Annotated in this window: 95 protein-coding genes and 2 tRNA genes (1 of these 97 cut by a window edge); 65 read left to right on the forward strand and 32 right to left on the reverse strand. The window is 64.4% G+C overall.

The annotated features are described in order from the left end of the window. Positions 1-104, reverse strand: the 5' portion of a protein-coding gene (locus tag JAB1_RS05545) for a transferase spermidine synthase (protein WP_070279124.1). It extends 673 nt beyond the left edge of the window; only the first 104 of its 777 coding nucleotides appear in the window; its start codon is at positions 102-104; its stop codon lies off the left edge, out of view. A gap of 165 nt (positions 105-269) precedes the next feature. Here JAB1_RS05545 and JAB1_RS05550 point away from each other — a divergent pair, with 165 nt between their 5' ends. Then, positions 270-545 (forward strand): hypothetical protein, encoded by a 276-nt coding sequence (locus JAB1_RS05550; RefSeq protein ID WP_034782903.1) that lies wholly within the window; start codon positions 270-272, stop codon positions 543-545. A 37-nt stretch (positions 546-582) separates the two neighbouring features. Continuing rightward, complete coding sequence (locus JAB1_RS05555; RefSeq protein WP_070279125.1) at positions 583-1,734, forward strand: GGDEF domain-containing protein; 1,152 nt, start codon at positions 583-585, stop codon at positions 1,732-1,734. A gap of 16 nt (positions 1,735-1,750) precedes the next feature. Here the strand turns inward: JAB1_RS05555 and JAB1_RS05560 are convergent, their stop codons facing one another. After that, positions 1,751-2,080, reverse strand: coding sequence for a hypothetical protein (locus JAB1_RS05560; protein WP_070279126.1), 330 nt, complete (start codon positions 2,078-2,080; stop codon positions 1,751-1,753). Between the two features lie 295 nt (positions 2,081-2,375). On the opposite strand from JAB1_RS05560, the gene JAB1_RS05565 reads away from it, so the two are divergent. The 4 genes from JAB1_RS05565 to fdhD all read left to right on the forward strand — a co-directional run bounded on the left by JAB1_RS05565 (position 2,376) and on the right by fdhD (position 6,760). Beyond that, positions 2,376-3,458: an ionic transporter y4hA gene (locus JAB1_RS05565; protein WP_070259032.1), complete on the forward strand. Its 1,083-nt coding sequence runs from the start codon at positions 2,376-2,378 to the stop codon at positions 3,456-3,458. Positions 3,459-3,622: 164 nt separating this feature from the next. Then, positions 3,623-5,080 (forward strand): Ppx/GppA phosphatase family protein, encoded by a 1,458-nt coding sequence (locus tag JAB1_RS05570; protein WP_070279127.1) that lies wholly within the window; start codon positions 3,623-3,625, stop codon positions 5,078-5,080. 93 nt (positions 5,081-5,173) lie between these two features. Next, positions 5,174-5,863: a hypothetical protein gene (locus tag JAB1_RS05575; RefSeq protein ID WP_099387357.1), complete on the forward strand. Its 690-nt coding sequence runs from the start codon at positions 5,174-5,176 to the stop codon at positions 5,861-5,863. Positions 5,864-5,932: 69 nt separating this feature from the next. Next, positions 5,933-6,760 (forward strand): formate dehydrogenase accessory sulfurtransferase FdhD, encoded by an 828-nt coding sequence (gene fdhD, locus JAB1_RS05580; RefSeq protein ID WP_083299576.1) that lies wholly within the window; start codon positions 5,933-5,935, stop codon positions 6,758-6,760. On the opposite strand, the gene JAB1_RS05585 is transcribed toward fdhD, so the two are convergent. Next, positions 6,757-9,063, reverse strand: a complete 2,307-nt coding sequence (locus JAB1_RS05585) for an FdhF/YdeP family oxidoreductase (RefSeq protein ID WP_070279129.1) — start codon at positions 9,061-9,063, stop codon at positions 6,757-6,759. The two genes, fdhD and JAB1_RS05585, sit on opposite strands and share 4 nt — an antisense overlap. A gap of 143 nt (positions 9,064-9,206) precedes the next feature. Here JAB1_RS05585 and JAB1_RS05590 point away from each other — a divergent pair, with 143 nt between their 5' ends. Further along, positions 9,207-9,968 (forward strand): GNAT family N-acyltransferase, encoded by a 762-nt coding sequence (locus JAB1_RS05590; protein WP_034786047.1) that lies wholly within the window; start codon positions 9,207-9,209, stop codon positions 9,966-9,968. Here JAB1_RS05590 and JAB1_RS30500 read toward each other — a convergent pair. The 3 genes from JAB1_RS30500 to JAB1_RS05605 all read right to left on the reverse strand — a co-directional run bounded on the left by JAB1_RS30500 (position 9,901) and on the right by JAB1_RS05605 (position 16,818). Further along, positions 9,901-15,366, reverse strand: coding sequence for a CHAT domain-containing protein (locus tag JAB1_RS30500; RefSeq protein ID WP_070279130.1), 5,466 nt, complete (start codon positions 15,364-15,366; stop codon positions 9,901-9,903). The genes JAB1_RS05590 and JAB1_RS30500 overlap by 68 nt on opposite strands. A gap of 290 nt (positions 15,367-15,656) precedes the next feature. Further along, the gene (locus JAB1_RS05600) at positions 15,657-15,944 is read right to left on the reverse strand and encodes a hypothetical protein (RefSeq protein WP_034786045.1); all 288 of its coding nucleotides are present in this window, start codon (positions 15,942-15,944) and stop codon (positions 15,657-15,659) included. Between the two features lie 181 nt (positions 15,945-16,125). After that, a complete protein-coding gene (locus JAB1_RS05605; protein WP_034786044.1) occupies positions 16,126-16,818 on the reverse strand; it encodes an ABC transporter ATP-binding protein in 693 nt (230 codons plus the stop codon). 324 nt (positions 16,819-17,142) lie between these two features. Here JAB1_RS05605 and egtD point away from each other — a divergent pair, with 324 nt between their 5' ends. Then, a complete protein-coding gene (gene egtD, locus JAB1_RS05610) occupies positions 17,143-18,135 on the forward strand; it encodes an L-histidine N(alpha)-methyltransferase (protein ID WP_083299577.1) in 993 nt (330 codons plus the stop codon). An 11-nt stretch (positions 18,136-18,146) separates the two neighbouring features. Continuing rightward, positions 18,147-19,388, forward strand: coding sequence for an ergothioneine biosynthesis protein EgtB (egtB, locus tag JAB1_RS05615; protein ID WP_070279131.1), 1,242 nt, complete (start codon positions 18,147-18,149; stop codon positions 19,386-19,388). Position 19,389: 1 nt separating this feature from the next. Here egtB and JAB1_RS05620 read toward each other — a convergent pair whose 3' ends face one another. The 4 genes from JAB1_RS05620 to JAB1_RS29140 form a co-directional block, all read right to left on the reverse strand. Further along, the gene (locus JAB1_RS05620) at positions 19,390-20,994 is read right to left on the reverse strand and encodes a methyl-accepting chemotaxis protein (protein ID WP_070279132.1); all 1,605 of its coding nucleotides are present in this window, start codon (positions 20,992-20,994) and stop codon (positions 19,390-19,392) included. 169 nt (positions 20,995-21,163) lie between these two features. After that, positions 21,164-22,870: a 2-isopropylmalate synthase gene (leuA, locus tag JAB1_RS05625; protein ID WP_070279133.1), complete on the reverse strand. Its 1,707-nt coding sequence runs from the start codon at positions 22,868-22,870 to the stop codon at positions 21,164-21,166. 364 nt (positions 22,871-23,234) lie between these two features. After that, positions 23,235-23,522: a barstar family protein gene (locus tag JAB1_RS05630; protein WP_070279134.1), complete on the reverse strand. Its 288-nt coding sequence runs from the start codon at positions 23,520-23,522 to the stop codon at positions 23,235-23,237. Beyond that, entirely contained in the window at positions 23,519-24,178 is a 660-nt protein-coding gene (locus JAB1_RS29140) for a hypothetical protein (RefSeq protein ID WP_083299578.1), read from the reverse strand. Before JAB1_RS29140 ends, JAB1_RS05630 begins: the two co-directional genes overlap by 4 nt. 178 nt (positions 24,179-24,356) lie before the next feature. Between JAB1_RS29140 and JAB1_RS05640 the strand changes: the two genes are divergently transcribed. The 6 genes from JAB1_RS05640 (at position 24,357) to JAB1_RS05665 (ending at position 31,515) form a co-directional block, all read left to right on the forward strand. Next, positions 24,357-25,268, forward strand: a complete 912-nt coding sequence (locus JAB1_RS05640; protein WP_034786038.1) for a patatin-like phospholipase family protein — start codon at positions 24,357-24,359, stop codon at positions 25,266-25,268. 59 nt (positions 25,269-25,327) lie between these two features. Beyond that, positions 25,328-25,735 carry a heme-binding protein gene (locus JAB1_RS05645; RefSeq protein ID WP_034786036.1) on the forward strand — a complete coding sequence of 136 codons (408 nt, stop codon included), beginning with the start codon at positions 25,328-25,330 and terminating at the stop codon, positions 25,733-25,735. Between the two features lie 295 nt (positions 25,736-26,030). Beyond that, a complete protein-coding gene (gene carA, locus JAB1_RS05650) occupies positions 26,031-27,209 on the forward strand; it encodes a glutamine-hydrolyzing carbamoyl-phosphate synthase small subunit (protein ID WP_070279135.1) in 1,179 nt (392 codons plus the stop codon). Then, positions 27,202-30,432 (forward strand): carbamoyl-phosphate synthase large subunit, encoded by a 3,231-nt coding sequence (gene carB / locus JAB1_RS05655; protein WP_034786033.1) that lies wholly within the window; start codon positions 27,202-27,204, stop codon positions 30,430-30,432. Before carA ends, carB begins: the two co-directional genes overlap by 8 nt. A 163-nt stretch (positions 30,433-30,595) precedes the next feature. Continuing rightward, the gene (gene greA, locus JAB1_RS05660) at positions 30,596-31,072 is read left to right on the forward strand and encodes a transcription elongation factor GreA (protein WP_034757428.1); all 477 of its coding nucleotides are present in this window, start codon (positions 30,596-30,598) and stop codon (positions 31,070-31,072) included. Beyond that, positions 31,072-31,515 (forward strand): DUF4149 domain-containing protein, encoded by a 444-nt coding sequence (locus JAB1_RS05665; protein ID WP_170846433.1) that lies wholly within the window; start codon positions 31,072-31,074, stop codon positions 31,513-31,515. Before greA ends, JAB1_RS05665 begins: the two co-directional genes overlap by 1 nt. 211 nt (positions 31,516-31,726) lie before the next feature. On the opposite strand, the gene JAB1_RS05670 is transcribed toward JAB1_RS05665, so the two are convergent. Then, on the reverse strand, positions 31,727-32,197 hold the full coding sequence (locus JAB1_RS05670; protein WP_010397237.1) for a YhbY family RNA-binding protein: 471 nt from the start codon (positions 32,195-32,197) through the stop codon (positions 31,727-31,729). 42 nt (positions 32,198-32,239) lie between these two features. Between JAB1_RS05670 and JAB1_RS05675 the strand changes: the two genes are divergently transcribed. The 6 genes from JAB1_RS05675 (at position 32,240) to JAB1_RS05700 (ending at position 37,652) form a co-directional block, all read left to right on the forward strand. After that, complete coding sequence (locus JAB1_RS05675) at positions 32,240-32,923, forward strand: RlmE family RNA methyltransferase (RefSeq protein WP_034757436.1); 684 nt, start codon at positions 32,240-32,242, stop codon at positions 32,921-32,923. Between the two features lie 202 nt (positions 32,924-33,125). Beyond that, positions 33,126-35,009, forward strand: coding sequence for an ATP-dependent zinc metalloprotease FtsH (gene ftsH, locus JAB1_RS05680; protein ID WP_034786027.1), 1,884 nt, complete (start codon positions 33,126-33,128; stop codon positions 35,007-35,009). Positions 35,010-35,112: 103 nt separating this feature from the next. Further along, positions 35,113-35,946: a dihydropteroate synthase gene (gene folP, locus JAB1_RS05685; RefSeq protein ID WP_070279803.1), complete on the forward strand. Its 834-nt coding sequence runs from the start codon at positions 35,113-35,115 to the stop codon at positions 35,944-35,946. 40 nt (positions 35,947-35,986) lie between these two features. Then, complete coding sequence (gene glmM / locus JAB1_RS05690; protein ID WP_070279137.1) at positions 35,987-37,324, forward strand: phosphoglucosamine mutase; 1,338 nt, start codon at positions 35,987-35,989, stop codon at positions 37,322-37,324. An 82-nt stretch (positions 37,325-37,406) separates the two neighbouring features. Beyond that, positions 37,407-37,483, forward strand: a tRNA-Pro gene (locus JAB1_RS05695). Between the two features lie 94 nt (positions 37,484-37,577). Beyond that, positions 37,578-37,652, forward strand: a tRNA-Arg gene (locus JAB1_RS05700). Between the two features lie 83 nt (positions 37,653-37,735). On the opposite strand, the gene JAB1_RS05705 is transcribed toward JAB1_RS05700, so the two are convergent. The 3 genes from JAB1_RS05705 to JAB1_RS05715 all read right to left on the reverse strand — a co-directional run bounded on the left by JAB1_RS05705 (position 37,736) and on the right by JAB1_RS05715 (position 39,500). Beyond that, the gene (locus tag JAB1_RS05705; protein ID WP_034786023.1) at positions 37,736-37,915 is read right to left on the reverse strand and encodes a hypothetical protein; all 180 of its coding nucleotides are present in this window, start codon (positions 37,913-37,915) and stop codon (positions 37,736-37,738) included. 160 nt (positions 37,916-38,075) lie between these two features. Continuing rightward, positions 38,076-38,642 (reverse strand): PEP-CTERM sorting domain-containing protein, encoded by a 567-nt coding sequence (locus JAB1_RS30200; protein ID WP_070279138.1) that lies wholly within the window; start codon positions 38,640-38,642, stop codon positions 38,076-38,078. Between the two features lie 306 nt (positions 38,643-38,948). Continuing rightward, on the reverse strand, positions 38,949-39,500 hold the full coding sequence (locus JAB1_RS05715) for a GbsR/MarR family transcriptional regulator (protein ID WP_170909696.1): 552 nt from the start codon (positions 39,498-39,500) through the stop codon (positions 38,949-38,951). A gap of 138 nt (positions 39,501-39,638) precedes the next feature. Between JAB1_RS05715 and cydD the strand changes: the two genes are divergently transcribed. The 5 genes from cydD to cydX all read left to right on the forward strand — a co-directional run bounded on the left by cydD (position 39,639) and on the right by cydX (position 46,014). Then, positions 39,639-41,327: a thiol reductant ABC exporter subunit CydD gene (gene cydD / locus JAB1_RS05720; protein WP_070279139.1), complete on the forward strand. Its 1,689-nt coding sequence runs from the start codon at positions 39,639-39,641 to the stop codon at positions 41,325-41,327. Then, complete coding sequence (locus tag JAB1_RS05725) at positions 41,324-43,006, forward strand: ATP-binding cassette domain-containing protein (RefSeq protein ID WP_070279140.1); 1,683 nt, start codon at positions 41,324-41,326, stop codon at positions 43,004-43,006. Before cydD ends, JAB1_RS05725 begins: the two co-directional genes overlap by 4 nt. Positions 43,007-43,120: 114 nt before the next feature. After that, positions 43,121-44,698 carry a cytochrome ubiquinol oxidase subunit I gene (locus JAB1_RS05730; protein ID WP_070279141.1) on the forward strand — a complete coding sequence of 526 codons (1,578 nt, stop codon included), beginning with the start codon at positions 43,121-43,123 and terminating at the stop codon, positions 44,696-44,698. Positions 44,699-44,711: 13 nt separating this feature from the next. Continuing rightward, positions 44,712-45,866 carry a cytochrome d ubiquinol oxidase subunit II gene (gene cydB, locus JAB1_RS05735; RefSeq protein WP_034786019.1) on the forward strand — a complete coding sequence of 385 codons (1,155 nt, stop codon included), beginning with the start codon at positions 44,712-44,714 and terminating at the stop codon, positions 45,864-45,866. Between the two features lie 22 nt (positions 45,867-45,888). Continuing rightward, positions 45,889-46,014, forward strand: coding sequence for a cytochrome bd-I oxidase subunit CydX (gene cydX / locus JAB1_RS05740; protein ID WP_034786017.1), 126 nt, complete (start codon positions 45,889-45,891; stop codon positions 46,012-46,014). Positions 46,015-46,076: 62 nt separating this feature from the next. On the opposite strand, the gene JAB1_RS05745 is transcribed toward cydX, so the two are convergent. Both JAB1_RS05745 and JAB1_RS05750 read right to left on the reverse strand, forming a co-directional pair. Beyond that, a complete protein-coding gene (locus JAB1_RS05745; RefSeq protein WP_139144438.1) occupies positions 46,077-46,325 on the reverse strand; it encodes a hypothetical protein in 249 nt (82 codons plus the stop codon). Positions 46,326-46,416: 91 nt separating this feature from the next. Continuing rightward, entirely contained in the window at positions 46,417-46,596 is a 180-nt protein-coding gene (locus JAB1_RS05750) for a hypothetical protein (protein WP_034786014.1), read from the reverse strand. A 165-nt stretch (positions 46,597-46,761) separates the two neighbouring features. Between JAB1_RS05750 and JAB1_RS05755 the strand changes: the two genes are divergently transcribed. Further along, the gene (locus tag JAB1_RS05755) at positions 46,762-47,484 is read left to right on the forward strand and encodes a hypothetical protein (RefSeq protein ID WP_070279143.1); all 723 of its coding nucleotides are present in this window, start codon (positions 46,762-46,764) and stop codon (positions 47,482-47,484) included. 640 nt (positions 47,485-48,124) lie between these two features. On the opposite strand, the gene JAB1_RS05760 is transcribed toward JAB1_RS05755, so the two are convergent. Then, positions 48,125-48,499: a DUF1294 domain-containing protein gene (locus JAB1_RS05760; protein WP_070279144.1), complete on the reverse strand. Its 375-nt coding sequence runs from the start codon at positions 48,497-48,499 to the stop codon at positions 48,125-48,127. A 59-nt stretch (positions 48,500-48,558) separates the two neighbouring features. Beyond that, positions 48,559-49,125, reverse strand: coding sequence for a methylated-DNA--[protein]-cysteine S-methyltransferase (locus tag JAB1_RS05765; RefSeq protein WP_071653300.1), 567 nt, complete (start codon positions 49,123-49,125; stop codon positions 48,559-48,561). 106 nt (positions 49,126-49,231) lie between these two features. Here JAB1_RS05765 and JAB1_RS05770 point away from each other — a divergent pair, with 106 nt between their 5' ends. Further along, positions 49,232-49,993: a nucleotidyltransferase domain-containing protein gene (locus JAB1_RS05770; protein WP_070279145.1), complete on the forward strand. Its 762-nt coding sequence runs from the start codon at positions 49,232-49,234 to the stop codon at positions 49,991-49,993. Between the two features lie 15 nt (positions 49,994-50,008). Here JAB1_RS05770 and JAB1_RS05775 read toward each other — a convergent pair whose 3' ends face one another. Then, positions 50,009-52,243 (reverse strand): TonB-dependent siderophore receptor, encoded by a 2,235-nt coding sequence (locus JAB1_RS05775; RefSeq protein WP_175445024.1) that lies wholly within the window; start codon positions 52,241-52,243, stop codon positions 50,009-50,011. 337 nt (positions 52,244-52,580) lie between these two features. Between JAB1_RS05775 and JAB1_RS05780 the strand changes: the two genes are divergently transcribed. Continuing rightward, on the forward strand, positions 52,581-53,453 hold the full coding sequence (locus tag JAB1_RS05780) for a hypothetical protein (RefSeq protein ID WP_139144439.1): 873 nt from the start codon (positions 52,581-52,583) through the stop codon (positions 53,451-53,453). A gap of 3 nt (positions 53,454-53,456) precedes the next feature. Here the strand turns inward: JAB1_RS05780 and JAB1_RS05785 are convergent, their stop codons facing one another. From JAB1_RS05785 to JAB1_RS05790, 4 genes are all read right to left on the reverse strand, one after another. Next, a complete protein-coding gene (locus JAB1_RS05785; RefSeq protein ID WP_034786005.1) occupies positions 53,457-53,855 on the reverse strand; it encodes a hemerythrin family protein in 399 nt (132 codons plus the stop codon). Between the two features lie 320 nt (positions 53,856-54,175). Next, positions 54,176-54,331, reverse strand: a complete 156-nt coding sequence (locus tag JAB1_RS29820; protein WP_161789600.1) for a hypothetical protein — start codon at positions 54,329-54,331, stop codon at positions 54,176-54,178. 162 nt (positions 54,332-54,493) lie between these two features. After that, positions 54,494-54,679 carry a hypothetical protein gene (locus JAB1_RS29375; protein WP_099387374.1) on the reverse strand — a complete coding sequence of 62 codons (186 nt, stop codon included), beginning with the start codon at positions 54,677-54,679 and terminating at the stop codon, positions 54,494-54,496. A gap of 137 nt (positions 54,680-54,816) precedes the next feature. Continuing rightward, positions 54,817-57,369, reverse strand: a complete 2,553-nt coding sequence (locus JAB1_RS05790) for a sulfite reductase flavoprotein subunit alpha (RefSeq protein ID WP_083299666.1) — start codon at positions 57,367-57,369, stop codon at positions 54,817-54,819. Between the two features lie 183 nt (positions 57,370-57,552). Here JAB1_RS05790 and JAB1_RS05795 point away from each other — a divergent pair, with 183 nt between their 5' ends. The 8 genes from JAB1_RS05795 to JAB1_RS05830 all read left to right on the forward strand — a co-directional run bounded on the left by JAB1_RS05795 (position 57,553) and on the right by JAB1_RS05830 (position 68,206). Continuing rightward, complete coding sequence (locus tag JAB1_RS05795) at positions 57,553-58,143, forward strand: sigma-70 family RNA polymerase sigma factor (RefSeq protein WP_083299579.1); 591 nt, start codon at positions 57,553-57,555, stop codon at positions 58,141-58,143. Continuing rightward, a complete protein-coding gene (locus tag JAB1_RS05800) occupies positions 58,133-59,152 on the forward strand; it encodes a FecR domain-containing protein (protein WP_070279806.1) in 1,020 nt (339 codons plus the stop codon). The genes JAB1_RS05795 and JAB1_RS05800 overlap by 11 nt, the downstream gene beginning before the upstream one ends. Positions 59,153-59,235: 83 nt before the next feature. After that, on the forward strand, positions 59,236-61,641 hold the full coding sequence (locus JAB1_RS05805) for a TonB-dependent siderophore receptor (protein WP_071653301.1): 2,406 nt from the start codon (positions 59,236-59,238) through the stop codon (positions 61,639-61,641). 105 nt (positions 61,642-61,746) lie between these two features. Further along, the gene (locus JAB1_RS05810) at positions 61,747-64,080 is read left to right on the forward strand and encodes a TonB-dependent siderophore receptor (RefSeq protein ID WP_070279148.1); all 2,334 of its coding nucleotides are present in this window, start codon (positions 61,747-61,749) and stop codon (positions 64,078-64,080) included. A gap of 133 nt (positions 64,081-64,213) precedes the next feature. Next, a complete protein-coding gene (locus JAB1_RS05815; RefSeq protein WP_070279149.1) occupies positions 64,214-64,711 on the forward strand; it encodes a transcriptional repressor in 498 nt (165 codons plus the stop codon). A gap of 118 nt (positions 64,712-64,829) precedes the next feature. Next, entirely contained in the window at positions 64,830-65,930 is a 1,101-nt protein-coding gene (locus JAB1_RS05820) for a branched-chain amino acid aminotransferase (protein ID WP_070279150.1), read from the forward strand. 70 nt (positions 65,931-66,000) lie between these two features. Next, positions 66,001-66,717 (forward strand): hypothetical protein, encoded by a 717-nt coding sequence (locus JAB1_RS05825; RefSeq protein ID WP_217494265.1) that lies wholly within the window; start codon positions 66,001-66,003, stop codon positions 66,715-66,717. Positions 66,718-66,790: 73 nt separating this feature from the next. Then, positions 66,791-68,206 (forward strand): MFS transporter, encoded by a 1,416-nt coding sequence (locus JAB1_RS05830; RefSeq protein WP_070279151.1) that lies wholly within the window; start codon positions 66,791-66,793, stop codon positions 68,204-68,206. Positions 68,207-68,216: 10 nt separating this feature from the next. On the opposite strand, the gene JAB1_RS05835 is transcribed toward JAB1_RS05830, so the two are convergent. Continuing rightward, on the reverse strand, positions 68,217-69,851 hold the full coding sequence (locus tag JAB1_RS05835) for an acyl-CoA synthetase (RefSeq protein WP_070279152.1): 1,635 nt from the start codon (positions 69,849-69,851) through the stop codon (positions 68,217-68,219). Positions 69,852-69,989: 138 nt separating this feature from the next. On the opposite strand from JAB1_RS05835, the gene JAB1_RS05840 reads away from it, so the two are divergent. From JAB1_RS05840 to bla, 12 genes are all read left to right on the forward strand, one after another. Continuing rightward, a complete protein-coding gene (locus JAB1_RS05840) occupies positions 69,990-70,691 on the forward strand; it encodes a Crp/Fnr family transcriptional regulator (protein ID WP_070279153.1) in 702 nt (233 codons plus the stop codon). Between the two features lie 62 nt (positions 70,692-70,753). Beyond that, entirely contained in the window at positions 70,754-71,377 is a 624-nt protein-coding gene (locus JAB1_RS05845; protein WP_070279154.1) for a hypothetical protein, read from the forward strand. Positions 71,378-71,397: 20 nt separating this feature from the next. Beyond that, a complete protein-coding gene (locus tag JAB1_RS05850; RefSeq protein ID WP_230522056.1) occupies positions 71,398-71,784 on the forward strand; it encodes a DUF2946 domain-containing protein in 387 nt (128 codons plus the stop codon). Positions 71,785-71,846: 62 nt separating this feature from the next. Beyond that, a complete protein-coding gene (locus JAB1_RS05855) occupies positions 71,847-72,443 on the forward strand; it encodes an SCO family protein (protein ID WP_070279155.1) in 597 nt (198 codons plus the stop codon). A gap of 18 nt (positions 72,444-72,461) precedes the next feature. Beyond that, on the forward strand, positions 72,462-72,938 hold the full coding sequence (locus JAB1_RS05860) for a copper chaperone PCu(A)C (protein WP_070279808.1): 477 nt from the start codon (positions 72,462-72,464) through the stop codon (positions 72,936-72,938). A gap of 122 nt (positions 72,939-73,060) precedes the next feature. Beyond that, the gene (locus tag JAB1_RS05865) at positions 73,061-73,717 is read left to right on the forward strand and encodes a CerR family C-terminal domain-containing protein (RefSeq protein WP_070279156.1); all 657 of its coding nucleotides are present in this window, start codon (positions 73,061-73,063) and stop codon (positions 73,715-73,717) included. Further along, on the forward strand, positions 73,714-74,922 hold the full coding sequence (locus JAB1_RS05870) for a multidrug effflux MFS transporter (protein ID WP_070279157.1): 1,209 nt from the start codon (positions 73,714-73,716) through the stop codon (positions 74,920-74,922). The genes JAB1_RS05865 and JAB1_RS05870 overlap by 4 nt, the downstream gene beginning before the upstream one ends. Positions 74,923-75,044: 122 nt before the next feature. After that, positions 75,045-76,391: a DUF3422 domain-containing protein gene (locus tag JAB1_RS05875; protein ID WP_070279158.1), complete on the forward strand. Its 1,347-nt coding sequence runs from the start codon at positions 75,045-75,047 to the stop codon at positions 76,389-76,391. Positions 76,392-76,495: 104 nt separating this feature from the next. Beyond that, positions 76,496-77,986, forward strand: a complete 1,491-nt coding sequence (locus tag JAB1_RS05880; protein ID WP_217494266.1) for a hypothetical protein — start codon at positions 76,496-76,498, stop codon at positions 77,984-77,986. Positions 77,987-78,050: 64 nt separating this feature from the next. Further along, complete coding sequence (locus JAB1_RS05885) at positions 78,051-78,443, forward strand: BlaI/MecI/CopY family transcriptional regulator (protein WP_034757543.1); 393 nt, start codon at positions 78,051-78,053, stop codon at positions 78,441-78,443. After that, the gene (locus JAB1_RS05890) at positions 78,440-80,191 is read left to right on the forward strand and encodes a M56 family metallopeptidase (RefSeq protein WP_070279160.1); all 1,752 of its coding nucleotides are present in this window, start codon (positions 78,440-78,442) and stop codon (positions 80,189-80,191) included. Before JAB1_RS05885 ends, JAB1_RS05890 begins: the two co-directional genes overlap by 4 nt. 58 nt (positions 80,192-80,249) lie before the next feature. Then, positions 80,250-81,212, forward strand: a complete 963-nt coding sequence (gene bla, locus JAB1_RS05895; protein WP_071653332.1) for a subclass B3 metallo-beta-lactamase — start codon at positions 80,250-80,252, stop codon at positions 81,210-81,212. A 6-nt stretch (positions 81,213-81,218) separates the two neighbouring features. Here the strand turns inward: bla and JAB1_RS05900 are convergent, their stop codons facing one another. Together JAB1_RS05900 and JAB1_RS05905 are read right to left on the reverse strand one after the other, a co-directional pair. Then, positions 81,219-81,542, reverse strand: coding sequence for a tetratricopeptide repeat protein (locus tag JAB1_RS05900; protein WP_070279161.1), 324 nt, complete (start codon positions 81,540-81,542; stop codon positions 81,219-81,221). A 71-nt stretch (positions 81,543-81,613) separates the two neighbouring features. Then, positions 81,614-82,600 (reverse strand): zinc-dependent alcohol dehydrogenase family protein, encoded by a 987-nt coding sequence (locus JAB1_RS05905; protein ID WP_070279162.1) that lies wholly within the window; start codon positions 82,598-82,600, stop codon positions 81,614-81,616. Between the two features lie 116 nt (positions 82,601-82,716). Here JAB1_RS05905 and JAB1_RS05910 point away from each other — a divergent pair, with 116 nt between their 5' ends. From JAB1_RS05910 to JAB1_RS05920, 3 genes are all read left to right on the forward strand, one after another. Beyond that, entirely contained in the window at positions 82,717-83,634 is a 918-nt protein-coding gene (locus tag JAB1_RS05910) for a LysR family transcriptional regulator (protein WP_254671986.1), read from the forward strand. 54 nt (positions 83,635-83,688) lie between these two features. Then, the gene (locus JAB1_RS05915; protein WP_254671987.1) at positions 83,689-85,731 is read left to right on the forward strand and encodes a TonB-dependent siderophore receptor; all 2,043 of its coding nucleotides are present in this window, start codon (positions 83,689-83,691) and stop codon (positions 85,729-85,731) included. Between the two features lie 73 nt (positions 85,732-85,804). Beyond that, a complete protein-coding gene (locus tag JAB1_RS05920; RefSeq protein WP_070279164.1) occupies positions 85,805-86,962 on the forward strand; it encodes a heparan-alpha-glucosaminide N-acetyltransferase domain-containing protein in 1,158 nt (385 codons plus the stop codon). A 7-nt stretch (positions 86,963-86,969) separates the two neighbouring features. On the opposite strand, the gene JAB1_RS05925 is transcribed toward JAB1_RS05920, so the two are convergent. From JAB1_RS05925 to JAB1_RS05935, 3 genes are all read right to left on the reverse strand, one after another. Continuing rightward, a complete protein-coding gene (locus JAB1_RS05925) occupies positions 86,970-88,841 on the reverse strand; it encodes a hypothetical protein (protein WP_070279165.1) in 1,872 nt (623 codons plus the stop codon). A 106-nt stretch (positions 88,842-88,947) separates the two neighbouring features. Next, positions 88,948-89,478, reverse strand: coding sequence for an isochorismatase family protein (locus JAB1_RS05930; protein WP_070279166.1), 531 nt, complete (start codon positions 89,476-89,478; stop codon positions 88,948-88,950). Positions 89,479-89,535: 57 nt separating this feature from the next. After that, a complete protein-coding gene (locus JAB1_RS05935; protein ID WP_034788899.1) occupies positions 89,536-90,453 on the reverse strand; it encodes a LysR family transcriptional regulator in 918 nt (305 codons plus the stop codon). Between the two features lie 121 nt (positions 90,454-90,574). On the opposite strand from JAB1_RS05935, the gene JAB1_RS05940 reads away from it, so the two are divergent. From JAB1_RS05940 to JAB1_RS05975, 8 genes are all read left to right on the forward strand, one after another. Next, positions 90,575-91,792, forward strand: coding sequence for an ABC transporter substrate-binding protein (locus JAB1_RS05940; RefSeq protein ID WP_070279167.1), 1,218 nt, complete (start codon positions 90,575-90,577; stop codon positions 91,790-91,792). 17 nt (positions 91,793-91,809) lie between these two features. Further along, a complete protein-coding gene (locus tag JAB1_RS05945; protein WP_034788904.1) occupies positions 91,810-93,324 on the forward strand; it encodes a CoA-acylating methylmalonate-semialdehyde dehydrogenase in 1,515 nt (504 codons plus the stop codon). 10 nt (positions 93,325-93,334) lie between these two features. Then, positions 93,335-94,228 carry a 3-hydroxyisobutyrate dehydrogenase gene (gene mmsB / locus JAB1_RS05950; RefSeq protein ID WP_070279168.1) on the forward strand — a complete coding sequence of 298 codons (894 nt, stop codon included), beginning with the start codon at positions 93,335-93,337 and terminating at the stop codon, positions 94,226-94,228. 217 nt (positions 94,229-94,445) lie between these two features. Continuing rightward, positions 94,446-98,189 carry a DUF4132 domain-containing protein gene (locus JAB1_RS05955; protein WP_070279169.1) on the forward strand — a complete coding sequence of 1,248 codons (3,744 nt, stop codon included), beginning with the start codon at positions 94,446-94,448 and terminating at the stop codon, positions 98,187-98,189. 14 nt (positions 98,190-98,203) lie between these two features. Then, complete coding sequence (locus JAB1_RS05960) at positions 98,204-99,310, forward strand: AAA family ATPase (protein WP_070279170.1); 1,107 nt, start codon at positions 98,204-98,206, stop codon at positions 99,308-99,310. Continuing rightward, positions 99,301-101,772 carry a DUF5682 family protein gene (locus tag JAB1_RS05965; protein ID WP_070279171.1) on the forward strand — a complete coding sequence of 824 codons (2,472 nt, stop codon included), beginning with the start codon at positions 99,301-99,303 and terminating at the stop codon, positions 101,770-101,772. The genes JAB1_RS05960 and JAB1_RS05965 overlap by 10 nt, the downstream gene beginning before the upstream one ends. Next, positions 101,765-102,898: a VWA domain-containing protein gene (locus JAB1_RS05970; RefSeq protein WP_070279172.1), complete on the forward strand. Its 1,134-nt coding sequence runs from the start codon at positions 101,765-101,767 to the stop codon at positions 102,896-102,898. The genes JAB1_RS05965 and JAB1_RS05970 overlap by 8 nt, the downstream gene beginning before the upstream one ends. Next, entirely contained in the window at positions 102,895-104,901 is a 2,007-nt protein-coding gene (locus JAB1_RS05975; protein ID WP_070279173.1) for a hypothetical protein, read from the forward strand. The genes JAB1_RS05970 and JAB1_RS05975 overlap by 4 nt, the downstream gene beginning before the upstream one ends. 12 nt (positions 104,902-104,913) lie before the next feature. On the opposite strand, the gene JAB1_RS05980 is transcribed toward JAB1_RS05975, so the two are convergent. Continuing rightward, positions 104,914-105,303 carry a DUF1090 family protein gene (locus JAB1_RS05980; protein WP_070279174.1) on the reverse strand — a complete coding sequence of 130 codons (390 nt, stop codon included), beginning with the start codon at positions 105,301-105,303 and terminating at the stop codon, positions 104,914-104,916. 134 nt (positions 105,304-105,437) lie between these two features. On the opposite strand from JAB1_RS05980, the gene JAB1_RS05985 reads away from it, so the two are divergent. The 4 genes from JAB1_RS05985 to JAB1_RS06000 all read left to right on the forward strand — a co-directional run bounded on the left by JAB1_RS05985 (position 105,438) and on the right by JAB1_RS06000 (position 109,490). Continuing rightward, entirely contained in the window at positions 105,438-106,280 is an 843-nt protein-coding gene (locus JAB1_RS05985; protein WP_070279175.1) for a tetratricopeptide repeat protein, read from the forward strand. Next, positions 106,277-107,278: a tetratricopeptide repeat protein gene (locus JAB1_RS05990; RefSeq protein WP_083299582.1), complete on the forward strand. Its 1,002-nt coding sequence runs from the start codon at positions 106,277-106,279 to the stop codon at positions 107,276-107,278. Before JAB1_RS05985 ends, JAB1_RS05990 begins: the two co-directional genes overlap by 4 nt. Before the next feature lie 68 nt (positions 107,279-107,346). Further along, the gene (locus tag JAB1_RS05995; protein WP_070279177.1) at positions 107,347-108,561 is read left to right on the forward strand and encodes an AGE family epimerase/isomerase; all 1,215 of its coding nucleotides are present in this window, start codon (positions 107,347-107,349) and stop codon (positions 108,559-108,561) included. Further along, positions 108,558-109,490, forward strand: coding sequence for a carbohydrate kinase (locus tag JAB1_RS06000; RefSeq protein ID WP_070253666.1), 933 nt, complete (start codon positions 108,558-108,560; stop codon positions 109,488-109,490). The genes JAB1_RS05995 and JAB1_RS06000 overlap by 4 nt, the downstream gene beginning before the upstream one ends. 29 nt (positions 109,491-109,519) lie before the next feature. Here the strand turns inward: JAB1_RS06000 and JAB1_RS06005 are convergent, their stop codons facing one another. Both JAB1_RS06005 and JAB1_RS06010 read right to left on the reverse strand, forming a co-directional pair. Next, the gene (locus tag JAB1_RS06005; protein WP_071653302.1) at positions 109,520-110,599 is read right to left on the reverse strand and encodes a LacI family DNA-binding transcriptional regulator; all 1,080 of its coding nucleotides are present in this window, start codon (positions 110,597-110,599) and stop codon (positions 109,520-109,522) included. Next, positions 110,583-112,496 carry a glucokinase gene (locus tag JAB1_RS06010; protein ID WP_083299583.1) on the reverse strand — a complete coding sequence of 638 codons (1,914 nt, stop codon included), beginning with the start codon at positions 112,494-112,496 and terminating at the stop codon, positions 110,583-110,585. Before JAB1_RS06010 ends, JAB1_RS06005 begins: the two co-directional genes overlap by 17 nt. Positions 112,497-112,842: 346 nt before the next feature. Between JAB1_RS06010 and JAB1_RS06015 the strand changes: the two genes are divergently transcribed. Beyond that, positions 112,843-114,141: a carbohydrate porin gene (locus JAB1_RS06015; protein WP_052140684.1), complete on the forward strand. Its 1,299-nt coding sequence runs from the start codon at positions 112,843-112,845 to the stop codon at positions 114,139-114,141. The last annotated feature ends 208 nt before the right edge of the window (positions 114,142-114,349 follow it).

Below are 114,349 nucleotides of genomic sequence, written 5' to 3' on the forward strand. Positions count from 1 at the left end.
AGCATTTCGCTCTGGATCATGCCGGGCTGGAATTCCAGGCGGCGCCGGTCGCCACAGGTATGCACCTGCGGGGCAAGTGGGGTGGTGCTTCTGTTTTCCGGCATGGGACGACTTCGCTGAGTGGACTGGGGGAGATGCTTTGTTGCATTCAGAGAAATCTGATAAGCTCCCGTGAGCATACCCGATTAATCCGCGCCGAGCATGCGTATATGTAGATGTATACGGCGCGCGGCGGCACGGCCGCGCAGTCGGGCACCATGGAGACAAGCATGTTTTTGGATCACCCCATTATTACGGCGACGAACAGTTTTACGGAGCCTGACCGCATCGAGCGGCTGACGCGCGTGTATGGCTACGCGGCGGCGCTGGCCGACCAGGCCGACAATGTCGGCTTCATTGAAAAAGTGGCGCAGATCCACGACCACAAGGGCACCCTCATCGTGTTCTGGCACGAGGCACCCAGCGACGTGGAGAAGCAGTATTTCGTGCAGGCGTGGGCCAGCAAGGTCGGCGACGGCAGCACCAATGTCGAGCACGAAATCTGACCTGGCGCGCCGCGCCTGCGCATCGATAGCGTAGCCCATGGATATCAAGACCCTGGTACTGGCCCTGGCGCTCGGCAACCTGAGCCTGTGCGCTGCCCTGTTCTTCTTCGAGTACGAGCGCAAGAAGTCGCTCAGCATGTCCACCTGGGCGGTGGCCAAGCAATGCCAGGCCGTGGCCTGGTGCCTGCTGTACTTCCGCGGCGTGCTGCCCGATTTCCTCTCCATCTTGTTGGGTAACAGCCTGCTGTTTGCCGGCATGGCGCTCGATGCGGGCGCGCTGTGGCAGGCGGCCGGGCGCAGCGGCTGGCGCCGTTATGTCTTGCCGGCGCTGGGGCTGTCGGTGGCCCTGTTTGCCGCCTGTTATCTGTTCGATGTGGCGCCGCTGCTGCGCAGCGCCGGCGGTTCGCTGATCGTGGCCGGTTTCTTCCTCGCCGGCGTGGCCGCCCTGTGCCTCAAGTGGCGCGAGGCGAGCATGCTGCGCCGTTTCCTCGTCGTCAGCATGGGCTTGCTGTCGCTGCTGATCGCCGCGCGCGGCGTGCTGGCTGCCGCCGTCCCCGATTTTGACGCGGAGCTGCTGCAGCTGGCCGGTTTTGGCGCCCTGTACCTGATGATGCTGACGAATGCTTTCGGCTACCTGCTGCTGTCGCGTGAAAAACTGGGCGGCGAGCTGGCGCGCCTGGAAGTGCTCGATGCGGCCACGGGCGTGCCGAACCGGCGCGGCTTTTACCAGGCGCTGGCGCCATGGATGGCACTGGCGCGCCGGCCTGGCTTGCCGACGGCGCTGGTGGTGCTCAATATCGATCACTTTAAAAGAGTCAACGACAGCTATGGCCATCCGGTGGGCGATGCGGTGCTGAAAACCATCGTCGACACGTGCCGCCAGCAGTTGCGCGACAGCGACCTGATGGGCCGCCTGGGCGGCGCCGAATTCGCCATCCAGCTGCCGCGCACGACCCTGGCCGATGCGCTGATGGTGGCCGAGCGCATCCGCGCCGCCGTCGAAGTGCTGCCCGTCAAGACGGAGCGCGCCGTGCTGCAGCTGACGGCCAGCCTGGGCGTGACCACCATCCGCGCCGAGGACAGCACCGTCAGCCTGTTCAAGCGCGCCGACGAGGCGCTGCAGGCGGCCAAGCAGGCGGGCCGCAACAGGGTAGTGGAAGCGCAGGGTGCCAGCACCCTGGACATTTAATTCAGCCCAAGCCCGCTTACTTCTTGCGCGAGCCCAGCCAGCTGGGTTCCTTGCCGCATTCTTTAGGCAAGAACAAGGCATCGAGGCCGGGATCGCAGCGATGGTCAGGCGCCTTCATCGGTTCGACGGTCAGCCATTCGCTCTTGGGCAGGATCTTTTCTTCGCGTGGTTCCACGGGCGGCGCGGGCGGCAGGCTGTCTTGCCACCTTGGCTCTGCGGCAGGCGCGGGCGCGGTGGCCCAGTTCGCGTCGACCTGCGCTGGCGGAGTGTCCGCGTGTGCGGCGGCGCTCAGCAAGCTGCCGGCGAGGATGAATGCACGCATGGCGGCGCTGTGTACGGAAATCATGGTCTGTCCTTGGTCGGTGCCGCGAGGGCGGGCCCTGCATTATGACGCCAGCCGGAAGCAAAAACACAAGAAAATTGCAACGGCATGTTACCAAAGGGACTATAGTTACTGGTAGCAAGCAGGTGCATCACAGCAAGGGGCTCGAACGATGAGCAAGGCGCGGGGCGCCGCTACCCGAACGTGTGCATTCCCTAACTTTCATTTAAGCTAAGCAAGTTATGCTATCGAGCGCACGCCAGGCTGCCCTGTGCCGTCCGCACCGCAGTTCCTCTTTCTTACTCTTGCCAGGCCCATAATGAAAATGCTCAAATCCCTGCCTGTATGGCCGCTTGCCGCCCCCGTTGCCGGCTGGCTGTTCCTGTTCGGTTCCACCTTCAATGTCGGCGGCGCCTACCAGATACTGCTGGTGGCTGGCCTGATCGGCAGCGTGCTGGCCGCCGTGTACCACGCGGAAGTGGTGGCGCACCGCATCGGCGAACCGTACGGCACGCTGGTGCTGGCGCTGGCCGTGACCCTGATCGAGGTGGCGCTGATCGTTTCGCTGATGCTGGCCGGCGGACCGGAAACGACAGGGCTGGCGCGCGATACCGTGTTTGCCGCCATCATGATCATCCTGAACGGCATCGTCGGCATCTGCCTGCTGCTGGGCGCCGGGCGCCACAAGGAGCAGACCTTCGGCCTGCTGGGCGTGAGCGCCTCGCTGGCCACCCTGGCGGCGATTGCCGTTTTGACCCTGGTGCTGCCGAACTACACCTCGAGCGCCGCCGGTCCCTTCTACAATTCCAGCCAGTTGATCTTCATCGCCGTCATTTCCCTGGTCCTGTACGGCACCTTCGTGCTGGTGCAGACGGTGCGCCACCGCGATTACTTCCTGCCCAAGGAAGCCGTTGGCGATGAAGAGGTGCATGCGGCTCCGCCCACGGCCACCGTCGCCTGGGTCAGCGCCGGCGCGCTGCTGGTGTGCCTGGGCGCCGTGGTGCTGCTGGCCAAGTCGCTGGCGCCCGCGCTGGAGACGGCGATTGCCGCCATGGGCGCGCCGAAAACCCTGGTCGGCATCGTCATCGCCGCCATCGTGCTGCTGCCCGAAGGCCTGGCCGCCGTGCGCGCCGCGCGCGCGAATCGCCTGCAAACGAGCTTGAACCTGGCGCTCGGTTCCGCGCTGGCCAGCATCGGCCTGACGATTCCCGCCGTGGTGGTGGTGTCGCTGGCCACGGGCCTGACGATTACCCTGGGACTCGATATCAAGTCGACGGTGCTGTTGCTGCTGTCGCTGATGGTGGCCACCCTGTCGCTGGGCACGGGCCGCACCACGGTCATGCAGGGCACGGTGCATCTGGTGATTTTCGCGGTCTATCTGTTTACCACTATCGTCCCATAAGCACCGCGGCTGGTCGCCGTTTTGTCACAATCCTGTCACGCCGCTGTCATACGATGAGGGTAGTGTGGTAGGATTTTTAAATCGTTTAAATGATTTATATAGTTTAGTAACTGAGTTTGCCAACTTTTTCAGTTGGCACAGTAATGACAAGACAAGAGGCCAGTATGTATGCAGCGGTGGACCTGGGGTCCAACAGTTTTCGTTTACACGTCGGCAAGCATGATGGCGACACGATCCGCGTGGTCAAGAGCGTGCGCGACCCGATACGCCTGGCCGCTGGCCTGGACGCCAATGGCGACCTGACCGAAGCGGCCATGCAGGGCGCCCTGGCTTGCCTGCAGCGCTTTCGCGCCATCCTCGCTGGCTTCGAACTCGATGCCGTGCGCGTGGTGGCCACGTCGGCCATGCGCGTGGCGCGCAACGGCGCCGTCTTCCTGCCGCTGGCCGAACAAGCCATCGGCCATCCGATCGAGATCATCTCGGGCGAGGAAGAGGGACGCTTGATCTACATGGGCGTGGCCAATGCGCTGGCCATTCCCGGCGAACGCCGGCTGGTGATGGATATCGGCGGCGGCTCGACCGAACTGATACTGGGGCGCGGCAACGATATCGAACGGGTCGAGTCGTTCAGCCTGGGCACGGTCAAGCAAAGCCTGTCGTTCTTCATCGGCGGGCGCATCGACGCGCCGTCGTTCGAGGCGGCCATCCTGTCGGCGCGCAGCCATTTCGAGGATGCCGCGCCGCCGTACCGTCCGCAGCACTGGAAGACGGCCTACGGCTCTTCCGGCACCATCCGCACCATCGCCGACATCATCGCCCGCAACAAGCTGGGTGACGGCTTGCTCACGAGCGCCAGCCTCGATGCGCTGGCGCGCCGTTTCATTGAACTCGGCCACACCAGCCGCATCGACATGCCCGGCTTGCGCCCCGACCGCGCCAGCACCATCGTCGGCGGCCTGGCCATCTTGATCGGCCTGTTCCGCGAACTGGCTATTCCCGCCATGACGCCGATCGAGGCGGGCTTGCGCATGGGCGTGATGTGGGATTTGTACCTGCGTTCGACCAAGCGCGACCGCCGCGAACAGTCGGTGCAGGGCTGCATGGAGAAATTCCATATCGACCAGCAGCGCGCGGGCAGGGTGGCCGAGCAGGCGCTGGCCATGTATGCGCAGCTCAAGCCCACGTCCGACGCCCTGGTGAAATGCCTGCGCTGGAGCAGCCTGCTGCACGAAGTGGGCCTGGCCGTGTCGCAGACGGGCTACCACAAGCACGCCTCCTACATCGTGGAAAACGCCGACTTGCCCGGCTTTACCACGCGCGAACAGAAGACCATGAGCCGGCTGATCCTGGCGCAGAAGGGCAACTTGCGCAAGATCGGCGAAGTGCTATCCGACCCCGATTTCGCCAAGGCCGTGCTGGCGCTGCGCCTGTCGATCTTGCTCATGCATGCGCGCATCGAAGCCGATTTCAGCGAACTGCGCCTGCGCATGAAGAACCGCATCGAACTCGATATCAAGCGCGGCTGGGTCGCACACCATCCCACCGTGTCGTTCTGGATCGAGAAGGAGCAGGAATTCTGGGATGGGGTCGGGGTCGATTTCACCATCCGCGCCAGTGCCTAGAAGGTCATGCCGTGCGCATGACTTGATGTGCAGCAAGCAAGATTTTAAAAAACAGTATATATTGTTTATATTATTTATTAGATTGGAAAATCCATGACCAAAACCATCCCAGCGAAAAAAGCCGACAGCGCGCCCGTATCGATGTTCCCTACCAGCGCCTCGATCAATGCGGCTGCGGCCAAGGCGGCACCGGCCGCGAAGCCCGCCGCTAAACCAGCTGCGAAAGCAGCCGTCAAGCCAGTGGCAAAAGCCGCCGTCAAGCCGGCGGCAGCCAAGCCAGCGGCGGTCAAGCCAGCCGTGGCCAAGGCGCCAGCCGCCAAACCGGCAGCGAAGGCCGCCGTTGCCAAGCCTGCGGCCAAAGCCGTCGTCAAAGCCGCCGTCAAACCGGCAGCCAAGCCAGCCGTGAAAGCTGTCGCCAAGCCGGCGGCCAAACCTGCGGTGAAAACCGTCGCCAAGCCGGCCGCGAAAGCCGCCGTTAAACCGGTAGCCAAGGCGGCCGCCAAGCCTGCGCCAGCGAAAAAAGCGCCGGTCGCCAAGGTCGCCGCCGTCAAGGAAAAAGCCCGCAAGCCGAAACTGGTGCGCGACAGCTTCACCATGCCGGAAGCGGAATACGAAGTCCTGGGCCAGGTGAAAAAAGCCTGCCTGAAGGCTGGTTTCGAGATCAAGAAAAGCGAATTGCTGCGCATCGGCGTGGCGCTGATCAGCCAGATCGACCTGGCTACCCTGCAAAACGTGCTGGCCGGCTTGCCGCAGCTGAAAACGGGCCGTCCGAAGAAGGATTGATGGCGCGGGCAGGGGCCGCCCCCTGTCTGCCCGTTCTGGTTTACCATGGGGCCTGTGCTAGTTCCCCCCATGGTTGCCATGTCAGAAGATACAGAGATTGAACGCGCCGGCTTTGTCGAGCGCGCCATTGTCCGCCACCAGGCGGGCATTTCTACCCCAGCCATCGACCACGTCGCCGAGGAAATTCCCGTCGCGCTGGTCTTCAATGGCATTTCCCACGTCGTCATGATGGCCACCCCGCGCGACCTGGAAGCGTTTGCCTACGGCTTCGCGCTGACGGAGGGCGTGGTGGCTTCCGCTGGCGCCATCTTCGACTGCGAAGTGTTCCTGCGTCCTGATTCCGCCGAAGTGGCTTTGAGCATCGCCCAGGAAGATTTCGTGCGCCTGAAGGACCGGCGCCGCCAACTCACGGGCCGCACGGGCTGCGGCGTGTGCGGCATCGATAGCATCGACATGCTCGATTTGCGGCCCGCAGCGCTGCCGCCGGCGCTGATCCACGTCGACCTGCCGGCCGCGCTGGCGCGCGCATCAAGCGGCTTGCGAGAACACCAGGCGCTGATGCGGGAAACGGGCGGCGTGCACGCGGCCGCGTGGTGCACGCCCGATGGCGAAATCGCGCACGTATTCGAGGATGTCGGCCGCCACAATGGCCTGGATAAACTGATCGGCCATTTGGCACTGAGCGGGGCGGACATGCGGCGCGGCTTCGTCTTCCTGTCCAGCCGCGGCAGCTACGAGCTGGCGCGCAAGGCGGCGCGCATGCAGATACCGTTGCTGGCGACGATCTCCGCGCCCAGTTCGCTGGCCATTTCCATCGCCACGCAGGCGGGCATGAAGCTGGTGGGTTTCTGCCGCCAGGATGCGTACGTCGACTACACGCCCGGTATCAGTATTTAGGCAGCACTGCGCTGCAGCAGCACGGGGACGGACTTCGACGTGGGCGTGCCGGCGCCGTCGGCCGTGCTGGCCAGCGGCACCAGCGCGTTCGTCTCCGGATAATACGCGCCCAGGCAGCCGCGCGGGATGTCGTAGGCCACGAGCCGGAAGCCGTCGGCGCGGCGCACCACGCCATCGTCCCAGGCGCCGATCAAGTCCACCAGGTCGCCATCGGCAAAGCCCAGCATGGCGATATCTTCCGCGTTGGCGAAGACGACCTTGCGCGTGCCGTACACGCCGCGGTAGCGGTCATCCATGCCGTAGATGGTGGTGTTGTACTGGTCGTGCGAGCGCGTGCTCATCAAGACCATCAGGCGCTCGCCATGCCGCGCGCGGGCGCGGTGCAGCGGCGTGTCGAGGTCCAGCGGGGCGACGAGGAAGCTGGCCTTGCCGCTGGCCGTCTTCCACAGGCGTTCGCGCGACGCCACCGTCAGATGAAAGCCGCCCGGCTGCGCCACCCTGGCGTTGTAGTCGTAAAAGTCGTCAAATACCTTCTCGATATCGTCGCGGATGCGCGCATAGTCTGCCGCATACGCACGCCAGTCCACCAGGCTGCTCCCCACCGTCGCTTCGGCCATGCCGGCCACGATGGCCACTTCCGAGCGCAGCTGCGGCGAAGCGGGCGCATTGCGGCCGTACGAGATATGCACCATGCTCATCGAGTCTTCCACCGTCACGCCCTGCGCCACGCCGTGCTGCAGGTCGATCTCCGTGCGGCCCAGGGTGGGCAGCAGCAAGGCTTCCTTGCCGATGACCAGGTGGCTGCGATTGAGCTTGGTGGCCACCTGCACCGTCAGCGCGCACTGGCGCAGGGCGGCAAAAGTGAGCGGCGTGTCCGGCGTAGCCGCGGCAAAATTGCCGCCCAGCGCGATGAACACCTTGACCTCGCCGCGCTGCATGGCTTCGATACTGGCCACCACATCGTGGCCATGCGCGCGCGGCGGCTCGAATCCATATACCTGGCCCAGGCGGTCGAGGAAGGCCTTGGTCGGCTTTTCCTCGATACCCACCGTGCGGTCACCCTGCACGTTCGAGTGGCCGCGCACGGGGCACAGCCCGGCGCCCGGCTTGCCGATCTGGCCGCGCAACATCATCAGGTTCGACAGCATGCGGATGGCCGCCACGCTGTGCTTGTGCTGCGTCAGTCCCATGCCCCAGGTGGCGATGATGCGCTGGCCCTTGACGAAGATGTCCGTCAATGCCTCGATCTGCGCGCGCGCCACGCCCGATTCTTTCAGCAGCAAGTCCCAGCTTTCGGCCCGCAGGTCGGCGCGGAAGGCGTCGAAGCCGCTGCAGTGTTCCGCGATGAAAGCGTGATCGACGACGGCGGGCCTGCCTGCCGCCAGCGCCGCATCGTCATGCTCGACGACGCGCTTGGCGACGGCCTTGATCAGGGTGAAGTCGCCACCCAGGGTCGGCTGCACGAACAGGCCGGCCAGGCGCGTGCTGCCCAGGGTCGCCATTTCCAGCGCGCTTTGCGGGTCCATGAAGCGCTGCAAGCCCCGTTCGCGCAGGGGATTGATGGAAACGATGCTGCCGCCGCGGCGCGCGCAGTCGCGCAGTTCGCCCAGCATGCGCGGGTGGTTGGTGGCGGGATTCTGGCCGAAGATGAGGATGGTGTCGGCCAGTTCGAAATCGACCAGGGTCACCGTGCCCTTGCCGATGCCCACCGTGGCCGGCAAGCCGCGGCTGGTGGCCTCGTGGCACATGTTGGAGCAGTCGGGGAAGTTGTTGGTGCCGTACAGGCGCGCCATCAGCTGGTACAGGAAGGCCGCTTCGTTGCTGGCGCGCCCCGACGTATAGAACGCGGCCTGGTCCGGATCGGGCAGGGCGCGCAGGTGGCGACCCACGAGGGCGTAGGCGTCATCCCAGGAAACCGGCACGTAGCGGTCGCTGGCAGCGTCGTACACCATCGGTTCGGTCAGGCGGCCATGCTGTTCGAGCGCGTAGTCCGACTGTTGCAGCAGCTGGGTGACGGTATGGCTGGCAAACAGTTCCGGGCCGGCGCGCCGGCTGGTCGCTTCGGCGGCGACGGCCTTGGCGCCGTTCTCGCAAAAGGCAAACGTGGAAGCGTGGTCACGGTCGGGCCAGGCGCAGCCGGGGCAATCGAAACCGTCCGGCTGGTTTTGCGCCAGCAGCGCTTTCAGATTGCCGGGCGCGACCCGCTCCTGGCGCAGGCTGATGGCCACGTGTTTCAAGGCATCCCAGCCGGCTGCCGGCTTGGTGTAGGGCGTGATGTGTGGTGGGTCCTGGTCTTTCATCATGTCTTTCGGCTGGGCGAGTGTGGTAATTATGCACGATCCCCGAATGACATTGACTTGCGTCATGGAAATGACATTCGGCTGTCATTTTCCTGACATATTAGACAAGTACGCTGGAGTCGTCTTGATCACAGGGGGATGAAACCATGCAGAACATAATCGCATCAAACGAAGCCAAGGCCCGGCCGGTCCAACTGGTGCTGAGCCAGGCCACGACAGCGGCGGAAGTGCGCGAAGTCCAGCGTTTGCGCTACAAGGTGTTTATCGAAACCATGGGCTTGACGTCGCTGGCCAACGCCGATGGCCTCGACAGCGATGAATTCGACGCGCACTGCGACCACCTGATCGTGCGCGACGCCGATACCCTGAAAGTGGTGGGCACCTACCGCGTGCTGAGCGCGGCCAAGGCGGCCAAGATCGGCCGGCTGTATTCGGAAAACGAGTTCGACCTGAGCCGCCTGAAGAACCTGCGCGGACGCATGGTCGAAGCGGGCCGCGCCTGCATCCACCCGAAATACCGGGGCGGCAGCGTGATCATGCTGCTGTGGTCCGGTCTGGCCGAATACATGCGCCGCGAGCGCTGCGACTACCTGGTCGGCTGCGCCAGCATCAGCCTGGCCGATGGCGGCCATAACGCCGTCGCCGTGTACCAGGCGCTGGCCGAAAAGCACATGGCCCCAAGCGAGTACCGCGTCACGCCGCACCTGCCTTTCCCCATCCACCAGGTGGAAGCGGCGCACAAGCCGCAGGTGCCGCCGCTGATCAAGGGCTACCTGCGTTCGGGCGCCTGGATTTGCGGCGAACCGGCCTGGGACCCTGATTTCGAAAGCGCGGACATGTTCATGATGATGCCGCTGGCGAATCTGGACGAGCGCTATGCGCGCCATTATGGCGTGGTGCCTGGCTAAGGGCGGGAAGCGAGGACTGCAGCTGGCCGGCCAGCGCCTGCACGGCGCTGCGCAAGCCGGTGTCCGCGCTGTCAGGCGGCAGCAGTTCGAGCAGGAAGCGCAGCGGCGCCGTGATCGCTTCGGGTTCGCCGATGCTGCCGTGGCGCCGCACGGCGTCGTGATATAGCGCCAGGAAGGCGGCGCGCGCGGGCGCGTCGAAAGGCTGGCCGTCCGGCACCTGCCACAGGGCCGCCAGCAGGGCGGCGCGCACGGGGGCGCCGGCATCGATGGCGCGGTGTTCGTCCGCGTGGCGCTGGCGCGCATAGGCGATGGCGTCGTGCAGCAAGTCGCCCAGCTGCGGATCGAGCGCGCGCCAGGCGCTGTCGTCGGCATGGGCTTTCAGGAGCAGGGCGCCCGCCAGCACCTGGAAAATGAGGTCGCAGTCGGCCACGCCGCTGCGCCGCCGCGCTTCTTCCAGCGCGGCCAGGCAGGCATCCGTCATGCCGCGCAGGGCCGGCGCGCAGGAGTTTCCTGCGCCGCAGGCCAGGCGCGCCTGCAAGGCCCAGTAGCGTCCCAGCAGCGCCAGGCGCTGCGCCGTGGGCGCCAGCGCCACCAGCAGGTCGATATGCTGTTTTCCGTCCTGCAGCAACTGCCGGCCCTGTGGCATATCAGGCACGGCAGGCACTTCGATGCCGGCGCCCGCATCGAGGCCGCACAGGGCGGCGCCCTGGCGTATCTCCAGTTCCGCCCAGTGCGCCAGCGCGCGCAGGCCCACCTTGCCGTCGGCCGCGCTGTGCGCCGCCCGGTAGTGTTCGATGGCGCGCAGGGTGTTTTCCAGGCCGCCGAGGCCGGCCCGCGTGGCGGCCATGTTTTCGCGGATGTCGGCGCAACCGAAGAAGCGCGCGCGCACGGCTTCCTCGATGCTGCCCAGCTTTTCCTCGATGGCCGCGCGGCGCGCAGGATCGGCGCCCGCCAGGCGCGCGTGCAGGGTTTCCAGGTCGGCCAGCAGGTGGCCGTGGTAGTGGTAGTCGGGCGCTTGCCAGGGCCGGCTCTGGGTGTTCGGGAAGCGGTAGCGGTCGTCGCCATACGCCTGGTAGGCGCCCCAGGTGTTCGACGCCGGGAACTGCAGGTACGCCGCTTCGCGCGCCAGGCGCACGGCGTCGCCGAAGTATTCGCCGCTCAGCATGGCGTGATAAAAGCTGTGCGCGAAGATGCTGGCCGCCTGGTCGTCGATGCGCCAGCCGGCCGCGATCACCGCCTGCGAGCCCATTTCAATGAAGGCCGTGGCCAGGCTGGCGGCCAGTTTCGACCATGGCGCGATGGCGTCGGGGCGCATGTCGCCCAGGTGGCAGCAATTGATGAAGACGAATTGCGGCACGCGTTTGAGCTTGCCCACCTGCGCCGCCGTCAGCCGCGTCTTCGGTCCCAGCACCAGGCCCGTATGGGCGATGCCGGGGCCGGCCACTTCGCCGTGGCCGGCCAGGTGAATGGCGAAATAGCGCTCGTCGAACAGATGCACCAGCACGCGCTGCGCCTGCGGGCGCAGCAGCTCGCGCACCTGGTAGCCGTACGCGCCGAACATGCGCGCCACGTCCTGCGCCTCGGCCTGCGCGGCGGGCAGCTCGGGCAGGCCGGAATCGGTATCGCCGATCACCAGCACGCTGTTGCTGGGCGGGCTGACGGCGGACGGCTGCTCGCGCAGGCTGGCCAGCTGGCGCACCATGCCGATGCGCGTCGACAGCGGGCTTTCCTCGCTGCCCGCCTCGTCGCGCATCAGCTCCCACGGATAGATGGCGGCGCTCTGGTCGACGGCCAGGATCAGGCCGCGCATCTCGGGGATGGCCGCCTTTAGGCCATTGGGCAGCATCAGTTCGTACAGGGCGCGCGACAGGCCCGGCTGGTCGGTGGTGTTGTCGGTGGCGTCCATGATCAGGCCATCGACGGCTTGCCGCTGGTTCGGCTCCTCGTCGACGCTGTTGTGGGCGCGGTCCGTCAGCACGGTGAAGCGCAGGGCGCCGGAGAGATCCGCGGCGACGATCTGCACGCGGCGCCAGCCATTGTCGCCGCTCAGGCTGGGCAGGATGCGCCTGTAGCCGCCCGGGCTGTGGCGGATGCGCTGTTCGAAGGTGAAGCTGCCCTGGTAGCGCGCCTCGGCCATGATCTGCTCGATGGCCATGGCGGCGGCGATGGCGCGCGCCTCGGACTGTTCGTAGATGGCGATATGGCCGATGCGGCAAGCCATGCCCGCGTCTTCCAGGCGCCGGTTGGCGCTGCGCGCGCCATCGAGCAGGGCCCGGGCGCACAGGGCGATGCTCAAGCCGCCATAGCCGGAGCCGGACAGCAGGCTGGCCACGCGCAAGCCGTGTTCGCCCATCGGCGGCGCGGCCACATGGCCGGCGGCGCGCACCTGCAGGCAGACGCACGCATATTCGAGCAGGCCGCCGGCAAAGGCGCGCGCCAGTTCGCCCGGCGTCAGTTCGCCCAGCGCGCCCAGTCCGATGACGATGGCGCCGCCGGGCCGGCGCGCCGCATCTGGTTGCAGCACCACCAGGGCGGAGTCGGGGCGCTGCGGAAAGCGCCCCAGCGCGTGGATTTCCTGCAGCTTGCCGGCCAGCAGGCGGTCCAGGAAACTCATGCTGCCGCGCAGCGATTCGGACGCGTAGCAGCCGCTCATGACGGGCGCGTCGGCCGAAGCCATGCTGCCGTGGATGACGGATAGGCTCAGCTGCGGCGCGCGGCTCTCCGGCGCGCTGGCGGGGCCGGCGGCGCCGATGGCCGCGTCGAGCAATTCCTGCGGCTGCGGGTACAGCGGCGTAGCGTCGGGGACATACGGATAGAAGCGGGGCGGGACGCCGCCAGGCGCGTGCGGCGAGTGCCGCGGCAGGGAGGTCCCCTGGCCGCTGTCGAGCAGCTGCGCGATGGCCGGGTAGTAGTCCTTTTGCAGCAGCAGGTCGCCATGCGCCACCGGCAGGTAGCAGGCCGCCACGCCGTCCGGCACCGCGCCTTGCCAGGCCGTGCGGCCATCGCCGTCCGGCGACCAGGCGGTCTCGATGCCGCCGTCGCGCAGGCGCAGCGCCACCGGCGTGTCGGCGCAGCCGGCCAGGTAGCTGCAATGGCGGGCGTCGAGCGGGGCCGCTTGCAGCAGGGCCACGGTGGCGCGCGCCGCGGCCAGCGCTGGCGCCTCGGGCGCCTGCCAGCCACCGGGCAGGCCCGCTTGCCCGTCGCCGGCGGCCAGCTGCGCCCAGGCGGCGGCGTCGAAATAGTCGATGCCGCCCCCCGCCTGCGGCCACGGCAGCATCTCCAGCACGCCGGGAAAGGCGCGCACGAAGCCGAGAAACTGGCGCCGCGTGTGCTTCCAGCCTATCCAGCACGCCAGCATCTGCACCAGCCGGTCGCGTCCCAGCAGCACTTGCACCATCGCCTGCGTGCCACGGTTGGCCGTGCCCACCTGCAGCAGGCGGCTGCCGGGCAGGGCGCCGAAGCGCTGCCAGCGGTCTTTCAGGGCCAGGCGCGCCACCAGCCCGCCCATGCCGTGGGCCACGATGCGCAGCGCCTGGCCGCGCTGTTCGGCGTCGCCCATGGCCTCGTCGAGCACGGGCAGGAAGGCGCTGCCGGAATGCTGCAGCGAGAGGCGCCAGTCGTAGGCAAAGGGCCGCACTTCCTGGCTTTGCGCGAGGAAGCGGGCAAACGGTTCATAGCAGGATTCGATCCATCCGGCGCTGACGATGTGCGGCTGGCCCACGGCCAGGCGTTCGATGCGCCCTTCGACCAGGTTGACGGGGTCGAACCAGATGCGGTTGCTGCCCACTTGCAGGTGGCTGCCCAGCATGTCGGGCAGCAGCAGCACGATGGGCGCGTGCGCGCGCCGTTTCGGCACTTCGCCGCCGCGCCCCAGCGCGCCATGTTCCAGGCCGGCCAGCGGCTGGTAGCCGGTTTCGTCGCCCGTGAGCGCCTGCACGGTGGCCAGGCTGGACGGCGCGCGCTCGAAGTAGTTCAGGTGGTGCGTCTGCGGCCCGCGCAGCAGCAGTTGCCGCACCGGCGTGCTGCGCGTGGCGCCGCCGGCCATCGAGGCGCAATTGACCACCAGGTCGTTCTGCCCGCCGTACAGCTGTTCGCCCAGGCAGTCGCCCAGCCAGCCCAGCAAGCCATCGCCGCTGCAGGCGCCGGCCAGCACATGCAGCGGGCTGGCCACGCGCACGTCGGGCGCGTTGAGCAGCGCCACCAGGGGCGAGTCGGGCATCATCGCTTCCAGGCCAGGCAGGATGCGCGCGTCGCAGCGCTGCTGCACCACGGCCAGCAGGAATGCCACGGCGCCATCGGGAACGTCGTCCTGCAGCAGCAGGTTGAACATCACGCTGGCCCAGCGGTCCAGCCGGCCCGACATCAAGGTGGTGCCGCGCGCCGGGCAGGCCACGCGCACGAAGCGGGCGATGCGGATGGCGAGTTTCTTCAGTTCCACGCTCAGTTCGCGCAGGCGCGCCGCATCCTCGTCGTAGCCGCTGCGGCCGCCCAGCCGTGCCTGCGCCGTGAAGTGGTCGATATCGTGGCTGTTGAACGCTTCGCCACCCACCGTGTTTTCGCTCAGCCGCTCCAGGCCGTCGCCGGCCAGGTCGACGGCGCCGCGGCTGTCGATGCGCTGCGCCCGCGCCAGCAATTCACCCACCAGGCCGCCGCGCGAATGGGCCAGCAGGTGCAGCACGGCGCCGTGCGGCAACTGGCGCACGAGGGCCAGCGCATTCTGGATGGGGCTGTCGCTGAGGCTGCGGTGCTCAAAGCCATAGATGCGGTTGCCGTACTGCGCCGCCAGTTGCGGCGCCAGGCCGTTGCGCCACAGGCCGCCAAAGCTGCGCTGGGTCGATGAGGCCGTGCCGTGCAACAGCAGCAGCACCGGTTCCGGCCCGGCGGGCAGGCTGGCGACGGCCGTCATGTTGCCGGCCTCGATGCCGCAGCGGTACAGGCCCAGGCGCTGTTCCAGCTGGCGGTCCTGGAAGGCGCCCGCCGCCGCCAGCGCCGTCATGGCGGCGGCGCCGCAGCGGTACACGCGCACGGCCCGCAGCATCCAGGCGCCCAGGCCGTCGCGGCTGGCGCCGGGCGGCTGGCGCGCCGCCTGCGGGCGCAAGGCCAGTCCCACTTCGATGCTGGCGGGCGCGCCGTCGCGCGCCGCCGTGGCCGGTCCCAGGTAGCGTGGCAGGTCCAGGCTGCCCGCCAGCAGCGAACTGCCGTCGCACAGCAGCAGTTGCACCACGTCGGACGGGCCGATATCGAGGGCGATGCGGCAGCTGCCGATGCCGCGCGCGCTGGATAGCACATGGGTCTGGCCATGCCAGCCGGGCGCGGCGGGGCAGTCGCCGGCATTGGCGAGGGGATCGCGCGTGAGCGTCAGGCGCAGCACGGGCGGCGCAAGAGGATCGCTGGACATGCGGTTGGGATCGCTGGTTAAAAGCCGACCTTGATGCCTGCGCGGACTATGCGTGTTGTGTCAGATCAAGTGTGAGTGGAAATGCTGGCTGGCGGGGCAATGCAGGGTGAAGGCGGGGAGGGTGTGGAACTGGGGCGGGAGGGCAGAGAAACGGTCAGCATGGTTTGGGCTGGGTCTCTTCGCTATCGTGCTCGGATGTTGTGCGGTGAGCGAACTGCGCGAATTTCATGGCAAAAGTTCATGGCGCCGGGAACCTGGGTGCCTGGCATGGCATTACAACAGCGGTTATATCAATGGACTGGCGTGGCGGACAGTTCCTTCAGTTCGCGGATGGTGATGTCCGATTTTTCATGCATGCGCAATAAAATCGTTGCACCGACCGACAGTTTGCCGTGACGAATCTTGCTGATGATGGGGGGCTGGACTTCCAGTACACGGCACAGTTCCGCATCATTTTTCAGGTTCATCTTCTCGATCAGGGTATCGAGCAGCTTGTTGGGCACAAAACTCGATGGTTCGAGCGCACGCGCCCGGTTCATCGCCTCAATCATTTCCAGCTTCTTTTGCCGAACGTTCATTTACTCCTCCTTCAGGTTATGCAAGGGACGAGACCACTTTGACGCGGTCCCGGCTATAGTTCGTCATCGCAGTACGGCTGTCTGGGTGACGTAGTACAACATTCGCGTTACAACATTGATAACCAGGCAAGTGTTTAAATAATACTACGATAACAAAACTTGTGACAGATGGTCAGTTAAATTAACTGATTGTTTGATCAGTTTGGTTGACGATTGTTGTATTTTGTAGTCCGCTTTTCGTCAGGATCATGGTCCGGTCCGCCATTTCGGCGGCGGCCAGCGAATGCGTGACCATGATCGCGCAACTGCCGTTGGCCTTGATTTCGGCGCGCAGCAATTGCAGGATGCTGTGCGCCGTGTCCGGGTCGAGGTTGCCGGTGGGCTCGTCGGCCAGCACCAGTGCCGGCTTGTGGACGAGTGCGCGGGCAATGGCCACGCGCTGCATTTCTCCGCCGGACAATTGCTGCGGAAAGTCGCCGCCGCGCCCGCCCAGGCCGACCGCCTCGAGCATGCTGGCGGCACGCTCCTGGGGCAGTCCGTTGAGCAGCAGCGGCAGGGCCACGTTTTGCAGCAGGGTCAGGTGCGGCAAGACGTGGAAGGCCTGGAAAATGAAGCCCATGCGGGCGCGACGCAGCCGGGTGGCGGCGGCGTCATCGAGGCTGGACATGGCAATGCCGTCCACCAGGATAGGGTGCGCTTCGGCACCCGCGTCGGGTGTATCGAGGCCGGCGATCAGGTTCAGCAAGGTCGACTTGCCCACGCCCGAGTCACCCATGATGGCGATGAATTCCCCGGCCTTGAAGCGGCAGGAAATGTTGGCCAGCACGGGACGGGCATTGGCATAGGACTTCGACAGATGGCGCAATTCGAGCATGGTGTTAACGGCTATCGTAAAGGGAGGCACGCGGGGGAGAGGGGGGCCTGGGAACTGCAAAGGGGCGCGGATTGTTTGGCCGGCAATGTGTAGTATACGACAGGCTTATGCTTTTTGCTTGGTAATACCACTTTTGTGTGGTTCCTGCGGCAGACGGCGCGCATCGACCTTAAGTTACCTGCCGCACGGCTGGCTTGCGCGGATTCCGCTATGATGAGAAAAAGTCATCGGCAGAGGCGCCCGCAAACCGCTGCGGCAGGGGCGGTGCGCCCGGTGGCTGACCGTGCAAGCCCTTCGTGAACCTAACATTGACGACGCCAGCCCATGACCATGCCACTTGCGCAACAGCAGTCCGATTTCCGTCCCGCCAGCCACGCCAGCGCGGCCAGCGCCACTCCTGCCACGATAGCCGAGATCAGCAGCGGCCTGCTGGCGCGCGATGCCTGGACGTCGCCCAAGTACCTGTACGACGCGCTCGGCTCCAAGCTGTTCGAAGCCATCTGCGCCTTGCCCGAGTACTATCCGACGCGCACGGAAGCGGCCATCTTCGCCCGCCATGGCGCCGAGATCGCCCACGCCGTGGGGCCGGGCAGCACCCTGATCGACCTGGGCGCGGGCAATTGCGCCAAGGCCGCCAGCCTGTTCCCCCTGTTGCACCCGGCCCAGTACGTGGCCGTGGATATTTCCTACGATTTCCTCAGCGAATCGCTGAGCCGGCTGCAGCAGCGCTTTCCGCACATCGAGATGACGGGCCTGGGCCTGGATTTTTCCAGCCGCCTGGACTTGCCAGACAGCGTGCGCGAGGCACGGCGATTGTTCTTCTATCCCGGCTCGTCGATCGGTAATTTTGCGCCCGAGCAAGCAACCGCCTTTTTGCGCCGCCTGCGCGCGAATGCGGACGGCGATGGCGGCCTGCTGATCGGCGTCGACCTGATCAAGGACGACGCCATCCTCGACGCCGCCTATGACGATGCGCTGGGCGTCACGGCCGCTTTCAATCTGAACATGCTGCGCCACCTGAACGGGCTGATCGGCGCCGACTTCGACGTGCGCGCGTGGCAGCACCACGGTTTTTTCAATGCCGACGAGCGCCGCGTCGAAATGCACCTGGAAGCGCGCAGCGAGCAGTTTGTCCATTGGAAAGGCGGCCAGCGGCGTTTCGCGAAAGGCGAGCGTATCCATACTGAAGACAGCTATAAGTACACGCGCGCGGCCTTTGTCGGCTTGCTGGAACAGGCCGGGTTTTCCACCGTGCAAGTCTGGACGGATCCGCAACAGTGGTTTGCCGTCATTTACGCGCGGGTCATCCGGGACTAAGAAGGGAACAGATGCTGATCGATCATTACCATCAAGTGCGCCGGCATTCTCTGCGGCTGGCCGAGCCCCTGTCCGACGAGGATTGCGGCGCGCAATCGATGCCGGACGCCAGTCCCGTGAAATGGCACCTCGCGCATACCACCTGGTTTTTCGAAACGTTTATTCTGGAAAGCATGGAAGCGGCGTTCGCGCCATTCCACCCGGCCTTCCGCGTGCTGTTCAATTCCTATTACAACGGCGTGGGCGAGAAGCACCCGCGCGCCCAGCGTGGCTTGCTCACGCGCCCCGGCATGGACGTCGTGCGCGCCTACCGGATGGATGTCGATGCGCGCATCGGCCGCCTGCTGGCGGGCGAACTGGCGCGCGAGGAGCGCGAACGGCTGACCATGCTGCTGGCGCTGGGGCTCGAACACGAGCAGCAGCACCAGGAATTGCTGTTGACGGACGTCAAGCACCTGCTGGCGCAGAGCGCCCTGTTTCCTGCCTACCTGGATCGCATGGGCAGCGCGGCGCCATCAGCGCAGCAAGCCGCGCAGCCCACGGCCTGGCTCGCCTTCGACGGCGGCCTGGCGCAGATCGGCCATGCGGGCGATGGCTTTTGCTTCGACAATGAATTGCCGCGCCATCCGCAATACGTGGCGCCGTTCGAACTGGCCAGCGCGCTGGTGACGAATGGCGAGTACCTGGCCTTCATCGAGGCGGGCGGCTACCGCACGGCGCATTGGTGGCTGGCCGAAGGCTGGGACTGGGTGCGCAGCGGGCAGCTGGAATGCCCGTTGTACTGGCAGCGCGACGAGGCGGGGCAATGGCAGGAATTCACTCTATATGGTTTGCATAGTCTCGACCTGCAGGCGCCGGCCACGCATCTGTCCCTGTTCGAGGCGGACGCCTATGCGCACTGGGCCGGCGCGCGCCTGCCGACGGAAGCGGAATGGGAAGTGGCGGCGCAAGGCGTCGCGCTGCAAGTTGGCCAGCTGCATCCGGCCGCCGGCGCGCCGGGAACAGGACTGCGGCAAATGTTCGGCCATTGCTGGCAGTGGACCAGCAGCAGCTACGCGCCGTATCCGGGCTACCGCACGGCGCCCGGGGCGCTCGGCGAATACAACGGCAAGTTCATGCTGAACCAGTATGTGCTGCGCGGCTCGTCGTGCGCCACGCCGGCCGGCCATGCGCGCGCCAGCTACCGCAATTTCTTCCCGGCCGGCGCGCGCTGGCAATTTTCCGGCATCCGCCTGGCGCGCCAGGTGGAATAACTTAGTGCAGGCGCGGGACGGCGGGTGCGTCAGGGCGGGGCGGCGCCTTGGCGGCAGTGTTCTGTTCCAGCTTGAACTGGCTGACGAGGGTTTCCAGTTCGCCTGCCTGTTCATGCATGGCCGCCGCCGCCGCGGCCGCTTCCTCGACGAGGGCCGCGTTTTGCTGCGTCGTCTGGTCCATCTGCATGATGGCCGCATTGATTTGCTCGATGCCTTCGCTCTGCTCGTGGTTGGCAACGCTGATTTCACCGACGATGGCGCTGACCCGGCCCACGCTGGCCACTACTTCATCCATCGTCGCGCCCGCCTGGCTGACCAGTTGCGCACCCTGGCCTACCCGGCTGACGGAGTCGGCGATCAGTTCCTTGATTTCTTTCGCCGCCGCCGCCGAGCGTTGCGCCAGGTTGCGCACCTCGGACGCCACCACGGCAAAGCCGCGGCCTTGCTCACCTGCACGCGCCGCTTCCACCGCCGCGTTCAGTGCCAGGATATTTGTCTGGAAGGCGATGCCGTCGATCACGGCGATGATGTCGACGATCTTGCGCGACGATGCATTGATGGCATCCATGGTGCCGATCACTTCCGCCATGGCCGAGCCGCCGCGCTGCGCGATGGCCGATGCCGAGCGCGCCAGGCTGTCGGCCTGGCGCGCATTGTCGCTGTTGCTGCGCACGGTGCCCGTCAGTTCGATCATCGACGAGGCCGTCTCTTCCAGCGCGCTGGCTTGCGCTTCTGTGCGGGCCGACAGGTCGGCATTGCCGCTGGCGATCTGGCTCGACGCCACGGCTATCGTGCCCGTGCCGCCGCGCACCTGCCCCACCAGGGTGGCCAGGTTGGCGTTCATGTCGCGCAGCGCCTGCAGCAGCTGGCCCGCTTCATCCTTGCCTTCGGCCACGATTTTGCTGCTCAGGTCGCCTGCGGCCACGGCTTGCGCCACGCGCAAGGCATAGGCGATGGGCGTGGTGATCGAGCGCGTGACGCGCCAGGCAAAGAGCACGCCCAGCAGCAGGGCGGCCGTGCCCAGGCTGGCCATCAGCACATTCGCTGCGGAAATATTCTGCTTGATTTGCTGGCCGCCATGCACGACCACTCCGCGCTGGATTTCACTCAGGCGGTTCACCGTCTTTTGCAACTGGTTCAGGGCGGGCAGGGTGTCGTCGCGCACGTGCACGGCCGCTTCCGCGCGCTGTCCCGCCACCAGCAGCTTGTCGGCCTGGCTGAACGACACGACATAGGCCTTGCGCTGCTGCTTCAGGGTGGCCAGCAGTTCCTTGCCTTCAGGCAGCACGATAAGGCGGTCGAGCACGACCAGCGCATCGGTGATGGTGGCCTTGTTGGCATCGATTTCGCCGTGGATGGCGTTGGCGCGGGCCGGATCTTCATGGATGAACAGTTCCAGCACCAGTGCCGCGTTCGAACGCGTGGTGCTGCGGATGGTGGCGATGGCGTCGGCCTTGGCCCAGTCTTTCTCGATGATGGCTTCGCTGAGCGCGCCGATCTTGTCGAGTCGGAAAAGGCCCGTGCCTACCAGCACTGCCATCAGCAACAGCACCACGCCAAAACCGGCGCCCAGGCGCACGCCTATCTTCATATCCGTCAATTTCATACTGATTCCCTCGGTAGCTAATGATCTGTCTCCGGTGGTCTTGTTATGCAACGATTATACGGTCGGTGATACCTGATTTGCACTACTAATTGCCCAATAGAAATGAAAAAGCGGCACGGCGATCAAGCCGTACCGCTTTTTCTCCCTATGAGGGATGCCCTGGCCGTGCTCAGGCGGCGTTGGCAGCCACGTCGGCCTCTGTTGTTTTTTCGGCGTCCGTCTGCTTGATGCGGCGGTTCACGGCCGACAAGACAGCCTTGAACGAGGCGGTGACGATATTGCTGTCGATGGCGGCGCCGAACAGGGTCGGGCCATTGTCGAGGCGCAACTCCACGTAGCAAGCCGCTTGCGCGTTGGCGCCGGAGCCGATCGAGTGCTCATGGTAGTCCATCAGCTTGATGTCGAGACCGAGGGCGTTGACGAAGGCATCGATGGGGCCGTTGCCGCCGCCTTGCAGGGCCAATGGCGTCTGGCGGTGCGACAGGCTGATGTCGATCTGCACGGATTCGTCGCTGCTCGTGTCTTCCACCATGCGGTGCGAAGCGTAGGCGTATGGCGCCGTCTGCTCCAGGTATTCCTTCTGGAAGATTTCATGGATATCCTGCGCGGCGATTTCGCGGCCCGTGGCGTCGGCCACGGCTTGCACGGCGCGCGAGAATTCGATCTGCAGGCGGCGCGGCAAGACCAGGCCGTATTCCTGTTCCAGCAAGTACGCCATGCCGCCCTTGCCGGACTGGCTGTTGACGCGGATCACGGCGTCATAGCTGCGGCCCAGGTCGGCCGGGTCGATCGGCAAGTACGGCACTTCCCAGATGCTGTCCGGTTGTTGCTTGGCGAAACCTTTCTTGATCGCATCCTGGTGCGAGCCGGAGAATGCCGTAAACACCAGGTCGCCCGCATACGGGTGGCGTGGGTGGACGGGCAGCTGGTTGCACTCTTCCACGCACTTGCGCACGCTGTCGATGTCGGAGAAATCGAGGCCCGGATGCACGCCCTGCGTGTACAGGTTCATCGCCAAAGTCACCAGGTCGACGTTGCCCGTGCGCTCGCCATTGCCGAACAAGCAGCCTTCCACGCGGTCGGCGCCCGCCATCACGGCCAGCTCGGCCGACGCGACGGCCGTGCCGCGGTCGTTATGCGGATGCACGCTGATGATGATGGAATCGCGGCGCGCCAGTTTGCGCGACATCCATTCGATCTGGTCCGCGTACACGTTGGGCGTGCTGCATTCCACGGTCGATGGCAGGTTGATGATCATCTTGTTGGCCGGCGTCGGCTTCCAGATGGCGCTGACGGCGTCGCAGATATGCTTGGAGAAATCGAGTTCCGTGGTGGAAAACGATTCCGGTGTGTATTCAAAGCCCCATTCCGTTTCCGGATGCTGCGCCACCAGCTGTTTTACCAGGGTGGTGCCGGTGGTGGCGATATTCGTGATTTCCTCGCGCGACATGCCGAACACGACTTTGCGGAACACGGGCGCCACGGAGTTGTACAGGTGGACGATGGCGCGCTTGGCGCCGACGACGGATTCCACCGTGCGGCGGATCAGCTCTTCGCGCGACTGGGTCAGCACGATGATGGTGACGTCGTCCGGGATGCGGCCTTCATCGACGAGCTTGCGCACGAAGTCGAAATCCGTTTGCGATGCCGATGGGAAGCCCACTTCGATTTCCTTGAGGCCGATGGCGATCAGCATCTCGAAGAACCGCAGCTTCTTTTCCGCGCTCATCGGCTCGATCAGCGACTGGTTGCCGTCGCGCAAGTCGGTGCTCATCCAGATAGGCGGTTTGCTGATGATCTGGTTCGGCCATTGACGGTCGGTCAATTTGACGGGAGGAAAGGCGCGGTATTTGGAAGCTGGGTTTTGCAACATCATGATCGGGTACTCCTGAAGATAGGGGGAAATCAATGGTTGTGGCGCAAGCTTGCCGGGCGGCCACGCAACACTAGGCCAGGCAAGCGATCGGTAGCGATAGCAGTGCAGCGACGATGCCAGCGGGGGCGGTCGCAGGGGGAACTACGTGTACGAATGGGGATGGTGCAAACATCATCAAACCTTCCAGGGTTTTTGAAACACGCCGGCGTGTGGCCAGGCGAAGCAATGCGGCAAACTTATGCGCGTGCTAGGTGTAGTCGCGATAGCGACAGCAGGGAAGGGGATGGATGTTTGAAGGAGGACATGCACTTAATGTAAGGGAGGTTGGGGCGGGCTGTCAAGCGTTTCCTGGCGTCACGTTGTGTCAAGCGTAATGCACTTGCGCGGCCAGGTCCGGCATTTCCTGCGCCATGCGCGCCAGGATGTGCTGCAGGATGGCCGCTTCGTCGGGCAGGCGCGCGGCGAAGGCTGGCCAGCCGCGCAGCTCCAGTTGTTGCGGCATGTCCACCAGGCCCGTGACGGCATCCCAGAACGCATCCCAGTTCATGCCGTAGAAGGAAGGAAAACCCAGCGCGGCGGCCAGCGCCGCATGCAGCTGGCGCGGCGAGTTGATATCGCTCAAGTCGATCGTGACAAGGGCTTGCCTGCTCACAGTATTCCCTTGAGCAGGTTCTGCAGGTTTTGCCGCATGCCGGCGGCCACCGTTTCGTGCTGCGCCAGGATGGCGGGCGCATCCTTGAAGGGCGCCGGGTCGAGATACAGGCGCGGCAAGTCGGCCACGGCCACGCCGCGTGGGCCGCTGCGCAGGATGTCATCCGCATGTTGCTGGATCGAGTTGACGGCCGCCTGGATGCGCGGCGTCGCGGAGGCGGCCAGGCAGGTGGCCAGCGCGGCGTCGAGGTCGGCGCGCGCGGGCGCCTGCGGCAGCACGGGGGCGGCGATCTGTTCCAGCGGCGACATGTTGACGGCTGGCTTGCGGTAGGCGAGCAGGGTATCGAGCGCCATCAGCCGGTGTGGGCCGCCTTGCCCGAGCCAGCCGGCGATGCGGGGCCACGGCGTGCCCAGCAGGGCCGCCGCCACGCCCCATTGTCCCGCCACGGGCGAGCCGACATTGGTCTCGATCCAGTCGAGGGCGGCCGGATTGCCCGTGTAAGCCAGCAAGGTGGCGTTCGACGAGCGCAGCGCGGGCGCCTGCGTGGCGAGGATGGCGGTCAGCCAGGCGAGGGCGCCATCGGGCTGCTGCTGCGATAGCTGTTGCGCAAATGGTTCGCTCAGGGCGCGGCTGTCGGCAAATTGGTGTTCTGACATATTAATTGGAGGAAAGTAAAAACCAGGCGCCAGTCTAGCAGTGGTCTGCTGGATGAGGCGGCGCGCACGAACATTGTCAGCATAAACATTTAAGACAGCCTTCAGTGCAGGCAGCCCCGCTTGCGCTACAATCGGCTCTCCTTTATTGCCACTGCCGCGCGCGGTTCCCCCTCTCCACATGTTCCCTAAACGCCTGACCTTGCTTGCCCTGGCCGCCTTTGCGCTGGCCGGCTGCGATACCACCGCCCCGAAACCCGTTCAAGTATTGACGCCACCCGAACCCATTGTCGTCACGCCGCGCAAGATCAAAATCGGCCTGGCGCTGGGTGGTGGCGCGGCGCGCGGTTTCGCGCATATTGGCGTGATCAAGGCGCTCGAATCGCAGGGCATCGTCGCCGATATCGTCACCGGCACCAGCGCCGGCAGCGTGGTGGGCGCCATGTATGCGGCGGGTAACTCCGGCTTTGCCCTGCAAAAGATGGCGTTCGACATGGACGAGGCGGCCATTTCCGACTGGGCCTTGCCCCTGTTCGGCAAGTCCTCCGGCGTGCTGAAAGGCGAAGCGCTGCAAAGCTATGTCAACAAGGCCGTGGGCGGCGTGCCGCTGGAAAAGCTGAAGATTCCCTTCGGCGTGGTGGCGACCGATTTGAAAAATGGCCAGCCGATCCTGTTCCAGCGCGGTAACACCGGCATGGCCGTGCGCGCCTCGTCGGCCGTGCCCGGCGTGTTCCAGCCTGTGACGATTGCCGGTCACACCTATGTCGATGGGGGCCTCGTCGCTCCCGTACCCGTGCGCTTCGCGCGCGACATGGGCGCCGATTTCATCATCGCCGTGAATATCTCGTCGCAAACGGATACCCAGAAGGCCATCAGCTCGATGGAAGTGCTGATGCAGACCTTCGCCATCATGGGCCAGCGCATCAACCAGTTCGAGCTCAAGGATGCGGACGTGGTGATCCAGCCCAGCCTGGGCACCATGAAGGGCAACGATTTCAACAGCCGCAACCAGGCGATCCTGGCGGGCGAGCAGGCGACCTTTGCCGTCATGGCGCAGCTCAAGCAAAAGCTGAAAGCCAAGCGCGAGCAGTAGGGGGTAGCGCCGTCGCGCATTTCGTATACAATTTTGATTCAACATAACAAGGATGCACCATGCAATCGAAACCGATTTTGACCCTGGACGACGTAAAGAAAATCGCTGCCGCCGCCGAAGCGGAAGCGGTCAAGAATAACTGGGCGGTCACGATCGCCATCGTCGACGACGGCGGCCACCTGCTGTGGCTGCAGCGCATGGATGGCGTGGCGCCGATCTCGTCGCACATCGCCCCATCGAAAGCCAAGACGGCCGCACTGGGCCGCCGCGAATCGCGCATCTATGAAGAGATGATCAATGGCGGCCGCGTGTCGTTCCTGAGCGCACCGGAAATCGACGGCTTGCTCGAAGGCGGCGTGCCCATCGTGTTCGACGGTCATTACGTGGGCGCCGTCGGCGTCTCGGGCGTGAAGTCGGCGGAAGATGCGCAAATCGCCAAAGCAGGCATTGCTGCTTTGACGGCCTAAGTAGTAGCCGCAATTGCAGAACAAGCCGCCCCGCGCAAGCCGGGCGGCTTTTTTCATGGGGCGCAGTTTTTATGTTGCCATGCAAAAAAATGCCGCCGATTCTGAATTTTCTTCCTTGTGGAAAAGCTTCCTTTTGGTTATAATTCAAAGGTTTAGCCAATCACACATATACCGTAGCGACTACCCATCCCCTCATTCAAAATGACCGTTGAAACACCCTGAGTGCATCTGGCTCGGGTAACTAGGCGGTCGGTCTGACGTGGCGCAGCTACGGTAACTTTATCAGGAGTTGCCCTTGCCGCCATTTTTTTCTGGCCCTGCCGTTCCAGCCATATTAGCGCTTGCTGATGGAACGATCTTTAAAGGTTTTTCGATCGGTGCCGCCGGTCATACCACGGGCGAGGTTGTTTTCAATACCTCCATGACCGGGTATCAGGAAATCCTTACCGACCCAAGCTATTGCCGCCAGATGGTCACCCTGACCTATCCGCATATCGGCAATACGGGCGTCAATCCGGAAGACGTCGAATCTTCCAAGGTACACGCCGCTGGCCTCATCATCCGCGATCTGCCTTTGCTGGCATCCAATTTCCGTTCCACCCTTTCCCTGTCCGACTACCTCAAAGCTGAAAATATCGTCGCCATCGCCGGCATCGATACACGCAAGCTCACGCGCATCCTGCGTGAAAAAGGTGCGCAGGGCGGCGCCATCCTCGTCGGCACGCAAGGCAACGAGCCATCCGCCGCGCAAGCGCTGGAACTGGCCCGCTCCTTCCCCGGCCTGGCCGGCATGGACCTGGCCAAGGTGGTGTCGAGCAAGGACGCCTACGAATACCGCGAAACGGAATGGACGCTGGGCGAAGGCTATGGCCAGCTGGCCGATGCCGACGCGAAATACCACGTGGTCGCCTTCGACTACGGCGTCAAGCGCAACATCCTGCGCATGCTGACGGCACGCGGCTGCAAAGTCACCGTGCTGCCCGCGCAAGCGACGGCCGCCGACGCCCTGGCGCTGAATCCGGACGGCATCTTCCTGTCGAACGGTCCCGGCGATCCGGAGCCGTGCGACTACGCCATCGCGGCCACCAAGGAACTGATCGAAAAGGGCATCCCGACCTTCGGCATCTGCCTCGGTCACCAGATCATGGCGTTGGCTTCCGGCGCGAAGACCCTGAAGATGAAGTTCGGCCACCACGGCGCCAACCACCCGGTGCAAGACCTGGAAACGAAACAGGTCTTGATTACCTCGCAAAACCACGGTTTCGCAGTCGACGCGGCAACCTTGCCCGCGAATTGCCGCGTGACCCATGAATCGCTGTTCGACGGTTCCCTGCAGGGCTTTGCCCGCACGGACAAGCCGGCCTTCTGCTTCCAGGGCCACCCTGAAGCGTCGCCGGGCCCGATGGATGTTGCTTACCTGTTTGACCGCTTCATCAACCTGATGGCTGCGGAGGAGAAAAAGAAAAATGCCTAAACGTTTAGATATCAAAAGTATTCTGATTATTGGCGCTGGCCCGATCGTGATCGGCCAGGCCTGCGAATTCGATTATTCCGGCGCGCAAGCGTGCAAGGCCCTGCGCGAAGAGGGCTACAAAGTCATCCTGGTCAACAGCAATCCTGCGACCATCATGACGGATCCGGAAATGGCCGACGTGACCTATATCGAACCGATCACCTGGTCGGTCGTTGAACGCATCATCGCCAAGGAGCGTCCTGACGCGATCCTGCCGACGATGGGCGGCCAGACGGCGCTGAACTGCGCGCTGGACCTGTTCAACAATGGCGTGCTGGCAAAATACAACGTCGAACTGATCGGCGCATCGCCGGAAGCCATCGACAAGGCGGAAGACCGTTCCAAGTTCAAGGACGCGATGACCAAGATCGGCCTCGGTTCGGCCCGTTCCGGCGTGGCGCACTCGATGGAAGAATCGTGGGCCGTGCAGCGCACGCTGGGCTTCCCGACGATCATCCGTCCATCGTTCACCATGGGCGGTTCCGGCGGCGGCATCGCCTACAACGAAGAAGAATTCGAAACCATCTGCAAGCGCGGCCTGGAAGCGTCGCCGACGAAAGAGCTGCTGATCGAAGAATCTTTGCTGGGCTGGAAAGAGTACGAGATGGAAGTGGTGCGCGACAAGGCGGACAACTGCATCATCATCTGCTCGATCGAAAACCTCGACCCGATGGGCGTGCACACGGGCGACTCCATCACGGTGGCGCCAGCGCAAACGCTGACGGACAAGGAATACCAGATCATGCGCAATGCCTCCCTGGCAGTGCTGCGCGAGATCGGCGTCGACACCGGCGGCTCGAACGTGCAATTCTCGATCAACCCCGTCGATGGCCGCATGATCGTCATCGAGATGAACCCGCGCGTATCGCGTTCGTCGGCACTGGCATCGAAAGCGACGGGTTTCCCGATCGCCAAGATCGCCGCCAAGCTGGCCGTCGGTTTCACGCTGGACGAGCTGCGCAATGAAATCACGGGCGGCGCCACGCCGGCCTCGTTCGAACCGTCGATCGATTACGTCGTCACGAAGATTCCCCGTTTCACGTTCGAGAAGTTCCCGACCGCCGACCACCACCTGACGACGCAGATGAAATCCGTCGGCGAAGTGATGGCGATCGGCCGTACCTTCCAGGAATCGTTCCAGAAAGCCTTGCGCGGCCTGGAAGTGGGCGTGGATGGCATGAACGAAAAGACCAAGGACCGCGAAAAGATCGAAGAAGAACTGGGCGAGCCTGGTCCTGAGCGCATCTGGTACGTGGGCGACGCGTTTGCCCAGGGTTTCACCCTGGAAGAAGTGCACCAACTCACCAAGATCGACCCGTGGTTCCTGATCCAGATCAAGGAAATCGTCGACCTGGAACTGTGGCTGGACACGCAGAAGCTGGAAAACCTGGACAAGAACACCCTGTACAAGTTGAAACAGAAGGGCTTCTCGGACCGCCGCCTGGGCTTCCTGCTGCAGACGACCGACACGGCCGTACGCCAGCAGCGCCATGCGCTGAACATCCGTCCCGTCTACAAGCGCGTCGACACCTGCGCAGCGGAATTTTCGACCGACACGGCGTACATGTATTCCACGTACGACGAAGAGTGCGAATCGAACCCGACCGACAAGAAAAAGATCATGGTGCTGGGCGGTGGCCCGAACCGTATCGGCCAGGGTATCGAGTTTGACTATTGCTGCGTCCACGCTGCCCTCGCCATGCGCGAAGACGGCTACGAAACCATCATGGTCAATTGCAACCCAGAAACGGTTTCGACCGACTACGATACCTCGGACCGCCTGTACTTCGAATCGTTGACCCTGGAAGACGTGCTGGAAATCGTCGCCATCGAAAAACCGGTAGGCGTGATCGTGCAGTACGGCGGCCAGACGCCATTGAAACTGGCGCTGGACCTGGAAGCCAATGGCGTACCGATCATCGGCACCTCGCCCGACATGATCGATGCGGCCGAAGACCGCGAGCGTTTCCAGCAAATGCTGCACAAGCTGGAACTGCGCCAGCCGCCTAACCGCACCGCGCGCACGGAAGCCGACGCCCTGGCGCTGGCGCAGGAAATCGGCTACCCGCTGGTCGTGCGTCCTTCGTACGTGCTGGGCGGCCGCGCCATGGAAATCGTCCACGAGCAACGCGACCTCGAGCGCTACATGCGCGAAGCCGTCAAGGTCTCGCACGATTCGCCAGTGCTGCTGGACCGCTTCCTGAACGACGCCATCGAGTGCGACGTCGATTGCATCTCCGACGGCGAAACGACGTTCATCGGCGGCGTGATGGAACACATCGAACAGGCTGGCGTCCACTCGGGCGACTCGGCTTGCTCCTTGCCACCATATTCGCTGGCGCCGGAAACCATTGAAGAACTGAAACGCCAGACGGCGCTGATGGCCAAGGGCTTGAACGTGGTCGGCCTGATGAACGTGCAGTTCGCGATCCAGAAGCAAGAGATCGATGGCGAAATGAAAGACGTCGTCTTCGTGCTGGAAGTCAATCCACGCGCTTCGCGCACCGTGCCTTTCGTCTCGAAAGCCACGGGTTTGCAACTGGCGAAGATCGCCGCGCGCTGCATGGTGGGCCAGTCGCTGGCGTCGCAAGGCATCACGCAGGAAGTCGTGCCGCCGTACTTCAGCGTCAAGGAAGCCGTGTTCCCGTTCGTCAAGTTCCCTGGCGTGGACACCATCCTGGGCCCTGAAATGAAATCGACGGGCGAAGTCATGGGCGTGGGCCTGACGTTCGGCGAAGCGTTTGTGAAATCGCAACTGGGCGCCGGCGTGAACCTGCCAAAATCGGGCAAGGTCTTCATCAGCGTGAAAGCGTCGGACAAGCCGCGCGCCGTGCAAGTGGCGCGTGACCTGGTCGAGTCCGGCTTCACCGTGGTCGCCACCAAGGGTACCGCCGCCGTGATCGCTGCTGCCGGCATCGCCGTCACGCCAGTGAACAAGGTGATCGAAGGCCGTCCGCACGTGGTCGACATGATCAAGAACCATGAAATCGTGCTGGTGATCAACACCGTGGAAGAAAAGCGCAGCGCCATCGTCGATTCGCGGGCCATCCGCACCTCGGCCCTGGCGTCGCGCGTGACGACCTACACCACCATCGCGGGCGCGGAAGCGGCCGTCGAAGGCATCCGCCACCTGGATGAGCTGCGTGTGTACGATTTGCAAGGCCTGCACAAGACCTTGAACTAAGTGCGTTTGCAGTGGCCGCCGTTAGGCGGTACACTGCATGCTTATCAACCACAGAGTTCCGTGCAGAGCAGCGCGCGGCCTCTGTGGTTTTCACTTGGTAAGTCCGTTAACCGTGGCAAAACACGGACAACGGCGCCGATAACTAGCAGATAGTAGAGATAACATGACCTCAGTCCCATTGACCAAATACGGCGCAGAACTCTTGAAAGAAGAGCTGCATCATTTGAAGACCAAGGAACGCCGCATCGTCATCGATGCGATCGCCGAAGCGCGTTCGCACGGAGATTTGTCGGAAAACGCCGAGTACGATGCCGCCAAGGAACGCCAGGCCTTCGTCGAAGGCCGCATCGCCGAGCTCGAAGGCAAGCTGGGTGCAGCGCAAATCATCGACCCGACCGCGCTCGACGCGGAAGGCCGCGTGGTATTTGCCTCGACCGTGAACCTGGAAGACCTGGAATCGGGCCAGAAAGTCACGTACCAGATCGTCGGCCTCGATGAAGCCGACCTGAAAATGAACAAGGTTTCCGTGACGTCCCCGATCGCCCGCGCGCTGATCGGCAAGTACGCCGGCGACGTGGTGGAAGTGCAGGCGCCGTCCGGCCCGCGCGAATACGAAATCCTGGAAGTACTGTACATCTGATGCTGGGCCGCGTGCGCATCCTCGTTGCCACCCTGTGGGCCGGCAGCCTGTGGACCATCGGCTTCATCGTGGCGCCCACCCTGTTTGGCACTCTGAGCGACCGCGTGCTGGCGGGCAATATTGCCGGCAGCATGTTCCGCGCCGAGGCCTGGCTGTCGATCGCCTGTGCGCTGGTGCTGCTGGCCTTGCTGCAATGGGCTCCCGGCGCGCTGGAACTCAAGCGCCGGCGCCTCTTGGCAGCGCTGGTGCTGTCGATGCTGGTGTGCGCGTTGCTCAGCCATTTCGGCATTTCGCCCCTGATGGCTGAACTCAAGGCGCAGGCGCCGTCGGGTATCATGGACGAGGCCATGCGCAGCCGCTTCGGCATGCTGCATGGCGTGTCGACCCTGATCTTTGCCGTGCAGAGCCTGCTGGCGGGCGTGCTGATCTGGAAGCAGCAGTAATCGCCTCGGGTGTTGTCGGATTACGCGCTGCGCGCTAATCCGACCTACATGACATACGTAGGTGGGATTAGCGAGGCCGCAGGCCACGCGTAATCCGACAATCGCCGGCGTGTGAATATCGTAATAGCAATAAAAAAGCGGAGCAGGGAATATCCCGTGCTCCGCTTCTTATTTCAAGCCCGGCCGCCTTGCGGTGGCCGGGTGAACAGGCTTACTTGCTGCCCAGTGCGCTTTTCTTGGCGCTTTTCTGACGTGGCTTGGCACGCTTGATGGAACCGCCTTCGGTAACGCGCTCATTGCCCTTGATCATGACTTTCGTCACGCTCGGGCGCTTGGTGCCGCTGGCGCTGGCCTTGACGATGGTCACTTCGCGCATGCCTTTGCCGGCGCTGACCTTCTCCTTAACCACTTCTTTTTTCGGACGGTAGATTACCAGCAGTTTGCCAATATGTTGTACCGGGGCGGCGCCGAGATTGCCGCAAATCGTATCGTACATTCCGACGCGCGCTTCGCGGTCGTCGCCGAACACGCGGACTTTAATCAGGCCGTGCGAATCCAGGCCAAGGTCGATCTCTTTGAGGACAGCAGGTGTCAAGCCCGCTTCGCCAATAATGACGATAGGCTTCAGCGCGTGTGCTTCGGCGCGCAGTGCGCTGCGCTCTACGGGTGTAAGTTTTAGCATAATAATATTTAGTAATTCCCTTAAAAGCAGTATTCTACGCGAATGGCAAAGAAGAAATTAAACAAAAACTGGTTGCACGACCACATAAATGATCCTTATGTGAAGTTGGCGCAAAAAGAGGGCTACCGCGCCCGGGCAGCATACAAGCTCAAAGAAATCGATGAAGACGAGAAACTGATCAAACCTGGCCAGGTGATTGTCGACCTTGGTTGTACTCCCGGCAGCTGGGCCCAGTACACGCGGCGCAAGCTGGCCGGCAAGGACGGCGGCGGGGTCAATGGTACCCTGATTGGCCTGGACATGCTGGAAATGGAGCCGATCGCCGATTTCCACTTCATCCAGGGCGACTTCCGCGAAGCGCGCGTGCTGCGCCAGCTGGAAGTGGTGTTGCAGGGCCGCAAGGTCGACCTGGTCCTGTCGGACATGGCGCCCAACCTGTCGGGCATCGCCACGGCGGATGCCGCGCGCATGGAGCACTTGATCGACCTGGCCATCGAATTTTCGCAATTGCACCTGAAGCCGTCTGGCGTGCTGCTGGTGAAATGCTTTAAAGACATGGGTTTCAGCCAGATCGTGGAGAAATTCCGCGCTGAATTCAAGGTCGTGGTGCAGAAAAAGCCCAAGGCCAGCCGCGATAAATCGTCGGAAATCTTCCTGATGGGCCGTGGAATCAAGAATCCGCTGAAAAATGCCGTGGAAGAAGATGATTCCGCCCTTGATATTTAAGCGGGAATCCGCACATGGGAACGAGAAGTGCAGTAGCGTCTGATGGCATAAAAGCCTAAATTGTTTATACTGCATTTTTTTGCGTGAACGCGATTTTTTCGCGCGCACGGATCGGCGGGCTTTGGCACGGCCCGCTTATTGCGAGTAAAATCGTGTTTCTAGCTATAGGTAAAGAGATGCGCACTGCATCCAAGGAGTCTTCGTGAATAACATGTTTTCCAAATCTGCCATCTGGGTAGTCGTATTGCTGCTGTTGTTCATGCTGTTCAAGCAATTCGACAGTCATGGCGCCACAGGCGGCAGCAAGGCCATCGCTTATTCCGATTTGCTGGATGAAGTCAAAGCCAAGCGCGTCAAGGATGTCGTGATCGAAGGTTCGTCGATCACCGCCAAGCTGATGGACGACACCAAGGTGCGTACCACCGCCACCAGCCTCGACAAGGGCCTGATCGGCGACCTGCGCGACAATGGCGTGCATTTCGATGTGCGTCCGCCCGAGGAAGCGTCTTTCCTGCAAACTATTTTTGTTTCCTGGTTCCCCATGCTGCTGTTGATCGGCGTCTGGGTCTTCTTCATGCGTCAGATGCAAGGCGGCGGCAAGGGCGGGGCATTCTCGTTCGGCAAGTCGAAGGCGCGCATGATGGATGAAGCCAGCAACACCGTCACCTTCGCCGATGTTGCCGGTTGCGACGAAGCGAAAGAAGAAGTCAACGAAGTGGTCGACTTCCTCAAGGATCCGAGCAAATTCCAGAAACTGGGCGGCCGCATTCCCCGCGGCGTGCTGATGGTCGGTCCTCCGGGCACGGGTAAGACCCTGCTGGCGCGCGCCATCGCCGGCGAAGCCAAAGTGCCGTTCTTCTCGATTTCCGGTTCCGACTTCGTGGAAATGTTCGTCGGCGTGGGCGCCAGCCGCGTGCGCGACATGTTTGAAAACGCGAAAAAGCATTCGCCATGCATCATCTTCATCGATGAGATCGACGCTGTCGGCCGTCACCGCGGTGCCGGCATGGGCGGCGGCAATGACGAGCGCGAACAGACCTTGAACCAGTTGCTGGTCGAGATGGACGGTTTTGAAGCGAACTCCGGCGTGATCGTCGTGGCCGCCACCAACCGCGCCGACGTGCTCGACAAAGCTCTGCTGCGTCCAGGCCGTTTCGACCGCCAGGTCTCCGTCGGCTTGCCCGATATCCGCGGCCGCGAGCAGATCTTGAACGTGCACATGCGCAAAGTACCTATCGGTACCGACGTGAAAGCCGATATCCTGGCCCGCGGTACCCCCGGTTTCTCGGGCGCGGACCTGGCCAACCTGGTCAACGAGGCAGCCCTGTTCGCCGCACGCCGCAGCAAGCGCCTGGTGGAAATGGCTGACTTCGAAGACGCGAAAGACAAGATCTACATGGGCCCTGAGCGTAAATCGATGATCATCCGCGAGGAAGAGCGTCGCAATACGGCTTACCATGAGTCCGGTCATGCCGTCGTTGCCAAGTTGCTGCCGAAGGCTGATCCCGTGCATAAAGTCACGATCATGCCGCGCGGCTGGGCCCTGGGCCTGACCTGGCAGCTGCCGGAACACGACAACTTGTCCGCCTACAAGGACAAGATGCTGGAAGAAATTTCCATCTTGTTCGGCGGCCGTATCGCCGAAGAGATTTTCGTGGGACAAATGTCCACCGGTGCGTCGAACGACTTCTCGCGTGCCACCAAGCTGGCCCGTTCCATGGTGACCCGCTTCGGCATGTCCGACAGCATGGGCGTGATGGTCTACGAAGACAGCGAAAACGAAGGTTTCTTCGGTGGCGCCACCAAGACGATCTCGGAAGCGACCCAGCAAAAGGTCGATGCTGAAATCCGCAACATTCTCGACAAGCAATATGCTTTGGCGCGCACCTTGCTGGAAAGCAACCGCGACAAGGTCGAAATGATGACCAAAGCCTTGCTGGAATGGGAAACCATTGATGCAGAGCAAATCAACGACATCATGGCCGGCCTGGAGCCGCGTCCACCGAAAGTCATCCCGCCACGCCGCAATGCGGGCGGTGATAGCGGCACGGGCGGCATCTCGCCAAACGTGACGGCACCAGCCTGATAACGGCCGCCCCGACCGGCGGCGCGCAATCAAAAGGGTAAGGAGCAATCCTTGCCCTTTTTCGTTGGCGCGCCAGATTTTCCTGACGACTACAAAGATTCACATGCGACACTATTTGCAATTCGGCCGTTTCGGCTTCAACCTGCAGGGCACGCAAGCGCTGGTGATGGGCATCCTGAACATCACGCCCGACTCGTTTTCCGATGCGGGCCAGTATCAACACCTGGAGTTTGCCATTTCGCGCGCCGAGCAGATGATACTCGACGGTGTCGACATCATCGACATCGGCGGCGAATCGAGCCGTCCCGGCGCGCCGCCGCTGCCGCTGCAGGATGAGTTGCAGCGCGTCATGCCGGTGCTGTACGCCTTGCGCGACTGCGGCAAGCCCCTGTCCGTCGATACGTACAAGCCGGAAGTGATGCGCGAAGCCATCCTGGCGGGCGCCGACATGATCAACGACATCAACGGTTTCCGCGCGACCGGCGCCATCGACGCCGTGCGGGACAGCGATTGCGCGCTGTGCATCATGCACATGCAAAGCGTGCCGCAAACCATGCAGGACCAGCCCCAATACGAAGACGTGGTGCGCGAAGTCATCGACTTCCTGCGCGAACGCATCGACACGATGACGGCGGCCGGCATCGACCGCGAACGCCTATGCGTCGATCCCGGCTTTGGCTTTGGCAAGACGGTGGAACAGAACTATGCCTTGCTGCGTGCCACGCGCCAGCTGCGCAGCGAACTGGACCTGCCCGTGCTGGCCGGCCTGTCGCGCAAGTCGATGATCGGCGCCGTCACGGGACGCCCCGTCGAGCAGCGTCTGGCCGGCAGTGTTGCCGGTGCGCTTGCTGCGGTAGCGCAAGGTGCGGAAATTATCCGTGTGCATGATGTAGCTGAAACCGTCGATGCACTGAAGGTCTGGCGCATGGCGCACTGAGCCTGTAAGATTCATTATAAACAACAAAAAGAGAAATACTATGACGCGTAAATATTTTGGTACCGATGGCATTCGTGGCCTGGTGGGCACGGCGCCGATTACCCCCGATTTCGTCATGCGCCTCGGTTATGCTGCCGGCAAGGTGCTGGCCAAGTCGCAAGGCGGCAAGACCCGTCCGACGGTGCTGATCGGCAAGGACACGCGTATTTCCGGCTACATGCTGGAAGCGGCGCTGGAGGCGGGCCTGTCGGCCGCCGGCGTGGATGTGATGCTGGCCGGCCCCATGCCGACGCCGGCAATCGCCTATTTGACGCGGGCCCTGCGCCTGTCGGCCGGTGTCGTCATTTCCGCTTCGCACAATCCGTATCATGACAATGGCATCAAGTTCTTTTCCGGCCAGGGCACCAAGCTGCCCGACAGCGTGGAACTGGAAATCGAAGCGGCGCTCGACGAACCCATGGCTTGCGTGCCATCGGACAAGCTGGGCCGCGCCAAGCGCCTCGATGATGCCCAGGGCCGCTACATCGAATTTTGCAAGGGCACCTTCCCGAACGAGCTGGACTTGCGCGGCCTGAAGATCGTCGTCGATTGCGCGCACGGCGCCGCCTACCATATCGCGCCGCACGTCTTCCATGAACTGGGCGCGGAAGTCATCGCCATCGGCAACAAGCCCGACGGCTTCAACATCAATGCGGGCTTCGGTGCCACGGCAACCAAGGCCATGGCCGAAGCCGTCGTCGAGCATGGCGCGGACCTCGGTATCGCCCTTGACGGCGACGCCGACCGCCTGATCATGTGCGACGCCACCGGGCGTCTGTATAACGGCGATGAGTTGTTGTACGTCATGGTCAAGGACCGCCTGGCGACAGGCCCCGTGGCCGGCGCCGTCGGCACCTTGATGACGAATATGGCGCTGGAAGTGCTGTTCAAGCAGCAGGGCATCGGCTTTGCGCGCGCCAAGGTGGGCGACCGCTACGTGCTGGAAGTCATGAAGGAAAAGGGCTGGATCCTGGGCGGCGAAGGTTCCGGCCATTTGCTGTGCCTGGACAAGCACACGACGGGCGACGGCATCGTCTCCGCGCTGCAAGTATTGTCCGCGCTCAAGCGCAGCGGTCAGAGCCTGCAGCAATGCCTGGCCGAGCTGGTGCTGTTCCCGCAAACCCTGATCAACCTGCGCGTGGCGCCCGGTTTCGACTGGCAGAAAAATGCCGCCATGGTGGCCGAGAAGGAACTGGTCGAGGCCGAGCTGGGCGAGACGGGCCGCGTGCTGATCCGCGCTTCGGGCACGGAACCGCTGATCCGCGTAATGGTGGAAGCGAAAGACAAGGAGAAGGCCGAGTCGATGGCGCGCCGCATCGCCGATAAAGTGACCGCGTGACAGGCAGGAACCGATAGTTATTTCCATCTAATTCGTCTATGGCAATTGACGAAATTGGGTAGGGGCGTTATTATCTTGTCTTCGGAGTGTGGCGCAGCCCGGTAGCGCACCTGGTTTGGGACCAGGGGGTCCAAGGTTCGAATCCTTGTACTCCGACCAAAGTCATAAGCGGGCTGTCAGAAATGACAGCCCGTTTTCTATTCCGCGCTGGCATTTCATTGCTGGCGCGCATGGATTAAAATACTGCACCTCTCCGCCCATCGTTCAACGGATAGGACAACGGTCTTCTAAACCGTGAATGGGGGTTCGATTCCCTCTGGGCGGACCAGTTTCATACTGGCCACGATCATGCGGCGGCAAACTGCCGCAACGCAGCTCCTCTTTCCCTCCATTCGGTTTTCGCGCAGCTGCTCACGGCTGCGCAAACAGTACCACGCTCAGCAAATACAGCAGTGGCGCCGCGCACAGCAGCGCCGAGCATGCCGAAATGATTTTTCTGTTGGCCAGTCGGGCCAGGCGCAGTCGTTCCCGCACGGGCAGGTGCTGGCGGAGCACCTTGCGTGCGCGTGGCTGAAACGGTTGTTCATGCATGGGGACTCCCTCGTCGGTCGGCAGTGGATGCCGCCAAGCATAGCGAGGGGAGTCTAAAAATAGTGTAAACAGTGGGCCTGGCGCCGCAAGTGCGGCGTAAACAGGCCGCGCGTGTGGAGGGCGGCAGCGGGCGCTGGTGCGCCGCTGCCGTTCATGCGGCTTACTTTCCTTGGCGGCGGCGTGCCAGGAAGCCCAGCAGGCCCAGCCCGGCGAGCAGCATGGCATAGGTTTCAGGTTCCGGCACGGCGGAAATGAAGGCCCTGTAGTTGCTCAGATCCTTGGGCAGGCCCGCCACCGTGAAGGTGGTGCCGGCAGCCACGGGTGCGGCCCAGTGGAACACCAGTTCGCCCTGGCCGAAGTGGATGGCCAGGTAGTCATAGGCGGCCGCGCTCGTATAGGAATTGACACCGCCACTCAAGCCTGCCGTGGTGCCGGCAGTGCAACCCGAGGTGGCGTTGTCGCAATACGAGACGGCGGAGCCCAGGCTGGTGCCGAACACGCCATTGATATAGCCCTGGATGTCCGAGGGACTTTGTGGTACCAGGTTATCGTCATAATATTTCACCTGCAGTGCTGGCGATGGTGAATAGGTGACGGTGCTGCCGGCGATGACGAAACCGCTGGCCGGACCCACATCCACCCAGGTGGCCGCTTGCGCCGCACTTGCCAGTACAGTCATTGCGGCCAGCATGGATGCCTTGATGGCAATGCTCTTTATGCTTTTCATGAAAATCCCCTTGTGCTTGAGACAGTCGCTTCATAGTGTCGGGACGCGTCCCTGCATGCCGGGGAAGTCATCCCATTGCCCGTTTTAGCTGCTTTTACCTATTTCCTGCGCGTAGTGAATACGCATATGAAAGCTTACTCTTGATATAAATTAATACAATTTTAATAATTCTATTGGCTGGCTTGACAACATCGTATATGGCTATGTTTGGCTGTGCCAGCGATAGCCATCATGAGGTTGGGAAATGGCGTGACAAAGGCGCCAGTTTGTGCTGGCGGCGTCTTGCCTTGGGGAAGGGAGGGGGCGTCAGTCGCTGTTGTTGCTGACGCCAAACAGGCGATCCTTGGCGTTGAGCAGTTTTTGCACCTTGGCGCCCATTTTCATCAGTTGCGCCATCGATTCGGGCGACAGGCGCTGCAAGTCGTCGAACCAGGTGTTGGCCAGGTCGACCAATTCATACATTTCGCGCATGCGCTCCTGCGCATACTGGTCCACGGGTTCCGTGGCCGGCGCCAGCAGCGATTCGCGCAGCACCGTCAGGGTGGGGGCCACTTCGCGGCGGCGGCGCTCGGCGGCCACCACGCGGAAGATTTGCCACACATCGCCCAGCGAGGAAAAATACTCGCGCCGATCACCGGGAATGCGCGACTGGCGTATCAAGCCCCAGCCCTGCAATTCCTTGAGGCCGATGCTCACGTTCGAGCGTGAAAAACTCAGGTGTTCCGCGATTTCATCCGCGTGTAAAGGATGCTCCGCGACAAACAACAAGGCGTACACTTGCCCCACCGTACGGTTAAAGCCCCAGCGGCTGCCCATCTCGCCGAAATGGCTGACGAAGGTCAGGATCAGCGGCGTCATTTGGATATGTTGAGTTTTCATAATTATCTGAATTTTTTCACGCCGCACCCGCAGGGTCAATTGATATATGTCATGTTTCGCAGTATTATACAAAATATCGAATTTACAGAAAATTCTGAAAACTCAAAAAATATAGATATGCCGATCACGCCCTTGTCCTTGCCCCGCTTTATTCTTCCCCGTGTCGCCAGCCTGGCGCAGGGCGGTGCCGCCTTGCTGTGGCTGCCACAAGCGGCCTTGCTGGCCTGGGCCGTGCAAGCCATGCAGGGCGGTGCGCCCTGGCGTGCGGCCCTGCTGTCGGCCGCTGGCGTGCTGCTGCTGGGTGTGCTGCGCGCCGGCTGCGAAGCGTGGGGCGCGCGGCGCATGTATGCGGCGGCGCGCGAGCACCTGTCGACCTTGCGCGCGCAAGTGGCGCAAGCGCTGGCGCAGCGTTCGCCGCTGGACCGCCAGCGCGCCCAGTCGGGACAGGCGGCCAGCATCATCGCCGAACAGGCCGAAGCCATCGTGCCGTATCTGGTTCGCTACAAGCCGGCACGCTGGAAAGTCATGCTCGTACCGCTCGTGATCCTCGCCGTGGTGACGCCGCTGTCGTGGATCGCCGCCTTGATCCTGCTCATCGCCGCGCCCCTGATTCCCGTCTTCATGGCCCTCGTCGGCATGGGCGCGCAAGCGGCCAGCCGCGCGCAGATGGTGGAAATGGGCAGCATGAACGCCTTTCTGCTGGACCGCCTGCGCGGCCTGGCCACCTTGCGCGCGCTCGACGCCGTCGACGCCACGGCTGAACGGCTGGACGCCTCGTCGCAATCCGTGCGCCGGCGCACGATGGTGGTGCTGCGCATCGCTTTTTTGTCGTCCGCCGTGCTGGAACTGTTTTCCGCGCTGGGCGTGGCCATGGTGGCGGCGTTTATCGGTTTCTCCTTGTTGGGCAGCATCAATTTCGGCACCTGGGGCCGGGAACTGAACCTGGGGCAGGGCTTGTTCATCCTGCTGCTGGCGCCCGCGTTTTTCGAGCCCTTGCGCGAACTGGCCGCCGTCTGGCATGACAAGGCAGCCGGCGAAGCGGGCCTGGCCGGCTTGCACGACCTGGCGGGCGAGGGCGTGCCCCTGCCTGGCGCGCAGGTACTGCCTGCCGTCGTCTCCGCCGCAGCCATGGCGGTGGCGGCACCGCCCGCCGTGGAGCTCCGGCAATTGCGCTTTGCCCATCCTGGCGAAGCGCCCGTGTTCGACGGCTTCGACTTGAAGGTGCTTGCCGGCGAGCACGTCGCCTTGCTGGGCGCCAGCGGCGCCGGCAAGACCACCTTGCTGTCCTTGCTGGCCGGCTTGCTGCCCGCCAGCGGCGGCGAGATCCGCATCGGCGGCGTGCGACTGACCGACAGCACCGTCAATACCTTGCGCCAGCGCATGGCCTGGATGGGGCAGCGCCCGCACGTGTTTGCCGCGTCCGTCAGCCAGAACGTGACCCTGGGCCGCGTTGGCGCGAATGCCGCGCAAGTGACGCAGGCCCTGCACCTGGCCGACCTGGCTGCCGTGGCGCAGGCGCAGCCGGCCGTCATGCTCAGCGATGGCGGCCAGGGCTTGTCCGGTGGCGAAGCCGTGCGCCTGGCCCTGGCCCGCGTGGCCCTGCATCCGCATGCCGACCTGCTGCTGGTCGATGAACCGACGGCGCACCTGGACAGCGAAACGGCGGCGCGCGTGACGGATGCCTTGCTGGCACTGGCGAAAGGCAAGACGATGATTGTCGCCACACACGACCCCGTGCTGGCCGGCCGCCTGCAGCGCACGGTGCAGGTCGATGCCCGAGCCCTGGTACAGGAGCAGCAGGCATGAAATATTCACTGATACGCAACCCCGTCCTGCGCCAGTTGCTGCTGGCCCAGCCCGGCAAGCTGATCGGCGGCGCCTTGCTGGCGGCCCTGACGGCGGTGTCCGGCATGGCGTTATTGGGCTTGTCCGGCTGGTTTATTACCGCCACCTCGATCGCCGGCCTGCATGCGTCCACCGCGATCCTGTTCGACGTGTTCGGCCCGTCGGCCGGCATCCGCCTGCTGGCCATTGGCCGCACGGGCTCGCGCTATGCGGAGCGCCTCGTCACGCACGACGCCACGTTCGCCGCGCTGGCCAGCATCCGCGTGCGGCTGTTCCGCGGCTGGTCGCGCCCGGAAGCGGCCTGCCGCCTGCTGCGCCAGCCCGCCAAGCTGCTGTTCCGGCTGACGGCCGATATCGACGCGCTCGAATCGCTGTACTTGCGCCTGCTGGTGCCTGCCTTCACGGCCTTGTGCGCGGCCTTGCTGGCCGGCGTGGCGCTGGGCGTGATGCAGTGGCAGCTGGGCCTGGGGCTGGCTGCATGGCTGCTGGCCGCCGGCGGCGGCATCAGCTGGGCCGTGGCGCAGCGCGCCCGCCGTCCCGCCATCGTGCGTTCGCGCGCCATTGAAAAATTGCGTTCGGGCACCATCGACCTGGTGGCGGGCCAGACGGATCTGGTGATGGCGGGCCGCATCGACGCCCAATGCGCGGCGCTGGCGCAGATCGACCGCTCGCTGGCGCAAGCCGATTTTGCCCTGCTGCGCCTGGAGACGGCTGCCGGCGCCGCGTATGGCGTGGCGGGCAGTGCGACCCTGGCTGGCGTGCTGTTGGCCGTGGCCGCGCTGCTGGAGCAGCAGGCGCTGAACGTGCCGCTGGCGGCCCTGGCCCTGCTGATCGCCCTGACGGCCGTGGAACCGTTTGCGGGACTGCGCCGCGGCGCGCTGGAAGCGGGCCGCATGCTGCTGGCCATGCGCCGTCTGGCGCCGCGCCTGGCCGGACGGGACGTAGCGGTGCCGCCCGTGGATGCCGCGCCGGGCTTGCGCCTGGAACGCGTGAGCGCCGCCCATGCGGGCAGCCATGTGGCCATCTTGCATGACGTATCGCTGCACATCGCGGACGGCGAGCGCGTGGCCTTGATCGGCCCCAGCGGCGCGGGCAAGTCGACCTTGCTGGCCATCGCCGCGCGCGAACTGGCGCCGCTGTCGGGCACGGTAGCCGCGCCGCGCGCCTGCCTGTTTACGCAGAAGACGGAATTGTTCCAGGACACCTTGCGCGACAACCTGCGTCTGGCGGATCCGTCCGCCAGCGATGAACGCCTGTGGGAAGCGCTGCAGGCAGCCGGCCTGGACGACGAAGTGCGGGCCTTCGCGGACGGCTTGGGCACCATGCTGGGCGAGGGCGGCTTGGGCTTGTCGGGCGGCCAGGCGCGGCGCCTGGCGCTGGCGCGGCTGTTCCTGCACGAGTCGACCTTGTGGCTGCTCGACGAAGCGACGGAAGCGCTGAATGCGCAGACGGCAAGCGATGTCCTGCAGCGCATGCGCGCGCGCAGCGAAGGGCGCAGCTTGCTGATCGCAACCCACTTGCGGCGCGAAGCGGCGCTGGCGGACCGGCTGCTGCGCATCCGCGACGGCCGTATCGTCGAAGAGCTGCGGCGCGGCACGGATGGCTTCGAAGCGGCCCTGGCGGGCTTGCGGGGGGATTAACAAGAACGGAGACAGGCGGTACCGCAGGCCTGCCTGAGGGCAGCGGAACCAATCGAATCGCATCAGATAGATACCAAGTTTACAATTACAGTAGGGAAACACCAAGGAAATCATATGGACTTCGATATTGTCGCTTTATCCAGACTGCAGTTCGCGCTGACAGCTCTGTACCACTTTATATTTGTTCCGCTGACGATCGGCCTGTCAGTGATCCTCGCCATCATGGAGACGGTTTACGTGATGACGAACCGCCCCATCTGGCGCGACATGACCAAGTTCTGGGGTGTCTTGTTCGGCATCAACTTCGCCATGGGCGTGGCGACGGGCATCGTCATGGAATTCCAGTTCGGCATGAACTGGAGCTATTACAGCCATTATGTGGGCGACATTTTCGGCGCGCCGCTGGCCATCGAGGGCTTGATGGCCTTCTTCCTGGAAGCGACCTTCGTCGGCCTGTTCTTCTTCGGCTGGGACAAGCTGTCGAAGCGGGGCCACCTGGTCACGACCTGGCTGGTGGCCATCGGTTCGAACTTCTCGGCCCTGTGGATCCTGATCGCCAACGGCTGGATGCAAAATCCCGTCGGCGCGGCCTTCAATCCGCAAACCATGCGCATGGAAGTGACGGATTTCGGCGCCGTGCTGACGAATCCCGTGGCACAGGCGAAATTCGTGCACACGGTGTCGGCCGGCTATACGGCCGCTGCCATCTTCGTGCTGGGTATTTCCGCCTGGTATCTGCTGAAGGGCCGCCACGTGCAGCTGGCCAAGCGCTCGATGACGGTGGCCGCCTCGTTCGGCCTGGCCGCCTCGCTGTCGGTGGTGGTGCTCGGTGATGAAAGCGGCTACCTGTCGTCCGAACATCAAAAGATGAAGCTGGCCGCGATTGAAGCCATGTGGACCACGGAGCCGGCCCCGGCCGCCTTCACGGCCATCGGCTTCCCTGACGCGAAAGCGCGCGAAACGCATTACGCCGTGCACATCCCGATGGTCATGGGCTTGATCGGCACGCGTTCGCTGACGACGGAAATCCCCGGCATCGAGCAACTGGTCGACCGCGGCGAGCTGCTGATCAAGGATGGCATCAAGGCGTATGACGCGCTGCAAACCATCCGCGGCGTGGCGCCGGGCAGCCCCGTGCCGCAAGAGGCGAAGGACATGTTCGAGTCGAAAGGCCAGTCCATGGGCTATGCCTTGCTGCTGAAACGCTACGTGGATGACCCGCGCCAGGCCACGCCCGAGCAGATCCGCAAGGCCGCGCTCGATACCGTGCCGCCCGTGGCGCCCCTGTTCTGGTCCTTCCGCGTGATGGTGGGCCTGGGCATGTTCTTTATCTTGTTGACTGGTACGTTCTTCATCCTGTCGACGCGCCGCACCCTGGACAAGCACCGCTGGCTGCTGAAGCTGGCCGTGTTCGCCATCCCGCTGCCATGGGTGGCCATCGAGGCGGGCTGGATCGTGGCCGAAGTGGGCCGCCAGCCGTGGGTGATCGAAGGCGTGCTGCCAACGGCCGTGGCCGTATCGAACCTGGGCGCTTCGACCCTCTTGATCACGATTGCCGGCTTTGCCGCCATCTACACGGTGCTGTTGATTATCGAAATGAAGCTCATGCTCAAGGCCATCCGCAAGGGGCCGGAAGAGAAGGCGCCGGCCCCCGTGCCAGCCCCCGCTGCCATTCAGACTCAACGCGCCTAAGGAGGGCCAGACCATGATTTTGCATGAAATGATTTCTTACGAAACACTGCGCCTGATCTGGTGGCTGCTGATCGGCATCTTGCTGGTGGGCTTTGCCATCACGGACGGCTTCGACCTGGGCACGGGCATCCTGCTGCCCTTCGTCGGCAAGACGGACCTGGAACGCAGGGTCGTCATCAACAGTATCGGTCCCGTGTGGGAGGGCAACCAGGTGTGGCTGATCCTCGGCGGCGGCGCCATCTTTGCCGCCTGGCCGCAACTGTACGCCGTCTCGTTCTCGGGCTTTTACCTGGCCATGTTCGTCATCCTCGTGGCGCTGATCGTGCGTCCCGTGGCCTTCAAATTCCGCAGCAAGCGCGAAGATCCGCGCTGGCGCGCCCGTTGGGATGCGGCCCTGTTCGTGGGCGGTTTCGTGCCGGCCCTGATCTGCGGCGTGGCGATCGGCAACGTGCTGCAAGGCGTGCCGTTCCGTTTCTCGCCAGACATGCACATCTTCTATGACGGCAGCTTCTTTGCGCTGCTCAACCCGTTCGCCCTGCTGTGCGGCCTCGTCTCGGTCGCCATGCTGGTGATGCACGGCGCCACCTGGCTGCAGCTGAAAACGGATGGCGCCGTGGCCGAACGGGCGCGCCGCTACGGCAGCGTGGCGGCGATCGCGACAGTGGTGCTGTATGCGCTGGCCGGCGTGGCCCTGTGGCTGTGGGTCGATGGCTACCGCATCAGCAGTACGGTGGTGGTCGACGGTCCGTCGAATCCGATGCTGAAAACGGCGGAAGTCCACGTGGGCGCCTGGTTCCTCAATTTTGCCGCCCATCCGTGGACCTGGATCGCCCCAGCGCTGGGCCTGCTTTGCCCGCTGCTGGCCTTCGCCTTCCAGCGTGCGCGCCGCGAAGTGCCGGCCTTGCTGGCCAGCGCGGCCGGCGTCGCCGGCATCATCCTTGGCGTGGGCGCGGCCATGTTCCCGTTCATCCTGCCATCGTCGATCGACCCGCGCGCCAGCCTGACGGTGTGGGATTCCTCGTCCAGCCACATGACCCTGTTCATCATGCTGGTCGTCACGGCCGTCTTCATTCCCCTCATCGTGGCGTACACGACGTGGGTATATAAAGTGCTGTGGGGCAAGGTTGATGAAAAAGCAATCAAGGACGACAGCGGTCACGCCTACTAAGAATCAACGAAAGGATATAACTATGTGGTATTTCGCCTGGATACTGGGACTTCCGCTGGCGGCGACTTTCGCCGTGCTCAACGCGATGTGGTATGAAATCGCCGATGGCGACACGACGCCCGAGCAGTACCGCGACACCTCGAAATAGGAAGGTGCCGGCTAGACTGGCCCCGCCCCGTGCGCATGCATCGGGCGGGGCTTTTACTTTTATCACAGCAAAATGAATTCGCCGCGGATGCGCAGCTTCATGCCGCGCGGCGCATCGGCGCCCGCCGCCACGGCCCAGGCCGTGATCCATTGCGCGCAGCGTTCCCGTTCGGCCGCGTCGTGCAAGCGTTGCAGGCGTGCACCGGCCCGGTCGATGCGCTGGGCCAGATACAGGCGCTGATCGATGGGATCCGTCTTTTTGCTGTAATGCTGCATGGCTTTTCCTTCCCGCGTGGCAACTTCATTTGTCATGGCATAGCCATGTACGCGCGGGCGGGGCGGCCGGATTCAGTTTCGGCAAAAAAAAAGCCACCGCAAGGGTGGCTGATGGAGGGAGATGTCTTCAGGAGGGCGTCTTGCCGGCCGGTTTTGGGGTGGCAATGGCGATCGGGTCGCTGGCCGGAAAGCTTTCCTTCAGCGCTTCATCGAGCGCTTCCTCCGCATGGCTTTCATTGGCCGGCGTGGGCGAATCGCGCTCCGGTGGCGGGGCGGGTGCGGTGGCGGCGTTGGTGCTCGAATGCATGATGATCCCCTTGCGGTGGTGCGCCAGGCGGCCGGAATGGCCGTGGCGCGTGCTGATGCTTCCAGCCTAGCACATCGCGCAAAAAAGGCGCGCCCGCTGCGCCTGCCGACGGGGACGGTGGCGGCGTCTGCTACACTGCGCTCCACTTTTATCGACGGAACCGCCATGACCTCCCTTTCCTTGCCGTACCGCGCCACCGCCTTTGACGCCTGTGCCTGGCTGGCTGAACAGACGGGCACGCCTTGGACCCTGGCACGTTTGCTGGAGCAGGGCGGCTTGCCCTACGTCTGGCTCGATTACAGCGAAGAATGGGCCGAGCTGTTCCATGACGGCGTGACGCGCTATGCGGCGCCTGTCGTGTTCATCGGCGACAAGGAGCACCTGGCCTCGGGCGCCGATGACGTGTGGCTGCGCTTTACGCGCGACTCGGGCAACATCGCCATCGAGCTGAAGGCGCCGGGACTGCGCGTGCCGGTCGATGGCTTGCACTTCCAGGAGCGCGATCTGTTGCGTTTGCTCAAGGAACTGCAGCATCCACAGCCGGACCCGGCCGAAGCTGAAAAAGCGGCGCCGGTGGTCTTGCCCAGCGCCTTGAAGGGCCTGGGCCGCGAGCAGATTTTGATTGCCTTTGCCGGCGTGGGCAAGATCGACCTGGACAAGGGGTTGGCCAGTGGCGTGGGCATCTTTGGCGACGATGGCGCGCGCGTGCGCAAGAATTCGCGCGGCGGCAAGAACAGCCACCTGTGGCATCCGGTGACGTTGGCGTTCGGCTTGCACGATGTGCACCGCGTGCCGATGGCGCACCTGAAGAAGGCCTTCGCCACGCAAGCGTTGCTGCGCGAATGGAAGGCGGACTGGCTGGAATCGCTGCGCTTGCTGGGCGAGTAATAATATTGAATCGAACCCGCCACGCCTCGTGATGCGCGGTAGCCACGACGGCGTCTTGTGTGGCGGCATCAGCCTTTCGATACTTTATTCACTCTCCTCGATTCTGCCACCGCCTTGCGTATAGCACACTCTGTAATCCGCCTCGCATTGCCACGTTCCAGCTGTGTTGGAGGAACAATATTGCCGTTTCTTCGAGCACAGTTCCCGGTCTGCATCTGTTTTCGCAACGGCCAGGCAAATGGAGACGGTACTGACATTCCTCATCTCACAAGCCTGTACCTGGGCCGCTGCAACTTGCTCTTTGCCTGCGATGCATATTTGTTGATTGGTCCCGCAGCTCGTCACGCATTGACGGCCCGCGTCGGAGTCCGGGGGGATAAAGCGATAGCTGGTGCAGCCGGCCAGACTGATGGCGAAACAAATCGCCACAGCAAGGCGTGACAAGAAGGGATTGTGGATTTGCAAGGTACGCATGCTTGAAAAGTGCTTTCCCGTCTAGATGAATTGGGTTGAATATCGTATATATTGATATTCTGACAGGCGATCTTTTCACGAACAATGCACTGCAATAACTGTTACATCTTAGCGGGTGGAACTGCGTCTGGACAACGGTGCTGTGCGAGCGAGAAGCCGGGCAGTTTTACAGTTCGATCGGCGCCACCTCGGTGCCGATATCGGGCGCCGCGTAATGCATGCTGAAATACACGAAAGCGCCGATGTTGATGGCGACCGTGATCCAGAACGCGGTGCGGAATGAACGCTTGCTGGACTTGTGGCGCAGCCATTGCTGCGCCAGTACGGCGCCCGGCCAGCCGCAAAACAGTCCCAGCAGCAACAGGGTGCGTTCCGGCGTGCGCCAGCGTCCCTGTTTTGCGGCGGACTTGTCGATCGCATAGGCAACGAAACAGCTCAGGCTCAGCACGCCATACACGAGGGCGACCAGGGCGGGAATGTGGAAAAAGAAAGTGGCCAGCAAATACAGAACAACAAAGAACAGGATGACAAGGTAGGGCATATGATGTGTTTGCTTGAGCGGGGGGCGTGAGTATCCCACAAGGGGAGCGATGCTGCAGCTTAAAACAAACAGCCTTGGGCCGTATCGATGGGCACGGCGCGGCGGCGGGCGTGGCCCGTTTTCAGCGCTTCGCGGTCGCTGGACAGGGCGATGCCTTCCAGGGCCAGCAAGGTTTCCTTGGCATGCAGTCCACCCGCAAAGCCCGTCAACTCGCCCGTGGCGCCGATGACGCGGTGGCAGGGGGCGATGATGGAAATGGGATTCTTGCCGTTGGCGGCGCCCACGGCGCGCACGGCGGCGGGACGGCCGATCTGGCGCGCGATCTCGCCATAGCTGCGCGTCTGGCCGTACGGTATCGTCAGCAGCGCACGCCACACTTCCTGCTGGAAAGGCGTGCCGGCAAAATCGAGCGGCACGTCGAATTGCTGGCGCGTGCCGGCGAAATATTCCGCCAGCTGGCGCGCCGTTTCCTGCAGCACGGGGCAACTGTCATCGACGCGCATCGCGCCCAGACGCACGCGGTTGGGCTTGTCGTTTTCCCACAGGATGGCGGTCAGGGCCGCGCCGCGCGCCACCAGAGTCAGCTCGCCCACGGGCGAGGGCACCACGATGCAGTCGTATTCCATGTTTGTTCCTTGATCAGATGGCGCCAGTTTAGCAGGATGGCGGCAGCGTGCATGTCGTCTGCACGATCGCGTGTAGGATAGCCTTTTTCGGCCCGGAGAATGTGCTTTGACGACGATCCCTACCTATGACGATATCCGCGCGATTGCCGCTCGGCTGGTGCGGCAGCAGTATCCCACGGCCGTGGCGGCCATCATCGGCGGCTCGTTCGCCACGGGCCGGCAGACGCCCAGTTCCGATATCGACTTGCTGCTGCTGTTCGAGCACCTCGACTGCGCCTGGCGCTCGACCATCGTGGCCGAAGGGCGCACGGTGGAACTGTTCGCGCATGACGTGGCCACGTTCACGTATTTTTGCAAGGAAATCGATGCACCGGGCGGCACGGTACCGCTGGCGAGGATGGTGCTGGAAGGCGAGAACATCGCCGCGCCCGGACCGCAGCACGCGCAGCTGCTGGCGATGGCGCAAGCCATCGCCGCCGCCGGGCCGCCCGTGCTCGATGCGGACAATTTGCAGCGGCGCCGCTACGCCATCACCACCTCGCTGGAAGACCTGGTCGACAGCCGTCACCCGGGCGAGGCGCTGACCGTTGCCTGCCAGTTGTATCCGGCGCTGGCCGACCTGCACTTGCGCGCGGCGGGCCAGTGGAGCGGCAAGGGCAAGCACCTGTTTCGCCGCCTGCTGGCGTTCGACGCCTATATCGCCGGGCAACTCGATGGCGCGCTGCGCCTGGTGGCGGCCGACTTGCCGGCCGGCCAGCATGCGTTCGGGCAGGTTGCCGCCGCCGTGCTGGCGCCGGTCGGCGGCCCCTTGCTCGATGGCTTTACCTTGCCGGCGCCCGCGCACTGGCGCAGCGCGCCGGCAGGTTGAAGCACTGCAGCCCGCTTAAAACGCCGTGCGCACGGCCAGGCTGATGTTGCGCGGTTCGCCCCAGAACACGCCGTCGAAGAAGCCCACGTTGCGGTAGTACTTTTTATCGAGCAAGTTATTCACGTTCAACTGCACGCTGGCATGCTTGCTGAGCGCATAGCTGGCCATGGCGTTGACCAGTGCATAGCCGGCCTGCGGGATATCCGTGATCGTGCCCGATGGCGGGCGGCCGTACCACGATTCACTGTAGGTGGCGCTTTGCGCCGTCATGCTGGCGCCCGCTTTCAGGCCAGCCAGGCTGCCGTCGAAGCGGTAGCTGGTGGCCAGGCGCAGCAAATGGCGCGGCTGCGTGGTGGCGGCGCGGCGGCCATCGGCCTCGGCCGCGTGCAGGTAGGTATAGCCGCCGCTCGCTTCCCAGGCGGGCGTGATCTGGCCGGAGACGTCGAATTCCACGCCCTTGGCCGTCACGCCGGCGCCATTGGCCACCATGGCCTGGCCGCCGTCGGGCAGCAAAAAGCCGGGCGGCACCGTGCGGTCGAGTTCCGCCAGGTTCTTTTTCTTCGTGTGGAACAGGGCGGCCGACGCATTCAGCTTGCCTTCATAGAATTCGCCCTTGATGCCCAGTTCAGCATTGTCGCCCGTTTCCGGCGCCAGGAACTGGTTGTTGCGGTCCTTGCTCGATTGCGGGTTGAACAGCTGCGTGAAGCTGGCGTAGGCCGAAAATTGTTTGTTGATGTCGAACACGGCACCCACATACGGCGTGACTTCATTGCGCGTTTCCACGAAGTCGCTATTGTCCGTGTGCACGCCTCGCGTATCGTAGTTGCGCGTATCCGTGCGGTATGTGCTGCTGCGCGCGCCGATGATCAGGTGCAGCGGGTCGGCCAGGCTCAAACGCGTGGCCACATAGCCGCCCGCCAGGCGCGTCACGGTTTCCGTGTGCGAGCCGTCCGGGTGGAACACGGGGCGGGGAATGTTGCCCGTCCAGCTGCGGTAATCGGGGATGAAGTCCGGGTAATTGATTTCCGCTTCGCCGCCCAGCGAGCGCGAGCGCTGGTTGCCGCCGTTCCAGCCGACGATGGCCGTGTGCTTGCGTCCCAGCAAGGTAAAGGGACCGCTGGCGTACACGTCGAAATTGTCGCTGTTCTTCTTGCCTGCGCCCCAGGCGCCCGTCCACAGGCGCATGCCTTCACCGGTAGCCGGGTCGGGATGGCCCGCGCCCGCATAGGCGACGGTGGTGCGGTTCGTGCTTTCCGTGCGCGCATAGCCCAGGTGCATATTCCAGTTACCGGGCAGGCGCTGGTCCAGCGATGTGAATAGCGTGTGCTGCTTGTTGGCCCAGGTGCTCCATGGCGTCGTGAAACTGGTGTTGCGCGGCAAATTGGCCAGGCTGCCATCTGCGTTCCAGTACGGCACGGCGCCCCAGGTGGCGCCCGTGGGCTTGTTGTCCTGGAAATCGACGCCGGCCGTCACCAGGGTGCCGGGGCGCACGTCCGCCTCGACGATGACCATGCCGACCGTCTTGCGTTCGTGATACATGTCCAGGTAGGAATCGCGTTTTTGCCAGGCCAGGGCTGTGCGCGCGCGCACGCTGCCCTCCGCGTTGAGCGGCGTGGAGAGGTCGGCCTCGACGCGCTGATCATCCCAGCGGCCCATGATCAGGCCGGCGCTGGCCTGGAATTCCTTCGTCGGCCGCTTGCGTATCATGTTGATGGTGGCCGACGGGTCGCCCGTGCCGCCCATCAGGCCGGTGGCGCCGCGCACGACCTCGATGCGGTCGTACAGGATCGTGTCTTGCAATGGCGCATTGCCGCCGCGCGCCATGCCGTCGATCTGGATATTGTCGATGCCGAAGCCGCGCGCATAAAAGGTCGTGCGCTCCGTATCGTTCTGGCCCACCTGGATGCCTGTCGTCTGTGCCAGCGCCTGGTCCAGGCGCACGGCGCCCAGGTCGTCGAGCAGCTGGCGCGTGATGACGCTGACCGATTGCGGCGTTTCGCGCAAGGACAGGTCCATGCGCGTGGCGCTGCGCGCTTCGCCCGCCGTGTATGACTGCGTGCCTTCCGTGGTAGCCGTCGACTGGCCCAGCACGGTGACGGCTGGCATGGTGACGTCGGCCGCAGCGGCGTCGGCAGCCTGTGCCGGCAGGACCACGCCGGCGGCAAGGCTCAGCAGGGCGATGTGCAGCAGGCGGGGGAGGGGGCGTAAGGCGGGCTGGTGCGAAGAAGAAAATACGGTAGTCGATTGCATCATTTTCCTGGAATATTGTAGTCGTGTGTTGTCCTATCTCGTCTGGCGAGGTGCGCAGTAGCTGGGGGGATGGCGTGATGCTGGCCCGTGGTCTGGCTTGGATAGCAGTTCCACCGCAAGGCCCGGCGCGGTCGGGCAGTGGAAAAGAAGGGCGCGCGATTCCCGCCACTTTCGTGAATAAGAATCATTATCAATATAGGCGATATTTGCCAAATAATCAAGCGTGCGCACCAAAAGAGTGCAGGCAGAAGTGCAGGCAGACCCGGGGCGGCGCATCGGCGGGCCTTCTGCGATAATGCAGGCGCTGATAAAATATTTTCCTCATTGAAAGAAATGCATGCGTACATGGATCGCTTGTGCCGGATGGTTGTGTGTCGTGTCGCTGGGCCAGGCCCAGGAACACGCGCCGCCGCCGGCTGTTCCCGCGCCGCTGCAGAGCGCCAGCGTGCCCGCCGCCGCCGTATCGCCACCCCTTGCGCCTGCCACGTCTGCCATACCCGCCGCGGCACCGGTATCGGCACCGGCGCCAGCGGCGAGCGCAGACGAAGCCTTGCCACCGCAAATGGTGACGATCACGGCCAGCAGCGACGCCAAGGCGCCGCGCATCCGTTTCACGGCTTACCGCGAAAGTTATCTGACGGCCAGGAAAGTGTGGCAAGTGTCGAGCGGCAGCGTGGTCATGGCCCTGCGCCTGATTCCGGCCAAGCTGAGCGCCACCATCGACGACGTGCGTGTGGCCTTGCAAGGCAATGGCGCGCCTGTGCCGATCAAGGTCTCCAGCGGCGGGGTGTTTGTCGTGCCGCTCAACGATGACATCGCCGCGCAGGACGGCACTTTCCTGGTGAACAAGGGCAGGGGGGAGCTGACGGCGAATATCGTCCTCCAGCCGTCTGTGGCGCGCGATGCCTGGAACGTAACGCGCGTGGGGCAGGTCTTGCAGGACGCCAGGCGCGCCGTGCGGGCCATCACGCCATGGTACAAGCGGCCGTTCGCCAGCGATGTGCAATCGCTGGCGTTTTGCGCGGCCGAGCGGGGCAGCGCCTTGCAGTTGATGGATGGCGAGCAACTGATCGCCACCTTGCCCATGAACGAGTCGGCCGTGAATGACATCAACCAACCCGTGTTTTGCAAGATTTTCGACGGCGAAGACAAATACCCGGGACACTACCGCGTCGTCATGCCCGAGCAAGCCACGGTGCTGCTGCTGTAGAGGTCAGTTTGGCTGGCGCTGCACCATTTCCAGCGCCGCCGCCAGGGCCAGGTCCATCGTGGCCTGGTGGAAGATCAGCCATTGCGGCAAGAGCGACAGCGCATGGCGGCCCTGTTCCAGGTCGCCTTCATCGACGGCGGCCCAGGCATGGTGCAAGCCGCTGAGCACGCGCGCATGCTGTTCGCGGTGGTTGGCCAGCGAAGGAAAGGCGATCTGCTCCATCAAATCCTCTTCCTCGCGGAAGTCGCGTTCGACGGCCGCGATCAGTTCGCGAAACGCCACGCTGAAATGCTGGTCGCCCAACTGCTGCAGCCGCGCCAGCTCCTGAAACAGCGCCTCATGCGCCTCGTCGATGACGGGAACCCCCAGCGCCATCTCATCCTTCCAATGCGATTTACCCATGCTGATGCTCCAGGTTAAGTCCGTCACGGTGCGAAGCGGACTGTTCCAGTTTGGGCGCAGCAAAGGTGGAAATCCATGATCTGGATCAAAAGTACGGCGAAGAGGGGGAGCAAATCAAGGCAAAAATAAATGGGAGGAGAGAACAAATCCCCACCCGCAAAACAAAGCGGTTTTAACGATGCAATCCACTACCGAGCGCCGCTGAAAAACGCCGCTGGCAAGGCGCCGCGCCGAAGGCAGTACGAATGTACGACGAGGCACGGCAACGCAGTCAGCGACGTTTTCTCAGCCGCGCGTCTTATTGTTCTCAGCCGCGCGTCTTATTGTTTAGGCCAGTGGGCCCACATGCCTTGCGCATCGACATTCGGCACCTGCAATTGCTGCCCGGCGGACGTTTGCATCGTATCCCTCAGCACGAGGGGCACGAGCATCAAGGCCGACAGGGCAAGGCAGGCCAGCACTTTGAGCGTCAACATGGTCGTCTCCTGATGAGCCGGTGGCGGCGCGGGGTTGCGGCGCCTGCCGGTCACTTCAATCGCGTACGCATATCTTTATTCCATGCTTGCAGTTTAGCCCACCTGGTCGTAACTTCAACTTATTGCTGTGATGCACTGCACCAGTTCGCCTGCTGCCAGGGGCTATTTCGCCTTGCGCCCGCGTCGTGGCTTGCCTGCCGGGGGCAGGAAGGAATCGAACCACACTTGCGTCAATTGCCGCGTATTTTTCGCCGCTTCGCGCTTGACGGCGGCCGTCGCATGGCCGCGCGCCGTGTTGGCGATGCGGTTGGCGGCGCTCAGGTACATGCTCATCCAGGGGTTTTTCATGGCTAGCCTCGCAGACTGTGGGTGGGGCGGCGCGGATATGTCTCCATGCCGCCATGCCGCTACTGTAGTCCGATGGCAGGCGCTGACTGTGCGCCTGCCCACATAGCCGGGCGGCGCCGGGGGCGGGCTGATGTAGATCAATACACGTCGCGACGGTAGCGTCCGGCCGCCAGCAAGGCATCGAGTCCCTCCTGGCCCAGTACTTCTTGCAGTACAGCATCGATTCCTGTCGCCATGCCTTGCAGGCTGCCGCACACGTAGACGATGGCCCCTTGCGCCAGCCAGTCGCGCAGTTCGCCGGCGCTGGCGCGCAGGCGATCCTGCACATATTCGCGTTTGCCAGCATCGTCGCCATCGCGCGAAAAGACACGGTCCAGGCGCGCCAGGTGGCCAGCGTCCAGCCAGCCTTGCAACTCTGCACCGCAGATACTGTCAAAAGCTTGCTGGCGCTCGCCGAACAGCAGCCAGTTGCGGGCCAGTCCCGCCCGCTGGCGCGCGCGCAAATGCGCACGCAAGCCGGCCAGGCCGGAACCGTTGCCGATGTAAATGCAGGGCACGTCGACCAGGGCGGGCGCGAAGGCGGGATTGGCTTGCAGGCGCAGGCGGATGGGGGTGTCCAGCGTGGCGAAGCGCGTGAGCCAGCCGGAACAGACGCCATAGCCCTGGTTGTCATCGCCCGCATGGCGCTCCTGACGCACGAGCAATTGCAGTTCGCCATCGGATGGCAGCGAAGCGAGCGAATAGCTGCGCGGCGCGTGATGGGCACTGCCTGCCTCGCCATCGCTGCCGTCCGCATTGCATGGGATGATTTCCGCCAGCGCGCCTGCTTCCCAGGTGGCATCGGCGGGGCCCGTCAAGGTGATTTCATGCAGTTCGCCGCCCAGGCTGCCCGGGTTGAGCAGCACGCGGCGCGCCAGGCGCCACTCGGCATATGACGCTTCTTCCTGCACACCGATGGCGTCGATGGCGCTGCCGCTGCAGCGGGCCAGCGCTGTGGACCAGCCGGCCAGGGCGGCGGGGTCGTGCTTGTCCACTTCGATCAGCGGGAACAGGGGCGTGGCGCCCAGCGCCTGCAATTGTTGCGCCAGCGCATGGCCAAAGCCGCAGAAGGCGCTGTAATGGCGGTCGCCCAGGGCCAGCATGCCGAATTCCAGGCCCGCCAGCGGCGTGCCGGAGGTAGCTTGCAGCAGGCGCGCGAAGCGGCGCGTGCCATCCGGCGCCTCGCCTTCGCCAAAGGTGCTGGCGACGATCAGGGCCCGTTCGTACTGGCGCAATTGCGCGGGATCAAACTGGTCCAGCGATTGCACGTCGACGGCCACGCCCGCCTGCTGCAGGGCGCGCGCGCTTTCCAGGGCCAGGCGCTCGGCCCGTCCCGACTGGCTGGCGTAGGCTACCAGGGTGGGCAAGCCCGCGTTCGCCTGGCCCGGCGCACCTGCGCCCAGCATGGCGCGCTGCGCCCGCACGGCCCGTTTTGCCTTGCGGCGGCCCAGGTACAACATCCAGCCCGTGATGGCGAACAGGGGCAGGCCCAGGCTGGCCAGGGTGACGATGATACGGCCCGGCAAGCCAAAATACGTGCCCATGTGCAGCGGATAAATGATGTTGACGAGGCGCGAACCCAGCGCCTGCTGGCTGTACGGTTCGTTTTCCGTCACCGTGCCGTCGGCCGGCAGGATGTTCATGCGGCTGCGCGCCCGCTCGTGCGGCGCATCGCTGGCCAGCCACGTGAATTGCACGGCTTCGCCGGCGCGGGTCGGCAGGCGCACACTGGCCAGGGTCCAGCCGGGGGCATGCTGCTGGAAGCTGCTCCAGGCCGGGCCGATGTCGACGGCCGGCGCTTCCTTCTTCTCCTTGGACTGGCCTTTCTTGCCCGGCGCCTGGGCCTGTGCCATCCTTGGCGGCTTGCCGGCCCAGGCGTCGATATTGTCGCGCACCACGTCATAGCTCCAGTAAATGCCCGTCAGGGTCAGCGCCACGTAGACGACCAGGCACCAGGTACCGGCCACGGTGTGCAGGTTCCACAGGAAGGAGCGGCCTTTCAGGGCAGGGTCGAAGGTCAGCCAGGTGCGCCAGTCCAGCGGACGGCGGGGCCAGCGCAGATACAGGCCGGACAGGGCCAGGCCCAGCAGGCACAGGGCCAGCGCGCCCGCCACTTGCCGGCCCGGATCGCGGGGCAGCAGTAGCCAGCGGTGCAGCGATTCCGTCCACTCGAAAAAGCCCGCCCCCGTCAGTGCTGGCTGGGTCGCTCCCGTGTACGGGTGGACATAAATGGATTCGCCGCGCCGCTGGCCATTCTTCGGCGCGAAGAACAGGCGTGGCGCCGCGCCCGCCTCCGCATACATGGTGATCGAGGCCACGCGCTGGCCGTGTTCGGCAGCGGCAATGTTGCCCAGCTGGCCAGGCGTCAGCGGTGCGCGGCTTTCCACGGCCACATGGCGCACGCCGGGATTCATGACATCGAGCAATTCATCCTTGAAGGCCAGGGTGGCGCCGCTCAGTCCTATGATCACCAGCACCGTGCCGGCCGTGATGCCGATAAACCAGTGCAATTGAAACCACACCTGCTTCCAGCTCCAGTGCCAGCGCCGCAGTTGCGGGGTGGCGGCAGGCTGGCGCTGCTGTTGGCGGGTCTCCGGCGCCTCGTCGGCGCTGGCGCGCAGCTGGGGTTGTGGCAGGGAGGAGGTGGTCATGGCGGCTTTCGATAGCGCCGCCATGCAGGGCGTCAGACATGGCGGGGAAGAAGGAAGGCTGACATATTAACGCAAACGAGAATCATTCGCAAATGATGGCGCACTGGCACTGTTGCGCAAAATGCCCGCGCCAGGCCGGGATGATGCTTTTGATAATTTACATCGTCGTGAAATTGTGTGAAAATGAAAATCATTCTCATTCGTGATGCAGTGCTGACCCACTTGACCGGCAAGTATGGCAGCCACTTTGTTTGTTTGCCCGTGTCCACCATTTCTCCCTCCCTCGATACTTTTAGCGACCTGTACGCCAGCCACCATGGCTGGCTGTATAACTGGCTGTGGCGCAAGCTCGGTTGCCGCGACGGTGCGGCCGACCTGGCGCAAGACACCTTCGTGCGCATGCTGGCCACGCAGTCGGCGGACAGCCTGCGCGAACCGCGTGCCTACCTGAGCACGGTCGCCAATGGCTTGCTGGTCAATCACTGGCGCCGGCTGACCCTGGAACGCACTTTCCTTGCCGCCCTGGCCAGCCGTCCCGAGCTGACGGCGCCGTCGCCGGAAGAGCGGGCCCTCGTGGTCGAAGCCCTGTGCCGCATCGACGCCATGCTCGATACCTTGTCGCCGCGCGCGCGCCAGGCATTTTTACTGGCGCAGCTCGACGGCCTGACGTATGCTCAGATCGCCGGCCAGCTGGATGTATCCGAACGCATGGTGAAAAAATACATGGCGCAAGCCATGCTGCAATGCATGCTGTGCATGGATGATGCCGCCTAAGCCAGGCGCCGCCATGCCGCCGGCCGACTACGCCATCTTGCAGGAAGCGGCCGAATGGTTCGCCGTGCTGCGCGGCGAAGACGCCGATCCTGCCGACCAGCAAGCCTGGGAGCGCTGGCATGCCAGCTCTCCTGCCCACCGCGCCGCCTGGCGCCGGGTGGAAGCCGTCAGCGCCGAATTTCGCCAACTGCCCGGCGAACCGGCGCGCCAGGCGCTCGACGCTGCTGGGCCGCGCCAGAGCGACGCCGCGCGCCGCAGCCTGGTCAAGGGCTTGCTGGCACTGTGCCTGACGGCCGGCACGGGTGGCGCCGCGCTGCTGCGGCGAGATACGCGCAGCTGGGTCGCCAGTCTGCATGCGGGCGAAAAAACGCCGGTCGGCGCGATACGCCAGCTGGCGCTGGCCGACGGTTCGCAACTGTGGCTGAACACGGCCACGTCCCTCGACATCGATTACAGCGACACGCTGCGCCGCATCGCCCTGCATGGCGGCGAAATCTATCTCGCCTCCGCGCGCGACAGCCGCCAGCCGGCGCGCGCGCTCGTGGTCGACACCGTGCACGGCCGCCTGCGCGCGCTGGGCACGCGTTTCAGCGTGCAGCCGCAGGGCGATGCCACGTTGCTGGCCGTCTACGAGGGCAGCGTCGAGGTGGCGCCCCGCGATGGCGGCGTGCCGCGCATCGTGCCGGCCGGCCAGCAAGTGCGCTTTGGCGACGGTTTTATCGGCGAGCCATACGCCGCCGACCCGAACGGGGCCGCCTGGATCGAGTATCGCCTGCAACCGGAGCAGATGCGGCTCGATGATTTCCTCGCGCAACTGTCGCGCTACCGGCGCGGCCACCTGGGCTGCGCGCCCGACGTGGCCCACCTGCGCCTGGTGGGCAGCTATCCGCTGGCCGACACGGACCGCATCCTGGCGGCGCTGGAAGCGACCTTGCCCGTCAGGATCAACCGCGTGCACGACTGGTGGGTCACGGTGGAAGCCCAGTTGCCCAGTCAAAACAGTAAATAAGAATATTTCTCAAAACGGGTTCCCTTTTTGAAAAGTTGTTTGGCAAGGTAGAAGTAACTTGCTCAACATCAATAAGGAATGCCGTGCCGTCGTACCCCGTTTCCCTGCCGTTTGCCCGCCGTCTGCTGCCGCTGTCCCTGGCCGCGGCGCTGCTGGCCGTGCCTGCCATGCATGCCATGGCAGCGGCGGCGGAAGAGACCGTGCACAGCTTCCGCATCGCCGCCGCGCCCCTGGGCCAGGCCCTGCGCCAGTTTGCGGGCCAGGCGGGAATCTTGCTGTCGGCCGAAGGTGGCTTGACGCAGGGCAAACGCAGCGCCGGCTTGAACGCCACCGTGGCCACGGGCCAGGGCTTGCAGCAATTGCTGGCAGGCACGGGCCTCGTGGCCGTGCAGTTGCCGGACGGAAGTTACATCGTGCGTCTGGCCCCCACGCCTTTGCGCGCCGACCTGGACGGGGAGGGCGCCGGTTTGCAAGTGCTGGCGCCCGTCACCGTGCAGGGCAGCGGCGACGATGGCTACCGCCGCGTTAGTTCTTCCGCCGCCAGCCGCAACGATACGGCCTTGCATGACACGCCGCAGGCCGTCAGCGTGGTGAGCCGCGAATTGATACGTGACCAGGACATGCGCACCCTGGCCGACGCCATGCGCTACATGCCGGGCGTGGGCATGGCCGCAGGCGAGGGCAACCGCGATACGGCGGTGATGCGCGGCAACAGCTCGACCTCGGATTTCTATCTGGACGGCATGCGCGACGACGTGCAGTACTACCGCGATTTCTACAATATCGAAAGAGTCGAAGCCATCAAGGGGCCGAACGCCCTGGTCTTCGGCCGCGGCGGCGGCGGTGGCATTATCAACCGGGCCACCAAGCAGCCACAATGGACGAACGACGGTGAAGCGAGCGTGAGCCTGGGCGCCTGGCGCAACCGGCGCGCCGCGCTCGATGTGCAGCAGGTCGTGAAAGGCGATGTCGCCGTGCGCGTCAATGCCATGGCGGAAAACAGCGATTCTTTTCGCCAGGGCGTCAACGTGCGCCGCAGCGCCATCAATCCCGTGCTGGCCTGGCGCTTGTCGCCGCGCACCACCGTGGTGGCCAGCTATGAACATTTTCGCGACGACCGGGTGACGGACCGGGGCCTGCCTTCTTACCAGGGGCGGCCGTTCGACACGGACCCGTCCACGTTTTTCGGCATCGCCGGCAGCAGCCCGTCGTGGGCGTATATCGATGCGCTGGGCGTGACCTTCGAACATGATCTGGGCGGTGGCGCAAGCCTGCGCAACCGCACGCGCCTGGCCGATTACGACAAGCTGTACCAGAACGCCTTTCCCGGCCCCGTCAGCGCCGATGGCGGGAACGTGACCGTGCTGGCGTACAACAGCGCCACCTTGCGGCGCAACCTGTTCAACCAGACGGACGTCGAGTGGACGGTAAGCAGCGGCGCCGTGCGGCACCGCCTGACGGCGGGCGGGGAACTGGGCCGCCAGACGACGGACAATCTGCGCAACACCGGCTATTTCACTACCCTGGGCGACAACGTCACCCACATCAGCCTGCCAACATCGCATCCCGTGACGGACTTGCCCGTCACTTTCCGCCCCAGCGCCACGGATGCGGACAACCATGGCGTGGCCGATACGGCCGCGCTTTATCTGCAGGACCAGCTGCGTTTCAGTTCCCGCTGGCAGGCGGTTGCCGGCATGCGCTACGAGCGCTTTGCCGTCGATTTCGTCAACAAGCGTACTGGTGCGCGCATCGCCCGCACGGATACGCCGTGGTCGCCGCGCGCCGCCCTCATTTACCAGCCCGTGCCCGCGCTGTCGCTGTATGCCAGCGTCAGCCAATCGTTCCTGCCGCGCGCGGGTGAACAGCTGGCATCGTTGACGCCCAGCAATGCCGTCTTCGAACCGGAGCGTTTTCGCAACGTGGAGCTGGGCGTCAAATGGGAGGTGACGCCGCTACTCTCCGCCAGCGCGGCCGTGTACCGCCTGGAACGCAGCAATGTGGCCGTCACCGACCCCGCCGATACGACGCGGGCGATGCTGGTCGACGGCCAGCGCAGCGAGGGCCTGGAACTGAACGTGAATGGCAAGGCCCAAGCTGGCTGGAGCATCGCCGGCGGCTATGCGTGGCAGCGCGCCGTGCTGACGGCCACGCAGGCGACGACGGCCGTGGAGGGCGCCACGGTGGCGCATGTGCCCAGGCACAGCCTTTCGCTGTGGAACCGCTACGATTTTTCGCCCGCCTGGGGCGCCGGCCTGGGCGTGATCGCCCGCAGCGCCGTGTACGCCTCGGTGTCGAATACGGTGGTATTGCCCGGCTTTACCCGTGTCGATGGCGCCGTCTACTTCAAGCCGCAGGGAAATTTTCAGCTGCAGCTGAATGTGGAAAACCTGTTCAACAGAAAATATTTTGCCTCCGCCCACAGCAACGACAACATCGCGCCCGGTTCGCCCCGGGCCTTGCGCATGACGGCGCTGTGGCGGTTCTAGTTTTGTAGGCGCCAGGTTTGCAGTACCCAAGCAATCAACGAGCCAGCCAACTGCCGGGGGCAGTAGCCAGCCAATTTATTCCATCCGATACATTGAAAGATAGCGATGACATCGAAAGACAAAGCGGGCGTTACCATCCGCAGCCGCAAGCACCACACCACTTCCACGCCGCGCATGCATGGCACGGCCCTGGCCGCGTTTGCCACCCTGGCCATGCCGCTGGCGCTGCACGCGCAAACGACGGACAAGCCGCAGCAGTTGCAGGAAGTCAAGGTGGTGGGCACGGCTGACCGCCTGATCCAGGCGCCCGTCAAATCGGCCAACGACAAGCTGACGGCGCCGCTGCTGGACACGCCGAAATCCGTGACCGTGATTCCTGCTGAAATCATTTCGCAAACGGGCGCCGTCTCGCTGACGGATGCGCTGCGTACCGTGCCGGGCATCACCATCGGCGCCGGCGAAGGCGGCAACCCCGTGGGCGACAACCTGTTTATCCGCGGCTACAACGCGCAAACGGATACGTATATCGATGGCATCCGCGACACGGGTTCGCAATCGCGTGAAATCTTTGCGCTGGAACAAATCGAAGTCGTCAAAGGCCCGAACTCGGCCTACGGTGGACGCTCGTCCGCAGGCGGCGGCGTCAATCTGATCAGCAAGACGCCGAAGGCGGAAGATTTCACCAACGCCACCGTCGGCCTGGGCAGCGCCAAGTACCGCCGCGCCACGGCCGACGTGAACCGCGTCATCAGCGACGACGTGGCCGTGCGCCTGAACGTGATGGCGCACGACGCCCACGTTGCCGGCCGAGACTTTATCAATGGCGACCGCTGGGGCATCGCGCCATCGATCACCTTCGGCCTGAAATCGGCCACGCAGGCGACCCTCAGCTACTACCACATGCAGTCGAGCGAATTGCCGGACACCGGCTTGCCGTTCAACAACCCGTTCTCGTCGGGCGCCAACGTGTCGAAAAACGGCAATGGCACGCCCGTCAACGTGCCGCGCGACACCTTCTATGGCCTGGTGAACCGCGATTTCCGCGACACGCAGAGCGATATCGGCACCATCGACGTGCGCCACGACTTCGGTAACAAGTTGATTTTGCGCAACGTGACCCGTTACGGCAAGACCAGCAACGACTACGTGTGGACCCAGCCCGACGATTCCAAGGGCAACACCATGCTGTACGGCACCGTCTGGCGCCGCGCCAACACGCGCACGACCGATACGGACGCGCTGGCCAATGCGACCAGCCTGGGCGGCGAATTCCTGGCCGGCGGCGTGAAGCACACCTACACGGTGGGCCTGGAAGTCGGCCGCGAGGAAACGGATCGCAGCTCCTATCTGTTCAGCCCGGGGACGAACAATTTCCTCACCAAGTCGACCACTTGCCCCACGTCGGGCGCCGCCACCGGCTACAACTGCGCACCCTTGCTCAACCCGAACGCCAACGACCCATGGGTCTACACGCGCACGGTGTCGCCGGCACGCACGAACATCGTCACCAACACGCGTTCCGTATACGGTTTCGACACCATCGAGTTCACGCCGCAATGGCTGCTCAACGTGGGCATCCGCTGGGATGACTACAAGAGCTCGCTTAACACGCCGCAATACACGCTCGACGGCAAGACCACCGCCGCCACCAGCGCCAAAGTGCACGCCACGTTCGCCAGCTATCAGGCCGGCCTGGTGTACAAGCCATCGACCAACAGCAGCGTGTATGTTTCCTACGGCACCTCGTCCACGCCACCGGGCAATGATGGCGGCGACGGCATCGACGGCTTGACGGTCGCCATCCAGAACCTGAAGCCGCAAGAAAGCAAGAGCTTCGAGCTGGGCACGAAATGGGAAGTGCTGCCGGGCGGCCGCCTGTCCGTGAGCGGTGCCTATTTCCAGAGCGACATGAGCAATGCGCGCGTGACGGCACCGGACGGCAGCACACAAAACGTGGGCGACAAGCAAGTCAAGGGTATCGAGCTGGGCGTGAGCGGCAATATCACCAAGGAATGGTCGGTCTTCGGCGGCTACACGCATCTGAACGCCATCGTGGAAAACAATGGCTATGTCACGAATGGCGTGATCAATGGCGTGACGCAATACGCGCCGTCGCCGTACAACGGCAACCAGTTCCCCACCACGCCAAAAAACAGCGCCTCGCTGTGGACCTCCTACCTGGTCACGCCCGCCATTACGGTGGGTGGCGGCGTGAACTACGTCGACAAGGTCTATGCGAACGTGGCCAACAACAAGTTTGCCCCGGCTTACACGCGCTTCGATGCCATGGCCAGCTATGTGGTCAACCGCAATGTGACCCTGCAGCTGAACATCCAGAACCTGACGAACAAGCTGTACTTCGACAAGGTTTCCTCGCCGCACTATGCTGGCGTGGCCCCTGGCCGTTCCGCAACCGTGACGGCCAACATCAAGTTCTGATGTTCGCCGGTTTGAGGTAGCGCAAGGCGCCGTTCCAGTAGTCGGGAACGGCGCTTTTTTTCATTTCCCGGTTCCCTTTTGACGTTCTCGCTTGGCAAAGTAGGGAGAGCAGAACGCACAAGCGGAGAATCCCATGCAAGACATTCAATACCAGGGCGATGGCCGCGTGTTCGAGCGTTTGCGCGCCGTGCGCCTGCGCCCGACCAGCGCGCGCATCTGCATCTTGCAAGTGCTGGCCGGCACGCAGCGGCAAGCGATGAATGCGGAAAGCATTTATCAGCAACTGCTGCACATCGGCATTGCCGTCAGCCTGGGCACGATTTACCGCGTGCTCAAGGAAATGGAGCTGGCCGGCTTGCTGCTGCGCGAGCGCGAAGCTAGCGCCAGCGGCAACAAGGCGCGCTACCTGATCAAGCCCGACCAGGTGGAGACGGACAGTTGCTACCTCGTGTGCAGGGTGTGCGAACGCAGTGTGCTGGTGCAGGATGCGTCGCTGGTGGAACAGCTGCGCCAGACGGCGGTGGCGCACGGCATGGACATCGGCGCCAACGTGATTTCCGTGCAGATGCGCTGCAGCCAGTGCGCTGAAGAAGCGCAAGCGGGGCGGGGCAAGCCCTTGCGGGTTAGCTGACGGCGCCGCCCTTTGATGCGGCGCAACAATGGGCGGCGGGCCATCCTCCTCCTCGCCGCGCGCATTAGGCGCTACAATAGGGAATCTCTTTATTCTCCCTGACTCGTCTTCTGCTGCCATGACCACTTCCACACCGAATCTCGTCGTCACCCCATCCGCCCACTCCTTGTCCGACGCCGAGCGCGCCGCGCGCATGGTCAATCCTGCTTTTGGCCGCATCTTCACCGACCACATGGTGGTGATTCCTTACCGCGACGGCAAGTGGCAGCAGGGCGAATTGAAGGCCTACGGTCCGCTGATGCTGGACCCGTCCGCGTCGTCCCTGCATTACGGCCAGGCCATCTTCGAAGGCTACAAGGCGTTTGCCCAGCCCGATGGCAGCATCAAGACCTTCCGTCCGGAACAGAACGCCGAGCGCTTCAACCGCAGCGCCGCGCGCCTGGCCATGCCGGCCATTCCTGTCGAGCTGTTCCTGGAAGCGGGCGACGCGCTCATTTCGCAAGACCGCAACTGGGTGCCGAAGAACACGGGCGAGAGCCTGTACATGCGTCCGCTGATGATCGCCACCGACCCGTACCTGGGCGTGCGTCCATCGGAAGAATACCTGTTCGTGCTGTTCGCCTCGCCTGCCGGCGCCTACTTCCCGAAAGGCGTGAAACCCGTCACCGTGTGGATCAGCGAAGACTTCGTGCGCGCCGCGCCGGGCGGCACCGGTGAAGCCAAATGCGCGGGCAACTATGCGGCCAGCCTGATGGCCCAGTCGCAAGCGCAAGAGAAGGGCTGCGACCAGGTTGTGTGGCTGGACGCCGTGCACCGCGAATTCATCGAAGAAATGGGCGGCATGAACCTCTTCTTCGTGTATAAGGATGGCGAGAAAGTCACCGTCGTGACGCCGGAATTGACGGGCACCTTGCTGCCAGGCATCACCCGCCGCAGCCTGCTGGAAATGGCGAAAGACCTCGGCTATGCGACGGAAGAGCGTAAATTGTCCGTCCAGCAATGGCGCGACGACATCGCCTCGGGCCGCATGACCGAAGTGTTCGCCTGCGGCACGGCCGCCGTCATCACGCCCGTGGGCGTGGCCAAGGCCAACGGCTTTGAAATGACCATCAACAACAATGAAAATGGCGCCGTTACCCTGGCCCTGCGCGAAGCGTTGCTGGGACTGCAGCATGGCACGGCGGCTGATACGCACGGCTGGATGCATAAAGTTTGCTAAGTTGATGGTGTAATTTCCATACCGCGCCGGCACTCAGTTGCCGGCGTTTTTATATCTTGAAGGAAGCTCGATGAAAATCCGCTCTGTCTTGCCCGCGCTGGCCGCCGTGTTCCTCAGCCTTCCCTTTGGTGCCGTCCACGCGGCCGACGCCACGTGCGCCATTCCCCGCAACGTCAGCTATTACGATTACGACGTCAAGCCGTCGGACGAGAAAAACACGTGCTACAAGCAAAGCACCAACGTACCCACCGATTACTTCATGCTGGCGCTGTCATGGTCGCCAGGCTTTTGCGACAGCCAGCGCCGCCGTGGCGCAGTGTCGAAGAAGGCCGCCTTCCAGTGCGCCGAGAGCAACCAGTTCGGCTGGATCGTGCATGGCTTGTGGGCGCAGTCGGCCAATCCGGCTACCTGTGAAGACATTTCCGTGACGCCGCCGCGCAAGACGGACATGCATCCGCGTTACTGCAAGGGCAATTTGCCGAAGCTGGCGCCGTCCGACATCCTGCCCTACATGTGCATGCAGCCGGGCGAAGCCTTGCTGCAGGGTGAATGGGAAAAGCATGGTGCCTGCGATTTCGATACGGCCAAGGAATATTTCGAAAAGGAACGCGAACTGTTCCATGCCTTGAAGTTGCCGGATTCCACCATGCCAAAGAACGAGCTGTTCCAGTGGATGAAGCAGCATAACCCGCAACTGAAGGGTCGCTGGCTTGGCTATGAAAAGCACTCGGGCGAGTTGCGCATCTGCTATTCGAAAGACTTCAAGGTCATCGACTGCCAGAAGTAAGCTGGCCTCTCCTGCAGGTTTCTTACATACATGTTAGTGTATTGTCCGGATCAGCAAGATGAACAGGTAGTGTATGCAGCAGTCTATGCGGCAGCAAACGCAAGCCGTGATGGTGGGCGAGGACGGCTTGCCGCCCGGCGCCCGTGCATGGGCCATGCTGGCGCTGGCCATCGGCGTGGGCATGGCTTCGCTCGATACGGCGATTGCCAACACGGCCTTGCCGGCCATCGCCAGCGAACTGCACACGACGCCGGCCGCCTCCGTCTGGATCGTGAATGTGTACCAGCTGGCCATGGTGGCGACCTTGCTGCCGTTTTCCGCCCTCGGCGAAATCTCCGGTTACCGGCGCGTGTTCATCTCCGGCATGTTTTTATTTACCCTAGCTTCGCTCGCTTGCGCACTGGCCTGGTCCTTGCCCTCGCTGGTGGTGGCGCGCCTGTTCCAGGGCGTCGGCGCCAGCGCCATGATGAGCGTCAACACGGCGCTGCTGCGCGCCCTGTATCCGAAACACTTGCTGGGACGCGCGTTTGGCAACAATGCGCTGGTGGTGGCTGTCGCGTTTGCCATCGGGCCCACGGCCGCTTCCTTGATCCTGGCGACGGCATCGTGGCCGTGGCTGTTCGCCATCAATGTGCCGCTGGGCGTGGCCGGCTTCTTCCTCGCCAGCCGCATGCTGCCGGCGACCAGACTGTCCGGGCATACCCTCGATGCGCGCACGGCGCTGTACAACGTGGGCGCTTTCGGCTTGCTGATCCTGTTGTTTGGCGACGCGGCCCATCACGCGGCCCTGTCGACCTTGCTGCCGGAACTGGTGGCGGTAGTGATCTTCTTTATTTTGCTGCTGCGCCGCCAGGCGGGGCACGCAGCCCCGATGCTGCCGATCGACCTGTTTCGCCGTCCATTATTCCTGCTGTCGTCGCTGACGGCCATCTGCACGTTTGCCGCGCAGGGCCTGGCCTTCGTCTCGCTGCCCTTCTATTTTGAAGTCACGCTGGGCCGTTCACCCGTCGAGACGGGCTTTTTGATGACGCCGTGGGCCGTGCTGGTGGCTGTGATGGCGCCTGTCGCTGGGCGCCTCAGCGACCGCTATTCGCCGGGCGTGCTCGGTGGCATCGGCCTGGCGGCGCTGGCTGGCGGCTTGCTGACCCTGGTGTGGATACCGGCCCACCCGAGCGCGTTCGATATCGGCTGGCGCATGGCCTTGTGCGGCATCGGTTTCGGTTTCTTCCAGGCGCCCAATCTGAAAGCCATCATGGGCAGCGCGCCGCCCGAGCGGGCCGGCGGCGCCAGCGGCGTGGTGGCCACGTCGCGCCTGATCGGGCAAGCCACGGGCGCGGCGCTGGTCGCGTATTGCTTCACGGTTTCCGCCACGCGTGGCACGACATATGCGCTGTGCCTGGCGGCAGGCTTCGCCGCCGTGGCCAGCATCGCCAGCTTCTCGCGCCTGGTGGTGGCGCAGCCGGCGTGGTTGCAAGGCAAGCGCGACTGACAGGTACAAATCAGACGTCGATGGCCTTGTCCGACTGCATGCGCTTGCGCAGTTCGAACTTCTGGATCTTGCCCGTCGACGTGCGGGGCAGGGGGCCGAAATAAATGGCTTTCGGCACCTTGAAGCCCGCCAGGTTGTTCTTGCAAAAGGCGATCAATTCCGCTTCCGTCACCGTGCCGCCTTCGCGCAGCTCGACAAACGCGCATGGCGTCTCGCCCCATTTTTCGTCCGGCTGGGCGATGACGGCGGCGGCCAGCACTTGCGGATGGTGGTACAGCGCGTCTTCCACTTCCACGCTGGAAATGTTTTCTCCGCCGGAAATGATGATGTCCTTGCTGCGGTCCTTCAGCTTGATATAGCCGTCCGGATACATGACGCCGAGGTCGCCCGTGTGGAACCAGCCGCCGGCGAACGCTTCCTGCGTCGCCTTTTCATTTTTTAAATAGCCTTTCATGCAGATATTGCCGCGGAACATGATCTCGCCGATCTGTTCGCCGTCGGCCGCCACCGGCTGCATGGTCTCCGGGTCCAGCACGGCCACGGCGCTTTGCAGGTGGTAGCGCACGCCCTGGCGCGACTTCAATACGGCCCGCTCTTCCTGACTCAAGGCCGCCCACTCGTCCTGCTCGGCGCAGATGGCGGCCGGGCCGTACACTTCCGTCAAGCCATACGAGTGGATCAAGTCAAAACCCATGGCTTCGATCTTTGCCACCATGGCAGCCGGCGGCGGTGCGCCTGCCACCATGCCGCGCACGGTCCAGTCGATGCCGTCACGCCAGTTGGCGGGCGCATTGGCCAGCGCTGCATGCACGATGGGCGCGGCGCAGTAGTGGGTGATGCGCAATTCGCGCATCAGGTCGAACACGAGTTTCGGTTCGAACTTGCGCAGGCACACGTTGACGCCGGCCCGCGCGGCCACGGTCCACGGGAAGCACCAGCCATTGCAATGGAACATCGGTAATGTCCATAAGTACACGGCATGCTTGGGCATGTCCCACTCTAATATGTTCGACAGGGCGTTCAACGCCGCGCCGCGGTGGTGGTAAACGACGCCTTTCGGGTCGCCCGTGGTGCCGGACGTGTAGTTCAAAGCGATGGCGTCCCACTCGTCCGCAGGCGGCTGCCAGTCGTAGTCGGGGTCGCCGCTGGCCAGCAAGCTTTCATAGTCGAGGTCGGCAAATGCTTCCACTTCCGGTCCCAGCGCATCGTTGACCTGGATCACGCGCAAGCCGGGAATCTGCGCCGCCATCTGGCGCGCCAGCTCGGCAAATTCCGTGTCGGCCAGCAAGACCTTGGCTTGGCCATGGCGCAGCATGAAGGTCAGGGAGGCCAGGTCGAGGCGGATATTCAGGGCGTTGAGGACGGCGCCGGCCATCGGGACGCCAAAGCTCGCTTCCACCATGGCGGGGGTGTTCGGCAGCATCACGGCCACCGTGTCGCCCGTGCCCACGCCCAGTTTGATGAGGCCGGAGGCGAGGCGGCGCGTGCGCGCATAGGTTTCGCCCCATGTCTGGCGCACGGCGCCATGTGCAATTGCCAGGCGATTGCCATATACTGCCGCTGCCCTGGCGATATAGTCGAGCGGGGTGAGGGCGGCGTAGTTGGCGCTGTTTTTGCCGAGGCCGGTGTTGAAATCAGCTGTCATGCTTGTCTCCTGGTAAAAGAATCTTGTAGCTCCCTGTTTCGGGATTGATACCGGTTAGCATAGCACCGGCGCTGGAAAATCACTGTCATCTTAGTGACAACTGCGGTGACAACTGACGAGTGACAACTGAAGGATGGAATGGATAGCAACGATAGTGTAGACCGTGCCGTGCCCGAACTCGACAGCCACGACTGGTTCACGGCCCTCGATATCAGGTATCAGGCCCTGTTGCGCGCTGGCAGCGTGATCCGGCATTTCGAGGCGGGCGCCTTCATCACGCGGCGCGGCGAACCGTCGGCGCACTGGATCGGCGTGCACACGGGCTTGATCAAGCTGGCCGTCTACAACGCCGATGGGCGCGGCGCCACGTTTTCCGGCGTGCCGGCCGGTGGATGGTGCGGCGAGGGCAGCGTGCTCAAGCGCGAACTGCGCCGCTACGATGTGGTGGCCGTGCGCGCATCGCGCATCATCCTCGTGCCGGTGGACCTGTTTCACCTGCTGCTGGCCGAGAGCCTCTCCTTCAATGCCTTCGTCATCCGCCAGCTGAACGAGCGCATGGGGCAATTCATCGCCACCATCCAGAACCAGCGCCTGCTGGCCGTCGATGCGCAAGTGGCACAAGCCATCGCGCAGCTGTTCCACCCCATGCTATACCCGCGCACGTCCAGCGTGCTTGAGCTGTCGCAGGAAGAAATCGGCTTGCTGACCGGTATCTCGCGCCAGCGGGTGAACCAGGCGCTGGGCCATCTGGCCGAACTAAAGCTCATCAGCATCGCCTACCAGTCCATTCGCGTCGTCGACCTGGACAGCTTGCGCCGTTATGGCGTGGCGTCGCTGTGATGACAGACCGGACGCGCGATGTGTGGCATGCTGGCGGCTTGTTCACCACCTTGACCTGACGCATGGCCCTCGTTTCCGATCATCCATTGCACCTGCTGGGCTTGCGCTTTCCGCTCCGGCTGCGCGTTACCGTGCGTCAGGGCTTTGTGACCTTGCACAATGAAATCACCACCAAGAAACTGGCTAGCGGCGACAGTTTCGTCGTGCCCGCTTTCCTGCGCTTTGCCTGCGACGTGATGCCGGGGCGGGGCAAGCCGGCCGTGTTCACCCTGGCGCTGGAAGGCGATGAGCCCGATGGCGGCCACGGCGGCGGCAAGCGCTGGAGCCAGGCGCTGGCGCAGCACATCTTTGATACGCCGCAAGGTAAGTGGACGGCTGCGCGCCTGGCGGCCCTGTGGCAAGTGACGCCGCACAAGGCCAGGGCGCGCCTGTTTTCCGAAGGCGAGGCATTGCTCAGCCTGGTGCGCGAACAGCGCTTGGCGCACGCGCTGCACACGGCGGCGCAAGCGGATGCCGATGGCGGGCACGGCGAGCGCGACCTGGCGCAAGTGGCGGCCGGCTCCGGCTTTGCCTCGATCCCCGCGTTTTGCGATGCCTGCGTGGACGTGGCGGGCGTGCGCCCCAGCCTGTTCCTGCGTGGCCAGGCGGGCGCGCCTGCGCAACGCGATAGCCAGACTCCGTTATAATCGGGGCCATGGGATCATTATTGAAGCGCAAACAGTGGCATATGTGGTTCGCCTGCCTGGCGATACTGCTCAATGCGCTGTCGCCATCCCTGTCGTATGCGTTTGCTTCGCTGCATGCGAACGCGAACAATGCCGCCGTCGAGATTTGCTCGGCCAGCGGCGCCGTCTACACGCAAGCGGACCTGGCGCCAGCCGCCAAATCCACCACTGATTCCGTGCTGCACCACATCGAGCATTGCCCGTTCTGTATGAGCCATGCGGGCAGCGCGGGTTTGCCGCCGTCGTCAGCATCGCCGCTGCCCGTGATCACGGGCCACGACCTGTATCCGCCATTGTTTTACCAGGCGCCGCGGGCCCCGTTCGCCTGGCTGGCCGCCAGCCCGCGCGGCCCGCCTCTGGCTGCCTGAATACACCCGTCACGCCTTCCACGTCTTAACTGTATCCACTACGCCCATCGGGCCAGAATGCCATGAAACGTCGTCTTTTTCTTCTCGCCGGTACGGCGGGATTGCTCACGCTTGCGGCTTGCGAACCCGCGCCGAAACCCCATTACAACGGCCTTGACTTGACGGGAGGCGATTACAAGCCCGACTTCAAGTTGAGCGGCCCCGACGGCAAGGTCTACACCCTGGCCGATTTCAAGGGCAAATATGTGATGGTCTTCTTTGGCTTTACGCAATGCCCGGACGTGTGTCCGACAGCCCTGTCGCGCGCGCTGGAGATCCGCCAGAAACTGGGGCCGGATGCCGACAAGCTGCAAGTGATCTTCATCAGCATCGACCCCGAGCGCGACACGCCCGAGTTGCTGGGAGAATACATGCGCGCCTTCGACCCCAGCTTCCTGGGCTTGCGCACGGACCCGCAGGCGACGGCGCAGACGGCCTTCAATTACAAGGTCTTCTACCGCCGCGTGCCGAGCGGCAGTTCCTACACGATGGACCACACGGCCATCAGCTATGTGCTTGATGCCGAGGGACGCATGCGCCTGGGCTTGAAGCACCAGTTGACGGGCGACGAGTGCGTGCAGGATATCAAGACCCTGATGAAATCGAAATACACCTTATAACCATACCGAGGAATGATCATGACCCATTTGAAAACCCTGCTGGCCGCGGCCCTGGCTGTGCTGTCCTTCTCCGCCGTTGCCCAGACTGCCGTGCAGATTACCGACCCGTGGGTGCGCGCCACCGTGCCGCAGCAAAAAGCCACGGGCGCCTTCATGCAGATCACGGCGCCGAAAGCCATGCGCCTGCTGGAAGTGCGCTCGCCCGTGGCCGGCGTGGCGGAAATCCATGAAATGAGCATGACGGACAATATGATGCGCATGCGCCAGGTCAAGGAAATCGCCTTGCCAGCCGGCAAAGCCGTCGAACTGAAACCGGGCGGCTACCACGTGATGCTGCTGGAACTCAAAGGGCAGGTGAAGGCGGGCGACAAGATCCCGCTGACCCTCGTCGTCGAAGGCGAGGACAAGCGCCGCGAAACGATCGAAGTCAATGCCGTGGCCCGTCCGCTGGGCGCCACCTCGACGTCATCCGCGATGCCGGCGATGAAGCACTAAGCGACGGCAATACCCTTGCAAAGCCCGGTTCGCCGGGCTTTTTTGCGTCCATTTGAAAATTAAACAGCTGTTTGATACAATGCTGAATAATATTAAACAGCTGTTTAAGTGATGGGAATGGCATGACAGAAGAAGTCGAAACGGCGCGCACGCGCATCCTGCAGGCGGCGGTCCAGCTGTTTGCCGACGAAGGCTACAAGCTCGCGTCCGTGCGCAGGATCTGCGAGGCGGCCCACGTCAACGTGGCGATGGTCAACTATTATTTTCATGGCAAGGAAGAGCTGTACCTGGCCGCCTTCGACCATGCGCGCGCGCTGGCGCGTGCCTCGGCCGCTGCCGCGCCGGAGGCCGGCCCAGCGGCGGCCGTGGCGCCCGTGGAACAGTTGCGCCTGGCGATAGAAGCGATGGTCTTCGACATGTTGCGTCCGGGAGCGGCTTCGCTGTTCAGCCGCCTGGTGGCGCGCGAATTGATTGAACCCACGTCCGCCATCCACATGCTGGCAGACCGCGATGTGCGCGCGCACCATGCCCTGTTTACAGGCTTGATCCGTGGCGTGGTGGGCGAGGCCATGCCGGCCGACGTGCTGCAGAAATGCGTGTTCAGCGTGATCGGCCAAGTCGTGTTCTATGCCCGTTCGCGCATCGTGCATGAACTGGTGGCGCCGGAAATTACCTATGACGAGACTGGCACTGCCAGCATTGCGCAGCATGTCGCCGCGTTCTCGCTGGCGGCCCTCGACGGCTTGCGCCGCCAATATGCTGTGCAGGCGGGCGCATGAAAGCGCGCAACCTGACCCTGGTGCTGGCCGGGCTGGCCATGCTGGGCCCGTTCGCCACCGATACCTTCCTGCCGTCGTTTCCCGCGATCGGCACGCATTTCGACGTCAGCAGCGTGCTGGTGCAGCAGACCCTGAGCGTCTACCTGGCCGCCTATGCCTTCATGACCTTGTTTTACGGCACCTTGTCCGATTCGTTTGGCCGCCGTCCCGTGATTCTCGCCTCGCTGCTGATCTTTGCCGTGGGCTCCATCGGCGCCGCGTTTGCCCCCAGCTTTGGCTGGCTGCTGTTCTTCCGCGGCATGCAGGGCGCCTCGGCGGGGGCGGGCAGGGTCATCGGCCAAGCCATCGTGCGCGACAGCCTGTCGGGTGCGGCCGCACAGAAGATGCTGGCCAATATCATGATGGTGTTCGGCATCGCGCCCGCCATCGCGCCCATCATCGGCGGCTGGCTGCACGTGGCGTATGGCTGGCAATCGACGTTCGTGTTCACCTTTTCCGTCACGGTGCTGCTGTTGCTGGCCTGCCTGAAAGGCTTGCCGGAAAGTTTATCCGTCGAGCAACGTCAACCTTTTCACCCAGGCAACATCGCACGCAATTACTGGCTGGCCTTGCGCCACCGGGCGTTCCTGCTGCGTTCGCTGGCCGTGGCCTTTGCGTTTGGCGGCTTTGCCCTGTACATCGCCTCGGCCCCGCATTTCATCCTGGAACTGCTGCACCTGCCGGAAACGGCGTTCGGCTGGATGTTCATCCCCATGGTGGCGGGCCTGGTGGGCGGCTCGGCGCTGTCGGGCAAGCTGGCCCATGCGGTGAAAAGCGCCGTGCTGGTGCGCTGGGGCTTGCTGGCCATGGCGGCCACGGGCGCGCTCAATATTGCCTACAATCACTGGTTCGCGGCCAGCATCCCGTTCGCCGTCGTGCCCGTGATGCTGTATGCGTTCGGCATGTCACTGGCCTTGCCGGGCATGACCATGTCGACGCTCGACATTTTCCCGCAGATGCGGGGTTTGGCTGCCTCCTTGCAAAACTTCGTGCAAATGCTGGTGTTTGCGCTCGTGTCCGGTTTTGTCGCACCGTTGCTGTTCGACAGTGCGTTCAAATTGGCGCTGGGGCAGGCCTCTGCCGTGGCGCTGGCCGCGTTTTTCTGGTGGCTGGGCACGCGCCAGGACGCAGCGCAGGGTGTGATAAGTATTGCTAAAACGGCATGAGCGGAGTTTGAAAAGGTAGGCATGCTTCCTGCTTTGTTACACTGTGACAATCAGACCCACGCTGCGGGCACAGCAGCACGCGCGCGGGTCTAAGCAGTTTTGCAACTTTACCTTTGGCTATCATGCACTTGATTAACTCCAGTTTGAACCACGCCTTGCGCGTGCCGCTGGCGGCGGAAATCCATTCGCGGCCGTTTTTGCAGCTCGACGCCCCCGAGCTGATCACCCATCTGGCCGTGTATAAAGATGACAGCGCGGCGCCCGGTGCGTCGAATATGGCGGCCCAGCATGCCACCCTGGCGGCCTTGTGCACGCATTTCGGCGTCACGCCGCCCGCCGCCGAAGCCAAGTATTTTTATTACGACTTCGGCCGCTTCCGCCTGAAATGGGAATGCCACACGGAATTTGCCACGTTCACCTTCGCCGAGCATCCGGGGCAGGCCTTGCCCCTGGCGCAGGCGTTCGAGCGCATGCCTTTGGCGCAGTTGCCGCAGCAATGGCTGGCGGGCTTGAAGGGCAAGCTGATGGTGGCGGCGCACGTGGTGCTCGAGCAGGCGACTGAACCAGCCGAAATCTTCATGCAGGGCTTGTCGCGCGTGTTCGAGGGCAATACCCTGGCCGGCAGCAAGGTGCTGCAGGGCGGCGAATTGTGGACGGATTTCACCATCCAGTCCGATGGCTTCAGCCGTTTCGTCATCCGCGATGCGGGCATGCGCTCGCAGCAGTCGGGGCGATTGGTGCAGCGCGTGCTGGAAATCGAAACCTACCGCATGATGGCCTTGTTGGGCTTGCCTTACGCCATGCAGGCGGCGCCATCCTTGAATGCCATCGAGAACGAACTGGCCACCCTGGCTGCCGCCATGGTCGACACGGACGATACTCCGGGCCTGGTCAAGGCCGACGAGGGTGTTGCCGAGCAAGCCTTGCTCGACCGCATCACGCGCCTGGCCGCCCGCATTGAAAAGCTGTCGCTCGACAATAGCTACCGCTTTTCCGCGTCGAAAGCCTACATGGGCCTGGTCAAGGCGCGCATCGACGAGTTGCGCGAAGTGCGCATCGAAGGCATACCCACGGTCGAGGAATTCATGGATCGGCGCCTGACGCCCGCCATGAACACCTGCGAAGCCATGGCCAGCCGCCAGGAAGCGATGGCGCAGCGCATCGCCAACACGAATGACTTGCTGCGCACGCGCGTGGGCATCGTGCAGGAATTGCAGAACCGGCAAATCCTGCAATCGATGAACGCCCGCGCGGCGCAGCAGCTGCGCTTGCAGCAAGCGGTGGAAGGCTTGTCGGTGGCCGCCATTTCCTATTATGTGATCGGTCTGTTCAGCTACACGGGCAAGGCGGCCAAGGTACTGGGCTTGCCCGTGAATCCGGAAATCCTCGTCGGCGCCCTGGTGCCGTTCGTGGCGGCCGCCGTGTGGCTGGGACTGCGTCGCATGCACCACAAGCTGCACGCGGACTGAACAGGACGACATCGCGCTGTCATTTTTGCTATCTTTCAACATTCGACCGTCAGGTGTTTTGAAAAGGAAGTGGCGTGCTAGCGAATGTTGGAGATGTTTACAGTGTGTTTTCGCCCGAGCTGCAGCAGTATGTGGCTTGCCAGGTCACCCGCATCAAGGATGCTTTGTCGTCCAGGCCGGTAGCTGCCGTGCTGGAGCTGGACTGGACCGGTGACGCCTTGCCCGATGCGGCGGCCGTGCAAGCCATGCGGCCGCTGCTGTGCGATTATTTCTTCTGGAATAATCGCCACGATCACTGCTATGCCACGGCGAACGTGCCGCCTGGCTATACGCTCGTTGGCAATATCGCGCCGCTGGTGGATGTGGAAGTCAACAGCTACCGCAGCGCCTGGTACGTGGGCGACAGCGTGCTGCGCCAGCGCAACTGGGAGCGCATCGATCCGGCGCGGCGCCAGCAGTTCAAGGCCGCGTCGGACAAGTGTGAAGTGACGCTGGGCGGCCAGGTCTTCCGGCAGGACGCGACGAAAATCAATGACAGCGTCTTGCAGGCGCTGGGCGACGTGTCCGAGCTGGAGCAACTGCCTTGCCTGATGTCGATCGAGACTGGCAACGGCACGCAAGCCTTGATGGAGTTTATCCAAGGCAATCCCTTCATCAATGAGCTGGAATGGCAATCATCGACGGTGCATGCGCTCGACTTCAGCGGCAGCGGCCTGGAACGCCTGATCCTGCAGCCCGATGGCGTCACCAGCCTGGTCTTGAACGAAGGCTTGAACCTGCTCGCGCTGGGCAGCGCGCCATCGCCGGAGCTGCGCATCGACGATGGCGCGGATGGCCGCCACCTGACACTGCAGTGCAAGCACGCGCTGCCGCCGTTCCACGGTCTCGACCAGTTGGGAGGCCTGTCGCTGATCGGCATGAAGGAAGTCGACTTGGCGCATGTAGCGCAGCGCTTTCCCCATCTGACATCCTTGCGCATCTGGGGCAAGCCCGGGATGGCGTCGCAGATGGCCAGCCTTGCGCGGCTGGCCCAGCTGCGGACGTTCACCGCCTATGACCTGTTCGGTTTCACGGCGGAGGAATTTCCATCGGCCGCGCAATTGCCGAAGCTGTCGGCCTTGTGGCTGACCAGCTTGCCAGCGGATGTCGCCAAGGCCATCAAGGCCGGCTACAAGACAGCGGCGGCGCAGGGATTGGACTTGTCGGTCACCAAGGCGCGCAAGCCGGAATGGCTGGCGGATAACCTGCTCAACCCGTTCCGCGATTGGGATGGCCGCGAGCATATTTCCCCCGCGTATGCGAAAAAGGCGGCGCTGGCCTACAAGAACATGCTGGCCGTGACGCGCGGCATCGATGCCGCCATGCAGGCGACGGCGGCGGCCGCCGCGCTGGAGGCGATGGTCGCCGCCTATGTGGATGCCTTCAACAAGATCGAGCGGCGCACGAGCATCATCGAGACGGTCGAGCGCGAGGAAATCTACACGGTGCTGGCGGAATTGCTGGCCCAGCTGCGTGGGCAGCTGGGCGGGCAGGGCGCTACACTCGTCGATGAGGCGGCCTTGCTGGCGCTGTTCGACCGCTTGCGCGAATTCTAGACCAGTCCAGCATTCTAGAAAAAAAGTTCTAGACATTGAGTTCTAGACTGGGTATTCTAGCGGCATGTTAAAAAATACCTCCACTCCCCATCCCACGGCCGCCGAACTGGACCTGCTGCGCATCCTGTGGCAGCGCGGTCCTTCCGACGCCCGCGCCGTGTATGACGCCCTGGCCGCGGAGCGTGCCGACGCCAGTTACGCCACCGTGCTGCGCCAGTTGCAATTGATGCATGGCAAGGGCTTGCTGAGCCGCGACGAAAGCCAGCGGCCGCAGCTGTATGCCGCCGTCGAAGCGCAGGAAAAGCTGCAAACGAGTTTGCTCAAGGACTTGATCGGCAAGGTGTTTTCCGGTTCCGGCAAGGCGCTCGTGCTGACGGCGCTGCGCGAACACGTGAGCGACGCGGAACGCCTGGAAATTGAAAAAATCCTGCGCAGCAAGGATGGCGGCGCGCCATGAACCTGGACCTGGGCATAGAGTTGGGCAACCTTGTCCCTGCGCTGGGCTGGGTCTTGCTGTATTTTGTCTGGCAGGGATTGATCGTCGGCGCCGTCTCCGCTGTATTGCTCTGGCTGCTGCGCCACGCCAGCGCGCGCTGGCGCTATGCCGTGTGCGCGCTGGCGCTGCTGCTGTGCCTATGCATTCCCTCGCTCCACCTGCTGTCTCTGCTCTCGGGCACATCGCTGGCCCAGCTGCCGATGGCAGCGCCGCCCGCCTGGCGCGCCGCGCTGCAAGCGTGGATGCCGGCCCTGGTGCTGGCCTGGAGCGCCGGCGTTGGCCTGATGAGCTTGCGCCTGTGCCTGGGCCTGGCCTGGGTCGGCAGGCTGCGCCGCCAGGCTGTGGCGGCCCCCGCCATCTGGCAGGCGCGCCTCGATGCGCTGGCGCTGCGCATGGGCTTGCACCGGCGGCCGCCGCTGAAGCTGCATGCGGGCCTGGCCAGTCCCGTGACGGTGGGTTTCTGGCGCCCCGTCATCCTGCTGCCGGCCGCCTTGCTGAGCGGCATGCCCGTCGCCCTGCTCGAAGCGCTGCTGGCGCATGAACTGGCGCACGTGCGGCGCTGGGATTACCTGGTCAACCTGTTGCAAAGCGTGGCCGAGGCGCTGCTGTTCTTTCACCCCGTCGTCTGGTGGCTGTCGGCGCGCATGCGGGCCGAGCGGGAACAGGTGGCCGATGCCCTGGCCGCGCAAGCGCTGCAAGACCCGCAGCAGCTGGCCACGGCGCTGCATGCGCTGTCCCTGCACACGGCCGTGCCACAGCATTCCCGCTTGCTGATGTCGGCACGGGGCGGGGCGTTGCTGACGCGCATAGAACGCCTGATGGCGCCAGGGCTGGATACTGCCGGCTGGAAACTGGCCGTGCCGGCCTTGCTGCTGGCCTGCGCCACCCTGTTGTTGCAGACGCAGGAAAAGCCCGCAGTCAACGGGGCGATGCTGGCCGAGGCTGCCGCCAGCATGCTGGCCTTGCCCGTCAGCGCGAAACACATGCTGGTGTTCGATGATGCCAGCGGCAAGGTGTTGATGGCGAAGGATGCGGACGCCGTCGTGCCCATCGCCTCGATTACCAAGCTGATGACGGCCATGGTGGTGCTCGATGCGGGGCTCGACCCCGATGAACAGCTGCGCATCGTGCGCGCCGACGGCGATGCGTCGCTGCAGCGCCACAGCCTGCTGGCCGATGGCGTGGCCGTGTCGCGCGGCGCGCTGCTGCAACTGGCGCTGTTGCCGTCCGAAAACCGCGCCGCCGCCGCGCTGGCGCGTACCTATCCCGGCGGCAACACTGCCTTTGCGCGAGCGTTGCAAGCGAAGATCCGCCACCTGGGCTTGCGCCGCACCACCTTGACGGACCCCGTCGGCAGTTCTCCCGCGAATACGTCCACGGCCAGCGAGGTGGCGAAGATCGTCGCGGCGGCCGCGCGCTATCCGGACATCGCGCGCATCACCAGCCACCCGCAGGCGAGCGTGGCCGTCAATGGCAAGACGCGCACCCTGCACAACACCAATCCGCTGGTGGGCGGCAAGGGCTGGGACATTCTGTTGTCCAAGACGGGCAGCAGCAACGAGGCGGGCAGTTGCCTGACGATGCGCATGCGCAGCGGCGGCAAGCACGTCACGGTGGTGCTGCTGGACGCCGACGGCGCGCAGCGGCGCTCGCTCGATGCCGGACACATCCGCGACACCCTGGCCGGGAGCCCAGGCCGCATGCATTGATACCCCCCCCCGGGCGCGCCAGTGCGGGCGCCCACCTTTTTACACTCTGGAGATGAAGATGACACTATTGGCGAAGTTGATGCTGGCTACGGTTGCGACCATGGCGGCTGGTTCGGTGCAGGCGAAGACCCCCGCACCCATGCAGGATAAACCTGTCGATTGCGATAATTGCAAGGAATGGAACGCGCCCGTCAAGCCGTTCAATATCTATGGCAATAGCTGGTATGTGGGGACGGCCGGCCTGTCCGCCGTGCTGGTGACGAGTCCGCAGGGCCATATCCTGCTCGACGGCGCGCTGCCGCAGTCGGCGCCCCTGATCGTGGCGAACATCAAGGCGCTGGGCTTTCGCATCGAGGATGTGAAATACATCCTCAATTCGCATGCCCATTGGGACCATGCAGGCGGCATTGCCGCGCTGCAGCGGGCCAGTGGCGCCACCGTGATGGCCAGCGCAGCGGCCGCCCCGGTGCTGCAAAGCGGCACCAATGGCAAGGATGATCCGCAATACCAGGCCAATCCCGTCGTGCATGTGGCCAAGGTGCGCAAGGTCAGCCTGGTGGGCGAGGGCGATACCGTCAAGGTGGGCCCAGTGACCTTGACGGCCCACATGACGCCGGGCCACACGCCGGGCGGCACGACGTGGACGTGGACCTCGTGCGAAGGCGACCGCTGCCTGGACGTCGTGTATGCGGACAGCCTGAACCCGTATGCGAGCGGCGATTTCCGCTATACAGGCAAAGGCGCGGGCAAGGGTGGCACGCCTGACATTTCGGCCTCGTTCGAAGCGAGCATCGCCAAGGTGGCCGCCTTGCCATGCGACATCATCATCCCGGTCCATCCGGGCACGACGGACGTGCTGGGCAAGGCCGCCAAGCGCAGCGGCACGGACAATCCCCTGATCGACGCGAATGCTTGCCGCGCCTATGCGGCCGAAGCGGGCGGCTTGCTGGCCAAGCGCCTGGCGAAGGAACGGGGCGTCGCGTTACCAGCCGAAGCCAAGGACGCCGCGCACGCACACTAAGCAGTCTTACCCTGCCGCCTGCCGCTGTTTTTGCAGGCGTTTCAGGAACACCGTCATTTCCTTCACGGCTTGCAGGTCGCCTTGCTGCTGGGCCACAGTCACGCCCGTGGTCCAGGCCGCCTGCGCTTCGTCCAGCCGGCCAAGCTGGTGCAAGGCCTTGCCCAGCAGCTTCCAGGCGGCGGAATAGCCGGGCTGCTGCACGGTGGCTTGCGCCAGGTGCAGGGCCGCTTGCTCGGCGTCATTGTCTTTCAGGCAGGCGTCGCCCAGGCCAAAGCGCAGCAGGGCGTTGTCGCGCCCCTGCGCCAGCAGTTTTTCCAGATTTTCACGCATTCCCGGCCTCATCAATATGCAAGTTTATTCTTGCATATTAACGCTTCGGCGCGCGGGGAACAAGCCGGCGTTCAATCCTCCACATCCACCACCAGCTTGCCGCGCGCGCTGCCATCGATCTGCGCCGCATGCGCATCGCGCGCCGTGCGCAAGGTGAAGCGGCGCGGGTCGAGCCGCCCCCGCAGCTTGCCCGCCTCGATCAGCTTGTTGGCTTCGCGCAGGATGGCGCCATGGCGCGCGTGGCCCTGGCCGCTCAACAGGGGCAGCAGGGTGAACACGCCGGAGTAGGTGGCCGCGCGCGCCGTCAGCGGGCTCAGCGCGAACGTGCCCCAGCCGAGGCAGCTGACGACGTGGCCGCCGTAGATGCGTGCCGCCTGGAAGCTGGCCTCCAGGGTGGCGCCGCCCACGGTGTCGTAGACGATGTCGAAGCCGGCGCCGCCCGTGTGTTCGGCCACGTAGTCGTCCACCGTGCTGGTGCGGTAATCGATGAAGCGCGCACCCAGCGCCTCGATGGCAGCGCGGCTGGCGGCGCTGCCCGTGGCATACACCGTGGCGCCTAAGGCGACGGCGAGCTGCACGGCCATGTGGCCGACGCCGCCCGCGCCGCCATGCACGAGCACGCTGTCGCCCGCCTGCACGTGGGCGCGGTCCACCAGCCCTTCCCAGGCCGTGATGAAGACGAGGGGCAGGGCGGCCGCTTCGCGCATGCTCAGCGCTGGCGGCACGGGCGCCAGCAGCGCTGCGTCGAAGACGCCGTACTCGGCCAGCGAGCCCTGGATGCCGCCGATGCCGCCCGCCATGCCATAGACTGTTGCGCCAACGTGAAAAGTCGTCACGCCATCGCCGATGGCCGCCACCGTGCCGGCCACGTCGATGCCGAGGATGGCGGGCAGCCGCGGCCGGGCGTGCGGGGCGGCGCCAGCGGCGATTTTCGTGTCGAGCGGGTTGACGCCGCTGGCGCCGATGCGCACGAGGACTTGCCCGGGGCCGGGCTGCGGCACGGGCAGGTGTTCGATGCTCATGGGGGCGGCAAAGCTGGTGAGGACGAGGGCTTGCATGGGATTCTCCTGTGGTTGATGCCCCAGTCTAGGCGGGGACGGTCCAAAGAAAAACGGGGCGCGGCGCGATGCACTATTTCAGTATCGTGGATAATCGCCTGCATAACAGAAGGGGAATGAATATGGACAGGCTGGAAGCAATGCACGTGTTTTGCGCCGTGGTCGAGGCGGGCGGCTTCAGCAGGGCGGCGCAGCGCCTGGGCATTTCCACCTCGTCCGTGACGAACCAGGTGGCGGCGCTGGAAAGGCATTTCGGCGTACGGCTCTTGCAGCGCACCACGCGCAGCATGTCGCTGACGGCCGAAGGCCAGCAGTGCCATGCGCAGGCGCGCCAGGTGCTGGCCGATATGGCCGCGCTGGAGTCCAGCCTGCTGCAGGCGGCCGAGCGGCCATCGGGCAGCTTGCGCGTGGATATGCCCAGCAGCATCAGCCGCAACCTGGTGGCGCCCGCCTTGCCCCGCTTTATCGCCGCCTATCCCGACATTGCCTTGCGCCTGACCGTCAGCGACCGCCTGGTCGACATGGTGGAAGAGGGGATCGACGTGATGCTGCGCATCGGCGAACCGCAGGATTCGTCGCTGGTGGCGCGCAGCCTGTTGAAAATGGATTACCTGTGCTGCGCCTCGCCCGCCTTTGTCGCCCGGCATGGCATGCCGCGCACGCCGCAGGAACTGGACCGGTTTGCCTGCCTGCATTTCCTGTATCCGAAATCGCGCCAGGTGCGGCCCTGGCTGTTCCTGGCCGAGGCGGGCGATGCGGCATATGCGCACACGCCGCCAGCGGCCTTGTCCTTCGATCATATCGAATCGATGCTTGCCGCCGCCCAGGCTGGCTGCGGCATCGTCCAGGCGCTGTCCGTCTCCGTGTTGCAGCCCTTGCGCGAGGGGACCCTGGTGCCCGTGCTGCAACCGTATCGCACGCGTGGACCGGATCTGTGGGCGCTGTTTCACCCGCGCCAGCTGCGTGCTGCCAAGGTGCAAGTGTTTGTGGAGTTCCTGGCGCAGATTTTCCAGGAGGGCTTTAATGAGAATTGATTATCAATTATAATGCAAGCATATTGCATTGAATTGCCCATCGTCAGGAATCCCATGTCCGTGTTCTTACGCCGCCCCGTGGCGCTTTTGCTGGCTGCCGCCAGTCCCCTGGCGCTCGCCTTCGATCCCGCTGCCGACCAGCCCGACGCGCAGGACGTCGTCACCGTCAAGGCCGAGCGCCAGCATTACCGCAGCCTGTCGGCCACGGGCGCCACCAAGACGGATGCCTTGCTGATGGACTTGCCGCAAAGCGTGCGCGTGCTGACCGGCGACCTGTTGCGCGACGCGGGCGTGACGACCCTGGCCGGCGCGCTGGACCTGGCCAGCGGCATTGCGAAGCAAAGTCCGCTGGGCGGTTTGTGGGACAGCTACGCCATGCGCGGCTTCACGGGCGACCCTAATTTCGGTTCCGACTACATGGTCAACGGTTTCAGTAGCAGCCGCGGCTACAACGGCATGCGCGACGGCGGCAATACGCAGGCCGTGGAAGTGCTGAAAGGCCCCGCGTCGGCCCTGTACGGCCGGGGCGAGCCGGGCGGCACGGTGAACATCACGACGAAAAAGCCGAAATTCGCGCCCGAGTACAGCGCCGATGTGTCGCTGGGCAGCTTCCAGACGCGCCGCACCGCCGCCGACTTGACGGGACCCTTGAGCGCCACCATCGCCTACCGCCTGAATGCGGCGCATGAAGAGGGGCACAGCTTCCGCGATACCTTGAAAGTCGAGCGCAGCCTGTTTGCTCCCTCGTTTCTCTGGCTGCTGGGCGAGCACACGACCGTGTCGTATGAAGTCGAAGCGGTGCGCCAGCGCGCCCCGTTCGACCGGGGCGTGGTCGCCGTCAATGGCCAGCTGGGTCTTGTCCCCGTCTCGCGCTTCCTGGGCGAACCGGGCGATGGCCCCATGACGGTCAAGTCGCTGGGGCAGCAGCTGTTCATCCACCACGCGCTGTCTGAAGACTGGACGGTGCAGGCGGGCGCTTCTTACCGCGACAGCGAATTGACCGGTTACTCGACCGAAGCGAACAAGCTGCTGGCCGATGGCCGCACCCTGAACCGCCAGCGACGGCACCGCGATTTTTCCGCCACCGACGCGTCGGCCCGTGTCGAGGTGCTGGGCAAGTTCAGGACGGGGGCGCTGGCGCACGAGGTGCTGGCCGGTGTCGACGCCTATCATTTCGACGACCACCGGGTGCAGCTGCGGCGCAATCCCTCGGCCGCGAATGCGTATGCCATCGACATTTTCAATCCCGCGTATGGCGGCAGGGCCGATCCGCTGGCCCTGTCCATCGACACGCAGGAAGGGCAAAGGGCGCGCGGCCTGTATGCGCAGGATCAACTGGATCTGGGCGCGCAATGGAAGGCGCTGGTCGGCGTGCGCCACGATAGCTACACGCAGGACGTGAGGAACAATCGCCTGAACGTGAGCAACCGCCAGTCGCTGTCGGCCACGAGCCCCCGCGCGGGCCTCGTCTACCAGCCGTCGACAATGTGGTCGTTGTATGCAAGCGCGGCCAAGGGCTTCCGCCCCAACAGCGGCATCAGCATCGCCAACCAGGCTTTCCCGGCAGAGCGCAGCCGCTCGTATGAACTGGGCGCCAAGCTGGAAACGGGCAAGCTGACGGGCACCGTGGCCGTGTACGACATCCGCAAGAGCAATGTGCTGACGACGAATCCCGCCAACACGGATTTCGCCATCGCGGCGGGCGAGGTGGGCAGCCGGGGGCTGGAACTGGACGTGTCTGGTGAAGTGGCGCGCGGCTTGCGCGTCTCGGGCGCCTATGCCTACACCAACGCCACCGTCACGCGCGGCGACAATACGATTGTGACGGGCAGCCGCTTCGCCAACGTGCCGCGCCACAGCGCCAACCTGCTGGCCACCCAGCAATTTGCGCTGGCCACGGGCACGGCCAGCGTGGGCGGCGGCGTGCAATATGTGGGCGAGCGCCTGGGCGACGTGGCCGTCAGCAGCAGTTTTACCCTGCCGGCCTACACGACGGCCAGATTGCTGGCGTCGTATTCGCCCAACGCACAATTGCGCCTGGCCCTGAAACGTGGAAAAAAACCTGTTCAACCGCAGCTACTATGCGAGTTCGTATAGCCAGCTGTGGGTGGCGCCGGGGGCGGAGCGCACGATGACCTTGCATGCCCATTACCGTTTTTAAGCAATCACTATGACATCGACTTCTTCTGCCACCCTGCGCACCCGCATCGCCGTCATCGACGTGCTGCGCGGCCTCGTCATGCTGATCATGCTGTTCGACCATGTGCGTGAAACCGTCTTTTTACACCACCAGGTCGGCGACCCGATGGATGCGGCCAGTGTCGATCCGGCCTTGTTCTTCACGCGGCTGGCCGCCCACGTGTGCGCGCCCATGTTCGTTTTCCTGACGGGCTTGTCCGCCTGGCTGTATGCGCATCCGGCCGCCGGGCCACGCAGCGCCACGGGCTTCTTGTTCAAGCGGGGCTTGCTGCTGGTGGTGCTGGAATTGGTGTTCGTCAATTTCGCCTGGAGCGGGGCGTTTCCGCCAGCCGTGCTGTATCTGCAGGTGATCTGGGTCATCGGCCTGGCCATGATGGCGCTGGCCGTGCTGCACCAGTTGCCGTTGAAAGTGCTGGCGCTGTTGGGCGTGGCGATCATCGCGGGCCAGCATTTGCTCACGGGCTTGCGCGCGGAAGAGGGCAGCTTTGCCCATGACGCGCTGACGGTATTGCTGCAACGGGGGTATCTGGTGGCGGACGGCGCCATGAAGATCAAGGTCAGTTATCCGTTGCTGCCGTGGATAGGCGTGATCGTGCTCGGCTATGCGGCCGGGCCCCTGTATGCGCGCGGCCGTTCGATAGAGGGGCGGCGGCGCCTGCTGCTGGCGCTGGGCGCAGGCAGCTTGCTGTTGCTGGCCGTGCTGCGCGGTTGCAATATCTATGGTGAAACCCTGCCGTGGGTGGCGGGCGACACGGTCTTGCGCACGGCCATGAGCGTGCTGAACTTCACGAAATATCCGCCATCGCTGGACTTTTTGCTGTTCACCCTGGGCCTGGGTATGCTGGGCCTGGCCTGGCTGGAAAGCGTCGATAACTGGTTTACGCGGGCTTGCGCCACCTTTGGCGGCGCGCCCATGTTTTACTATCTGCTGCATTTATACCTGCTGCTGGCCATCGGTCTCGCCTTGACAGCCGTGCTGGGCGCCAACCACGGTGCCCGGTATGGCGTCGAGCATATCTGGCAAGTGTGGCTGATCGCGCTGGCCCTGATGCCCGTGCTGTACTTTCCCTGCCGCGCGTTCGCCAGCTACAAGCGCACCTCGCAACGGGCGTGGGTGCGCTATTTCTGAAGCATGCCTACTTGCAGTACAGCCTATCGATGCTGTGGCTGGACGCCAGGTAATGCCGCGTCTGCCAACCGATGGCCACCCTGTAGGCGCACGGCGGATCGAGCGCCACGTTGACGGGGAAGCCGCCATTGTTGCCTGATAAATGCGGCCCGCCCGCGGCGCCGCGGAACAGGTAATTGCTCGGTGGTGGCGGCGGCGTGAAGCTGGCGGCCGGCAGCGGTGGCGGCGGATGCTGGATGCCGTTGTTGTTGGAAATCGTGATATTGAAAAAGCGCAGATGCGGATGGTCGATCGTGTACAGGATATGCACGAGGCCGCCCGCGATGGGGTTGCAGGCATTGCTGCGCAGCTCTTCCAGGTCCAGCGCCACGATGACGGGCGAGTTGTCGAAGACGATGGAATCGAGCCCGTCCGTGGCCACCAGCGCCAGGCTGATGCCGTCGCGCACCTCGAAGCCCAGGCGGTAGCGGCGTATCGGTTCGCTCTCGGCCGCCGTCAGGCTGCGGCCCGCGTCGAGGATGGGCAAGCCGCCCGGCAGCTTGGCCGGATGCAGGCTGGTGATGGCCGGCGTATTCACGGTCAGCAAGTCAAACGTGCGCAGGAAGATGCTGGGCGCCACGTTGACGACGGCCGTCGTGCCGTCGCGCATGTCCACGGTGACAGGCTTGCCGTCCACCCGTATCCAGCCGCCAGGCTGCAAATCGCCCGCGTCGATGATGACGGGCGCCGAATCGCCGAGACCCAGTCCATTCGTATAAAACACATAGCCGACGTGCGTGCCGAGGATTTGCGTGAGCGGCGCCAGGCTGGCGGGTGCCACCGTGGGGATGGCTGCCGGGTCGTCGCTGCCGCCGGGCCAGGACCATTCGCCGATCAGGAAACGGTATTCCAGCGGGTTGGCGGGAATGGCGCTGTTGCGCAGCGGGCAATTGCCCTTCAAGGTGACACCGCCGGCGAACACATACGAGGCGCCGGCGCCGCCCGCATAGCCTTGCGCGGAAAAGCCGGCCAGCGAGGGAAACGGGTGGATGTCGAAGATTTCCACCTGCTGCCAGTGGGGCACGCCTTCCACGTCGGGCGGCAAGACGTCTTTCGAACACAGTTCCACGCAGAAGCAGTGGCCCACGTTTTCGCGCCCCGGCTGGCGGCCGTTGGCTTGTGTTTCCGACAGGATCGTCACGCTGCCCAGTTGCGCCGTGAAATACACGTCTGGCCCGCTGGCGAATTCCACGTTGATGAATGGGGAGAAAGGCGTGAGCGTGAAGTCCGACGTCAGGTAATCGATGCGGAAGCGCCCGCTGACGTCCGTCACCGCCACTCCCAGCGCATCATCCTGTAGCCAGTCCGCGTCGAACGCGCGCACGGTGGCGCCGGCGATCGGCGCGTGGGGAGCGTCGCAGGTGCGCAGCCGGCCGCAGATGGTCCAGGCGCCGAAGCGGGCGCGCACCAGGCACCAGAAGCGTTGCGGCAGGCAATAATCCCAGACGGCGAGGAAATCGTTCTCTACCTGGCGCCAGCGGGGCTGGATGGTGGTGATGGAAAACTGCAGCGGCACGGGGTCTTTCGGCCCAGGTTTCAAATGCGGCACGGTGGGGCACAGGATATCGACTTCGACGGCCTCGCCCCGATAATCGTCTTCCAGGGTAAAACTGTAGTTGCCATCGTCATCCGTGCGCGCCTCGGCCAGCAGGAAGGGCGCTTTCGCCTGCACTTCCTCGTCCGTGAGGATGGCGAAGGTTTCCTTGGCGCTGGCCACGGCCAGGGCCGTGACGTTTTGCGACTCGCGCGGCCGGTACAGGCGCACGAGGACGTGGGATAAAGCTTCAGGACACTCGGCACAGATCAAGCCGCACAGCTTGCCCCGCAGGATATAGGCCATGATGGCTCCCTTGCTGATGTGGACGGCGCACCGCTCGGAATGGCGGCGCTGTTACCAAGCTAGCAAATGGGCGGCCGACAGGATTGATCTGGCTTAAACCTGCTTTCTATTTAATCAGCGTCAATACTTCGCGGAAACGCGGATGTTTGCAATCGCGCAACCATTCGAAGGCCAGCATTTCCACCGTCACCAGATGGGCGCCCAGCTTGCCCAGGCGGGCCAGCGCCGCGTCGCGGCTGGCGGCCTGGCGCGAGCCGACGGCGTCGATGGCGATGATGACCTCGTACCCCAGTTCCAGCAAGCCGATGGCCGTCTGCAGCATGCACACATGGGCTTCGCAACCCGTGACGACGATTTGTCTGCGTCCAGGCGGCAGGATATTCTGCAAACCGTCGGCACAGGCGCCGAAATGCGTCTTGTGCAAGGTCCGTTCGCACAGGGCGGCGATCTCTTCCACGTTCGGCCCCAGCCCCTGGCGGTTCTGTTCCGTGCCCAGCACGGGCACGTCGAGCAGTCGGGCGATCTTTGCCAGGCGCAGGTTTTGCGCCAGCACCAAGCCGGCATCGTGGATGGCCGGCATCAAGCGACCTTGCAGGTCGACAATGACCAGTACGGCCTGGTTCGCATCCATCAGCATGGCGTTCTCCTCATTAGTAATTAGTATGTGGCGACAGTGTAGCGCGCCGCAGTTTGCTTAAGTTGGCCAGCTGGGCACGGCTGTTTCGCCCATCAGGTAGCCATGATTCAAATCGACGGCGGCACGCAAGTAGTTCCACAGGGCGCTGACCCTGGCAATATTGCGCCGCTCACTGGGCGAAATCATCCAGAAGGCGCGCAGCAGGTCGATCTCGCCATCAAGCACGGGCACCAGCTCATTCGACTGCTGGGCCACGAAGCAGGGCAGGATGGCCAGCGCCTGGCCCGCGCGCGCCGCGTGGTACTGGGCGATCACGCTGGTGCTGCGAAACGCGCGCAGGGAGTCGGGCGCCACGTTGTCCATGTAGCGCAGCTCCGAACTGAAGACCAGGTCGTCCACGTAGCCGATGATGGGGTGCTGCGCCAGTTGGGCCACGCTGGTGATCGGCGCGTGGCGCGCCAGGTAGGCGGGCGTGGCATACAGTTTCAGGCGGTAGTCGGACAGTTTCGTGACCACGTAGGGGCCGGACTGGGGGCGTTCGACGGAAATGGCCACGTCCGCCTCGCGTTTGGACAGGCTGACAAAGCGGGGCACGGCGATCAGGTCCACGCTGATGTGCGGGTATCGCCCGCAGAACTGCGCCAGGTGGGGCGCCAGCACGATGGCGCCGAAGCCCTCGGTAGCGCCCAGGCGCACCTGGCCCGACAGCAGGCGGTTGTGCTCGCCCAATTCCTCGGTGGCGGCGAACACCGTGCTTTCCATGGTTTCCGCGTATTCCATCAGGCGGTGGCCTTCGGGCGTCAGCTGGTAGCCCACGTAGTTGCGGTCGAACAGCTGCGTGCCCACCTGCTCCTCGAACTTGCGCATGCGCCGCGACACGGTGGAATGGTCGATGCCCAGCTTTTTCGCCGCATCGACGAGGCCGGCGCTGCGCGTCAGTTCCAGGAAGACCCGTACATTGTCCCAATCGAGCATGGCAAACCCTCTCTGTGTATTTTTGCAAAGGAATTATGCATTAATTTCACTTGAGTGCATATTTTTACACATGCAGAATGCATCTAAACATATAAGAAAACCCATTCACCTGGAGACATGCATGAAAAAAACCGTTCTGGCCATGGGCGCGCTGGCGCTCACCCTTTCCTTTGGCGGCGCGCACGCGCAAATTTCCGATGGCGTCGTCAAGGTCGGCATCCTGACCGACATGTCCGGGCCGTATTCGGCCATGGGCGGGCGCGGCTCCGTCGTCGCCAGCCAGATGGCCGTCGAGGATTGCCTGAAGGCCGAATGCAAGGGCATGAAGATCGAAATCCTTTCGGCCGACCATTTGAACAAGGCCGACATCGCTGCCTCCAAGGCGCGCGAATGGATAGACCGCGACAAGGTCGACGCCATCGCCGACCTGACCAATTCCTCGGTCGCCCTGTCCGTGCAAAAGCTGATGAAAGAGAAGGGCGGCATCGCCATGTTCAGCGGCCCGGCCACGGGTCGCCTGACCAATGAAGACTGCTCGCCGAACGGCTTCCACTGGATGTTCGACACGTATTCGCAGGCAGCCGGCACGGCGGCGGCGCTGACCAAGCTGGGGCAAAAGTCGTGGTACTTCGTCACCGTCGATTACGCGTTCGGCCATTCGCTGGAAAAGGATGCCAGCGAGGTCGTCAAGCGCAACGGCGGCACGGTGCTGGGCGCCGTGCGCCATCCCCTCAACGCGTCCGATTTCTCGTCCTTCCTGGTGCAGGCGCAAGGCTCGAAAGCACAGGTGATCGGCCTGGCCAATGGCGGCGCCGACACGGTATCGGCCATCAAGCAGGCGCGCGAATTCCGCATCGGCAGCGGCAAGGGCCAGCGCCTGGCCGCCTTGCTGGTGTTCCTCTCGGATGTGCACGCGCTGGGACTGGATACGGCCCAGGGCCTCGTCTACGCGGACGGTTTTTACTGGGATTACGATGACCGCAGCCGCGCGTTTGCGAAACGCTTCGAGGCGCTCAACAAGGGCGCCAAGCCGACCATGGTGCAGGCGGGCGTGTATTCCAGCGTCTACCACTACCTGAAGTCGGTGGCGGCCGCGAAGAGCGACGACTCGAAAATCGTCGCCGAAAAAATGCGCCAGCTGCCCATCAAGGATTCCGTGATGAACAACGCCTCGATCCGCCCCGATGGCCGCGTGATCCACGACATGTACCTGGTGCAGGTGAAGACCCCGGCCGAATCGAAAGGCGCGTGGGATTACCTGAAAGTGCTGTCCACCATCCCCGCCGACCAGGCGTTCAAGCCGATGGATGCTGCGGCGTGCAACCTCGTTAAAAAATAACCACGGAGTCTCGAACCATGAACCAAGCCCTCACCCAAGTCCCTGCCATCCCCCTGCACATCGGCGGCAAGCACCATGCGTCCAGCAGCAGCGAATGGCGCGACGTCGTCAACCCGGCCACGCAGGAAATCGTCGCCAAGGTGCCGTTTTCCACGCCGGACGAAGTCAACCTGGCCGTCGCCACGGCCAAGGAAGCGTTCAAGACCTGGCGCAATACCCCGCTGGCCGCGCGCATGCGCATCATGCTCAAGTACCAGCATCTGATCCGCGAAAACATCGGGGCCCTGGCCGAACTGATCACGCGCGAACACGGCAAGACCCTGCCCGACGCGGAAGGGGAAGTCATGCGCGGCCTGGAAGTGGTGGAGCACGCGTGTTCGATCGCCACCCTGCAACTGGGCGAAATCGCGGAAAACGCGGCCACCGGCGTCGATGTCTACAATATCTACCAGCCGCTGGGCGTGGGCGCCGGCATCACGGCGTTCAATTTCCCCGTCATGCTGCCGTGCTTCATGTTCCCGATCGCTATCGCCTGCGGCAATACGTTTGTGCTGAAACCGTCGGAACAGGATCCGTCTTCGACCATGTACCTGGTCGAACTGATGTACCAGGCGGGCTTGCCGGCCGGCGTCCTGAACGTCGTGCATGGCGGCGCCGACGTCGTCAACATGCTGTGCGACCATCCCGACATCAAGGCCGTCTCCTTCATCGGCTCCACCCACGTGGGCACGCATGTGTACCGCCGCGCCAGCGAATCGGGCAAGCGCGCGCAATCGATGATGGGCGCGAAAAACCATTGCGTGGTGCTGGCCGACGCCAACAAGGAGCAGGCGATCAATAACCTGATCGGCGCGGCCTTCGGTGCGGCCGGCCAGCGCTGCATGGCCAATTCCGTCGTGGTGCTGGTGGGCGAGGCGCGCTCCTGGCTGCCGGAAATCGTCGCCCGTTCGCAGGCGCTGAAAGTGGGGCCGGGCAGCGACCGCGATGCCGACCTGGGTCCGATGGTTTCCAAGGCGGCCATGCAGCGCGCGGAAAAGCTGATCCAGGCGGGCGTGGACGAAGGCGCGCAGCTGCTGCTCGACGGCCGCGGCCACAAGGTGGCCGGCTACGAGGGCGGCAATTTCATGGGCCCGACGATTTTCTCCAAGGTCCAGGCGTCGAACTCCGTCTACACGCAGGAAATCTTTGGCCCCGCCATGTGCGTGGTCGAGACGGACACGCTGGACCAGGCCATCGCCTTCATCAACGCCAACCCGAACGGCAACGGCACCTCGATCTTCACCTCATCCGGCTGGGCGGGGCGCAAATTCCAGAACGAGATCGATGTGGGGCAGGTGGGCATCAACGTGGCCATTCCCGTACCCGTCGCGTATTTCAGTTTTACGGGGTCGCGCGCGTCGAAGCTGGGAGACCTGGGCCCGAACGGCAAACAGGCCCTGTACTTCTGGACGCAGACCAAGACCGTCACGGCGCGCTGGTTCGCCCCGGACGATGGCGGCAGCGGCGTCAATACCACCATCTCGATGAAATAAGGGGAAGGCCATGGGCACCAATATCGTTTTCATCGGCCTGGGCAACATGGGCTTGCCCATGGCGCAGAACCTCGTGCGGGCCGGCCATGCGGTGACGGGTTTCGACTTGCTGCCAGCCAGCGTGCGTCAGTTTGCCGACGGCGGCGGCCTCGTGTCCGATGACCAGGCGGCGGCGATCGGCCAGGCCGACATCGTCATCACCATGCTGCCGGCCAGCCGCCACGTGCTGGGCGCCTACCTTGGGGACGCGGGTATTTTGGCGCAGGCGCGGCCCGGCACCTTGCTGATCGACTGTTCGACGATTTCCACCGAGGCGGCGCGCCAGGTGGGCCGCGCGGCGCAGGAGAAGGGCATGCCCATGCTGGACGCGCCCGTCTCGGGCGGCACGGCGGGCGCCACCAACGGCACGCTGACTTTCATGGTGGGCGGCGAAGAATCCGCGCTGGCGGCGGCACGGCCCTACCTGGACGTCATGGGCAAGGCCATCTTCCACGCGGGCGGCTCCGGTTGCGGCCAGACGGTCAAGATCTGCAACAACATGCTGCTGGGGATACTCATGATCGGCACCAGCGAAGCCATACGCCTGGGCGTGGCCAATGGCCTCGATCCCAAGGTGGTATCCGACGTGATGGCGAAAAGCTCGGGCCGCAACTGGACCCTGGACGTGTACAACCCATGTCCGGGCGTGGCCGAAAACGTGCCCGCGTCGCGCGGCTACACGGGCGGCTTTGGCGTCGACCTGATGCTGAAAGACCTGGGGCTGGCCGTGGAAAGCGCCGAGGCGGCGGGCGCCAGCGTGCCGCTGGGCGCGCTGGCGCGCAAGCTGTACGACATGCATAGCAAGGCTGGATCGGGCGGGCTCGATTTCTCCAGCATCTACCGGTTGCAGGATACGCCGGCATAAGGCAGCTATTGTGGCGATGGCGCTCCTGCGGGAGCGCTTTTTTTTTGATGCTCGTCATCCAAACGTGCATGCTGTCAGGAGGATAAGAATATACAATCAGCAACTTGATTGGATGCAAGTTTGATGCGAAATGAATGCTGCGGATCTGGACGCTGATTGCGAAAAAACAGCCCATGCCCGGCAAGGGCCTTGATGAACAGGAAAGACGAATCACCCGATGTTTAAAAAAATACTGGAATTGGCGCAGGGCGTAGTGGGCCTGGATGAGCACGCGCAATTGAAAAAGGGCTTGCGCGGCCTGGCGCAGATATCGCCTGCGCTGTGGGAGGGCGCCTGCGAGTTCGTTTGCGAAGGGCGCCAGGAAGGCGTGCTGCTCGATGTGCAGGCGGCGGCGCCGCATGGCGGCACCTTGCTGGGCAAGCCAGGGCGCCTGTATTCGCATTTTTATACCCATAACATGCCTAACAAGGATGCAGCACTGGCCAATGAAAGCCTGCGTCACCGGCACCAGTTCTATGCCCAGTCCGATGCGGCGACGCTGGACGTGGCGCTGCTGGTCCGCTTGGGCAAGCTGCTGCAGGCGGCCGACGGGGGCGACTCGCTGGAGCGCACCGGCGCCGCGGTGCCGCAGTGGATCGACTACCTGGTCAGCGATGCGCTGTTCGCCAGTTTTTCCGAGACCCGAGCGCAAGCGACCACGGTCAACCGGCGCGGCTGGGACGTGCTGCTGCTGGCGCGCCTGCTGGCCGCCGATGGCGAGGTGGAAGAGGGCGCGCTGCAACTGGTGTTCGAGCGGCGCGAATTGAACGAATACGTGCGCGACAACTGCCTGCAGCGCCTGCTGGCGCCCGGCGCGCTCGACGCTTACATGATCGCGCATGCGGCGCTGGTGGAGCACCTGCCGGCAGTGCTGTCGGCCAGCGGCAAGGCGCAGCTGGCCAGGCGCCTGGGCGCCGCGCCCGCGCTGGCCGACACTTTTGCCGCCGTCCTGGTGCGCCTGGCCGTCGATGGCGGCAAGAGCGTGCGCACCGAAGCGGCTCCCCATCTGGCAGCCATTCCCGAGGAGCGCAGAGCCACCTTGCTGCAGCAATGCCTGTTGACGGGCAAGACGGAAGAGCGTGTGCAGGCGGCCGAGCTGCTGGGCCGCAGTCTGGGGCCGCAGCAGGGGGCGCTGCTGGAACAGGCTCTGGCGCAGGAGACGAGCAAGCCGGTGCAGGCGGCCATCCGCAACGCCTTGTCGTGGCTGGACGCGGCCAGCGAGGCCGGCGCGGCGGACTTGCCGCTGCCGCCGCTGCCGCCCGCGCCACCGGTGGCGCGCCTGGGCGACGCCGCGCTGCAACTGCTGCAGGCCAATCATGCGGCGCTGCTGGAAAAGTACCGCGCCGAAGCACGGCAGGAGCGCGAAGACAACCAGCACGCCGAGCACAAGTACGAATGGAAGCAGGAGCGCCTGAAGCGCTATGAGACGATCAAGCCGGCCTGGCTGGAAGCGGCCATACGCGTGTTCAATGGCGAGGCAGCGAAGAGCGACGCGCAGTCCCTGCAAAACAACCTGGTGCGCGAACCGATCGAACTGCAGGGCAAGTTGGCCGCCTTGCCGGACTTTGGCGTGGCGCACATGGCGCGCTGGCTGCTGGCCACGCGGCGCAATATTTTCCATTTTTCTTGGCACGATGAATTTTTCCAGCAATGGCTGGCGTGCCAGGACCTGTCGACTTTCGACTTGCGCCTGCTGGCGCGCGTCATGCGCGAAGCCGGCGACGAGCAGGACAGCGTTGCCATGGCCTGCATGGCCAGCAATTGGTGGGGCGCCAAGCCGCAGCAGGTGCTGGCGGCGGACATGGTATGGCCGCTGTTCGCGGAACGGCCCGAACTGATCGACCAGGGTCTGGGCTTGCGTGCCGCCGAAAGGCGCCGGGGCGTGGCGCCCGAGCTGGGTCCCACCCTGGAAATATTGGCCACCTTCCCGGTGCTGCCGGTGCAATGGCTGCCGCGCGTGATGGAGATCGCGCTGGGCGAGGGCAAGCAGCACCGCGCCAGCGCGCAGCAGGTGCTGTCCAGCTTGCCCGATATCGGCAAGCGCGTGGCCGAGGCGCTGGGATCGGGCAAGCAGGACATGCGCATCGGCGCGGCGCGCTGGCTGACCGACCTCGACTACCGCGCCGCCATCCCGGCGCTGTACCAGGCGCTGGACAAGGAGACGCGCGAAACCGTGATCGCCGCGCTGCTGACGGCGCTGGAAAAACTGGGCGAGGACCTGAGCCCGCGCCTGTCGCCCGAGATTCTGCTGGCCGCGGCGCGCAAGGGTTTGAAGGGCAAGGCGCCCGTCGGCCTGGCCTGGTTCGTCTTCGAGGCGCTGCCCGCCTGCCGCTGGCAGGACGGTACGCCGGTCGATGCCGACATCATCCGCTGGTGGGTGGTACTGGCCTGTAAATTGAAGGAGCCGGGCGGCAATGCCCTGCTGCTGCGCTATCTGGGCCTGCTTGACGAGGCAGGCCGCGCCGCCTTGGGCGAGACGGTGCTGCGCCTGTTTATCAACGAGGATTTGCGCGGCCCGAGCCTGGAAGTGGCGACCGCCGAAGCGCAGGCGCGCGCGCCGCAGGCCTATCAGAGTTACCAGGACCACGCCAGGCGCTATCCCCAGCATTATGCCGCCGAGGGCAAGATGACCCTGGAGCAGGTATTCGACCAGATCCGCCGCAACAAGATGGCCGAGTACCTGGGCAGCGCCATCGGCGAGAAGGGCATCCTGGCGCTGGCCGCCCACACGCCAGGCCATGTGGCAATCAGCCTGCTGCAAGCGTATATGCGCGACCATTACCCGCGCCGCGCGCAGATCGAAGCGATGCTCGACGGCCTGGCCGACGGCTACGACCCGGCCGTGATCCAGTTATTGCTGGGGATCGCGCGGCGCTACCGCACCGCTTCGGTGCAGGAAAAGGCGCGCCTGCTGGTCGAGCGCATCGCGCAGGGCAAGGGCTGGAGCCACGACCAGCTGGGCGACCGCACCATCCCGACGGGCGGCTTTGACGACAGCGGACGGCTGGACCTGTCGTATGGCGGGCGGGTCTTCCATGTGACCCTGGATGGCGCCATGAAACCGCGCCTGCACAACCCTGACGGCAAGGAGATCAAGGCCTTGCCCGAGCCGCGCCAGGACGAATCGCCCGAACTGGCCAAGGAAGCCAAACAGCAGCTAGCCATCTGCAAGAAAGAACTCAAGCAAGTCATCGCCATGCAGACGGCGCGCCTGTACGAAGCCATGTGCGCGGGACGTGTCTGGCCGGCGCAGGAGTGGCGCGATTACCTGCTTGGCCACCCGATCGCGGGCCGCCTGGTGCAGGCGCTGGTGTGGATACGGGAAGATGACGCAGGCAGTACGCTGCTGCGCCCCAGCGACGATGGCAGCCTGCTGGACGCGGACGACGAGGAAGTCGCCCTGAACGAAGGCAGCCGGCTGCGCCTGGCGCACGCGTCGCTGCTGGATGCGCCGCAGATCGCCGCCTGGCAGCGCCATTTCAAGGATTACAAGGTCAAGCCCCTGTTCGAGCAGCTGGCGCACCAGTTGCCCGATGCCTCGCTGATGGCGGGCCGGCACATCGCGGACCGCGAAGGCTGGGTGGGCGACACCTTCGGCCTGCGCGGCGCGTTCGGCAAGCACGGCTATCAGCGCGGCCAGGCCGAGGATGGCGGCGTCTTCACCGAATATCACAAGGATTTCATCAGCGCCGGGCTGCGCGCCGTGATCGAATTTTCCGGCAGTAGCCTGCCCGAGGAACTGATGGCCGCGGCCCTGAAAACGCTGCAGTTCTATCCCTTGCCGCGCTCCTGGCGCGACGAGGCGGTGCCGCTGGCCGACGTGCCGTCCGTGCTGCTGGCCGAAACCTATGCCGATTATCTGGCGGTGTCGAAGGCGTGCGGCGGCTATGATGCGCAATGGGAAAGTAAAATGCCGTGGTAAGCAAAGAGAGCACAATGATGACGGAACAACATAACGATAGCCAGGTGGTGCGCCGCAGCGCCGAACAGCGCTATGCCGGCGAGCTGGAACGCCTGAAAGCGGCCGATACCGAGCCGCGCCCGGAGGGCTGGCAGCTGTCGCCGCGCGCGGTGCGCCGCTTCATCCTGGGCGACGCGGCGCTGCAAGTGAGCCGCAAATTCTATGGCGACGATCCGCTGGTCGACCGCGCCATCGTCACCCTGATGGGCCATCAGGGGCTGATGCTGGTGGGCGAACCGGGGACGGCCAAGTCGCTGCTGTCCGAATTGCTGGCGGCGGCCATCAGCGGCGACTCCGCGCTGGCGATCCAGGGCACGGCGGGCACCACCGAAGACCATATCAAGTATTCGTGGAACTACGCCTTGCTGCTGGCCGAGGGGCCGAGCCGGCGCGCACTGGTGCCGTCGCCCTTGTTCCAGGCCATGGAAGCGGGCAAGCTGGTGCGCTTCGAGGAAATCACGCGCTGCGCGCCCGAGATGCAGGATGTGCTCATTTCACTGATGTCGGAAAAGCAGCTGATGATTCCGGAACTGGGCGGCGACGCGCGCGTGCACGCGCGGCGCGGCTTCAATATCATCGCCAGCGCCAACTTGCGCGACCGCGGCGTGCATGAAATGTCGTCGGCGCTGAAACGCCGCTTCAACTTCGAAACCGTCAAGCCGATCCGCGACCATGGTTTCGAAGTCGAGCTGGTGATGCAGCAGCTGCAGCGCGAACTGGACGCCATCGGCGCCGCCGTCGTTGTCGGGCGTGACGTGGTCGAACTGCTGGTGACCACGTTCCAGGAACTGCGCGCCGGACAGACCCGCGAAGGCACGGCCATCAAGGCGCCGGAGGCGGTGATGTCGAGCGCCGAGGCGGTCAACCTGGTTTATGCGGCCTCGCTCGAGGCGCTGCATTTCGGCGACGGTACCTTGCGCCCGCGTGAACTGGCCAACCAGTTGCAAGGCGTGGTACTGAAGGACAACGCCGATGACCTCAAGCGCGTGCGCCATTATTTCGACACGGTGGTGCGCGAACGCGGCCGCCGCGACGATCTGTGGAAAAGCTTCGGCGACGCGGCGCGCAAGCTATGGCTGTAGCACCGTCGGACTTGCCGGCCGGCATGGCTGCCGCGCGCGCCAGGCTGTTCGAGCATGGCTTGTACTTCGCGCCGGTGCGCCACCATAGCCCGGCGTGCGCCCATGCATTGCAAGCCATGCTGCGCGAATTGCGCCCGGCCGCCGTGCTGATCGAGGGGCCGGAGGGCTTCACGGACATGCTGCCCCTGTTGCTGGACGAACGCACGCGCCCGCCCGTGGCCCTGTTGTGCCAGACGCCGGCGGCAGGCGAAGAGGGGGCGCGCACGGTATCGGCGTTTTTTCCGTTTTGCGATTACAGCCCTGAATGGGTGGCGCTGCGCGAGGGGGCGGCCGCGCAGGCGCAGCTGGCCTTCATCGACCTGCCGTGGCAGGCGCGCGCGGGCAGGGCAGATGCGCAGGACGATGCCGAGGCGCGCAGCCTGATGGCCGAGCGCTACCTGGCACACAGCACCTATCTGAATACCCTGGCCGCACGCGCCGGCTGCCGCGACCAGGACGAATTGTGGGATCACCTGTTCGAAGCGCGTTCGCGCGCCGCGCTGGCGGACTGGCGCAGCATGTTTGGCGACGTGTTTTCCTACTGCGCCATGGCCCGTCTCGATTACGAGCCGGCGGTGCTGGAAGCGGAGGGCAGCCTGCCGCGCGAACGCCACATGGCGGCGCATATCGCCCGCTGGCGCAAGCAGGTGGACGGGCCCGTGGTGGTGGTCACCGGCGGCTTTCATACCAGCGCGTTGATCGAACTGGTCGCCGCCGCTCCCGCCCACGCCGTGCCGGCCGCCGCCAGCCCCAGCTGGCTGATACGCTACAGCTTCGAGCGGCTCGATGCACTGAATGGCTATGGCGCGGGCATGCCGGCGCCCGCCTATTACCAGGCCGTCTGGGACGCCCTGCAATCGCCGGCGGACGGCGATCATCAGCTTGCCGTCGCCGTGGACCAGTTGACCATGCTGGCAAGGCACAGCCGTGCGCGCGGCTTGCAGGAGCGTATTTCCACGGCGGAAGTACAGGCGGCCGTGCTGCAAGCGGCCAGGCTCGCCGTGTTGCGCGGCCATGCGGGGCCAGGCCGCCAGGATGTGCTTGACGCGATGGCTTCCTGTTTTGTCAAGGGGGCCATCGACGACGGCATGCAGGGCATGTTCGACGATGTGCGGCGCCAGATGACGGGCAGCCGGCTGGGCGACGTGCCGCCGTCGGCCGGTTCGCCGCCGCTGGTGGTGGATGCGCGCCTGGCTGCGCATCGTCACGGCTTGCGGCTGGACGACGGCGACACGCGGCTGGCGCGGCTGGACCTGTACCGCAAGGACCGCCACCGCCGGCGCAGCCGGTTCTTTCATCTGATGCAGTATCTCGATACGGGCCTGGCGCGCTGGCAGGGCGGCCCGGATTTCATGGCCGGCAGCCGGCTGGAACTGCTGTTCGAGGAATGGACGTATGCGTGGACGCCGCTGGTCGAAGCGCGCCTGATCGAGCTGTCCGCCGATGGCGCCACCCTGGCCGAGGTGGCGCTGGCGCGGCTGCTGCGCGAAGAGCAGGCGCTGGGCGCCGCGGGCCAGGCCCGTTCGGCCGGCAGCGCCGCCGCCCTGCTGGTGCGCGCCTGCGTGGTGGGATTGCATGAACGTCTGCCCGGCCTGCTGGCGCTGTTGTCGCGCCATCTCGATGACGATGCCGATTTCTCCTCCGTCGTCGCCTGCGGCCATGCGCTGGTGACCCTGTGGCGCGCGCGCGAGCCGCTGGGTGTGCGCGAGCATCCTGGCGTGCTGGCGCTGATGCGGCGCGTCTGGCCGGCCGCGCTGTTCCTGCTGTCCGGTCTGGCCGATACGGGGATGGAAGGGGAAAGCGCGCAAGTGGGGCAGTTGCTGGCATTGCGCGAATTTGGCCGCGCCGCGCGCAGCGCCTTGCCTGCGCCCGAGGCGAACCTGGCCTTCGAGGCCGGCGACCTGCACCAGCGCCTGCACGCCCTGACGGCGACGCGCCACTGCGCGCCCGGCATTTGCGGCGCCGCCGCCGCGCTGCTGTTCCTCGATGGCGCCTGGGGCGAACAGGATTTATCGCGTTTGCTGGAACAGCGCTTCGGCGCCGGCGCCACGCCGCAGGATGCCGTGCGCTTCCTGTCGGGCCTGATGGCCGCCGCGCCCGAATTGCTGCTGACGCAGCCGGGGTTGCGGCGCAGCTTCAACACCCTGGTCGGTAGCTGGGACGAGGCCAGTTTCATCCATTATCTGCCCGATTTGCGCCTGGCCTTCACGGGCTTGAAGCCGCAGGAGACGAGCGACCTGGCCGAGGCGCTGGCGGTGCTGAACGGCGCCGCGCCAGACGCCTTGCAGGCTGAATTTCATTGCGACGTCAGCGAAGACGAGATGCTTGCCGGCGGCCGCCTGAACGCGGCGCTGGCCGCCTGCCTGGAGCGCGACGCGCTGTCCGGCTGGCTGGATATTTCTACGGAGAAGCCGCATGGCTGAGAATCTGGACAATCAGGCGTTGCTGCGCCGCTGGCGCCTGATACTGGGGCGCTACGCGCAGCCGCTGCAGGGCGCGGCCTGGTCTGATAATGATGGCCGGCTCGATGCCAGCCTCGATTACCTGTATGGCCGCGAGTATGAGCGCAAGGGCATGCTGCGCGCCGGCGGCGGTGGTTCGCTGGACCCCAGCCAGCTGCGCGCCATCGACTGGCTGGCGCAGGCGCGCAAGCTGTTTCCGCAGGATGTCTACGAGCGCGTGCAGGGCCACGCGATCGAGCGCTATGAACTGAGCGGCTTGCTGCGCGATCCGGCGGTGCTGGCCAGCCTGGAGCCGAACCAAGCGCTGGCGCGCGCCCTGATCGGCATGCGCGGGCGGCTCGGCGCGGACATGCACGACGCGGTGCGCGCGGTGATACGGCGCGTGGTCGAGGAAATCACCGAGCGCCTGCGCAAGGATTTCGTCAACGCGGTGGTGGGGCGGCGCAACCGCTTTCGCCGCACGCAGATGAAGAGCACGCAGAATTTCGACTGGCGCGCGACCATTGCCGCCAACCTGAAACACTACGATATGGCCAGCCGCCGACTGCTCATTGCGCATCCCATCTTCAATGCGCGCGTCAAGCGCAGCCTGCCGTGGGACGTCATCCTGTGCGTCGACCAGAGCGCTTCGATGATGGATTCGGTGATCTATGCGGCGGTGGTGGCCGGCATCCTGTCCGGCCTGCCGGCGGTCAACGTGCGGCTGGTGGTGTTCGACACCAGCGTGGTGGACCTGACGCACCTTGCCGCCGACCCGGTCGAGGTGCTGCTGACGGTGCAGCTGGGCGGCGGCACGAATATCGGCCGCGCGGTGCAGTACTGCGAGCAGCTGGTGAGCAATCCGCAGCGCACGGTACTGGCCCTGATCAGCGATTTCGAGGAGGGCGCGCCGCCAGGGCCGTTGCTGGCGGCGCTCAGGCGCATGGCCGAATCGCGCGTCACCCTGCTGGGCCTGGCCGCGCTCGACGAGCGCGCGCAGCCTGCGTATGACCACGGCATGGCGCAACGCCTGGCGGATCAGGGCATGCACGTGGCGGCACTGACGCCGCAGCACTTTGCCGAATGGCTGGCTGGGGTGATGGGATGAGCTGGCACGCCGTGTACCGCAGCTTTGACGACGACAGCCTGGCGACGCTGGCCAACGCTGGCCTGCTGCGCCGCGCCCTGAAAGATGTCGAGGCGGGCAAGGTGGGCTGGCAGGCTGGCGCGGGAGGCACCCTGGTCGCCGACGGCCAGCATGTCTCGCTCGATGCGGGGGGGCCGCAGAAGGGCCGTTGCGATTGCCCGGCGCCCGGCATCTGCAAGCATATCCTGGCCGCCGCCGTGTGGCTGCGCGAACTGCCGCAAGACAGCGCGCAGGACGGGGTGCCAGCCAGCGTGCAGGACGAAGTGCTGGCGCTCGACAGCGCCGCCGTGTGCAAGCAGGCTGGCAAGCCGGCGGTGCGCCAGGCGCTGGCCTGGCTAGCTGAAGGCGACCAGGCGGACATCACCATCGTCAATGCGCGACTGCAGATCGAGTTGCCCCTGTTGAAACTGGGCTGCAGCTATCTGCTCGGCGCCGGGGTCGAGGCCATGGTGTCCGATACGCCGGCCGCCATCCGCAAGGCGCTGCACCTGTATGCGCTGGCCTGTGTCTGGCGCAAGCATGGCCGCGAGTTTGCCTGGCCGGCAGGCCTGGCGATGGCGCCTGCCGACGCAGCGCCAGGGATGAGTACGTCCGAACTGGTGTTCCTGGCCCAGGTGCGGCGTTTGCTCGGTGAACTGTACGACAATGGCTTGTCGCATGCCAGCGCGATTGCCGCTGGCCAGCTGCGCGCGCTGACCATGTCGGCGCGCACTGAAAGCCTGCCCCGCCTTGCCGCCATGCTGCGTGGCCTCGGCGGTACGCTGGACCTGCTCGTGCGGCGCGACTACCACGCCAGCGAACGTCAGGCATTTGACGAGATGGCGGCCATCTGCGCCTTGTGCGCGGCGCTCGAACACGCGTCTGGTGCGCTATTGCAGCGCTTGCGCGGGCAGGCGCGGCGCAGCTTTGATGCGGCCGGAGATGCGCCCCTGGACCTGCTGCCGCTGGGCGCGTATTGGTGGGAAACGCGCGGCGGCGCGCACGGTCTGACCTTGTCGTTCTGGCAGCATGCAGAGGAGGGCGAGGGGCGGATCGTGCAGGCCGTGCTGGCGCGGCCCGACGCCAGCGACCGCTCGTTTACTCGCGAATCGGCATGGGATGCGAGCAGCCTGTGGCCGGGGGCTGGCAGCGCCCGGCATATTTGCGAGGCGGGCTTGCAGTTGGCAGGCGCGTCCTGGGCCGAGGATGGGCGCCTGGCCATGGACAGCCAGGTGCGCGCCAGTGCGGCGCCACTGTGGGCGCTCGACGATGTGCGCTGGCAGCGCCTGGGTTTTGACGACTGGACGGCACTGGCTGTCTTCATGAGTGACAGCGTCGGTTTGGCGCCGGATCCCATCGATTGCGTGGTGCTGCGTCCGGCGGCCGTGGCGCGGCCGCAGCTTGACGAAGTAGGCCAGCGGCTCGATTGGCAGGTGTTCGATGCCTGCGGCGCCGTTCTGGACTTGCAGATACCGGCAGTGCCGGCCCTGCGTCCGCGCATCGCCCGGCTGCAGGCGGCCGTGGCGGATGGCGCCGATATCCGGGCCGTGCTGGCCAGCCGCGCGCGCGACGACTCAGGTGGCTGGCAACCGGTGGCGCTGCTCATTGCCAAGAATGGCAAGCTGCGCGTGGTATCGCTCGATTTCGAGATCGATGCGGGCAAGCTGCCGTCGGCGCTGGCGCGCTTTTTCAAGAGTCTTGGAGGCACCAGCCTGGCGCCGTCCATGCCGCAGCAAGCCTCGGCGGCATCGCGGGTGCTGGTCCAGGTGCTTGACCTTCTCGCACTGCAGGCGCGTAGCGGACGTCCACGACTGGAAGCCGAACTGGCCGGCGAACTGGCGCAGCATGGCGCCACCTTGCGTGCGCTGGGCCTGGACTTGCCGGCCGGCCTGCTGGCGGCCTACGTCAGCGTGCCGCGAGCGCCTGAAGCCTTGCGCCTGGCATATGTCTGCACGACGTGCATCGCGCTGGAGGCGGCAGGGTAGTCGCGGCTTTGGTCAGGGCTGTTGCGCCTGCAGGGCCGCCAACTCGGCCCTGGCTTTTTCCAGCTTGCCTTCCAGCTTGGCGATCTTCTTCGGTTCCTTGTTGGCTTCCTGGGCCAGGCGCAGCGAACGCTCCGTCTGGTTCACCTTCGCCTGCGCCTTGACGATCTTCTTGTTGTGGCGTTCGATCAGGGTACTGTCGCGGCAGTGGGCGTTGACTTCGTCGAGCGCGCGCGTGAGGCCCGCGACCTTGTCGGACAGGCCCTGTTCCTGCGCCTGGCGCAATTCGCTGCGGATGCTTTCGCGCTTGGCGGCGCAGCCGGCCAGCTGGGTATCGGCGGCGCTGGCGCCCACGGAGGCTGCGGCGAGCAGCAGGGTCAAGGCGGTTGTGGCGAGGCGGTTCATGGCGTTCCTGTGTAAGTGGTGGGCTCGTGCAATGTAAGCCTGCCGGCTTGCCCTGTCAAACTTCTTGTGCAGTGCGCGCCTGTCTGGCATGGCATCGGCTACCATGCGTGTTTTCTTCTTTCCGACACCGCCGCATGCCCAAGAAACTCCTCTTGCTGATTCCTTTCCTGCTGCCGTTGCCGCTCCTGGCCCAGACCTCGCCCACCTTGCTCGACCTGCAGCTGATCGCCATCAAGGCGAGGGCTGATGCGGCTAGCCATAGCCCGGAAAGCATCGCCGAGTTTGAGCAGGCCCGGCGCGCGGCCGAAGCGGGCGACGTGGAGGCGCAGCTGGATCTGGCGCGCATGCTGCAGCTGGGCGTCGGCACGCCGCAAGATACGGCGCAGTCGATGGCCTGGATACGCAAGTCGGCCGAAGGCGGCTATGCGCCGGCGCAGGCTGCCATGGGGGTGGCCTGCACCTTGGGCGGCAAGGTGCCCATCGACCGCGTGCAGGGCGAATACTGGCTGCGCAAGGGCGCGGCGCAGGGCAATGCAGAGGCGCAAACCATCCTGGCGCTGGAATTCATCGATGGCGACAGCAGCGCCGAAGAGCAGGCGCTGGCCATCACCTGGCTGAAGGCGGCGGCGAACGAGCAGCACTTCGTGCCCGCCTACAATGCGCTGGGCGAGCATCTGATGCGCGCAGCCGTCGATGAACAGGATCGCGGCGAGGCTTTCCACTGGTATTCCAGATCGGCGCGTGAAAAGGAGCCGGCCGGCATGCGCAACCTGGCCCGCGCGCACGAGCTGGGCCTCGGCGTGGCGCAGTCGGACAAGTGGGCCCTGGTCTGGTACGAGCGGGCGGGGTGGAGCGGCGACTTGCCCGCCATGCGGCGCATGATCGATGTGTATGTCAAAGGCGAACTGGGACAGGCTGCGAATGCCGAAGACGCGGCCGAGTGGCGCGGCAAGCTGGCCGAGAAGGAAAAGAAATGAGAACCATGCTGTTTGTATTGAGCCTCGCCCTGGCGCAGCCCGTGCTGGCGCAGCCGGCGTCCACCAAGGAACCGCGCCAGCATCCGGCGCTGGCCGAATTCGATATGTCCGGCCTCGACGACATGCGCGCAAGGGTGCGGGCCGTGATCGACCGTCCCGCCGACCTGTCGCCGGACAAGGTGGCCGCCTTCGGGAAGGCGCGCCTGGCTGCGGAAGGGGGAGATACGGCCTCCCAGCTGGAGCTGGCGCAGATGCTGCACGGCGGCGAAGGCACGCCGCGCGACGTCGACGCCGGCCTGGCGTGGATGCGGAAATCGGCCGAAGGCGGCTATGGTCCGGCGCAGGCTTTCCTCGGCGTGGCCTACACGCTGGGGCAGGGCATGGCCATCGACCGCAAGCTGGGCGAATACTGGTCGCGCAAGGGCGCCGCGCAAGGCGTGGAGCTGGCCAACTTCACGCTGGCCATGCACTTTGAAAATATCCACAGCAGCCCGGCAGAACAGGCGCATGCGCTGCACTGGCTGAAGTTCTATGCCGAAAACGGCTTTATCTATGCCTACAATGAAATCGGCTACCGCCTGATGATGACGGCCAAGGACGAAGCGCAGCGCAAGGAAGCGTTCACTTGGTACATGAAGGCGGCCAAGGTGCTCGACCCGCCCGGCTTGAACAATGTCGCATACTCGTATGAAGTGGGGCAGGGCGTGCCGCAGAGCGACGAGGCGGCCCTGGGCTGGTATGAAATGGCGGCCATCGCCAAAAGTCCGCCGGGGCAGACGGGTTTTGCGCGGCTGCTGGAACAGGGCCGTGGCGGCCCCACCCGGCAAGGGCCGGCGCCCAAGCCTTTCGCGCTGTACCTGCTGGCGGCGAAGCAGGGCGACGCGGAAGCCATCGAACGGCTGGTCAAGGTGTACGATAAGGGCGAGCTGGAACAGGCGGCCGACCCGGCGCAGGCGGCACTGTGGCGCGAAAAGCTCAGGCTGGCCAAGACTCCCTGAGCGGGCATGACGGAGTCAGGACGGCATGCTATCATCATTGTTATCGATAACAATATCATGAGAGACCCATGAATCCCGATTTCCGCTCCAAGGTGACGCTTGAAAAGCATATCCTGCACACGATGAACTTTTATCACCCGCGCGCTGTTGACCCGAGCGGCGGTTTCTATCATTTCTTCCTTGATGACGGCACGGTGTACGACGCCAGTACGCGCCACCTGGTCAGCAGCACGCGCTTCATCTTCAATTACGCCATGGCTTACCGCCGCTTCGGCGGCGACGATTACCAGGCGGCCCTGCGCCACGGCGTGGCCTTTTTGCGCGACGTGCACCGCGACCCGGCCACGGGCGGCTATGCCTGGCAACTGTCGTGGAAGGATGGCGTCAAGCAGGTCGAAGATGGCGCCAACCACTGCTACGGCCTGGCCTTCGTGCTGCTGGCCTATGCCCACGCCTTGCAGGCGGGCGTGCCGGAAGCGCACGCGTATCTGGACGAAACGTTTGAGCTGATGGAGCAGCGCTTCTGGCTGCCCGAACACGGCCTGTATGCGGACGTGGCCAGCGCCGACTGGTCCACCCTGGACGGCTACCGGGGCCAGAACGCCAACATGCATGCCTGCGAAGCCATGCTGGCCGCGTTCGAGGCGACGGGCGAGGCGAGATATCTGCACCGCGCCGAAACCCTGGCGCACAATATCACGGTGCGCCAGGCGGGCCTGGCGAACGGCATGATCTGGGAGCATTACACGCCCGACTGGTCGATCGACTGGGACTACAACCTGCACGACAAGAGCAATATCTTCCGTCCGTGGGGTTACCAGCCTGGCCACTTCACGGAATGGGCCAAGCTGCTGCTGATCATGGAGCGCCACAGCCGGTTCATGGCCGGTCCGTCCGACTGGCTGCTGCCGCGCGCGCGCGCGCTGTACGACATGGCCCTGGCCAAGGCATGGGATGGCGCGCATGGCGGCATCCACTACGGTTTCGGCCCGCAGGACGAGATCTGCGATGGCGACAAATATTTCTGGGTGCAGGCGGAAAGCTTCGCCGCCGCCGCCGTGCTGGCCGCCCGCACCGGGGACGAGGCCTACTGGCAAAGCTATGACAAGATCTGGGACTACAGCTGGACGCATTTCGTCGACCATGAACACGGCGCCTGGTACCGCATTTTGACGCCGGAAAACGGCAAGATCAGCAACGAGAAAAGCCCGGCCGGCAAGACCGATTACCACACCATGGGCGCCTGCTATGAAGTGCTGAACGTGATTGGCGGTGCCGCATGAGCGCCACCGCTTTTCCCTCTTTCCCCGCTTTTGTGTCGGCTGGCGAAGCGCTGACGGACATGCTGCGCACGGGCGCGGACTCCTGGAACAGCCAGGTGGGCGGCTCGACCTGGAACGTGGCGCGCGTGATGGCGCGCCTGGGCGTGCCCAGCGCCTTTGCGGGTGGCGTCAGCCTCGACGTCTTCGGCGACGCTCTGGCGCAGGCGACCGACGTGGCGGGCCTGGACATGCGGTTTTTGCAGCGCCATGCGAAGTCGCCGCTGCTGGCCATCGTGCATGAACTGCATCCGCCTACCTATTACTTCATCGGCGACGACAGCGCCGACCTGCATTTCGACGCGTCGCTCTTGCCGGCCGGCTGGATGCAGGGGGCGCAATGGGTGCATTTCGGCGGCATCAGCCTGGCGCGCGAACCGCTGGCCGGCAAGCTGGTGGCGCTGGCGCAGGAGCTCAAGGCGGCTGGCGTGAAGATCAGCTACGACCCGAACTTCCGCATCATGATGGATGAACGCTATGACGCCACCCTGCGCCGCATGACGCAGCTGGCCGATGTGATCAAGGTGTCCGATGAAGACCTGGCGGGCCTGTTCCGCCATGACGACATCGATGGCGCGTTTGCCATGCTGCGCAGCTGGAATCCGCAAGCCACGTATTTGTATACGCGCGGCGCGCAGGGTGCGGCGCTGTACCAGGGCGAGCAGACATGGCAGGCGGCACCGCCCGTCATCGAGGTGGTTGATTCGGTGGGTGCGGGCGACGCCAGCATCGGCGGCTTGCTGTACAGCCTGATGTACCGGCCCGATGCCAACGGCGGCCAGCACTTGCGCTTTGCCGTCGCGGCGGGCGCGGGCGCCTGCCTGGCGGCCGGTGGCTCGCCGCCGTCCGTGGAACTGGTGGAATCGCTGGCGGCGCGCACGGTGCTGCGCTAGCAGTACCAGTCCGGCGGTAAATGCCGGGGTCAGACCCGGCGGGTCTGACCCCGCGTAACGGGTCCCGTCGACGCCCGCTCCATCAAGGTAAACGCCATCAAATGATGCGTGGCGGTGGCCGGTTCCCCCGCGCGGCGCTGGCGGATTTCGTCGATGACGAGATTGACGGCGGCGCGCGCCATATCGGCGATGGGCTGGTGGATGGTGGTCAGCTCGGGCCAGACGGTGGTGGCGACGGGCGTGTCGTCGAAGCCGCACACGCTCAATTCCGCAGGCACCTGCAAGCCCATGCCGTGCACCACGGCCAGGGTGGCGGCGGCCATGTCGTCGTTGCTGGCGAAGATGGCGCTCGGGTGCGGTTTCTGCACCAGCAGCCGGCGCGCCGCGTCGAGTCCCGAGCGATACGTAAAATAACCTTGCGCGACCCTGTGCGGCGGCACCTGCAAGCCGGCTTCCCGCATGGCGTCCTCGAAGGCCTGGCGGCGCAGCAGGGCGGGCGTGTGCGCCGGATCGCCTTCGATGAAGCCGATGTCGCGGTGGCCCAGTGCGAGCAGGTGGCGCGTCATGGCCAGCGCGCCTTCGTAGTCGTCGATGCGCACGGCCGAGACGCCGGGCGAGGGGCGCGCCGTGGCCACGGCGATGGCCGGGATACCCATCCGGTTCAGTTGCGCCAGCACTTCCGGCGAATCGCACAGGGGCGGCGGCACGAGGATGCCGTCCACGCCGGCCGCCACCAGGCAATCGATGCCGGCGCGCTGGCTGTCCAGGTCTTCGCAGCGTTCCAGCAGCAACTGGCCGCCGCCCTGGCGGCATTGGTCCATGGCGCCAACTAAAAATTCGCTGAGGAAGGCCGCGCTCGGATTGCTGTACAACAGGCCGATGCGCAGGGTGCCCGTGCGGGCCGCCCTGGCCGCCAGGTTGGGCTGGTAGCGCAGGCTGGCGATCGCCGCCTCGACCTTGTCGCGCGTGGCCGCGCTGACGCTGCTGCGTCCATTGATCACGCGCGATACCGTCATGGCCGATACGCCGGCCACGCGCGCCACGTCGTGCACGGTGGCGCCGCTGGCGGTATCGGGGGCGGCGTGCGCCGCCTTATTCGAGGTGGCCACCGAACTTCAGCTTGCCGCTGATGCGCATGCCGTGCAATTGGCCTTCTTCCAGTTCGGCGGCGCTGGTGCGCTGCGCCGTGTCGCGCCGCGCCAGTCCCACGGACAGGATATCGAGCATCATCAGCTGCAGCAGGCGCACGATCATGGGCACGAAATTGAGATTGCCTTCCGGGTGGTTCAAGGTCAGCAGCACGTCGGCCAGCTTGGCCAGCGGCGAACCGCTGGCCGTGATCGCCAGCACGCGCGCGCCGCAGCCCTGCGCCACCTTGACGGTGCGCAGCAGGTCGGGCAGGGCGCCCGAACGGGAAATGACCAGCGCCACGTCGCCCGGTTTCAGCATGGCGGCGCTCATTTCCTGCGCCTGCGGATCGGCAAAGAAGCTGCTGACGATGCCCAGGTTGAGCAGCTTGTGCTGCATGTCGTCGGCCACCACGCGGGCGCTGCCCACGGCCAGCAGCTCCACGCGCTGCGCGCTGCGCAGCAGCTCGATGGCCGCCGTCAGCGCCTTCACGTCGAGCATGTCGCGCATGGCCAGCGCGGCCGAGGCGTTATTGCCCAACACCTTGCGCGCCAGTTCGGCGTCGGAGTCCGAGATCTCCACGTGGCAGTGGGCCACCGTGATGGCGCCGCCCGTCAGGCCGGACGCCAGCTTCAATTTGAAGTCGGCCAGGCCCTGCACGCCGATCGAGCGGCAAAAGCGCATCACGGTCGGCTGGCTCACGCCGACCCTCTGGGCGATTTCCGCGATCGGCAGGGTCAGCATGGCGTTCGGCTCCTTCAGCACCCAGTCGGCCACCTTGCATTCCGAGGGGCTCATGCGCCCGCGCGCCTGGCGCACGGATTCGAGCACGGGCGCGCCGGAATGGGCGCGCTTGAGCTTTTGCGCCAGGATGGCGGCGATACCGAGGAACGTCGGCAGTTCGGCCGTGATCAGAAAGGTGGGGATCTGCGCCAGATAGTCGTTCAGGCGGCCCTTTTGCTCGAAGCGGGCGCGGAACTGCGACTGCTCGAACAGAGGACCAAGGCGCGGCACGATGCCCCCGCCTATATAGATGCCGCCCAGCGCGCCCAGGGTCATGGCCACGTTGCCGGCGATGGAGCCGAGGATGGCGCAGAAACAGTCCACCGCTTCGAGGCACACTTCGCATTCATTGTTCAGGGCGCGGCTGGTGATTTCGGCTGCCAGCAGCGGCAGCGCGTCGGGCTTGCCGGCGCGTTCGGACAGGGCGCGGTAGATCAGTTCCAGGCCGCGCCCGGAGGCGAGGCGTTCGGCCGAGACGTGCGACAGTTCGCGCCAGGCGAAGGACAGCACGTCCATCTCGCGCTGGTCGCAGGGCGCGAAGCTGACGTGGCCCCCTTCGCTGCCCAGCGCGATCCAGCGGTCTTCCGCGGGGATCATGCCCGACACGCCCAGGCCCGTGCCCGAACCAAGCAGGCCGATGACGCTGTCGGCGCGCGCCATGCCGCCGCCGATCTGCAGGCGCTGGTCGGGCCGCAGATAGGGCAGGGCCATGGCCAGCGCCGTGAAGTCATTCACCACCAGCAGGGTGTCGAGGCCCAGCGTGGCGCGCATGGCCTCGATCGAGAAGAACCAGTGATGGTTCATCATGCGGATAGTGTCGTCGTCGATGGGATTGGCGATGGCGATGGCCGCATGGCGCACGCGGGCCGAACCGGCGGCGCGCGCCTCGCTGCTATCCATATACGCGGTGATGGCGTCGAGCAGCGAAGCGTAGTCGTCGCAAGGCAGCACGGCCACCGCTTCCAGGTGGCCCTGGCGCGTTTCGAGCACGAAGCGGGCATTGGTGCCGCCGATGTCGGCCAGCAGGCGTGGCCCTTCACTGAATCGCTCCGCCGGATCGCTGCCTGCTACTTCCATTTTTTCATCAATTTTCATGGCGGTGCCTAGTCTCGTTTGCGTGCGCTGTCATGGCGGCGCACTGTCGTTATGGCAAAAACCAAGGATTTTAATTCGTATACGTGCCGCGTGCCGAAAAATGCGGGGCACCCGCGCAAATGCTTGCACGCAGTGCCAGAAACGGGCGGCGCCAGCTGAAAAATCAGGGCCGTCAACTGGCAAATCCCTGCGCAAATAAAGTGTCGCAGAGTAGTCGTAGGATTACAACATAATATGTTGATATTTGTTCGTAGTATAGTTACTATGTCCCTGCTGGAAAGAATTCTGGCCAGTACATTCGGCCACGAATGACTAGATAAAAAATAAATTACTGAGGAGACTTACCATGCTGCATCGCACCATGTTGAAGGCCGTGTTGAAGACACTGCCAGCTGCCATCGTCTTGGCCATCGCCAGCGGTTCCGCTGCCGCCGACCCCATGTACCCATCCGACTCCGAAGGCTTCCACGGCTACCTGCGCGCTGGCGCCGGCAGCAATACGTCGGGCGACGGCGGTTCGCAAGGCTGCTTCGGCCTGGGTGGCAATACCATGAAATATCGTCTGGGCAATGAGTGCGACGCCTACACGGAATTCGGCTACACCAAGTCTGTTGCCAAGTCCGGCGGCGTGAACTACCTGGCCACCATCTGGGTCAACGCCTACGCGCCAAACTCGGATTTCGGCGACAACAAACTGGGCATCGTCAAGGCCTATGTCGAAGCGCAGGGACTCGATTTCCTGAACGGCGGCACAGCCTGGGTCGGCAAGCGTTTCTACTACCGTCCTGACATCCACATGCTGGATCTGCAATACATCAACATGAACGGCACGGGCGCCGGCCTGGACCGCATTCCTGTTGGCCCGGGTAAATTCTCGTATGCCTTCTTCAAGGACAACGACATCAATGCCCGCGACAAGAACACTGGCGCCATCACCGGCACCCGTTCCGCCGTGCGCCAGAACTTCATCTACGGCGAAATTCCCGTCAATGAAAATGGCACCCTGGACCTGGCCGCGACCATCATCACGGCCGAAGGCAAGGACAACGACATCTACGGCCCGAAACATAATGGCTGGCAACTGTCGGCATTCCACCGTCAAGGCAAAGTCTTCGGCGGCGGCAACACCTTCGGCGTGCAGTACGGCGTCGGCCCTGGTGTTGGCGGTGACGGCAACGGACAGTTCGGCGCCTCGGGCAGCACTTCCTACGGTTCTGACCGCAAGCGCACGCGCGTCTTCAATGACATGGCGATCCAGCCGATGGAAAACTTCGGCATGGAATTCGTCGCCCTGTGGCAAAAAGACGAATCGACCGCCGCCGGTTCCTCGACCTGGACCTCGGTCGGCGTGCGTCCTGTGTACGCATTCACCAACAACTTCAAGCTGGTGGGCGAACTGGGCACGGACCGCGTGACGCAATCGGGCGGCCAGCCAGCCAAGCGCCTGACCAAGCTGACCATCGCACCGACGATCTCGGCCGGTCCTGGCCTGTGGTCGCGTCCTGAACTGCGCGCTTTCGTGACGTACGGCAAATGGAACGATGCGGCCACCGCCTCGGTCAATGCGTCGAACAACGGCGGCCCGATCTACAACAACAATACCAGCGGCACGTCCTACGGTTTCCAGGTAGAAACCTGGTTCTAAGTTAGCAGGCGTTGTAAGTCTAAATCAACCTGGCGCATCCTTCGCGGATGCGTTTTTGGCGCCGTCCCGTGATATAAATGCAATGTAGTCGTTTCATGGATCACGGCGCCGTCTTTTCACTGAAGATGATGCCCGTTTGCAAGCGGGTCTGAGTACAAGAGCGCCGGTACAGGCGCAGATTTCACCTTTTTCGGCTCCCGTATGCCGA

This window comes from Janthinobacterium sp. MP5059B (assembly GCF_001758645.1).
In the GTDB taxonomy this organism is placed as follows: domain Bacteria; phylum Pseudomonadota; class Gammaproteobacteria; order Burkholderiales; family Burkholderiaceae_D; genus Janthinobacterium; species Janthinobacterium lividum.

What these genes read in the sequence shown, in the direction of transcription:
- JAB1_RS05550 (WP_034782903.1), top strand. Translation starts at nt 270, where the DNA reads ATGTTTTTGGATCACCCCATTATTACGGCGACGAACAGTTTTACGGAG.
- JAB1_RS05555 (WP_070279125.1), top strand. Translation starts at nt 583, where the DNA reads ATGGATATCAAGACCCTGGTACTGGCCCTGGCGCTCGGCAACCTGAGC.
- JAB1_RS05560 (WP_070279126.1), bottom strand. Translation starts at nt 2,080, where the DNA reads ATGATTTCCGTACACAGCGCCGCCATGCGTGCATTCATCCTCGCCGGC.
- JAB1_RS05565 (WP_070259032.1), top strand. Translation starts at nt 2,376, where the DNA reads ATGAAAATGCTCAAATCCCTGCCTGTATGGCCGCTTGCCGCCCCCGTT.
- JAB1_RS05570 (WP_070279127.1), top strand. Translation starts at nt 3,623, where the DNA reads ATGTATGCAGCGGTGGACCTGGGGTCCAACAGTTTTCGTTTACACGTC.
- JAB1_RS05575 (WP_099387357.1), top strand. Translation starts at nt 5,174, where the DNA reads ATGACCAAAACCATCCCAGCGAAAAAAGCCGACAGCGCGCCCGTATCG.
- fdhD (WP_083299576.1), top strand. Translation starts at nt 5,933, where the DNA reads ATGGTTGCCATGTCAGAAGATACAGAGATTGAACGCGCCGGCTTTGTC.
- JAB1_RS05585 (WP_070279129.1), bottom strand. Translation starts at nt 9,063, where the DNA reads ATGATGAAAGACCAGGACCCACCACACATCACGCCCTACACCAAGCCG.
- JAB1_RS05590 (WP_034786047.1), top strand. Translation starts at nt 9,207, where the DNA reads ATGCAGAACATAATCGCATCAAACGAAGCCAAGGCCCGGCCGGTCCAA.
- JAB1_RS30500 (WP_070279130.1), bottom strand. Translation starts at nt 15,366, where the DNA reads ATGTCCAGCGATCCTCTTGCGCCGCCCGTGCTGCGCCTGACGCTCACG.
- JAB1_RS05600 (WP_034786045.1), bottom strand. Translation starts at nt 15,944, where the DNA reads ATGAACGTTCGGCAAAAGAAGCTGGAAATGATTGAGGCGATGAACCGG.
- JAB1_RS05605 (WP_034786044.1), bottom strand. Translation starts at nt 16,818, where the DNA reads ATGCTCGAATTGCGCCATCTGTCGAAGTCCTATGCCAATGCCCGTCCC.
- egtD (WP_083299577.1), top strand. Translation starts at nt 17,143, where the DNA reads ATGACCATGCCACTTGCGCAACAGCAGTCCGATTTCCGTCCCGCCAGC.
- egtB (WP_070279131.1), top strand. Translation starts at nt 18,147, where the DNA reads ATGCTGATCGATCATTACCATCAAGTGCGCCGGCATTCTCTGCGGCTG.
- JAB1_RS05620 (WP_070279132.1), bottom strand. Translation starts at nt 20,994, where the DNA reads ATGAAATTGACGGATATGAAGATAGGCGTGCGCCTGGGCGCCGGTTTT.
- leuA (WP_070279133.1), bottom strand. Translation starts at nt 22,870, where the DNA reads ATGATGTTGCAAAACCCAGCTTCCAAATACCGCGCCTTTCCTCCCGTC.
- JAB1_RS29140 (WP_083299578.1), bottom strand. Translation starts at nt 24,178, where the DNA reads ATGTCAGAACACCAATTTGCCGACAGCCGCGCCCTGAGCGAACCATTT.
- JAB1_RS05640 (WP_034786038.1), top strand. Translation starts at nt 24,357, where the DNA reads ATGTTCCCTAAACGCCTGACCTTGCTTGCCCTGGCCGCCTTTGCGCTG.
- JAB1_RS05645 (WP_034786036.1), top strand. Translation starts at nt 25,328, where the DNA reads ATGCAATCGAAACCGATTTTGACCCTGGACGACGTAAAGAAAATCGCT.
- carB (WP_034786033.1), top strand. Translation starts at nt 27,202, where the DNA reads ATGCCTAAACGTTTAGATATCAAAAGTATTCTGATTATTGGCGCTGGC.
- greA (WP_034757428.1), top strand. Translation starts at nt 30,596, where the DNA reads ATGACCTCAGTCCCATTGACCAAATACGGCGCAGAACTCTTGAAAGAA.
- JAB1_RS05665 (WP_170846433.1), top strand. Translation starts at nt 31,072, where the DNA reads ATGCTGGGCCGCGTGCGCATCCTCGTTGCCACCCTGTGGGCCGGCAGC.
- JAB1_RS05670 (WP_010397237.1), bottom strand. Translation starts at nt 32,197, where the DNA reads ATGCTAAAACTTACACCCGTAGAGCGCAGCGCACTGCGCGCCGAAGCA.
- JAB1_RS05675 (WP_034757436.1), top strand. Translation starts at nt 32,240, where the DNA reads ATGGCAAAGAAGAAATTAAACAAAAACTGGTTGCACGACCACATAAAT.
- folP (WP_070279803.1), top strand. Translation starts at nt 35,113, where the DNA reads ATGCGACACTATTTGCAATTCGGCCGTTTCGGCTTCAACCTGCAGGGC.
- glmM (WP_070279137.1), top strand. Translation starts at nt 35,987, where the DNA reads ATGACGCGTAAATATTTTGGTACCGATGGCATTCGTGGCCTGGTGGGC.
- JAB1_RS05705 (WP_034786023.1), bottom strand. Translation starts at nt 37,915, where the DNA reads ATGCATGAACAACCGTTTCAGCCACGCGCACGCAAGGTGCTCCGCCAG.
- JAB1_RS30200 (WP_070279138.1), bottom strand. Translation starts at nt 38,642, where the DNA reads ATGAAAAGCATAAAGAGCATTGCCATCAAGGCATCCATGCTGGCCGCA.
- JAB1_RS05715 (WP_170909696.1), bottom strand. Translation starts at nt 39,500, where the DNA reads ATGACGCCGCTGATCCTGACCTTCGTCAGCCATTTCGGCGAGATGGGC.
- cydD (WP_070279139.1), top strand. Translation starts at nt 39,639, where the DNA reads ATGCCGATCACGCCCTTGTCCTTGCCCCGCTTTATTCTTCCCCGTGTC.
- JAB1_RS05725 (WP_070279140.1), top strand. Translation starts at nt 41,324, where the DNA reads ATGAAATATTCACTGATACGCAACCCCGTCCTGCGCCAGTTGCTGCTG.
- JAB1_RS05730 (WP_070279141.1), top strand. Translation starts at nt 43,121, where the DNA reads ATGGACTTCGATATTGTCGCTTTATCCAGACTGCAGTTCGCGCTGACA.
- cydB (WP_034786019.1), top strand. Translation starts at nt 44,712, where the DNA reads ATGATTTTGCATGAAATGATTTCTTACGAAACACTGCGCCTGATCTGG.
- cydX (WP_034786017.1), top strand. Translation starts at nt 45,889, where the DNA reads ATGTGGTATTTCGCCTGGATACTGGGACTTCCGCTGGCGGCGACTTTC.
- JAB1_RS05745 (WP_139144438.1), bottom strand. Translation starts at nt 46,325, where the DNA reads ATGACAAATGAAGTTGCCACGCGGGAAGGAAAAGCCATGCAGCATTAC.
- JAB1_RS05750 (WP_034786014.1), bottom strand. Translation starts at nt 46,596, where the DNA reads ATGCATTCGAGCACCAACGCCGCCACCGCACCCGCCCCGCCACCGGAG.
- JAB1_RS05755 (WP_070279143.1), top strand. Translation starts at nt 46,762, where the DNA reads ATGACCTCCCTTTCCTTGCCGTACCGCGCCACCGCCTTTGACGCCTGT.
- JAB1_RS05760 (WP_070279144.1), bottom strand. Translation starts at nt 48,499, where the DNA reads ATGCCCTACCTTGTCATCCTGTTCTTTGTTGTTCTGTATTTGCTGGCC.
- JAB1_RS05765 (WP_071653300.1), bottom strand. Translation starts at nt 49,125, where the DNA reads ATGGAATACGACTGCATCGTGGTGCCCTCGCCCGTGGGCGAGCTGACT.
- JAB1_RS05775 (WP_175445024.1), bottom strand. Translation starts at nt 52,243, where the DNA reads ATGCAATCGACTACCGTATTTTCTTCTTCGCACCAGCCCGCCTTACGC.
- JAB1_RS05780 (WP_139144439.1), top strand. Translation starts at nt 52,581, where the DNA reads ATGCGTACATGGATCGCTTGTGCCGGATGGTTGTGTGTCGTGTCGCTG.
- JAB1_RS05785 (WP_034786005.1), bottom strand. Translation starts at nt 53,855, where the DNA reads ATGGGTAAATCGCATTGGAAGGATGAGATGGCGCTGGGGGTTCCCGTC.
- JAB1_RS29820 (WP_161789600.1), bottom strand. Translation starts at nt 54,331, where the DNA reads ATGTTGACGCTCAAAGTGCTGGCCTGCCTTGCCCTGTCGGCCTTGATG.
- JAB1_RS29375 (WP_099387374.1), bottom strand. Translation starts at nt 54,679, where the DNA reads ATGAAAAACCCCTGGATGAGCATGTACCTGAGCGCCGCCAACCGCATC.
- JAB1_RS05790 (WP_083299666.1), bottom strand. Translation starts at nt 57,369, where the DNA reads ATGACCACCTCCTCCCTGCCACAACCCCAGCTGCGCGCCAGCGCCGAC.
- JAB1_RS05795 (WP_083299579.1), top strand. Translation starts at nt 57,553, where the DNA reads ATGAAAATCATTCTCATTCGTGATGCAGTGCTGACCCACTTGACCGGC.
- JAB1_RS05800 (WP_070279806.1), top strand. Translation starts at nt 58,133, where the DNA reads ATGCCGCCTAAGCCAGGCGCCGCCATGCCGCCGGCCGACTACGCCATC.
- JAB1_RS05810 (WP_070279148.1), top strand. Translation starts at nt 61,747, where the DNA reads ATGACATCGAAAGACAAAGCGGGCGTTACCATCCGCAGCCGCAAGCAC.
- JAB1_RS05815 (WP_070279149.1), top strand. Translation starts at nt 64,214, where the DNA reads ATGCAAGACATTCAATACCAGGGCGATGGCCGCGTGTTCGAGCGTTTG.
- JAB1_RS05820 (WP_070279150.1), top strand. Translation starts at nt 64,830, where the DNA reads ATGACCACTTCCACACCGAATCTCGTCGTCACCCCATCCGCCCACTCC.
- JAB1_RS05825 (WP_217494265.1), top strand. Translation starts at nt 66,001, where the DNA reads ATGAAAATCCGCTCTGTCTTGCCCGCGCTGGCCGCCGTGTTCCTCAGC.
- JAB1_RS05830 (WP_070279151.1), top strand. Translation starts at nt 66,791, where the DNA reads ATGCAGCAGTCTATGCGGCAGCAAACGCAAGCCGTGATGGTGGGCGAG.
- JAB1_RS05835 (WP_070279152.1), bottom strand. Translation starts at nt 69,851, where the DNA reads ATGACAGCTGATTTCAACACCGGCCTCGGCAAAAACAGCGCCAACTAC.
- JAB1_RS05840 (WP_070279153.1), top strand. Translation starts at nt 69,990, where the DNA reads ATGGATAGCAACGATAGTGTAGACCGTGCCGTGCCCGAACTCGACAGC.
- JAB1_RS05845 (WP_070279154.1), top strand. Translation starts at nt 70,754, where the DNA reads ATGGCCCTCGTTTCCGATCATCCATTGCACCTGCTGGGCTTGCGCTTT.
- JAB1_RS05855 (WP_070279155.1), top strand. Translation starts at nt 71,847, where the DNA reads ATGAAACGTCGTCTTTTTCTTCTCGCCGGTACGGCGGGATTGCTCACG.
- JAB1_RS05860 (WP_070279808.1), top strand. Translation starts at nt 72,462, where the DNA reads ATGACCCATTTGAAAACCCTGCTGGCCGCGGCCCTGGCTGTGCTGTCC.
- JAB1_RS05865 (WP_070279156.1), top strand. Translation starts at nt 73,061, where the DNA reads ATGACAGAAGAAGTCGAAACGGCGCGCACGCGCATCCTGCAGGCGGCG.
- JAB1_RS05870 (WP_070279157.1), top strand. Translation starts at nt 73,714, where the DNA reads ATGAAAGCGCGCAACCTGACCCTGGTGCTGGCCGGGCTGGCCATGCTG.
- JAB1_RS05875 (WP_070279158.1), top strand. Translation starts at nt 75,045, where the DNA reads ATGCACTTGATTAACTCCAGTTTGAACCACGCCTTGCGCGTGCCGCTG.
- JAB1_RS05885 (WP_034757543.1), top strand. Translation starts at nt 78,051, where the DNA reads ATGTTAAAAAATACCTCCACTCCCCATCCCACGGCCGCCGAACTGGAC.
- JAB1_RS05890 (WP_070279160.1), top strand. Translation starts at nt 78,440, where the DNA reads ATGAACCTGGACCTGGGCATAGAGTTGGGCAACCTTGTCCCTGCGCTG.
- bla (WP_071653332.1), top strand. Translation starts at nt 80,250, where the DNA reads ATGACACTATTGGCGAAGTTGATGCTGGCTACGGTTGCGACCATGGCG.
- JAB1_RS05900 (WP_070279161.1), bottom strand. Translation starts at nt 81,542, where the DNA reads ATGCGTGAAAATCTGGAAAAACTGCTGGCGCAGGGGCGCGACAACGCC.
- JAB1_RS05905 (WP_070279162.1), bottom strand. Translation starts at nt 82,600, where the DNA reads ATGCAAGCCCTCGTCCTCACCAGCTTTGCCGCCCCCATGAGCATCGAA.
- JAB1_RS05910 (WP_254671986.1), top strand. Translation starts at nt 82,717, where the DNA reads ATGAATATGGACAGGCTGGAAGCAATGCACGTGTTTTGCGCCGTGGTC.
- JAB1_RS05915 (WP_254671987.1), top strand. Translation starts at nt 83,689, where the DNA reads ATGTCCGTGTTCTTACGCCGCCCCGTGGCGCTTTTGCTGGCTGCCGCC.
- JAB1_RS05920 (WP_070279164.1), top strand. Translation starts at nt 85,805, where the DNA reads ATGACATCGACTTCTTCTGCCACCCTGCGCACCCGCATCGCCGTCATC.
- JAB1_RS05925 (WP_070279165.1), bottom strand. Translation starts at nt 88,841, where the DNA reads ATGGCCTATATCCTGCGGGGCAAGCTGTGCGGCTTGATCTGTGCCGAG.
- JAB1_RS05930 (WP_070279166.1), bottom strand. Translation starts at nt 89,478, where the DNA reads ATGCTGATGGATGCGAACCAGGCCGTACTGGTCATTGTCGACCTGCAA.
- JAB1_RS05935 (WP_034788899.1), bottom strand. Translation starts at nt 90,453, where the DNA reads ATGCTCGATTGGGACAATGTACGGGTCTTCCTGGAACTGACGCGCAGC.
- JAB1_RS05940 (WP_070279167.1), top strand. Translation starts at nt 90,575, where the DNA reads ATGAAAAAAACCGTTCTGGCCATGGGCGCGCTGGCGCTCACCCTTTCC.
- JAB1_RS05945 (WP_034788904.1), top strand. Translation starts at nt 91,810, where the DNA reads ATGAACCAAGCCCTCACCCAAGTCCCTGCCATCCCCCTGCACATCGGC.
- mmsB (WP_070279168.1), top strand. Translation starts at nt 93,335, where the DNA reads ATGGGCACCAATATCGTTTTCATCGGCCTGGGCAACATGGGCTTGCCC.
- JAB1_RS05955 (WP_070279169.1), top strand. Translation starts at nt 94,446, where the DNA reads ATGTTTAAAAAAATACTGGAATTGGCGCAGGGCGTAGTGGGCCTGGAT.
- JAB1_RS05960 (WP_070279170.1), top strand. Translation starts at nt 98,204, where the DNA reads ATGATGACGGAACAACATAACGATAGCCAGGTGGTGCGCCGCAGCGCC.
- JAB1_RS05965 (WP_070279171.1), top strand. Translation starts at nt 99,301, where the DNA reads ATGGCTGTAGCACCGTCGGACTTGCCGGCCGGCATGGCTGCCGCGCGC.
- JAB1_RS05970 (WP_070279172.1), top strand. Translation starts at nt 101,765, where the DNA reads ATGGCTGAGAATCTGGACAATCAGGCGTTGCTGCGCCGCTGGCGCCTG.
- JAB1_RS05975 (WP_070279173.1), top strand. Translation starts at nt 102,895, where the DNA reads ATGAGCTGGCACGCCGTGTACCGCAGCTTTGACGACGACAGCCTGGCG.
- JAB1_RS05980 (WP_070279174.1), bottom strand. Translation starts at nt 105,303, where the DNA reads ATGAACCGCCTCGCCACAACCGCCTTGACCCTGCTGCTCGCCGCAGCC.
- JAB1_RS05985 (WP_070279175.1), top strand. Translation starts at nt 105,438, where the DNA reads ATGCCCAAGAAACTCCTCTTGCTGATTCCTTTCCTGCTGCCGTTGCCG.
- JAB1_RS05990 (WP_083299582.1), top strand. Translation starts at nt 106,277, where the DNA reads ATGAGAACCATGCTGTTTGTATTGAGCCTCGCCCTGGCGCAGCCCGTG.
- JAB1_RS05995 (WP_070279177.1), top strand. Translation starts at nt 107,347, where the DNA reads ATGAATCCCGATTTCCGCTCCAAGGTGACGCTTGAAAAGCATATCCTG.
- JAB1_RS06000 (WP_070253666.1), top strand. Translation starts at nt 108,558, where the DNA reads ATGAGCGCCACCGCTTTTCCCTCTTTCCCCGCTTTTGTGTCGGCTGGC.
- JAB1_RS06010 (WP_083299583.1), bottom strand. Translation starts at nt 112,496, where the DNA reads ATGAAAATTGATGAAAAAATGGAAGTAGCAGGCAGCGATCCGGCGGAG.
- JAB1_RS06015 (WP_052140684.1), top strand. Translation starts at nt 112,843, where the DNA reads ATGCTGCATCGCACCATGTTGAAGGCCGTGTTGAAGACACTGCCAGCT.